Annotated in this window: 101 protein-coding genes, 1 pseudogene and 1 riboswitch (1 of these 103 only partly in view); of the genes and pseudogenes, 55 read left to right on the top strand and 47 right to left on the bottom strand. The window is 42.3% G+C overall.

The features are described 5' to 3' along the window. Window positions 1-372 precede the first annotated feature (372 nt). A complete protein-coding gene (locus ND16A_RS0118720; protein ID WP_152593781.1) occupies window positions 373-672 on the top strand; it encodes a hypothetical protein in 300 nt (99 codons plus the stop codon). Between the two features lie 129 nt (window positions 673-801). Here the strand turns inward: ND16A_RS0118720 and der are convergent, their stop codons facing one another. From der to ND16A_RS16035, 13 genes are all read right to left on the bottom strand, one after another. Beyond that, window positions 802-2,271 carry a ribosome biogenesis GTPase Der gene (gene der / locus ND16A_RS15980; protein ID WP_033076200.1) on the bottom strand — a complete coding sequence of 490 codons (1,470 nt, stop codon included), beginning with the start codon at window positions 2,269-2,271 and terminating at the stop codon, window positions 802-804. Between the two features lie 174 nt (window positions 2,272-2,445). Beyond that, window positions 2,446-3,672, bottom strand: coding sequence for an outer membrane protein assembly factor BamB (bamB, locus tag ND16A_RS15985; RefSeq protein ID WP_052072833.1), 1,227 nt, complete (start codon window positions 3,670-3,672; stop codon window positions 2,446-2,448). A gap of 11 nt (window positions 3,673-3,683) precedes the next feature. Beyond that, window positions 3,684-4,316 carry a YfgM family protein gene (locus ND16A_RS15990; RefSeq protein ID WP_033076199.1) on the bottom strand — a complete coding sequence of 211 codons (633 nt, stop codon included), beginning with the start codon at window positions 4,314-4,316 and terminating at the stop codon, window positions 3,684-3,686. Window positions 4,317-4,320: 4 nt separating this feature from the next. Next, window positions 4,321-5,601 carry a histidine--tRNA ligase gene (gene hisS, locus ND16A_RS15995; RefSeq protein WP_033076198.1) on the bottom strand — a complete coding sequence of 427 codons (1,281 nt, stop codon included), beginning with the start codon at window positions 5,599-5,601 and terminating at the stop codon, window positions 4,321-4,323. 118 nt (window positions 5,602-5,719) lie between these two features. Continuing rightward, window positions 5,720-6,835: a flavodoxin-dependent (E)-4-hydroxy-3-methylbut-2-enyl-diphosphate synthase gene (gene ispG, locus ND16A_RS16000; protein ID WP_033076197.1), complete on the bottom strand. Its 1,116-nt coding sequence runs from the start codon at window positions 6,833-6,835 to the stop codon at window positions 5,720-5,722. A gap of 84 nt (window positions 6,836-6,919) precedes the next feature. Then, a complete protein-coding gene (locus ND16A_RS16005; protein ID WP_052072832.1) occupies window positions 6,920-7,876 on the bottom strand; it encodes a RodZ domain-containing protein in 957 nt (318 codons plus the stop codon). 9 nt (window positions 7,877-7,885) lie between these two features. Then, the gene (pilW, locus tag ND16A_RS20090) at window positions 7,886-9,271 is read right to left on the bottom strand and encodes a type IV pilus biogenesis/stability protein PilW (RefSeq protein ID WP_052072831.1); all 1,386 of its coding nucleotides are present in this window, start codon (window positions 9,269-9,271) and stop codon (window positions 7,886-7,888) included. Window positions 9,272-9,409: 138 nt separating this feature from the next. After that, window positions 9,410-10,537, bottom strand: a complete 1,128-nt coding sequence (locus tag ND16A_RS16010) for a bifunctional tRNA (adenosine(37)-C2)-methyltransferase TrmG/ribosomal RNA large subunit methyltransferase RlmN (protein WP_033076196.1) — start codon at window positions 10,535-10,537, stop codon at window positions 9,410-9,412. 228 nt (window positions 10,538-10,765) lie between these two features. Next, window positions 10,766-11,197 carry a nucleoside-diphosphate kinase gene (gene ndk / locus ND16A_RS16015; RefSeq protein WP_033076195.1) on the bottom strand — a complete coding sequence of 144 codons (432 nt, stop codon included), beginning with the start codon at window positions 11,195-11,197 and terminating at the stop codon, window positions 10,766-10,768. Between the two features lie 201 nt (window positions 11,198-11,398). Beyond that, complete coding sequence (locus tag ND16A_RS16020; protein ID WP_033076194.1) at window positions 11,399-13,093, bottom strand: NAD-dependent malic enzyme; 1,695 nt, start codon at window positions 13,091-13,093, stop codon at window positions 11,399-11,401. Window positions 13,094-13,321: 228 nt separating this feature from the next. After that, window positions 13,322-13,522: a Fe-S cluster assembly protein IscX gene (gene iscX, locus ND16A_RS16025; RefSeq protein ID WP_033076193.1), complete on the bottom strand. Its 201-nt coding sequence runs from the start codon at window positions 13,520-13,522 to the stop codon at window positions 13,322-13,324. A gap of 311 nt (window positions 13,523-13,833) precedes the next feature. Then, window positions 13,834-14,940, bottom strand: coding sequence for a PilT/PilU family type 4a pilus ATPase (locus tag ND16A_RS16030; protein WP_033076191.1), 1,107 nt, complete (start codon window positions 14,938-14,940; stop codon window positions 13,834-13,836). 14 nt (window positions 14,941-14,954) lie between these two features. Beyond that, a complete protein-coding gene (locus ND16A_RS16035) occupies window positions 14,955-15,998 on the bottom strand; it encodes a type IV pilus twitching motility protein PilT (protein ID WP_033076190.1) in 1,044 nt (347 codons plus the stop codon). Between the two features lie 38 nt (window positions 15,999-16,036). On the opposite strand from ND16A_RS16035, the gene ND16A_RS16040 reads away from it, so the two are divergent. The 6 genes from ND16A_RS16040 (at window position 16,037) to hemW (ending at window position 20,872) form a co-directional block, all read left to right on the top strand. Further along, complete coding sequence (locus ND16A_RS16040) at window positions 16,037-16,723, top strand: YggS family pyridoxal phosphate-dependent enzyme (RefSeq protein WP_033076189.1); 687 nt, start codon at window positions 16,037-16,039, stop codon at window positions 16,721-16,723. Window positions 16,724-16,934: 211 nt separating this feature from the next. Beyond that, window positions 16,935-17,750 (top strand): pyrroline-5-carboxylate reductase, encoded by an 816-nt coding sequence (gene proC / locus ND16A_RS16045; RefSeq protein ID WP_033076188.1) that lies wholly within the window; start codon window positions 16,935-16,937, stop codon window positions 17,748-17,750. An 84-nt stretch (window positions 17,751-17,834) separates the two neighbouring features. Then, a complete protein-coding gene (locus ND16A_RS16050) occupies window positions 17,835-18,383 on the top strand; it encodes a YggT family protein (RefSeq protein WP_033076187.1) in 549 nt (182 codons plus the stop codon). 105 nt (window positions 18,384-18,488) lie between these two features. Beyond that, on the top strand, window positions 18,489-18,932 hold the full coding sequence (locus ND16A_RS16055) for a DUF4426 domain-containing protein (RefSeq protein ID WP_033076186.1): 444 nt from the start codon (window positions 18,489-18,491) through the stop codon (window positions 18,930-18,932). A gap of 101 nt (window positions 18,933-19,033) precedes the next feature. Beyond that, window positions 19,034-19,624, top strand: a complete 591-nt coding sequence (locus ND16A_RS16060; RefSeq protein ID WP_200880798.1) for an XTP/dITP diphosphatase — start codon at window positions 19,034-19,036, stop codon at window positions 19,622-19,624. 54 nt (window positions 19,625-19,678) lie between these two features. Continuing rightward, the gene (gene hemW / locus ND16A_RS16065; protein ID WP_235281955.1) at window positions 19,679-20,872 is read left to right on the top strand and encodes a radical SAM family heme chaperone HemW; all 1,194 of its coding nucleotides are present in this window, start codon (window positions 19,679-19,681) and stop codon (window positions 20,870-20,872) included. 37 nt (window positions 20,873-20,909) lie between these two features. Here hemW and ND16A_RS16070 read toward each other — a convergent pair whose 3' ends face one another. After that, a complete protein-coding gene (locus ND16A_RS16070; protein ID WP_033076184.1) occupies window positions 20,910-21,128 on the bottom strand; it encodes a hypothetical protein in 219 nt (72 codons plus the stop codon). Window positions 21,129-21,344: 216 nt separating this feature from the next. Between ND16A_RS16070 and tadA the strand changes: the two genes are divergently transcribed. After that, window positions 21,345-21,854, top strand: a complete 510-nt coding sequence (tadA, locus tag ND16A_RS16075) for a tRNA adenosine(34) deaminase TadA (RefSeq protein WP_033076183.1) — start codon at window positions 21,345-21,347, stop codon at window positions 21,852-21,854. A gap of 252 nt (window positions 21,855-22,106) precedes the next feature. Here tadA and ND16A_RS21205 read toward each other — a convergent pair whose 3' ends face one another. Both ND16A_RS21205 and mltF read right to left on the bottom strand, forming a co-directional pair. Next, window positions 22,107-22,250 (bottom strand): hypothetical protein, encoded by a 144-nt coding sequence (locus tag ND16A_RS21205; protein ID WP_160173475.1) that lies wholly within the window; start codon window positions 22,248-22,250, stop codon window positions 22,107-22,109. A gap of 131 nt (window positions 22,251-22,381) precedes the next feature. Then, window positions 22,382-23,791, bottom strand: coding sequence for a membrane-bound lytic murein transglycosylase MltF (gene mltF, locus ND16A_RS16080; protein ID WP_052072830.1), 1,410 nt, complete (start codon window positions 23,789-23,791; stop codon window positions 22,382-22,384). 512 nt (window positions 23,792-24,303) lie between these two features. Here mltF and purL point away from each other — a divergent pair. Beyond that, the gene (gene purL / locus ND16A_RS16085; RefSeq protein ID WP_033076181.1) at window positions 24,304-28,221 is read left to right on the top strand and encodes a phosphoribosylformylglycinamidine synthase; all 3,918 of its coding nucleotides are present in this window, start codon (window positions 24,304-24,306) and stop codon (window positions 28,219-28,221) included. A 253-nt stretch (window positions 28,222-28,474) separates the two neighbouring features. Here the strand turns inward: purL and ND16A_RS20925 are convergent, their stop codons facing one another. Beyond that, on the bottom strand, window positions 28,475-28,687 hold the full coding sequence (locus ND16A_RS20925) for a hypothetical protein (protein WP_152593779.1): 213 nt from the start codon (window positions 28,685-28,687) through the stop codon (window positions 28,475-28,477). Window positions 28,688-28,981: 294 nt separating this feature from the next. After that, a complete protein-coding gene (locus ND16A_RS16090) occupies window positions 28,982-29,809 on the bottom strand; it encodes a sterol desaturase family protein (RefSeq protein WP_033076180.1) in 828 nt (275 codons plus the stop codon). Between the two features lie 120 nt (window positions 29,810-29,929). On the opposite strand from ND16A_RS16090, the gene ND16A_RS16095 reads away from it, so the two are divergent. Continuing rightward, the gene (locus ND16A_RS16095) at window positions 29,930-30,937 is read left to right on the top strand and encodes an AraC family transcriptional regulator (RefSeq protein ID WP_033076179.1); all 1,008 of its coding nucleotides are present in this window, start codon (window positions 29,930-29,932) and stop codon (window positions 30,935-30,937) included. Here the strand turns inward: ND16A_RS16095 and ND16A_RS16100 are convergent. The 3 genes from ND16A_RS16100 to ND16A_RS16110 form a co-directional block, all read right to left on the bottom strand. Then, on the bottom strand, window positions 30,934-31,404 hold the full coding sequence (locus ND16A_RS16100) for an NlpC/P60 family protein (protein WP_152593778.1): 471 nt from the start codon (window positions 31,402-31,404) through the stop codon (window positions 30,934-30,936). The genes ND16A_RS16095 and ND16A_RS16100 overlap by 4 nt on opposite strands. A gap of 99 nt (window positions 31,405-31,503) precedes the next feature. Then, the gene (locus ND16A_RS16105) at window positions 31,504-31,761 is read right to left on the bottom strand and encodes a hypothetical protein (protein WP_052072829.1); all 258 of its coding nucleotides are present in this window, start codon (window positions 31,759-31,761) and stop codon (window positions 31,504-31,506) included. 108 nt (window positions 31,762-31,869) lie between these two features. Then, entirely contained in the window at window positions 31,870-33,048 is a 1,179-nt protein-coding gene (locus ND16A_RS16110) for an MFS transporter (protein ID WP_033076177.1), read from the bottom strand. Window positions 33,049-33,160: 112 nt separating this feature from the next. On the opposite strand from ND16A_RS16110, the gene ND16A_RS16115 reads away from it, so the two are divergent. Then, a complete protein-coding gene (locus tag ND16A_RS16115) occupies window positions 33,161-33,835 on the top strand; it encodes a nitroreductase family protein (RefSeq protein WP_033076176.1) in 675 nt (224 codons plus the stop codon). 3 nt (window positions 33,836-33,838) lie between these two features. On the opposite strand, the gene ND16A_RS16120 is transcribed toward ND16A_RS16115, so the two are convergent. From ND16A_RS16120 to ND16A_RS16140, 5 genes are all read right to left on the bottom strand, one after another. Next, complete coding sequence (locus ND16A_RS16120) at window positions 33,839-34,513, bottom strand: peptidylprolyl isomerase (protein WP_033076175.1); 675 nt, start codon at window positions 34,511-34,513, stop codon at window positions 33,839-33,841. Window positions 34,514-34,576: 63 nt separating this feature from the next. Beyond that, the gene (locus ND16A_RS16125) at window positions 34,577-35,161 is read right to left on the bottom strand and encodes an acyl carrier protein phosphodiesterase (RefSeq protein ID WP_033076174.1); all 585 of its coding nucleotides are present in this window, start codon (window positions 35,159-35,161) and stop codon (window positions 34,577-34,579) included. Between the two features lie 26 nt (window positions 35,162-35,187). Then, window positions 35,188-35,397, bottom strand: coding sequence for a hypothetical protein (locus tag ND16A_RS16130; protein WP_033076173.1), 210 nt, complete (start codon window positions 35,395-35,397; stop codon window positions 35,188-35,190). Window positions 35,398-35,477: 80 nt separating this feature from the next. Then, a complete protein-coding gene (locus ND16A_RS16135; RefSeq protein WP_033076172.1) occupies window positions 35,478-35,852 on the bottom strand; it encodes a ribonuclease E inhibitor RraB in 375 nt (124 codons plus the stop codon). 93 nt (window positions 35,853-35,945) lie between these two features. Continuing rightward, a complete protein-coding gene (locus ND16A_RS16140; RefSeq protein WP_033076171.1) occupies window positions 35,946-36,320 on the bottom strand; it encodes a hypothetical protein in 375 nt (124 codons plus the stop codon). A gap of 204 nt (window positions 36,321-36,524) precedes the next feature. On the opposite strand from ND16A_RS16140, the gene ND16A_RS16145 reads away from it, so the two are divergent. Next, a complete protein-coding gene (locus tag ND16A_RS16145) occupies window positions 36,525-39,380 on the top strand; it encodes a S9 family peptidase (RefSeq protein ID WP_033076170.1) in 2,856 nt (951 codons plus the stop codon). A 218-nt stretch (window positions 39,381-39,598) separates the two neighbouring features. Next, window positions 39,599-40,138, top strand: coding sequence for a GNAT family N-acetyltransferase (locus ND16A_RS16150; protein WP_052072827.1), 540 nt, complete (start codon window positions 39,599-39,601; stop codon window positions 40,136-40,138). Between the two features lie 223 nt (window positions 40,139-40,361). On the opposite strand, the gene ND16A_RS16155 is transcribed toward ND16A_RS16150, so the two are convergent. From ND16A_RS16155 to ND16A_RS16165, 3 genes are read right to left on the bottom strand one after another with little or no spacing between them, the layout of a single operon-like run. Then, a complete protein-coding gene (locus ND16A_RS16155) occupies window positions 40,362-41,369 on the bottom strand; it encodes an ABC transporter permease (protein WP_033076169.1) in 1,008 nt (335 codons plus the stop codon). Beyond that, window positions 41,362-42,252, bottom strand: a complete 891-nt coding sequence (locus ND16A_RS16160) for an ABC transporter ATP-binding protein (RefSeq protein WP_033076168.1) — start codon at window positions 42,250-42,252, stop codon at window positions 41,362-41,364. The genes ND16A_RS16155 and ND16A_RS16160 overlap by 8 nt, the downstream gene beginning before the upstream one ends. Beyond that, a complete protein-coding gene (locus tag ND16A_RS16165) occupies window positions 42,243-44,369 on the bottom strand; it encodes a tRNA(Met) cytidine acetyltransferase TmcA (RefSeq protein ID WP_052072826.1) in 2,127 nt (708 codons plus the stop codon). The genes ND16A_RS16160 and ND16A_RS16165 overlap by 10 nt, the downstream gene beginning before the upstream one ends. A gap of 195 nt (window positions 44,370-44,564) precedes the next feature. Here ND16A_RS16165 and ND16A_RS16170 point away from each other — a divergent pair, with 195 nt between their 5' ends. Genes ND16A_RS16170 through ND16A_RS16195 form a run of 6 tightly spaced genes read left to right on the top strand, consistent with a single transcriptional unit; the run spans window position 44,565 to window position 49,142 of the window. Continuing rightward, window positions 44,565-44,720 carry a periplasmic nitrate reductase, NapE protein gene (locus ND16A_RS16170; protein WP_033076167.1) on the top strand — a complete coding sequence of 52 codons (156 nt, stop codon included), beginning with the start codon at window positions 44,565-44,567 and terminating at the stop codon, window positions 44,718-44,720. A gap of 6 nt (window positions 44,721-44,726) precedes the next feature. Continuing rightward, a complete protein-coding gene (napF, locus tag ND16A_RS16175) occupies window positions 44,727-45,233 on the top strand; it encodes a ferredoxin-type protein NapF (protein WP_033076166.1) in 507 nt (168 codons plus the stop codon). Further along, a complete protein-coding gene (locus ND16A_RS16180; protein WP_033076165.1) occupies window positions 45,233-45,499 on the top strand; it encodes a chaperone NapD in 267 nt (88 codons plus the stop codon). Before napF ends, ND16A_RS16180 begins: the two co-directional genes overlap by 1 nt. A gap of 9 nt (window positions 45,500-45,508) precedes the next feature. After that, window positions 45,509-48,007, top strand: a complete 2,499-nt coding sequence (napA, locus tag ND16A_RS16185) for a nitrate reductase catalytic subunit NapA (RefSeq protein WP_200880797.1) — start codon at window positions 45,509-45,511, stop codon at window positions 48,005-48,007. Between the two features lie 10 nt (window positions 48,008-48,017). Beyond that, a complete protein-coding gene (locus ND16A_RS16190) occupies window positions 48,018-48,545 on the top strand; it encodes a nitrate reductase cytochrome c-type subunit (protein WP_052072825.1) in 528 nt (175 codons plus the stop codon). 9 nt (window positions 48,546-48,554) lie between these two features. Further along, window positions 48,555-49,142 (top strand): cytochrome c3 family protein, encoded by a 588-nt coding sequence (locus tag ND16A_RS16195; RefSeq protein ID WP_033076164.1) that lies wholly within the window; start codon window positions 48,555-48,557, stop codon window positions 49,140-49,142. A gap of 531 nt (window positions 49,143-49,673) precedes the next feature. On the opposite strand, the gene ND16A_RS16200 is transcribed toward ND16A_RS16195, so the two are convergent. Further along, window positions 49,674-50,204: a hypothetical protein gene (locus tag ND16A_RS16200; protein ID WP_033076163.1), complete on the bottom strand. Its 531-nt coding sequence runs from the start codon at window positions 50,202-50,204 to the stop codon at window positions 49,674-49,676. A gap of 136 nt (window positions 50,205-50,340) precedes the next feature. Continuing rightward, complete coding sequence (gene moeA / locus ND16A_RS16205; protein ID WP_033076162.1) at window positions 50,341-51,588, bottom strand: molybdopterin molybdotransferase MoeA; 1,248 nt, start codon at window positions 51,586-51,588, stop codon at window positions 50,341-50,343. 284 nt (window positions 51,589-51,872) lie between these two features. On the opposite strand from moeA, the gene ND16A_RS16210 reads away from it, so the two are divergent. From ND16A_RS16210 to ND16A_RS16255, 11 genes are all read left to right on the top strand, one after another. Then, window positions 51,873-53,081 carry an alginate export family protein gene (locus ND16A_RS16210; RefSeq protein ID WP_033076161.1) on the top strand — a complete coding sequence of 403 codons (1,209 nt, stop codon included), beginning with the start codon at window positions 51,873-51,875 and terminating at the stop codon, window positions 53,079-53,081. Window positions 53,082-53,501: 420 nt separating this feature from the next. After that, window positions 53,502-53,618, top strand: a riboswitch (molybdenum cofactor riboswitch). Continuing rightward, window positions 53,607-54,578 carry a GTP 3',8-cyclase MoaA gene (moaA, locus tag ND16A_RS16215; protein ID WP_033076160.1) on the top strand — a complete coding sequence of 324 codons (972 nt, stop codon included), beginning with the start codon at window positions 53,607-53,609 and terminating at the stop codon, window positions 54,576-54,578. Its footprint overlaps the riboswitch before it by 12 nt. 10 nt (window positions 54,579-54,588) lie before the next feature. Further along, window positions 54,589-55,185: a molybdenum cofactor guanylyltransferase gene (gene mobA, locus ND16A_RS16220; protein ID WP_033076159.1), complete on the top strand. Its 597-nt coding sequence runs from the start codon at window positions 54,589-54,591 to the stop codon at window positions 55,183-55,185. Between the two features lies 1 nt (window position 55,186). After that, window positions 55,187-55,738 (top strand): molybdenum cofactor biosynthesis protein B, encoded by a 552-nt coding sequence (gene moaB, locus ND16A_RS16225; RefSeq protein WP_033076158.1) that lies wholly within the window; start codon window positions 55,187-55,189, stop codon window positions 55,736-55,738. Between the two features lie 3 nt (window positions 55,739-55,741). Then, window positions 55,742-56,218 carry a cyclic pyranopterin monophosphate synthase MoaC gene (gene moaC, locus ND16A_RS16230; protein ID WP_033076157.1) on the top strand — a complete coding sequence of 159 codons (477 nt, stop codon included), beginning with the start codon at window positions 55,742-55,744 and terminating at the stop codon, window positions 56,216-56,218. A gap of 13 nt (window positions 56,219-56,231) precedes the next feature. Beyond that, window positions 56,232-56,483 (top strand): molybdopterin converting factor subunit 1, encoded by a 252-nt coding sequence (moaD, locus tag ND16A_RS16235; RefSeq protein ID WP_033076156.1) that lies wholly within the window; start codon window positions 56,232-56,234, stop codon window positions 56,481-56,483. Window position 56,484: 1 nt separating this feature from the next. Next, entirely contained in the window at window positions 56,485-56,940 is a 456-nt protein-coding gene (gene moaE / locus ND16A_RS16240; protein WP_033076155.1) for a molybdopterin synthase catalytic subunit MoaE, read from the top strand. After that, the gene (modA, locus tag ND16A_RS0118700; RefSeq protein ID WP_052072824.1) at window positions 56,934-57,839 is read left to right on the top strand and encodes a molybdate ABC transporter substrate-binding protein; all 906 of its coding nucleotides are present in this window, start codon (window positions 56,934-56,936) and stop codon (window positions 57,837-57,839) included. Before moaE ends, modA begins: the two co-directional genes overlap by 7 nt. Continuing rightward, window positions 57,826-58,518 (top strand): molybdate ABC transporter permease subunit, encoded by a 693-nt coding sequence (gene modB, locus ND16A_RS16245; RefSeq protein WP_033076154.1) that lies wholly within the window; start codon window positions 57,826-57,828, stop codon window positions 58,516-58,518. Before modA ends, modB begins: the two co-directional genes overlap by 14 nt. Further along, window positions 58,518-59,630: a molybdenum ABC transporter ATP-binding protein gene (modC, locus tag ND16A_RS16250; RefSeq protein WP_033076153.1), complete on the top strand. Its 1,113-nt coding sequence runs from the start codon at window positions 58,518-58,520 to the stop codon at window positions 59,628-59,630. Before modB ends, modC begins: the two co-directional genes overlap by 1 nt. Window positions 59,631-59,647: 17 nt before the next feature. After that, window positions 59,648-60,394, top strand: coding sequence for a HesA/MoeB/ThiF family protein (locus ND16A_RS16255; protein WP_033076152.1), 747 nt, complete (start codon window positions 59,648-59,650; stop codon window positions 60,392-60,394). 104 nt (window positions 60,395-60,498) lie between these two features. Here ND16A_RS16255 and rmf read toward each other — a convergent pair whose 3' ends face one another. Beyond that, window positions 60,499-60,672 (bottom strand): ribosome modulation factor, encoded by a 174-nt coding sequence (rmf, locus tag ND16A_RS16260; RefSeq protein WP_033076151.1) that lies wholly within the window; start codon window positions 60,670-60,672, stop codon window positions 60,499-60,501. Window positions 60,673-61,057: 385 nt separating this feature from the next. Then, on the bottom strand, window positions 61,058-61,276 hold the full coding sequence (locus ND16A_RS16265) for a DUF3820 family protein (protein ID WP_033076150.1): 219 nt from the start codon (window positions 61,274-61,276) through the stop codon (window positions 61,058-61,060). 151 nt (window positions 61,277-61,427) lie between these two features. Between ND16A_RS16265 and msrA the strand changes: the two genes are divergently transcribed. Next, the gene (gene msrA, locus ND16A_RS16270; protein WP_033076149.1) at window positions 61,428-61,973 is read left to right on the top strand and encodes a peptide-methionine (S)-S-oxide reductase MsrA; all 546 of its coding nucleotides are present in this window, start codon (window positions 61,428-61,430) and stop codon (window positions 61,971-61,973) included. 18 nt (window positions 61,974-61,991) lie between these two features. Here msrA and ND16A_RS16275 read toward each other — a convergent pair whose 3' ends face one another. Both ND16A_RS16275 and ND16A_RS16280 read right to left on the bottom strand, forming a co-directional pair. Further along, window positions 61,992-62,840: a tetratricopeptide repeat protein gene (locus tag ND16A_RS16275; protein ID WP_033076148.1), complete on the bottom strand. Its 849-nt coding sequence runs from the start codon at window positions 62,838-62,840 to the stop codon at window positions 61,992-61,994. 138 nt (window positions 62,841-62,978) lie between these two features. Further along, the gene (locus ND16A_RS16280) at window positions 62,979-63,467 is read right to left on the bottom strand and encodes an LURP-one-related/scramblase family protein (RefSeq protein ID WP_033076147.1); all 489 of its coding nucleotides are present in this window, start codon (window positions 63,465-63,467) and stop codon (window positions 62,979-62,981) included. Window positions 63,468-63,651: 184 nt separating this feature from the next. Between ND16A_RS16280 and ND16A_RS16285 the strand changes: the two genes are divergently transcribed. Beyond that, window positions 63,652-64,002 (top strand): DUF2750 domain-containing protein, encoded by a 351-nt coding sequence (locus ND16A_RS16285; protein ID WP_033076146.1) that lies wholly within the window; start codon window positions 63,652-63,654, stop codon window positions 64,000-64,002. Window positions 64,003-64,031: 29 nt separating this feature from the next. On the opposite strand, the gene ND16A_RS16290 is transcribed toward ND16A_RS16285, so the two are convergent. The 7 genes from ND16A_RS16290 to pdsO form a co-directional block, all read right to left on the bottom strand. Continuing rightward, window positions 64,032-64,637 (bottom strand): class GN sortase, encoded by a 606-nt coding sequence (locus ND16A_RS16290; RefSeq protein ID WP_160173474.1) that lies wholly within the window; start codon window positions 64,635-64,637, stop codon window positions 64,032-64,034. A 126-nt stretch (window positions 64,638-64,763) separates the two neighbouring features. Continuing rightward, complete coding sequence (locus tag ND16A_RS0118695) at window positions 64,764-67,139, bottom strand: marine proteobacterial sortase target protein (protein ID WP_052072822.1); 2,376 nt, start codon at window positions 67,137-67,139, stop codon at window positions 64,764-64,766. Between the two features lie 131 nt (window positions 67,140-67,270). After that, complete coding sequence (locus tag ND16A_RS16295; RefSeq protein WP_152593777.1) at window positions 67,271-67,588, bottom strand: hypothetical protein; 318 nt, start codon at window positions 67,586-67,588, stop codon at window positions 67,271-67,273. After that, window positions 67,585-68,109 carry an RNA polymerase sigma factor gene (locus ND16A_RS16300; RefSeq protein WP_033076144.1) on the bottom strand — a complete coding sequence of 175 codons (525 nt, stop codon included), beginning with the start codon at window positions 68,107-68,109 and terminating at the stop codon, window positions 67,585-67,587. The genes ND16A_RS16295 and ND16A_RS16300 overlap by 4 nt, the downstream gene beginning before the upstream one ends. Window positions 68,110-68,148: 39 nt before the next feature. Continuing rightward, entirely contained in the window at window positions 68,149-68,496 is a 348-nt protein-coding gene (locus tag ND16A_RS16305; protein ID WP_033076143.1) for a DUF6249 domain-containing protein, read from the bottom strand. 414 nt (window positions 68,497-68,910) lie between these two features. Then, on the bottom strand, window positions 68,911-69,366 hold the full coding sequence (locus tag ND16A_RS20085) for a hypothetical protein (RefSeq protein WP_052072821.1): 456 nt from the start codon (window positions 69,364-69,366) through the stop codon (window positions 68,911-68,913). Between the two features lie 678 nt (window positions 69,367-70,044). Beyond that, window positions 70,045-70,851: a sortase-associated OmpA-like protein PdsO gene (gene pdsO / locus ND16A_RS16310; protein ID WP_033076142.1), complete on the bottom strand. Its 807-nt coding sequence runs from the start codon at window positions 70,849-70,851 to the stop codon at window positions 70,045-70,047. A 208-nt stretch (window positions 70,852-71,059) separates the two neighbouring features. On the opposite strand from pdsO, the gene pdsR reads away from it, so the two are divergent. The 7 genes from pdsR to ND16A_RS16345 all read left to right on the top strand — a co-directional run bounded on the left by pdsR (window position 71,060) and on the right by ND16A_RS16345 (window position 79,873). After that, window positions 71,060-71,752: a proteobacterial dedicated sortase system response regulator gene (gene pdsR / locus ND16A_RS16315; RefSeq protein WP_033076141.1), complete on the top strand. Its 693-nt coding sequence runs from the start codon at window positions 71,060-71,062 to the stop codon at window positions 71,750-71,752. Between the two features lie 49 nt (window positions 71,753-71,801). Beyond that, window positions 71,802-74,000 carry a proteobacterial dedicated sortase system histidine kinase gene (gene pdsS, locus ND16A_RS16320; protein ID WP_033076140.1) on the top strand — a complete coding sequence of 733 codons (2,199 nt, stop codon included), beginning with the start codon at window positions 71,802-71,804 and terminating at the stop codon, window positions 73,998-74,000. 245 nt (window positions 74,001-74,245) lie between these two features. Continuing rightward, window positions 74,246-75,289 (top strand): DcaP family trimeric outer membrane transporter, encoded by a 1,044-nt coding sequence (locus ND16A_RS16325; RefSeq protein WP_033076139.1) that lies wholly within the window; start codon window positions 74,246-74,248, stop codon window positions 75,287-75,289. A gap of 58 nt (window positions 75,290-75,347) precedes the next feature. Continuing rightward, complete coding sequence (locus ND16A_RS16330; RefSeq protein ID WP_033076138.1) at window positions 75,348-76,412, top strand: TRAP transporter substrate-binding protein; 1,065 nt, start codon at window positions 75,348-75,350, stop codon at window positions 76,410-76,412. Window positions 76,413-76,481: 69 nt separating this feature from the next. After that, window positions 76,482-77,030, top strand: a complete 549-nt coding sequence (locus ND16A_RS16335) for a TRAP transporter small permease subunit (protein WP_052072820.1) — start codon at window positions 76,482-76,484, stop codon at window positions 77,028-77,030. Between the two features lie 2 nt (window positions 77,031-77,032). Beyond that, entirely contained in the window at window positions 77,033-78,421 is a 1,389-nt protein-coding gene (locus tag ND16A_RS16340; RefSeq protein ID WP_033076137.1) for a TRAP transporter large permease, read from the top strand. Between the two features lie 120 nt (window positions 78,422-78,541). Then, window positions 78,542-79,873: an IS4 family transposase gene (locus ND16A_RS16345; protein ID WP_033076136.1), complete on the top strand. Its 1,332-nt coding sequence runs from the start codon at window positions 78,542-78,544 to the stop codon at window positions 79,871-79,873. A gap of 53 nt (window positions 79,874-79,926) precedes the next feature. On the opposite strand, the gene ND16A_RS16350 is transcribed toward ND16A_RS16345, so the two are convergent. From ND16A_RS16350 to ND16A_RS16360, 3 genes are all read right to left on the bottom strand, one after another. Beyond that, window positions 79,927-80,547: a response regulator gene (locus ND16A_RS16350; RefSeq protein ID WP_033076135.1), complete on the bottom strand. Its 621-nt coding sequence runs from the start codon at window positions 80,545-80,547 to the stop codon at window positions 79,927-79,929. A gap of 9 nt (window positions 80,548-80,556) precedes the next feature. Further along, window positions 80,557-81,969 (bottom strand): cache domain-containing protein, encoded by a 1,413-nt coding sequence (locus tag ND16A_RS16355; RefSeq protein ID WP_033076134.1) that lies wholly within the window; start codon window positions 81,967-81,969, stop codon window positions 80,557-80,559. Window positions 81,970-82,273: 304 nt separating this feature from the next. Then, entirely contained in the window at window positions 82,274-83,176 is a 903-nt protein-coding gene (locus ND16A_RS16360; protein ID WP_033076133.1) for a LysR family transcriptional regulator, read from the bottom strand. A 108-nt stretch (window positions 83,177-83,284) separates the two neighbouring features. Between ND16A_RS16360 and ND16A_RS16365 the strand changes: the two genes are divergently transcribed. The 4 genes from ND16A_RS16365 to ND16A_RS16380 are packed head-to-tail and all read left to right on the top strand — an operon-like array spanning window position 83,285 to window position 86,946. Beyond that, window positions 83,285-84,070 carry a (Fe-S)-binding protein gene (locus tag ND16A_RS16365; RefSeq protein ID WP_081945439.1) on the top strand — a complete coding sequence of 262 codons (786 nt, stop codon included), beginning with the start codon at window positions 83,285-83,287 and terminating at the stop codon, window positions 84,068-84,070. A gap of 1 nt (window position 84,071) precedes the next feature. Next, window positions 84,072-85,559: a LutB/LldF family L-lactate oxidation iron-sulfur protein gene (locus tag ND16A_RS16370; protein ID WP_033076132.1), complete on the top strand. Its 1,488-nt coding sequence runs from the start codon at window positions 84,072-84,074 to the stop codon at window positions 85,557-85,559. Next, window positions 85,559-86,248: a LutC/YkgG family protein gene (locus tag ND16A_RS16375; protein WP_033076131.1), complete on the top strand. Its 690-nt coding sequence runs from the start codon at window positions 85,559-85,561 to the stop codon at window positions 86,246-86,248. The genes ND16A_RS16370 and ND16A_RS16375 overlap by 1 nt, the downstream gene beginning before the upstream one ends. A gap of 56 nt (window positions 86,249-86,304) precedes the next feature. Further along, a complete protein-coding gene (locus ND16A_RS16380; protein WP_052072819.1) occupies window positions 86,305-86,946 on the top strand; it encodes an SOS response-associated peptidase in 642 nt (213 codons plus the stop codon). 4 nt (window positions 86,947-86,950) lie between these two features. Here ND16A_RS16380 and ND16A_RS16385 read toward each other — a convergent pair whose 3' ends face one another. Further along, window positions 86,951-87,625, bottom strand: a complete 675-nt coding sequence (locus tag ND16A_RS16385) for a GAF domain-containing protein (protein ID WP_033076130.1) — start codon at window positions 87,623-87,625, stop codon at window positions 86,951-86,953. Window positions 87,626-87,781: 156 nt separating this feature from the next. Beyond that, the gene (ubiT, locus tag ND16A_RS0118685) at window positions 87,782-88,261 is read right to left on the bottom strand and encodes a ubiquinone anaerobic biosynthesis accessory factor UbiT (protein ID WP_052072818.1); all 480 of its coding nucleotides are present in this window, start codon (window positions 88,259-88,261) and stop codon (window positions 87,782-87,784) included. 140 nt (window positions 88,262-88,401) lie between these two features. Between ubiT and ubiU the strand changes: the two genes are divergently transcribed. The 12 genes and pseudogenes from ubiU to ND16A_RS16440 all read left to right on the top strand — a co-directional run. Continuing rightward, window positions 88,402-89,397: a ubiquinone anaerobic biosynthesis protein UbiU gene (gene ubiU / locus ND16A_RS16390; protein WP_033076129.1), complete on the top strand. Its 996-nt coding sequence runs from the start codon at window positions 88,402-88,404 to the stop codon at window positions 89,395-89,397. 11 nt (window positions 89,398-89,408) lie between these two features. After that, window positions 89,409-90,281, top strand: coding sequence for a U32 family peptidase (locus ND16A_RS16395; RefSeq protein WP_033076128.1), 873 nt, complete (start codon window positions 89,409-89,411; stop codon window positions 90,279-90,281). A gap of 224 nt (window positions 90,282-90,505) precedes the next feature. Then, window positions 90,506-90,865: a dihydroneopterin triphosphate 2'-epimerase gene (folX, locus tag ND16A_RS16400; protein WP_033076211.1), complete on the top strand. Its 360-nt coding sequence runs from the start codon at window positions 90,506-90,508 to the stop codon at window positions 90,863-90,865. Window positions 90,866-90,882: 17 nt separating this feature from the next. Continuing rightward, complete coding sequence (gene folM, locus ND16A_RS16405) at window positions 90,883-91,605, top strand: dihydromonapterin reductase (protein WP_033076127.1); 723 nt, start codon at window positions 90,883-90,885, stop codon at window positions 91,603-91,605. Between the two features lie 106 nt (window positions 91,606-91,711). Continuing rightward, entirely contained in the window at window positions 91,712-92,404 is a 693-nt protein-coding gene (gene folE / locus ND16A_RS16410; RefSeq protein WP_052072817.1) for a GTP cyclohydrolase I FolE, read from the top strand. A gap of 43 nt (window positions 92,405-92,447) precedes the next feature. Then, a complete protein-coding gene (locus ND16A_RS16415) occupies window positions 92,448-92,708 on the top strand; it encodes a DUF5062 family protein (RefSeq protein WP_033076126.1) in 261 nt (86 codons plus the stop codon). A 90-nt stretch (window positions 92,709-92,798) separates the two neighbouring features. Then, on the top strand, window positions 92,799-93,425 hold the full coding sequence (locus ND16A_RS16420; protein WP_033076125.1) for a DUF1326 domain-containing protein: 627 nt from the start codon (window positions 92,799-92,801) through the stop codon (window positions 93,423-93,425). A gap of 32 nt (window positions 93,426-93,457) precedes the next feature. Beyond that, window positions 93,458-94,180 (top strand): DUF2182 domain-containing protein, encoded by a 723-nt coding sequence (locus ND16A_RS16425; RefSeq protein ID WP_235281952.1) that lies wholly within the window; start codon window positions 93,458-93,460, stop codon window positions 94,178-94,180. Between the two features lie 90 nt (window positions 94,181-94,270). Further along, window positions 94,271-94,573, top strand: a pseudogene (locus tag ND16A_RS21975) (TSUP family transporter); the annotation flags it as partial. 85 nt (window positions 94,574-94,658) lie between these two features. Beyond that, window positions 94,659-95,027 carry a hypothetical protein gene (locus tag ND16A_RS16430; RefSeq protein ID WP_235281951.1) on the top strand — a complete coding sequence of 123 codons (369 nt, stop codon included), beginning with the start codon at window positions 94,659-94,661 and terminating at the stop codon, window positions 95,025-95,027. A gap of 26 nt (window positions 95,028-95,053) precedes the next feature. Further along, window positions 95,054-95,395 carry a hypothetical protein gene (locus ND16A_RS16435; RefSeq protein WP_033076123.1) on the top strand — a complete coding sequence of 114 codons (342 nt, stop codon included), beginning with the start codon at window positions 95,054-95,056 and terminating at the stop codon, window positions 95,393-95,395. A gap of 119 nt (window positions 95,396-95,514) precedes the next feature. Next, window positions 95,515-95,855, top strand: partial view of a GFA family protein gene (locus tag ND16A_RS16440; protein ID WP_033076122.1) — the 5' portion only. Its footprint extends 67 nt past the window's final position; only the first 341 of its 408 coding nucleotides appear in the window; the start codon lies at window positions 95,515-95,517; its stop codon lies beyond the right edge, outside the window.

The raw sequence follows: 95,855 nt of genomic DNA, 5'->3' as shown, positions 1-95,855 counted from the left end.
GTAAAGCCGCTGAAATAAACGGTTATCACCGTCAATTTCAAGCCAACACCTTACAAAGAAGAGTTTTATCATATGGCTATTTAGCATTGAGATTATTGCAGCACCAAGGAAGGCAATATCGACTAACGAAGAGCGAACTTAGGCTCGCTCTAACTGAATTAGTTAATGAAACGTGAGATTAAACTTGTGGGGATCCTTCAGGTTGAAACCCTGCCAACTTTCTATCGCCTAAAAAGGCATTAAGCGCATTTGTTATTAATGACAATAAATACACCCTTTTTGATAGCTGTTTTCGGGGAGAGCCCCTGTAGAATACATAGCCATTTGAAGGTAACAACCTTTAACGAATTATTACAGGCATTCGGATATAACATGAACAAATTATTAGTAATTATCAGTACCGCGGCATTAGTAACCCTTGCCGCTCCAACATTAGTTAATGCGTACGACACTTTCAAACATGAGCAGTTTCTTACCAAGTCGGTTAAGAACAATAAGGACGCGCTTGCTGACTCTAAAAAAGCACTCAATGAATGCATAATTCAAGAAGATTTATTTAGTGATGTAATGCTATGCGAGCTTGAATACAAGGATTATAACAGCAATAAAAGCACACTTGAGTATATACAAAACAAATTAGATAACTTGAAGTATTTTAAGAAATGGGTTTAGGCGCGAGGTTAAAAGCCGATAGTTAAGCTTCTTTGTGCAGCAATCAACCCCGCTAACCAAATGCGAGGTTGAAACCCCGCCAACAAAAAAGGTGACCGCTGGTCACCTTTTTTGATTGATTATATTTGATTACTTTTTCTTGGCTTTTGCTTCGTCGCTCCAACCTTGAGTCTCACGCGCTTTTTTCTTACGCTCGGTCCAGGTCAGTTTACGTTTGCCGGCAAACGGGTTTACCGTGCCTCTGAATTCGACTTTAATCGGCGTGCCCATAATTTTTAACGATTTACGGAAATAGTTAATCAGATAACGCTTATACGATTGTGGCAGTTGATCAACCTGGTTACCGTGAATAACGTACAGTGGCGGATTATAACCACCGGCATGGGCGTATTTAAGTTTCACCCGATTACCACGAATTAATGGCGGTTGATGATCGAATGCGGCCATGTCCATAATCTTGGTTAGCATCGCCGTGGAAGTACGTTTGGTGGCCGAGTCGAACGCTTCGTCAACAGATTCGAATAAATGCCCTACCCCGGTGCCGTGCAAGGCAGAGATAAAGTGAATACGAGCAAAGTCGATAAAGCCTAAACGTCGATCGAGCTCAGACTTTACTCTGTCTTTAATGTCGTTATCCAGTCCATCCCATTTATTGATAACCAGTACTAACGAGCGACCTGATTCGAGCACAAAGCCTAACAGGCTTAAATCTTGATCAGTAATACCGTCTCTGGCATCAATCAGTAATAGCACTACGTTGGAGTCTTGGATCGCTTGTAAGGTTTTTATTACCGAAAATTTCTCTATCGCTTCGGTCATATTTTTACGACGACGAACACCGGCGGTATCAATTAAGGTGTATTCTCTATCACCGCGTTCCATCGGAATATAAACGCTATCACGAGTAGTGCCGGGCATGTCATAAACAACAACACGTTCCTCGCCTAAAATACGGTTGGTAAGCGTTGATTTACCAACATTGGGTTTACCAATAATGGCCAGTTTAATTTTATCGTCGGCTTGCGTTTCATCAGAATCATCAAACTCTTCACCTTCGGCTAAATCAACCACTTTGTGGCTTGTTTCCAGCTCGCTGGCCGATAAGGTTTCAATATGTGGCGCTAAGGCCAGGTTCACTAATTGCGTTACGCCCCGGTTATGGGCAGCAGCAATAGGATGCACATCTCCCAGACCAAGATCGTAAAATTCAGCGACGGCAGAGTCGGCGTCAACGCCATCAATTTTATTGGCAACGATGAACACTTTCTTGCTTTGCTTACGAAGATGTTCAGCAATAGCCAGATCGGCAGCAGTTAAGCCAGAGCGGGCATCAACCATAAACAATACTGCATCGGCTTCATCAATGGCCAGCAGAGATTGCTCCGCCATTAACGCGTCGATGCCTTTCTCGTTTCCTTCGATACCACCGGTATCAATAACGATAAATGGCAAGCCTTCAACTTCGGCCTGGCCGTATTGACGGTCACGCGTTAACCCGGGGAAGTCTGCAACCAGAGCATCACGAGTACGGGTTAAACGATTAAATAGTGTTGATTTACCTACATTAGGACGCCCAACAAGAGCAACTACCGGAAGCATGGCTACCTCAAAATAAATAAAACTGACATTTTTAGATTAAAAAAATGTCAGTAAAAAAACAAATAACGGCCCCAACAGATTATGTGGGACCGTTTATAATTTTAGCAAACTAAAACCAGGACAATGGGTTAATTAATATTTAATTTTCCCTTGTGCGATGAATCGTCTAACTGGTTAGTCTTGTTCGCTGTCTGCTGCGATGATTTCAGGGGTTTTAATCACTTCTAAATCACCATCGCGACTTTGCACATACAACAAGCCATTATGGGCAATTGGGGTCACGTAAATGCCACTGGAATCGACTTCATGACGAGCAACAATTTTTCCGTCAGCTTTGCTGATCCAGTGCAAATAACCTTCAAAATCACCGACCACAACATAATCATCAACACTCACTGCACCGGTTGTACCACGGTTAGTCAGTTGTAGGTTAGACCACAGTTCCATACCGGAATTGCGATTAATCGCATGCAAGTGGCCTTGTATATCGGTGGCAAAAATTTGATTGCCAGCAATGCTAAGCTTTCTGAACGAAGAATATTTACGCTTCCACACTTCACGACCACTGCGCAAATCGATGGCCGCCAAGTTACCGTTGGATGAAATGGCGAACACTTTATCACCAAACACTACTGGCGTTACGTCAACATCGACAATGCGTTGCAATTCAGTAGCGCCACTTGGCTCACCAATTTCTTTGGTCCAACCTTGCTGACCATTCTCTAGAATGAAAACGCCAATTTCACCAGAAGCCAAACCAACAAAGGCACCACCGGAGTTGATCGCAACACCACTGACACCACGGAGTGATAACGGCGGCACTGACTGATCAGTTTTCCACTTTTGCTCACCAGTTGCAGCGTCAAGGGCAACCAGTGCACCAGATGCGGTGTTAACCACCACTAAGTTGCTATCTAATGCCGGTTGCGAAATCACTTCGCCCGGCACTTTTGCTTGCCAGACTAGCTCACCCGTTTCAGCGTCAAGGGCAAAAACGTCACCATTTTCACTACCCAAAAACACCTTGTTATAGCCAGCAACAACGCCACCGGCAATACGAGCGGAGACCGCATCGTCAAAAAAGCCAAGTTCGTCATTGATATCGCTTAAGTCGACATGCCAAACTTCATCACCGGTTTCGATGTCAAATGCATAGGCATCACCAAAGCGGCTGGCGGAAAATACTTTATCAAAGGCAACCGTTGGCGATAGACGAGAAAAGTAATGCTCTACCCCGTCTCCTACGCTTTCATGCCACACAACTTCGGGGCTAAATTGCTCTTCAATTTCGGTAAGTTCTGCAAATAACGGAGCCTCTTCTTCATCATCATCAGAAGAGCAGCCAACTAATGCCGCCGAAAGTAATATTGCGCTAAGGATGCGTTTATTGAAAATAGTCAAAAAAACCTCCTTTAACCCGCTACGTTTACGGTTAGATCATCCAGTTTTATTTGTAATGTTGGGTTGGCTTGTAAGCCTCCTGCATCGGCTGCTGCCTGATAGGCACTGCGAGCAAGCTCTTTGTTACCTTGTTGCAAATAAACATCACCTTTCACTTCTTCGATACCGGCTTTAAAAGTTTCCGGCATTGGTTTAGCAAGTGTCGCTAACGCCTCGCTATAAGCTTGCAGCTGAACTTGTACACGCGCTAAACGAATTAAGGCAATGGCTTGCAGGTTTTCATTGGCCGCAAGCGCTACTGCTTTGGTTAAATGGGTTTGTGCCGCTGTATAATCCTGATGATCAACCGCATCTTTCGCTAACGCGAGTGAAGCAAAAGCGGAATAAGCAGTTTCCTTATTGGCATCGATAAAAGCTTGGGTGTTGGCACGGAAGTTATCTTCTTGCTGAGCAAACGCCTGCATGGTTTGCTGATATTGATAAGAAGCAATTTGCTGGGTTTCAAGTTGGCTATCCTGGTAGTAATTCCAACCAACAAAACCACCTAAACCGAGCACTAAACCGGCAATTAATGAGTTGCCATTTTCAGACCAATAATTTTTAATCGCTTCTACTTGTTGTTCTTCTGTTTGATATGTTTCCACAACGTTACCCTTCAATTAACTGTTCTAATAACTGCGCGATATCACTGAATGCGACAGTTTGTTGTTCTTTATTTTCACGCAAATATTTTACGGTTGCTTGCTCACTGGCAATTTCAGACTCACCTAAAATTATCGCAATCGCCGCACCAGACTTATCTGCACGTTTCATTTGTTTATTAAACTTACCGCCACCACAATGGCCCTGAATACGTATATTCGGTACCTGGTCACGCCATTGTTCAGCTAACGCCAAACCGGTAAAGTCGACACCTTCGCCCACCATTACCATGTAAACGTCTGTCGTTGCCCGAATATTTTCTAATTTTTCTAATTCGGTTAACATCAATACCAAACGCTCAATACCTAGGGCAAAGCCTACTGCCGGAGTGCCTTTGCCGCCAAGCTGTGCAACCAAACCATCGTAACGGCCACCAGCACAAACTGTGCCCTGTGCGCCCAGACTATCGGTTACCCACTCAAAAACAGTACGGTTGTAGTAATCGAGACCACGAACCAAACGCTCATTGATTTGATACTTAATGCCGGCGGCATCCAAACGCTGACAAAGATTGGCAAAATGCTGCTTTGATTCTTCATCTAAAGAGTCAGAAAACTTAGGGGCATCAACCAGCAATGCCTGCACATCTTTGTTTTTACTGTCTAATACGCGTAGCGGATTAGAGTGCATGCGACGCTTAGAATCATCGTCCAATAGTTCTTCATGTTTCGTCAAAAACTCAACCAAAGCATCACGATAATCCGCACGTGCCTGATTTGAACCTAATGAGTTCAGCTCTAGTGTGACAAATTCATTGATGCCAAGTTCCCGCCAAAGTCGTGCACTGAGCATAATAACTTCAGCATCGATATCGGCACTGGCAATACCGTAGGTTTCTATCCCAAATTGATGAAACTGACGATACCGGCCTTTTTGCGGACGTTCATGGCGAAACATCGGTCCCATATACCATAATCGTTGCTCTTGATTGTAAAGTAAACCATGTTGGTTACCTGCGCGTACACAGCTTGCCGTACCTTCTGGGCGAAGTGTTAAGCTGTCGCCGTTACGGTCTTCAAAGGTGTACATTTCTTTTTCAACAATATCGGTAACTTCACCAATACCGCGTTTAAACAGGTTGGTAGACTCCAACACTGGCATACGAATTTCTGCATAGCCATAATTGCCGGCAACACGACGCAGCACGTCTTCCACCATTTGCCATTTATTGGTTTCGCCGGGCAAACAGTCATTCATACCACGTATTGCTTGAATCGCTTTACTCACTTAAGCCGTTCTCTTTGGTTTTATCGATAATAGTAATCGATATTTTATTAAAATAAAGGCGGCATTATAGGGTATATGCGGTTATTTATACAACATATAACGTCAGATAGCCGATTAATTAAACTTCTTTGATGTCAATTTTATTATTCGCATCCAACTGTTGTGCACGTGCGCGAATTTTTTGCTCTAAATTATCGACAATATCGTTATTATCAATGCGTTCACGTTGGCGTTCACCATCGAGATAAAAACCACTTTTTCGAGCACTGCCAGTAAGTCCAAGATCAGAGATTAGCGCTTCTCCAGGGCCATTAACCACGCAGCCGATAATAGACACATCCATCGGCGTAATAATATCTTCCAGTCGTTCTTCAAGCGCATTCACCGTGGATATCACATCGAATTCCTGGCGCGAGCAACTTGGACAAGCAATAAAGTTAATGCCACGACTTCTCAGGCGTAATGATTTTAAAATATCAAAACCCACTTTGATTTCTTGTACCGGATCGGCCGCTAATGACACTCGCAGGGTATCGCCAATACCTTCAGCCAATAACATACCTAAGCCAACAGAGGATTTCACCGCACCCGAGCGAAAACCACCGGCTTCAGTAATACCAAGATGCAATGGGTTATTTATTTGTTTTGCCAGTAAACGATAGGCGCCAACGGCTAAAAAAACATCAGAGGCTTTGACGCTGACTTTAAATTGATCGAAGTTGAGTCTATCGAGGATATCGACATGGCGCATGGCCGACTCAAGCAAGGCTTCCGGGCATGGCTCATGATACTTCTCTTGGATGTCTTTTTCTAACGAGCCGCCATTCACCCCGATCCGAATTGGGATGTTGTTATCTCTGGCGGCTTCTACCACCGAGCGAATACGATCTTCCCGGCCAATATTACCCGGGTTAATGCGCAAACAATCAACGCCGTACTCGGCAACTTTTAAGGCGATACGATAGTCAAAATGAATATCAGCTACTAGCGGTATATTTACCTGCTGTTTGATTTGTTTGAATGCTTCGGCGGCATCCATGGTTGGCACACTGACCCGCACGATATCAGCACCAACATCTTCTAACGCTTGAATTTGCTTAACGGTTGCCGCCACGTCTGTAGTCAGGGTATTGGTCATTGACTGTACGGTAATTGGCGCATCGCCACCTACCGGGACATTGCCCACCATTATCTGGGTAGATTTACGACGAATGATTGGAGATTCACTAAACATATTTACTCAACACTTAACACTTGACAAGGCCCGCTACATCAGCCGGCCCCGTTATTATACTTAATTTTGGTATTTTTTTTCAGATTAGTTTTTCGGCCAGGTAAACTTGGCTATCTGACCTTGCTGAAATTGGTCCATATCTATGGCTTGTTGATTATAATCAATGGCCACTAATTCTGGTTTGCCTAAAGTAATCGAAAACGGCGCTTTGCCATTTAACGTCATTACGTAGTCGGCTTTTTTTATGCCCCAGGCTAAGCGCTCACCGCTGGCATCAAAAATATTAACCCAACAATCACCGGCAAAACTGAAGACTAATTGATCGGTTTTTTGCCCGCCTGCAACCGCGCTATCTTCTTCGCCGCGAGTGTTTGCGGTAGCACTCGTGATGACAGCAACATTGTCCGCAGGCTCTGGATTATTTGCCATATGTTGTTCAAACACCGCGTCATTCGTTTCAGTTTGCTCTGCCAATTGCGCATCAGTTGGTGTCGTAATCGCCGTATTATTATCTATGGAGCCATTGGTGACCGCATTTTTGTCATCTGCAGTTGTTGGGTTAACCGCGCTAGTGCTTTGCTCTTGTTGTGCAGCATTGGTCACAACCGACGGCTCCATTTTAGCCGAGTCTTGCCACCACCAAATAACCGTTAACGCGATCAAGATAAAAGCAATGAAATAAATGGTTAGCATTAAACGATTGTCTTCAGCCTGCTTGCGCTTGCTTTGTGAGAAACTTTTCATTTCTGCATCGTTCTGCTGAGCAACATCGAGCATTTCATAGCTAGATAAAATATCTTCGGTGTTAATGCCCACTAATCGCGCATAGTTTTTTAAATAGCCACGAATAAAGGTTTTCGGGGTACTGTTATCAAAACACTCTTGCTCGATACTTTCTATTAATGCCAGACGCAAATTCAGTTGCTCGGCAACCTCGCTTTCGGTCATTCCTTTGGCGATGCGCGCATCACGCAACAACTGACCGGGTCCTATCACTTCGATATCATCACTAATATCAACAGGCTCTTTGTTCTCATTCATATATCGGATCTATTCTGGTTTTGTCAATCTAAGTACTTGGCCAATATGGATGTTTTCTTTATTAAGATTATTCCAACGGCGAATTGAGTTTATCAAAACATTGTATTTCAATGATATTTGATACAGGTTATCCCCTTCGCGAACCACATGCACAAGATCGGCTAAGTCGCTAGTTTGGCCTGTTTGTTGCTTTTTTACTGCCACCTGTTGGTTATTTACATTGACTTTAGGTTGCGTACCTGTACTAGCGATATTAACTGGGGAACTAATTGTTTTTATATTGTTCACGGCAGCTTGGTTAAGTTGCTTAGTGGCATTCGTCGCCGCTTGGCTATTGCCGGTTCGCAACTGCATTTGCTCATCTATTTTACTATTTTTGGCAATACTTTGACTCGTTTGCCGGGCAATAGTTGCGTCATTCACTAATTTATTATTAGCAAAATCAATTTGCGGCTGTTGCTGCTTGAAACCATCATTGGCTTTGTTTTGGCTTTTGTTTAGTACTACAATTGGTTTTTTGTTAATTTTTGCGCCAGATTTAATCAACTTAAATTTCAAATATTTGATCGCCAGTTTATCGGCTTCTATTTGCGCTAGTTCATTGTCCAGATAGGCTTTTGCTTGCGTGGAATCGGGGTACATTTTCAATAGCATAGTGGCGTAATTATTGGCGATGTCTTCGTTACCTAAACTTTTTTGTACCTTAAATGCTAACGCTATTGCTTGCGGGGTAAAACGACGCGTAGCCAATTCAAAACGGCTTAAATAAGTCGCACTTTGTTCAAAATCGGCTTTCGCGTATTGCAATTGTGCCATTTGAATTAAACTGGATGCACCATTGGGGCTATGGGCAATACTGCGTTGCAACGCATGTTCGGCTTTATCAAACTGCTCGACTTTTAAATAGCAAAGTGCAATGTTCTCATAACTTTCCGACACTCGAATATAGCTAGGCACAGCAATGGCTTTTAAAAAATACTCTTCCGCTTCATCAACCCGATTTTGCCGGCATAAAAACACACCAAAATTATTTAGCGTATTGGCATCATCGTCAGCCAAATCAAGCGCAGTTAGATAGGACTTTTCCGTTTGTTGGTATTCACCAACGCTCTCGTAGTAATGGGCAAACGCGGTATAAACCGCAACCAGTTTTGGCGAGTGTTGTTTAGCTTTTTCTAAATTATACTTTGCCTGGGCAGTGTTGCCCATTTTTAAGTAACCTAATGCTAAAGAGATACGAGTTGTGGCAACTTGATCGTCGCTGAAATCCCGGTCAACAACCGGTTTATCTTCGATAAAGTTTTGAGTGACACAAGCACTAATGCCACAAAGGGCAACAACGGCTAGAGTGATCTTCCCTGAATTTTTCAATACATTGAATATTGGTGTTCGCATGAGGCAGTCCAATTGATGTAATTATTGTTTTTATATACCAATACAAACTCTACTCGTTTTGTCTCGGTATTTAAAGCTTTATACCAAGTCTACTAAGTTTTTTCCCACTCAGTGCGAAAAAACTTAATAGAAAAGCCTTTACACCATTTTTACCGATAATTCTTCAGCTTGCAGCTTATTTTTTGCCGTTCTTTTGGTTCGGTCAAATACATCACCGGCAAGCTGCCCACAAGCGGCATCAATATCTTCACCACGGGGGCGACGGGTAATTACCGTTAACCCATAACTTTGCAGTACTTTATCAAACCTGTCGATGCGCGAATTACTCGGGCGTTGGTACGGTGAACCTGGGTATGGATTAAACGGAATTAAGTTAATTTTACTTGGCGTACCCTCAAGTACTTTCGCCAGCTCATGTGCTTGCTCGGTCGAGTCATTAACATGATCTAACATCACATATTCCACGGTTACCTGTTTATTCGCTTTCGAACCATCAATATAGTTGCGACTTGCCGCTAAAAAATCTTCTAGTGGGTATTTTTTATTAATCGGAACCAATACATCACGTAATGCATTATCTGGAGCGTGAACAGAAATAGCTAACGCACAATCAATTTTTTCCTTAAGCATCGCCAGTGCAGGAACCACACCAGATGTACTTACCGTTACCCGACGTTTGGATAAACCATAACCTAAGTCATTTAAAAAGGTATCGAGTGATGGGATCAGGTTTTTCATGTTTAATAATGGCTCACCCATGCCCATCATCACTATGTTGGTGATAGGTCGTGTGCCGGCAATTCGCGTTGCGCCAATATCGTTGGCAACACGCCAAACTTGGCCGATAATTTCTGATACCGCCAGGTTACGGTTAAAGCCCTGCTGCGCAGTTGCGCAAAACGTACACTCTAGCGCACAACCAACTTGCGAAGATACGCACAAGGTTGCTCTTTCTTTCTCTGGGATCCAAACAGTTTCGACTTCCTGACCGCCTTCAAGTAACAACGCGTACTTAATGGTGCCATCTTCAGAAACCTGCTTTTCTTTAATCGTAGGAGCTTTAATTTCACATAAACGAGCAAGCTTTTGCTTCAATGCTTTATTTAGGTTGGTCATTTGCTCAAAATCGTCATAACCAAAATGGTAAATCCATTTCATAATTTGATCGGCACGAAATGGTTTTTCGCCAATATCGGCAAAAAAATCGCGCATCATCTGATGATCAAAGTTTAATAAATTAACCTTTTTAACTGCATTGTCGGTCATGTAAGCACTCTTCCACTTAAATTAAGGATGCAAATTGTACACTTTTTAAGCAAGCGACACAATTTTGCTTTGTTATCGTTTTGTTACCGACAATTACATTTGTGCAATAGCAAACAATAAATACAAAGAAAGGATTTTGTTCATGCAAACAAAATCCTTTCTGATTGTCAGGCAATCGGCCATGGCAGCTTGTACCTTGTACCTCGTACCTTGTATCTCGTTGTTAAATTAACGAGTACGTGGACAAACTTCTTCGTCTGAGAAAAAGTAAGCAATTTCACGTGCAGCAGATTCTAAAGCGTCACTGCCGTGACAAGCATTTTCGTCAATTGACTCAGCGAAATCGTGACGTAAGGTACCAGCTAATGCATCGCTTGGGTTAGTAGCGCCCATGATTTCACGGTTTTTAAGAACAGCGTTTTCGCCTTCTAAAACTTGTACCATTACTGGACCAGAAGTCATGAAATCAACTAAAGCACCAAAGAAAGGACGCTCAGCGTGTTCTGCGTAGAAACCTTCAGCTTTTTCACGGCTTAAGTGGATCATTTTAGCAGCAACGATTTTAAGACCTGCTGATTCAAAACGGTTGTAGATAGAACCAATTACGTTTTTAGCAACTGCGTCTGGTTTTACGATAGAAAAAGTACGTTCGATAGCCATGATAAGCCCTCAATAAAGTTATATAGTCAAAAATTGGCGCGATTATAGAGGATTTAACAACAAATTACATTAATTAATTTCGTTCTGTTGTTCACAACATCGATCAATTAAAAAAACCGACTATTACGTCGGTTTTTTTGATTTAAAGCAGCGTTAGTAGGATTTCGTTTTTCGTCTATCGCTTCTCGTTTCTAAACGACTCTAAATTGTTGACCGTTTATAGGCACGATAGTTAGGTTTCCAGAAATTTCGTTCAATGTTGGTATGCAATTGCTCATCACTGATTTCAAGGGCAAGGTTTTGCTGTTGGGCAAGTTTACCGATGGCGAAAGCAATTTTTTTACTGATATCGGCAATCTCAGTGATTGGTGGCAATAAGTCGCCCTCCCCCGTATTGGCAAGTGGTGACGCTGCCGCTAAAGTTTCACTGGCAACCATCAGCATTTCATCACTGATAAGTTTAATATTTGCCGCTAATACACCAAGACCAATACCTGGGAAAATATAGGAATTATTACATTGTACGATGGAGAAAGTCTTGCCTTGATACTCAATCGGTTTAAACGGGCTGCCGGTAGCAATGACTACTTCCCCGTCAGTCCAGTTAATCACTTGCTCAGGCGTCGCCTCCACTTGTTTTGATGGATTGCTTAATGGAAAGATAATCGGCTTGTCGGTGCCGGCTTTCATCGCTTTGATGATCTCTTCAGTAAATAAACCTGGCTGACCAGATACACCGATTAAAATATCAGGCTGAGCATTTTGCATCACTTCCAGTAATGAAGCATATTCACCATTACAGTTCCATTGATTAATTGCCGACTCACTATGTACCAGCTTTTGCTGGAAATCACGTAAATCACTCATGCCCTGGGTAAGCAGACCGTACCTGTCGACCATATATACCTGGCTTCGAGCTTGCTCATCAGATAAACCTTCACTACACATTTGCGCGATGATCTGTTCGGCAATACCACAACCTGCTGAGCCGGCCCCAACAAAAGCGACTTTTTGCTCTGACAGTTTTTTGCCTTTTACCCGACAAGCCGCAAGCAGAGTCCCTACCGTCACGGACGCGGTGCCTTGAATGTCATCATTAAAGCAACAAATTTCGTTACGATAACGCTCTAGTAACGGCATCGCATTAGGTTGGGCAAAATCTTCGAATTGCAATAATATGTTGGGCCAGCGACGCTTGACAGCGGTGATGAATAAATCGACAAATTCGTTATACTCTTGTTGATTAATGCGTTTATGACGAGCGCCCATATACATAGGATCATTTAATAATTTTTCATTATTAGTGCCCACATCCAACATAATTGGCAAGGTATATGCGGGGCTGATACCACCACAAGAGGTATATAGAGACAACTTTCCAATTGGAATGCCCATGCCACCGATGCCCTGGTCACCTAAGCCTAAAATACGTTCGCCATCGGTCACTACGATCACTTTAACTTTTTGCTTAGTCGCATTGTGCAAAATATCATCGATTTGGTGACGTTCGGCATAAGAAATAAATAAGCCACGGTTACTGCGATAAATATCAGAGAACCTTTCACAAGCATCGCCTACTGTGGGCGTGTATATGATCGGCATCATCTCTTCAAGGTTTGCTTGCACGAGGGCATGAAACAGGGTTTCATTTTTATCTTGAATGTTGCGCAAATAGATGTGCTTATTTAACGCCGTTTGAAAACTTGAGTATTGCATGTAGGCACGATTTACCTGCTCTTCGATGGTTTCAAATCGAGGCGGGAGTAGACCCGTTAAATTAAAACTGACGCGCTCTTGCGCACTAAACGCACTGCCTTTATTTAACAATGGCGTTTCTAATAGTGTTGGCCCTGCATAAGGGATATATAAAGGATGTTTTTGTTTTTTGTTACCCATGGAGTGCCCGCAAGTTGACTAATTGAAATAAGTTATAAAGTTGACATATACGTCAACTGTCGGTCATTCTACCGTTTTTGTTGAAAACTTACTAACCCAATTACAGTTATTCACATAAAAACTTTTGCAGACATAATAACCATTAATAATATTAAATTTTATTTTAATATGCGCTTACAGATAATACCAATTTGACTAAATATCTGCTCATACCTAATCAAATTGGTATCAGTCAGCTTCTTCCATCCAGGCAAGCTGAATGGCCTCAAGAATTCTTTCACCACAATGCCCAGGCTCATCGTCAAACCGTTCTAAATCAAGCACCCACTGCCGCAGTTCGGTAAAATGTAGTTGCTTAGGGTCCACATCTGGGTGCTGCTCAATTAAGTCTAACGCTATTTCTAATGAATCTATCCACTTTAATCCCATGTTATGACCCCATGCTGCAAACCTTAGTTAAGTGTAGTTTGAAAATGAGTAAATAAGCTACAATAACATAGCGGTTTTTAACAACATATACACATTCATTTTTGAAGGTCGTTGATAACCTTGGTTTATTTACAGACAAGACTTTCACCTTTCTGCTTGAGTACAAGCCCGGTGCAAAAAAATCAGCCGAACAAGGCGCTCTGCCTGCTGGCTATAAGTACATTCTTGAATTACGCGAGGTTAAAAACCCTCCAAGCAGTTACAAAAAAAGCGCCTCTGGCGCTTTAGGGAGTAGAATAGACTTTAACAAACTAAGCCAAGGTAACACCTTTTAAGCCGCTACCACCGCCTTGATCGTTACTGCGTAATTTAATCATTAAGCGTAAATCGTTAGGTGAGTCGGCATTATGCAAGGCATCGGTGTAACTAATTTCACCGCCTTCGTATAAATCGAACAACGCCTGATCGAACGTTTGCATGCCCAACTCACGTGATTTTGCCATGACTTCTTTGATATCTCCTACCGCACCTTTTTTGATCAACTCTGACACATAAGGTGAATTGATCAAAATTTCAATTGCAGCTTTGCGACCTGAGCCATCACGCGTTGGCACTAACTGCTGAGCAACGATGCCGCGTAGATTTAATGCTAAATCAAATTGCAGCTTTTCATGCTGGTCGGGCGGTACTAAATGCATAATACGGTCGATGGCCTGGTTGGCATTGTTGGCATGTAAAGTGGCAATACACAAATGCCCGGTTTCAGCGAAACTCAGCGCGTGTTCCATAATATCTTGCGAACGAATCTCACCAATGAGAATGACATCGGGTGCTTGTCGTAAGGAACTTTTTAATGCCGCATCAAACGACTCGGTATCCAAACCCACTTCACGTTGAGTGATCATAGACTTGCCATGGTCATGGACAAATTCCACCGGATCTTCAATGGTCAGAATGTGGCCTCGAGCGTTTTTGTTACGATAACCAATTAAAGATGCCATGGACGTTGATTTACCAGTACCCGTACCACCAACAAATAACAATAAACCACGTTTAGACATCACCAAATCTTTTAATACCGGCGGCAGCCCTAGTCTATCGGTATCAGGAATGTCAGTGACGATGCGCCGCACTACCATGCCGGGCATTTCTCGTTGCCAAAACGCGGAAATACGAAAACGACCAATATCCTCTAGCGAAAGGGCGTAGTTACATTCTTTGCTGTCGGTAAATTCTTTTTTTTGCTTCTCGGTCATCGAACTTTCGACCAGTTCTAAAGCATCATCAAAGGCGAGTACTTTGTCATCAACCGGCTGCAATTCACCATTAATTTTTGCACTCGGTGAAAGATTTACGGTAATAAATAAATCAGACGCATCGGCTTGCACCATGGATTTTAATAATTCATGTAAATACATTATAAAACCTTAGTTTAGTAAACCTTGAACTGATTTTTATCGGCCGCTTTTTGCAGAGCATCTTCACGAGTAATGACGCCCCGGCTTAGCAAGTTCTGTAAACATTGATCCATGGTTTGCATGCCATGTGACATACCGGTTTGAATGGCTGAGTACATTTGCGCAATTTTATCTTCACGGATCAGGTTTCGAATTGCCGGCACGCCGATCATAATTTCGTGAGCAGCCACACGACCGCCACCGACTTTCTTGATCAAGGTTTGTGAAATAACCGCACGCAATGATTCTGACAACATAGAACGTACCATGTCTTTTTCTTCACCCGGAAATACATCAACGATACGGTCAATGGTTTTCGGCGCCGAAGTGGTATGCAATGTACCGAATACCAAGTGACCGGTTTCGGCGGCGGTCATGGCAAGGCGAATGGTTTCTAAATCACGCATTTCACCAACAAGAATCACGTCGGGGTCTTCACGAAGCGCGGAACGTAGTGCCGCATTAAAACTTAACGTATCACGATGAACTTCACGCTGGTTAATTAAGCATTGTTTATTGTCGTGGACAAACTCGATGGGATCTTCAATGGTTAAGATATGATCACGCTTGGAGTCGTTAATGTAATCAACCATGGCGGCCAAGGTAGTTGATTTACCCGAGCCGGTAGGGCCGGTAACTAACACCAAACCGCGCGGTAAATCAGAAATTTGCCGGAAAATATCTGGACAACCTAATTCGTCCAGCGATAAAATTTTACTTGGAATGGTACGAAACACCGCCGCAGGGCCACGGTTTTGGTTAAACGCGTTAACCCTGAACCGTGCCAGGTTTGGCACTTCAAAAGAAAAATCCACTTCCAGATATTCTTCGTAATCTTTACGTTGCCTGTCAGTCATAATATCATAGACTAATGCGTTAACGTCTTTGTCTTCTAATGGCGGGATGTTAACCTTACGTATGTCACCGTCGACTCGAATGGCCGGTGGCATACCGGTTGATAAATGTAAATCGGAAGCATTGTGTTCAACACTAAATGCTAAAAGTTCGGTAATATCCATAAAACCCCTAATTTATTATTATTATAGAAATAAAATATATGATTAATATCGCTGACAATCTGCGGTTAGTTAACAACCAAATTATAGCTGCCAGTAGTAAAACAACAAGTTCAACTTCTAAAGTGAGCTTATTGGCTGTAAGCAAAACAAAACCCATCAGTTTAATTCAGCAGGCTTATGCTGCCGGACAACGCCATTTTGGTGAGAATTACGTGCAGGAAACTGTTGAAAAAGTGCAGCAACTTGCCGAATTAACTGATATCACCTGGCATTTTATCGGCCCGCTGCAAGCCAACAAAACCAAACTGATTGCAAATAATGTCACCTGGGTCCACTCTGTAGACCGGGAAAAAATTGCCAAGCGCCTGAATCAGCAACGTGATATTAACATTACCCCGCTAAACGTTTGTTTACAAGTGAATATTAGCGGCGAGCAAAGCAAATCAGGCGTTGCGGTGACCGAAGTTGCAAAGTTAGCTGAATTTATCAACAACTGTGAAAATTTATGCTTGCGCGGCTTGATGGCGATCCCGGAAAAGACAAAAGACAAAATTGCCGCCCGCGACAGTTTTCGTCAAATGCAAACCTTGTTTAATCAATTATCGCACCAATATCCTAGTGTAGACACCCTATCGATGGGAATGAGTAATGACATGGACATCGCGATTGAATGTGGAAGTACCATGATCCGGGTTGGTACGGCGATATTTGGGGCGAGGAGCTAGGTGTACAAGGTACAAGCAGTAAGGCAACGGGCAACGGGCAGTATGTTGAATTCACTAACAATAGTGTAAATTCAAACCTTACTCTGAGAAAACGCGGACTGCAAGTAGCTAGTTGCCAGAAGCCAGCAACCTTCTTACTAAACTAAAACATACTAACGAGTAACCGCTATCTTTATAATAAGAACAACGGTTGACTGATACAGGATTTTCTATGAAAAAAGTCGCATTTATTGGCGCTGGTAATATGAACGGCGCCATTTTGGCGGGCATGGTAAACCAGGGGTTTAATGCCAACGACATTATGGTGAGTAATCCCAGCGCGGCTAAACGTGAAGCCCTGGCTGAGCAATATGGCGTATTGCATTCTAGCGATAATATTGTTGCCGCCAAATTTGCCGATGTCATTGTCTTAGGAGTAAAACCGCATTTTATCAAGCAGGTTTGTGCTGAAATAGCTCAGCAAATTGATATTGCTGATAAATGTTTCATCTCTGTTGCCGCAGGCATCAGCCTGGCACAAATGCAATCAGAATTAGGCGATAATGCCAGCATTATTCGTTGCATGCCAAATACCCCAGCTCAGCTTGGGCTCGGGATGACAGGTGTTTTTGCCAATAACAGCATTACCAAGGCTGATGAAGAATTTGCCAATTCATTACTCACTGGCATCGGCAAAGTTTTATGGTTGCAAACCGAAGCCGAAATTGACAACTTACTGGCAGTTTCCGCTTCCGGTCCGGCGTATTTTTTTGCCTTTATGGAAGCGATGCAAAATAAAGCGATAGCGTTTGGTTTTAGTGAACAAACGGCGCGCCAATTAGTACAGCAAACTGCCGCTGGTGCCGCGCAAATGGTTATTGAAAATGAACAATCAATTGCCACCCTACGAGAAAACGTAACGTCGAAAGGCGGCACAACTCAAGCCGCATTAAATGTTTTAAGTGATGGCAATATGAGTGAACTGGTGGCGCAGGCAATGGATGCGGCAAAAGCTCGTTCAATTGAAATTACAACCAGTAACAATTAGTTTCCACCTGACAGTCTATCTTGGTATATGATTGTTTTAATAAGATTAACGATTTAAATTTAACTGCTTTTGTATGGAGTATTCATGGAAGCGATTGTCTATTTACTAAACTTTGTTTTTGATGCCTATTTGATGTTGTTGGTATTAAGGGTTTGGTTACAGGCCGTAAGAGCCGATTTTTATAACCCGTTTAGCCAGTTTGTGGTAAAAGCCACAAACCCGGCAGTGATCCCGTTTCGCCGTTTAATCCCCGGCCTGAAGGGCATTGACATGGCGACCTTGCTGGTTGCTTTTTTAGTCGCATGCACCAAGTATTGGGCATTATCCATGATTGGTGGCCAGACTATTGATATTCTGTCGTTATTATTTATTAGCTTGTTATTTGTGATCAAACAAAGTGGCACCTTGCTATTTGTAGTGATGCTGGTAATGGCATTAATGAGCTGGGTGGTACAGTCACGTTCACCAGCACAAATGGTATTTTATCAATTAACCGAACCATTTTTACGCCCGATTCGCCGTATCATGCCGAATTTAGGCGGTCTTGATTTGTCGGTGCTAGTGGCATTTGTGCTGTTAAATGTAATCAATATTTTTATCGGTAGCTTTATCCCGATTTGGTCATATTTATAAATATCGACATATGGATACCGCATTTTGCCGTATTGGAAGATATTCTTGCAAACTTCGGTCTATAATTAACAATAGTTGTGAGCACAACCTAGTTGCGAGGCTTATATGTTTAAATTACTGATTAAAAGCATGTTACTGATAATTTTGCTGCTCGGCGTTAGCAAAATGGTCGCTGCTGAAAATATGAAAAAATTTGCCGATCTGGAAGTTCATTATATCGGACTTTCCACCTCTATTTTACAACCCGACATTGCCAAAAATTATGGCATTGAGCGTAGCCGCTACCGGGGTTTTGTCAACATTTCGGTGTTAGATAGCTCTAAAGATGGTAAACCGGCAGTGTCTGTTGGTATTTCCGGTACGGCGACCAATTTACTTGGCCAGCCTATACCGTTGGATTTTATGGAAGTAAAAGAAGGCAGTGCCATTTATTATATCGCCCAGGTGAAATACCCGAATGATGAGTTCTTTCGATTTAATATTTTAATTAATAACAATGGCAAAGAGCATACTTTAAAATTTGAACAAAAATTTTACGTTGAGCAATAAGTCGAGGTAAATTAATACCAACTTACTCCAACCAACGTTCCTATGATTAAGTGCGCTTTATGGCGCACTTTTGTTTATTACAATCCAAATATGATTAACTGATAATGAATAAAATTGTTTTAGCCACTGGCAACAAAGGCAAAGTGAAAGAGCTTTCCGAATTATTAACCGCCCATAATATTGAAATTGTTCCACAAAGCGACTTTAACGTCAGTGAGGTGGCCGAAACCGGCACGACGTTTGTCGAAAATGCCATCATTAAAGCCCGTCACGCGGCGAAAATTACCGGCTTACCGGCCATTGCCGACGATTCTGGTTTGGAAGTCGACCATCTGCTAGGCGCGCCAGGTATTTACTCCGCAAGGTATGCCGGTGAAAATTCGGATGATGCCGACAATAACGCTAAGCTTTTAGACGCACTCGATGGCATAGCGGCAAAGCAACGCAGCGCTCGTTTCCAATGTGTACTGGTTTACCTGCGTCATGCCGATGATCCAACGCCGATTATTTGCCAGGGTACCTGGGAAGGCGAGATAATTACCGAGCAACAGGGTGAAGAAGGGTTTGGTTATGACCCGTTGTTTTGGATCGAAGAACATCAACAAACATCGGCACAATTACCCCGAGACCTTAAAAATCAGTTAAGTCATCGCGGTAAAGCTTTAGCAAAATTAATGCAAAGTTTTAACTAACGTTAAGTTACCCATCAACAATGAGCAGATATTTAATCCACTTGGTCTAATATTTTGCTCAAAGAGAACAATATTTTGTTAACCCTACCGCCATTATCGCTGTATATTCACATTCCCTGGTGTGTGCAAAAGTGTCCGTATTGCGACTTTAATTCACACGCGTTAAAAGCCGACATTGATGAAGAATTGTATATCCGCCATTTACTCGCCGATCTGGATGCCGATATCAAACGCTTTGCGCTTAATGATAGCAGCCAGCAACGGCCGCTATATTCCATTTTCATTGGTGGCGGAACGCCAAGCTTATTTAGCAGCAATGCAATAGCGCAGCTGTTAACAGCAGTGTTTAAACGATTTCCCCAACACGATGATCCAAACTTTGAAATCGAAGTAACGCTAGAAGCCAACCCGGGCACCGTAGAAGCCGATAAATTCAAAGGCTTTAATGACGCCGGGGTCAATCGATTATCCATTGGCGTGCAAAGCTTTGCCTCTGACAAATTGATAAAACTGGGCCGTATTCATGATAGTGAGCAGGCCATACGTGCTGCCATTATCGCGCAAGAGTGTGGCATTAACAGTTTTAACCTGGATTTAATGCACGGTTTAGAGCAACAATCGGTAGCAGGTGCCCTTGATGATTTAAAGCAGGCCATCGCACTAAAGCCTAAGCACTTATCCTGGTACCAATTAACCATTGAGCCAAACACTTCGTTTTATTCAAAACCACCAACACTGCCTAACGATGATGTATTGTGGGATATTCAGCAACAAGGCTGGCAATTATTAAAGGATGCCGGCTATCAGCAATATGAAATATCGGCATACAGTAAAGGCGCTGACAATCAATGTAAGCATAACCTTAACTATTGGCAAAATGGCGATTACTTAGGCATAGGTTGTGGCGCTCATGGCAAAATCACCTCAACCAAAGACAACACCATCTATCGCACAGTGAAAGTAAAGCACCCGAAAGGTTATATGGATGAGGAGCGTGCGCACCTCTGTCAAGTCCACAATGTGCCGGAGGCTGAGCGTCCGTTTGAATATATGATGAACCGATTACGGCTATTCAAACCTTTTTGCTTGACTGACTATCAAGCAACTACAGGATTATCACCTGATGGTGTTATTGAAGCGCTGCAGTCGGCGAAGAACAAACAGCTGGTCACCGAGAACAATGGTTATTGGCAAGTGACTCAACAAGGCCATCGCTATTTGAATGACCTGCTAAGTTTGTTTTTATAGTGCCAATAACATAGCGCCAAAGACCTCAGCTTTGCTATTAGAGATCGTCAATTTCTTGTTTTAAATCATAGCCTTTATCAGTGACTATTTTTTCTAAGATAGCGACTCTCGCTTTTAACTGGGCCAGCTCGTCATCCATGGCCGATTGTTGTTTGGAAGTATGTTGAGAGTCTGCCTGAATTTTTTGCCGCTGTTTTAAAAACTGAAAAATACCGACGCATACCATGACAATAATGACAAATTCAAAAATGTGCATAAATAATCCTTAACCTCAATGTAATTGGTATAATACTCAGTATAGATAAAGCTATCTGAGCCTAAGGGTAGCTAACCCGAACTAAAGTAAAAAAAGCAATAATTAGACCAATAAGCAAACACTAAATAAAACAAAAACTTAGTAAATCTGGTTTATAAATGTGTCGCTGAAAACAGCATTTTTTGAATGAAACAACTAACTTTTAAGCAATTTTAAATGAATAATGTTCAAGCAACAGAGCAACAACTCATCGACGAAGACTTTATGCGTCAGGCTATTGTGCTGGCCGAAAAAGCAGAACTTGAAGGTGAAATACCTGTGGGGGCTGTGCTGGTTGTCAATGAAAAAGTTATCGCCAAAGGCTGGAACCAGTCAATTCAGTTACACGACCCGTCTGCCCATGCAGAAATGCAGGCCATTCGACAGGCCGGTTCTGAGGTTGAAAACTATCGAATGCTCGATTGCACCTTGTACGTAACGTTAGAGCCTTGCCCGATGTGCGCAGGGTTATTGGTGCACAGCAGAATAAAACGTCTGGTTTATGGCGCCAGCGACTTGAAAACCGGATCATGCGGCAGTGTTTTTAATCTGACCAATAGCGAGAAATTAAATCACCAGGTTGAAGTAACTTCAGGGGTGTTAAAGGACGAATGCAGCACGATGTTATCCGCATTTTTTAAACGTCGCCGCAACGAAAAGAAAGCCGCAAAAAAAGCTAGGGGCTAGAAGTTAGGTACAAGGTACAAGGTACAAGGTACAAGGTACAAGCAGGATAATTGTGCTCTGCTAGATTGTGTGAATATTGTTGAATTGGTTGCGGGCTTTGTGCCACTTGCTGCTATGCGATATTAGAAAATGTACTCCGTCATCCCGTTATGCTTTTGAACGGGATCTCATTTCGGATATAACGTGCCTTTAAACAATAGACCCACACCACGCTCAAGGAGGTCCCATCCAAAAGCTGGTGGGATGACGGTGCTATTTTTCGAAATTGCTATTACTTACTTCTTCAGTGTTTAATAACGTCACTCTAAAATACACCCGATAACGGCTGCTCACTTTGCGGTGACTGGCTTTTAACTGACGACGTCGTTGATTGGTTTTACAAGTACGTGCTCTCATGGTTTAGTTTCCAAGATAATGGTCATAATCACTGTAATGGTAATCACTATAACAGTGAAATATGACATTTTTATTATTGTTATTAAATTTCTTTCTCGCTATCTGATTTCCGATGGCGATGAGCAGCGGATTTATTCTGTCGCCGCCTCCACTGCCGGACTGTCTCCTTTATCTTTTTCCAAGAATAACAAGGTATCGTAATAGGCGCGAATGTTTTCAACATAACGCACTGGTTCATCGCCACGAGCATAACCATACTTAGTATTTTTGTAATACTTACGCTGTTTTAATAATGGCAATGATTCTTTCACATCGACCCAACGATCGGGATCGCCACCTAATCGTTCGGTGATAACTCTGGCATCTTCCATATGGCCCCAGCCAACATTGTACGCCGCCAACGCAAACCATTTACGATCGGGGTCTTTAATTCTATCGGGGATGCGGTTGATCAATTTCTGAAAATATTTTGCACCGCCACGTATACTTTGCTCGGCATCGAGACGACTTACTACTCCCATTTGCTTGGCCGTTGGCAAGGTTAACATCATCATGCCACGCACACCGGTATACGATCTTGCGTGTGGTTCCCAGTGCGACTCCTGATAACTAATCGCTGCCAAAAAGCGCCAGTCCATTGCTTCACCATAGCGCTTAAACAGCGTACGATATTTTGGCAATTTATCCCCAACCGCTTCAATGAAGGTTCGCGTATCTACGTAATTAAACTCTTGTATATGGCCATAATATTTATCATCCAAGGTTAAAATAGTGCCGTCATGATGGGCTTGACCAAAAAATTCAACCACAGATGATAGCAACGAATCATCGCCCTGCTTACTTAACATCCAGGCAATGGGCTGAGGTTGTTGAACGGTAAAGGCGACACTGATTTCAGGGAAATAACGGCGGCTAATGGCTAAGGTATTGCTGTCGGCAATGGTAAAATCAAGGCGCTCTTCCATCACTTCGATCAACAGTTCATCGGAATCAAACTCGTCGGTTTCGGTCCAGCTTAAATTGGGGTGCTTGGCTTTTAATGCTTGCAGGTTTTCGGCATGACTGGAGAACTCGGCCACTTGCAGGCTGCCGGACAAATCTTCTATTTTTCGCGGCCATTCACGACCTTGTTTAAACACCAGCTTTTGGCTGATGTTGGCATAACTTGGGCTAAATCGATATTTCTCTAAGCGCTCTGGCGTTACGGTTAAACCCGCAGCAAGTATATCCACTTCCCCGTTGTCTATTTTCGGGAACAACTCGTTTAAGGTGTAACTTGGCACAATTTCCAGTTTAACCCCGAGATAATCTGCATATTCACGCGCCAGCTCATATTCAAAACCGCGTTGACCCGTGGCACCAATATAATAGTTTTTTGGCCCAAACAAGGTACCCACTTTTAATGTGCCACGCTTAACCACTTGTTGTAAATTACCAGGTTGTTGCTGATCTTTACAGGCGGTCAAAAGAAAAACAGCCATCAACAATAAACTGCTAACTGGCGTTGCTATGTTTTTAAATTTATAGGAGATTTTTATCATATCAATTTCATTGTGAAGTCATTTATACATTTTTTACAGTTTTTTTTCAATTAGTTTGTGATCGAACAGTTTTACCCTTACTAAAAACTCCGTTTTATATATACCCGTGCTACCTCAAGATGCATGTTCAAAATACGTTTTGAGTGACTGAGCAATCTCAATTCAAGGCGCAGCTATGCAGGAATGGCGTTCCCCTTACAAATAGGTGCAACGAAGACGTGGGATTGCTCAGACACTCCGTTCCGGTGGGTTTAAAAGCAATTTATGCCGCGTTATTAATTTTAACAATGGAACAACCATTCTCTAAATTTAATGCCTTGCCTATATTGCTTTTAACTCCCACTGAAATCTTGCACTTTGAGGTAGCACGGGTATATAATGCGCGCGAAAAACCAACATCTTTTATCAAAATAATTAGTCGCAATTCCATTGCATTTCCTGGCTTTGAATTAATGCCCTGAAATTTAATGGAATTGATATTAAATTAACTACTAACTATGGTGACTATATTTATGGAAATCTTACGCGGCGCACCTGCGCTTTCCGATTTCAGAATTAATAAGCTTCTTTCACAATGCGAGCAATTAAACCTGCCTGTGACAGATATTTATGCCGAGTACATGCATTTTTCAAATAACAAGGAAGCGTTATCAAGTGACGAGTTAAGCAAGCTGAAAAAGCTGTTAACTTACGGCCCAACCATTGAAGAGCATGAGCCAGAAGGCACCTTGTTATTGGTGACGCCACGTCCTGGGACTATTTCACCATGGTCTTCAAAGTCGACTGACATTGCCCATAATTGTGGTCTAGACAAAATTATTCGTCTAGAACGTGGGATGGCGTACTACGTACACACATCGAATGAATTAACCGCTGAGCAATCGATTGAGCTTGCCAACTTAATTCATGACCGCATGATGGAAGTGATATTCACCGATTACAACGATGTGAACAGTTTATTTGCCACTGCCGAGCCAGGCGAAATGTCATCGGTAGACATTTTGCACGGCGGCCGTGAAGCTCTAGCCAAAGCCAACATCGAAATGGGTTTTGCCTTAGCCGAAGATGAGATTGACTACCTGGTAGAAAACTTCATTAAGTTAAACCGTAACCCGAACGACATTGAATTGTTCATGTTCGCGCAAGCGAACTCTGAGCATTGTCGTCATAAAATCTTTAATGCCGACTGGACCATCGATGGTCAAAAGCAGCCGAAATCATTATTTAAAATGATCAAAAACACCCATGAGATCAACCCTGATTACGTGTTAAGCGCATACAAAGATAACGCCGCGGTAATGGTTGGCTCTGAAGCCGGTCGTTTTTTCCCGAATCCAGAAACTAAAGAATACGCCTACACTCAGGAAGACATTCAAATTCTAATGAAGGTGGAAACCCACAACCACCCCACGGCTATTTCACCTTACCCGGGTGCAGCAACCGGCTCTGGTGGTGAAATTCGTGATGAAGGCGCAACCGGTATTGGTTCAAAACCCAAAGCGGGCTTGGTTGGTTTCACCGTATCTAACCTGCGCATTCCTGGCTTTGAGCAACCATGGGAAACCAATTTTGGTAAGCCTGGCCGTATCGTTAATGCCTTAGACATCATGATGGAAGGTCCATTAGGTGGCGCGGCGTTTAACAACGAATTTGGTCGTCCAAATATTTTAGGCTATTTCCGGACCTACGAAGAGCAAGTTAACTCATTTAACGGCTTAGAAGTTCGTGGTTACCACAAGCCAATTATGCTTGCCGGCGGTTTAGGTAACATTCGTGACGAGCACGTACAAAAAGGCGAAATCGTTGTTGGCGCCCCCTTGATTGTATTAGGCGGCCCGGCAATGAACATTGGTCTTGGTGGTGGCGCCGCATCTTCTATGGCGTCTGGTCAATCCTCTGAAAATCTGGACTTTGCCTCAGTACAACGCGAAAACCCGGAAATGGAACGTCGTTGTCAGGAAGTTATCGATAGATGTTGGCAGCTTGGTGATGATAACCCGATTTTATTCATCCACGATGTCGGTGCTGGTGGTATCTCAAATGCGTTCCCTGAATTAGTCTCCGATGGCGGCCGTGGTGGTAATTTTGAATTACGTAACGTACCAAACGATGAACGCAGCATGGCACCACACGAGATCTGGTGTAACGAGTCGCAAGAGCGATACGTAATGGCGGTAGCACCGGAGCGTTTAGCCGATTTTGAAGCATTGTGTAATCGTGAACGCGCCCCATTTGCGGTGGTTGGTTATGCCACCGAAGAAGAGCATTTAACCCTTACTGATAGTCATCATGACAATACCCCTATTGATTTACCATTGGACGTATTATTAGGTAAAGCGCCGAAAATGCATCGCGATGTGCAATCGAGAACTGAAACTGGTAAAGCATTAGAATTGGCAAACATTGAATTAGCCGATGCTGCAGACCGTATCCTGCGTTTACCAACCGTTGCTGAAAAAACCTTCTTAATCACCATTGGCGATAGAACGGTAACCGGTATGGTTAACCGTGACCAAATGGTTGGTCCCTGGCAGGTACCGGTAGCTGACTGTGGTGTTACTGCCGCAGCACTAGATACTTACCACGGTGAAGCAATGTCACTCGGTGAAAGAACACCAGTTGCTCTGCTTAACTACGGCGCATCAGCAAGACTTGCGGTAGCCGAATCATTAACCAATATTGCCGGTAGCGACATTGGCGATTTAAACCGTATTAAGCTTTCAGCGAACTGGATGTCCGCAGCAGGTCACCCTGGTGAAGATGCCGGTTTATATGAAGCAGTGAAAGCCGTTGGTGAAGAATTATGTCCAGCGCTTGGTTTAACCATCCCGGTGGGTAAAGACTCAATGAGCATGAAAACTCAATGGGACGAAAATGGCCCTAATGGTAAAGAGCACAAAGCGGTTACCTCGCCACTATCATTAATCATCACGGCCTTTGGCCGTGTTGAAGATATTCGCAAAACGGTAACGCCACAATTGCGCAGTGATAAAGGTGACTCACGCATTGTTGCCATCGATTTATCAAAAGGCAAAAATCGTTTAGGTGGCTCATGTATCGCGCAAGTTTACAAGCAACTGGGTACAACAACGCCAGATGTTGATAGCCCGGAAGTATTGAAAGGCTTTTTCACCGCAATGCAACGCCTGGTACGCGAAGAAAAATTACTTGCCTACCATGACCGCTCAGACGGTGGTTTATTTACCACAGTCACCGAAATGGCATTTGCCGGTCACACTGGTGTCGATATTGATATCTCGAAACTAAGCGGTGACAACCTAAGTGTACTGTTTAACGAAGAGCTAGGCGCGGTAATTCAAATTCGTGAAAGCGATGTTGATGCCGTGCACGCGATCATTAGCGATTTTGGCATTGAAGATTGTTTCACCGACATTGGCCGAATCAATAATGAAGATTTCATTCGCTTTAGCCGCGATGGTGAAGAAGTGCTAGCGAATTCTCGCACATACTACCGTACCGTGTGGGCTGAAACCACATTCAAGATGCAATCACTGCGTGATAATCCAGACTGTGCTGAGCAAGAACACGCGCTGAAATTTGATACCGAAGATCCGGGCTTAAATGTGCATTTAACCTTTGATATCAATGAAGACATCGTGGCTGATCACATCGCCAAAGATGCGGTTGCAGAGACTAACCCGAAAATCGCTATTTTACGTGAGCAAGGGGTTAACTCACACGTAGAAATGGCTGCTTCGTTCGACAGAGCTGGCTTTATCACGGTGGATATCCACATGTCAGATATTCTGGCAAATCGGGTCGACTTAAATGACTTTAAAGGCCTGGTGGCTTGTGGTGGTTTCTCTTACGGTGACGTACTTGGCGCTGGTGAAGGCTGGGCAAAATCAATCTTGTTTAACGACAACGCGCGTGAAATGTTCCGTGAATTCTTCCACCGTGACGACACCTTCTCCTTAGGGGTTTGTAACGGTTGTCAGATGCTTTCTAACTTAAAAGAAATCATCCCGGGCACTGAACAATGGCCACACTTTGTGCAAAACCGCTCAGAGCGTTTTGAAGCACGTTTCTCATTAGTAGAAATCCAGGAATCGCCATCTATCTTCTTTAAAGGAATGGAAGGCTCTCATATGCCAATCGCGGTATCTCATGGTGAAGGTCGCGCAGAGTTTAAATCAGAAGATGCCATTGCCAATGCCAACGATTCCGGCACAGTGTCAATGCGTTATGTCGACAACTATGGTCAAGTGACGGAAACATACCCATCGAACCCGAACGGTTCACCAGATGGTATCACCGCACTTACCACGACAGATGGTCGGGTAACAATCATGATGCCACACCCTGAGCGCGTATTCAGAACGGTTGCCAACTCTTGGCATCCAGATGAGTGGTTAGAAGATTCTCCATGGGTGAGAATGTTCCGCAACGCTCGTAAGTTTGTTGGTTAAACAAGAATCAATAATGATCAGAATTTATACCATCCCGGGTAATTCTAAGTTAATTCGTCCGTGAATTAAAAATAGGCGCCTATATGGCGCCTTTTTTATAACCACTATATAACGGCTATACTTGCTTTATGACAGCGCATTTCGAAGAGAACAGAGCGATGAGCGAGGAAAACTCAGCAACTGAATGGGATATTAAAACTGCCGAATGGCAATGGCTAACCTTACAAATTTCTCGTGAGTATACCCACATAAATCAAAGAATGACCTGATACGTAACCTCGCAAGCGTTTTTATTTACCGGTTTTGCCATCAGCACCGGCGTAAATGGCAATAAAGTAGTCGCCGATATTCTATGGCTGCTGATCCCGATTGGCTCTATCATCCTTTCCGTCATGGTCTGGTTGTCGCTTAAATCCACCAGAGACTCAATAAAGTTACTTAATGCTGAACGATATAAACGTTCCAACCAAAGCTTTCGAGATTTTTGGTACAGTGAGAAGCGTCAAAAACTAGTCGCTCTAGGTGATGCTCCCTCAAAATATACGCCAATACTATTTTTAATCATCTGGACCAGCTTACTGGTGAATTATGCTTCTAGCTATCAATAGAATTGATAGCCATTAATGATAAGACTATTCACTTTGGTATCTTTATCCAGGTATTACTGGCCGACAGCTCTATAGGCCTGCAACTCTTTGGTTAGCCATAGTTGGCTTTTAATCGGGGAACTATTCGCACAATCCAAAGTAATTGATTTTAGCTATGGCTTATCACCGTTAACCGAACTGCTCGGGTAAGAAAGTAACACATTTATTTTTTGCTGAAATCCGTGCTGCTGTTTCACCATTTTAATTAAATGCAGCCATTGATGAAAAGTGATGGTGATAGGATTATTACTCTTTATTTGGCCGATAATGCCGTAGCGGCATGGATTGTCTTTGTCTTCATTGACAAAGGTGCCAAATAATTTATCCCAAATAATCAGTACCCCGGCAAAATTTTTATCCAGATAAGCGGCGTTGGTAGCATGGTGAACACGATGATGCGATGGCGTATTAAATACTTGTTCAAACCAGCCCAATTTATCAACCATTTGGGTATGAACAAAAAATTGATAGGCTAAATTCAACGCCACAACGGTAAATACGGTAGCTGGTTCGAAGCCAATAATGATCATCGGCAGCCAGAACAACCACATACCAGCAACTGGGTACATCAAGCTTTGTCTAAAGGCAGTGGAAAAGTTCATCCTGGTTGAACTGTGGTGTACGACATGTGCCGCCCATAACCAGTGAATATGATGTGATGCCTTATGAAACCAATAATATAAAAAATCTTGCAGTAAAAAGGCAATGAAAAGGCTCCACGGGGTTATGCTTATCTCGAATACACGATATTGATGGAGCCAGTAAAACAATGGCATTAGCAACAACAATGCAATAGCATCTGCGCCTTGATGTAATAACGCTAATACGCCATTAGCTAAACTATCTTTCATATCATAGAAATCACCATGGGCAAAAAACTCATAGCAGACAAAGGCTAAAAACAGTGGGCTTAACGCCAATAACACAATTTCGGAATTCACCTTTAATCTTCCTTCTATTTAACAATAACTCAGTGAGTTTGAACTGCGAGTCACTAGCTTATAAAAATAATTCATGGCAGACTTGTAAATTGATGACCTTTTTTTCTCTTTAAGTGACATATGGATACCATAACGAAGATCTATTTTTCCAGCGTGCTCGAGTACTTAGAGAAAAATGGCATTGACAAGACCACGGCGTTAGCTGCGATTCAATTTGAGCACTATGATGAAATGGATCTCAGTGATAAAAACAGCAGAGTGTCGCTAACGCATTACAATGCGCTACTGCAGTTCGCCAAAGTTTCATTGTCCGAGCCATTATTTGGTTTTTATCTGGGACAAGATATCCGTACCGCAGATTATGGATTACTGGGTTACTTAGTTGAATCTGGTGAAAATTTAACTACAGCAATCGCTGCGTTAATTCACTACGACACCCTGGTTGCGGATATAGGCACCGCAAAATTTCGTCAGAATCACCAATTTGCAGAAATTATCTGGACCCCAATTCCGGGCTGCAATGAGCAAGTGGTATTGCGCAACCTGACCGCATGGGTTGCTGTCATCAGGCAAGTAATGGCTGCGCAACTAGCGCCGACGAACGTCTATTTTAACCACCCGTGGACAGCAAAACAAAAAGAAACGTTAGCCGCTTGGTTTCATTGCCCGGTAGTAGCTAATGCAAAAACCAATAGCATACAATTTCCGTTACATTATTTGACCTTGCCGTTTCGAACTGAAAACCGATTGATTCATCAATTATTAAAACAAGAATCCGAACAACAATTAGAACATCTGCATCAACAAGAAAAATTTTTCGAAAAAGTAAATCAGTTTTTAAGGGCGAAAACGGATTTGCAAGGCTGTGATCTAAACAACACCGCAGCTCACTTTCACCTATCAACACGCACCCTGCAACGCCGGCTAAAAGCTGAGCAGGTATATTTTTCCGAGTTGTTGGACTTGGAGAGACAAAGGCGGTTGAGGCTATATCTGGGGAAAATGTCTTTTGGGCAAATTTCAACGGCGTTAGGTTTTAATGAGCAAAGCTCTTTTAACCGGGCTTTTTATCGCTGGTATCAATGTACGCCGTTAAATTTCTTAAAAAGCGTACATCAACAATACTAATTTGATTTAACTCTTGTTGAAAACCAATAATTGGACGCCCAATAATTATTTTGTAAATTAGAAATAGTCACGCCCTGACTGGTAGAGGCATGAAGAAACCTTGAATCTCCCAAATAAATCCCTACATGACGTTGAAACAAGCCCGTTTTAAAGAAAATCAGGTCCCCTATGCGGAGTTGTTTTTTAGCTATCCTGAGACCAAGTTCAGCTTGGCGCTCTGTCGTTCTGGGTAAACTCACACCTAATTTGGATTTAAAAGTCAGATATACAAAACCGGAACAGTCGATACCACTTTTACTAAGTCCCCCCAACTGGTAAGGGCTTCCTTTCCATTCTGAGTACTGAGACAGCAATTTCTGTTTTAGCAGAGAGCTGTTTGCGAGTTTCACCGCGTGTTTAAGCTTGGCTTCACTGATTTCTTCGGGTTGCGGAGAGTTTAAAGTCGAGCAGCCGATCAAGCTTAACATCGAAATAACTAGTAGGGTAAACCTCATGGGTTCAGCATACCTACAAAACCCAATCTATATATCATAGCAGATACGGCTTAACGGCAACCACGGTTGAAATTACAGTCCGTTGTTAGAGAAGGTAATGGCAGCATCCGCGATAAAACGCACTTTGATATGCTTGCTTTCTTCATCTCCCCAAACACAAGTCAAAGTGCCGATATTTTGAGAACAATTATCGGCAGAACCTAGAATGGCTTTAACTTCACCTTCACTCATGCCGACCTCAAGTTGTTGATAATTATCTTTAGTAAGCTTTGAACATGCGCTCAACAGCATGATTGCGCTAAGCATAAATAATACGTTTTTGAATTTCACTTTTTTACTCCTAATTAGCTGTGTAGTGATGATAGTTGTTGTCGTTATTGCTGTTTATTTTTTCCTGGTTTCGCCTGCTGCTGAGCCGAAGAAATCTCGAGCTATAGATTAAGCAACCGAAGTAGCCTTTTGCTCAGGCTGAGTGTTTATCCATTGACTGGCAATTAATGAACATGCAGCTAATCCTGCACCGGCAAAAAATACTAATGACGGATTGTATAACCAGACTAAGCCAAAGGTCGCGGGAATAATTACTGCGGCGATGTGGTTTATGCTAAAGCTCACCCCTGCGTTTGAGGCGATGTCTTTTGGATCGGCAATCTTTTGAAAATAAGTCTTAACGGCAATGGCCATGGCAAAAAAGATGTGGTCGATGATATACAAGCTGGCGCCAATGTAGGCATTTTCAACTAAAGCGTAACCACTAAATACCAATATCAACCCGATGTACTCAAGGGTTAATGCTTTGCGCTCACCTACCACACCAATCCAGGCACCAATTTTAGGCGCCAGATAAATATTTAATAGATGGTTGAGCATATAGAGCATGGAAATATCGGCGACTGAGTAACCAAATTTTTCGACCATCATAAAGCCGGCAAAGACCACGAAAATTTGTCTTCTGGCACCGCTTAAAAACGTTAACAGGTAATACAGTGAATAGCGTTTGCGCAGAATGATTTTTTTATGTTGAACGACTTTTTCTGGAAACTTGGGCATAAATAACCAAAGCCACAAAGTAATCGCCAATGCCAACCCACCCAAAATCATATAAGCGTTAACGAATTCCATATTAAAATAGCTAAACGCCAGCCAAATAAAGCCATAAACCACAAGGGCAGCCATCGATTTCACCGAGATTAACTTACCGAGTTTTTGCGGCGCTTCTTCTTTGGTAAACCACTGCAGACTTAATGATTGGTTCACCGTCTCAAAATAGTGAAAGCCAATACTCATTAATACGGTAGTGGCATAGAGGCCATATTCAGTAGGAAAGAAGCCGGTGATGGCAACACCGATGGAAAGCAGGCACAAAGAGACTAAGGCAAAATTTTGCTCTTTAATCACCAGTAACAGAAAAATCGCGGTAAATGCTAAAAAGCCAGGGATCTCACGCAGCGATTGCAACATACCAATTTCACTACCGCTAAAGTTTGCCGCTTCAATAGTGAAATTATTCAACATTGCCATCCAACCAGAAAAACTTAAGGTCATCACCACACTGGAGAGCACTAAAAATACAAAGGGGGTTTTCCACTTATTAGCGGCAAATTGCTGGTCAGTCATAGAAAATATATTTGAGATAATGAGGAAGGTAATTTTAGCAAATTTTTTACTTGATTGATAACCAAAAGCCTCGTTATTCTAGAGACATAAATAATATTTAAGAGACGTTACTATGCAAGATCATGATTGCTCACCTTTAACCGACTACATTGAATACCCCAGTGAAGAAATGTTACGGCGATCTGAGCAGTTTGTTGCCGATATTAAACGTCGTCATTCTATTCGTAAATTTAGCAATAAAGCGGTAGATAAGGCAATTATCGAAAACTGCATTAAAGCCGCCGCCAGTGCGCCAAGCGGTGCCAATCATCAACCCTGGCATTTTGTCGCAATAAGCTCGAGTGATATAAAAAAACAAATTAGACAACAAGCCGAGTTACACGAGCAAGGCTTTTATGATGGCAGAGCCGGTGAAGAGTGGCTGGATGCATTAAAACCATTGGGCACAGATGCGAGTAAACCCTATTTAGAAACGGCGCCCTGGCTCATTGCCATTTTCAGCCAAAAACGTGGCGGTCTGGATGTTGACGATAGAAATACCAATTACTATGTGCATGAGTCCGTCGGCATTGCCACCGGGTTTTTAATCAACGCGCTGCACAGCTCAGGCCTGGCGACGTTAACCCACACACCTAAGCCAATGTCATTTTTAAATAAAATTTGTCAACGTGGTGATAACGACAGAGCTTATATGCTGTTAGTGGTAGGCCATCCGGCAGAGGATGCGACCATTCCGCATCATGCGCAAGTTAAGAAAAAATTTGATGACATCGCCAGTTTTATGTAGAAATTACTTAACCACGATAGATGCCGTTAAAATCTTTAATTCTTCCTGGGTTTTACCGCCCCGGCTGCCAAACAATTCCAGTTCACTCAAAGTTTCAAATCCTGCAGTCACTTCACCAAACACCGTATGTTTACCATCTAAGAAAGGAGTTGCTTTAAAGGTGATAAAAAATTGTGAGCCATCGGTATTCGGGCCAGAATTTGCCATCGACAGCATACCTGCTTTGTTATGGCTCGCATCTGGATGAAACTCACCTTGATAACGATAGCCAGGGCTGCCTCTACCAGTGCCTGTTGGATCGCCGCCTTGTGCCATAAAACCAGGGATCACCCGATGAAATAATAAATCATCGTAAAAACCCAATTGGGTTAAATAAATGGTACTGGAGACATGCATTGGCGCATATTGATGCAACAACTCGATAGTAATTGGGCCTTTATTGGTGACTAACTGCCAGTGATAGCTTTTATCTTGAGCAAAAGCCACTTGAGGTGGCTTAGGTAAGCTTTGTTTCCAGTTTTCACTTTGCTTATCGATGGCTTTGGCCGACACTTGTTCGGCAATAAATTGATCCATGGCCGTTATCGCCGGATCGTCTTGCTCGATCATCACGCCGATAAAAAGCGCCGTTAAACAAAAGGCATAAACATAAAGGAGTTTTCGAATGAATGGTTTCATAAAAATTATTGTTTTAATAGATACTGTGGCATCGAGTATATAAAAAAAATGCTCCGATTGTTATCACAATTCGATGTTCTGTTTTTTTACCTGAATAACCAGCTGCGGAAAAAATGTTAAGAATACCTGCTCATACTGCCGATAATGTTGTTCTACTTCCACAATCGCCCCTGCCAAATGATTGTCAAAGCGAATGCGCTTTGAAATGGAATCGATGGCTCGACCGGTATTTGCTATATCTGCATAAGAACTAAGCCAGTCCTGAGCAATCATCCGCTCCACCATATAGCGCATCTTCTCTGGCATTAAATCCACACTAAGCTCTAGCTGACGGTAACTATACTGCGAAAATTGAGTAAAAGATTGTGCACTGAATTGTTGCCAGTGATTTACCAAGAAATGATCAAATACGACATCCGATATTATCGCGTAAAAGCGCCTGCGCTTATCGGATAATAACGGCTTTAACGCCCTTACCTCAGGGTGATTATCGGTAAATTTATCGACAAATCTGTGGTTTTCAATGCCACGCATGATTGGCTTTGGCAAAGAGGCCAGATTTACCCCTTTGGTGAAGTCACCCATTAAATTTCCGCTTAGAGAAAGACTATTGGGTTGCGCTAAAAATAGGTGAGCCAGATAATTCAATAGCAACTCCTTAACGGCTATGAGAACTAATTCATATCCAGTTCAATATCGGTGCAACCTTTCGGGCAATTAACGTAGGCTTTTTTATTTTCTTCGGGCAGAACTAACTTTAAATTTTGCTGACAGGTTGGGCATTTTATCACCCGCCCCTGCATCACTTTTTTAATCAAAGCTTTTTGTTCATTGAAAGACTTGGCGGTAAGTTTATTCAGTTTGGAAAAATCGACTGCTGACATGATTTTTTTGACCTGTTGCGGCTATTAACTCATGTTAATAGCCAATTCAATATGGGCGGGACTAGGCAATAATTAAACGACTATAAATTTTGCGGTGGACAGTACCAGCCATCATAGATGCCATCAAATTTACGGGCTTGGTTTTCCAACAACATTTGATAACCAATGATGTTGTCATAACTGGCTGGCATTTCCGGATAGGCGGTAATTTCCCATGGGTGTTCTGGGTTTTCTAAATAAGGGCAGAATGACAATTTTTGATTATTGGCCAGTAAAATTTCGCCAAATTTCAGCGCCAACTCCTGACTGCTAAAAATCACCGAAAACTGTATTTCTCGTGGCCGATTTAAATCATCGCCTTCTAACGCCATATGCCACAACATATTGCCGTTAGAATCGGTTGGGAATTTAGCCATATCTCTAGCTGTGCTTGCCGTTTTGCTGGTGTTTTGCATCGTTTTTCCTAAGTTATTAGCCGTTAATATTATCAATGAAAATAGCAAGCTGGATAAAAAAAATGCTATTTATAAATAGTTTAGCAGCTTTTTTTAATTTTGGTTAGCGCTCGGCAAAACCTTAGACAGGGTAAAGGATTCACCGCTTAGCAGATGCTGATAACTGAACTCATTGGCGTCTATTTTAATGATTTTATAGGCCTGATAATTATCTTCATCTTCCATATCGGCGGCATATACTTGCTGATTTTCTACGGCTTCTTTGGTGATAGTAAAGTGTATGTCGCCCACTAGCCCCCAGTCTCCCAGCTCACTAATTTCTTCAATTAAACTGCCATCCAGGTTATAGGTGTAAAAGGTGAACATAAAGGTGCCATCAGCAAACAGTTGTGCATATTCACTAAAATTTTCATTTTCTAAGTGTTCACTACGATGCCAGTTACCAATTAATTGCTCACGATGAAACATGCATTCTTGCCTTGATTGATTATCCGGATACAGATAATAGCAAGTCTTTTAAGTTTTAAAATATAAAAAACCTGGTATTACAATTTTACCGCTGTTTATCGATAAAATTAGACCACTGAACAAACTTGCTATTGCGTTAAGTGTAATAACAAAGTCATACTAATGGGCAATATCAAATTATAACTTGGTAACAGCAAAAAGATCATGAGCATTCCATTTTTTAAATCCTTCAGTACGGCCACGCTGGCCATTTCATTAACCTTAAGTTTATCTGTTTCAGCTTTTGCTGAGCAACGCCCACTGGCAGTGACAGATATCATGAAATTCAAGCAAATTGTCAAACCACAATTAAGTGAAAACGGCAAATGGTTAGCCTACAGTGCGCAACCTGACCGAGGTGATAATAGCTTTCATATTACTCACACTAGCAGTGGCAAATCTTATCAGGTAAATCTTGGTAGCAGTGGCGTTATTTCGACCGATGGCCGCTTTGCAGCAGTTACCATTACGCCATCACTATTAACAACAGAGCAGGCCGATAAAAAGGCGAAGAAAAAGCTTAAAAATGATGTGGAAGTGATTGAGTTAGCCAGCGGCAAGCGAGTCACCTATAACAATATTGAAAAGTATGCGCTAAGCGATAATTTCGCCTTTTTGGCCTACCTCACTAAAAATCCTGAAGAGAAAAAGGATAGCAGCGATTCAGCAGAGCAAGTTGACAAAGTCGCAACCGAAGAAAATACAGCTGAAGACAGCGAAGAACAAACCAAGCTATATAATAGCAAGCGTATCGAGCAGCAATTAACTTTAGTTGATTTGCACACTGGCGAAAAGCAAATCATTGAGCACGTAGATAATTTTGCATTTTCACCTGAAACTCCTACCTTGGTATACAGCGTGTCTACGATGGAGGGTAATGGCAATAGCTTGCACGCCATCAACGTGAAAACCAATAAAGCCAACATTATCGTCAATAAAACCGTAGCGAGCTTCGAGCAATTAAGCTGGAACAATGCTGGCGACAAAATTGGCTTTATGCAAGGCGATTTCAGCACTAAAGCTGATGTGCGTCAGCATCAGGTGAAAATTTGGCAAAGTAAAAACAATAAAATTGAAACCGTTAAAGTCTCAAAAAAACACGCGGCTAACTGGTATGTGCCGCAAGTAAACAAACTCAGTTTCTCAAGCGATGATGAGCGCTTATTTTTTGGCTTTAAACCTGTGCTTGCCAATATTGAAGAGATAGATAGCAAACCAGAAAACCCTGAAGACTTGTACAATATTGATAAGCTAAGAGCCGATCGTAACTTGCAAATTTGGCACGGTGACGATGCGCTGATCAAAACCAACGAAAAATACCAATTAGGCAAGGATAAAAAAGCCTTCTTTACTGCGGTTTACCATATCGACGATAACAAGCTGGTACCGCTTGCCGACAAGAACGTGATCAAAGTCAAAGCCACCAATAATGAGCATGCTGTCATTGCTTCAACTGATTTAAAGTACCGAAAACTTAGAACCTGGGAAGGGTTTTTTAGCGATATTTATATTATTGATTTAGACGATGGTGATAAATCATTAGTTACGGAAAAGCTTAGCAGTTACACCCCGGTAAAATTGAGTGAGTCGGGCCGATATGCTGCGTTTTATCAAGATCAGCAGATATGGGTATATGACCGTAACAAAAACAAGAAACGTAGTATCAGTAAAGGACTGCCGGTAAGTTTTGCCGATGAAGATCATGACTACCCATCGAAAGTACCGGGTTACGGCATTGCCGGCTGGTTAAAAGACGATGAAGGCGTGTTGGTATACGATAAATTCGATATTTGGTTGCTGCAAACTGATGGTAAAGACAGTCAGTGTTTAACTTGTACCGTCGGCCGTCCAAACTCATTAAAGCTGCGCATCAATACTTTCGATAAAGAACAAGACTACTTCGATGAAGATGCAAAGCTATTGCTTACCAGTTATAACGATGAGCACAAAAATTTCGGTTTTTATCGACTGGATTTAAGCAAAGGGAAAAACGCTACCGCGGTTAAATTGATCGAAGAGAATAAGAAATATAAATTTATTAGCAAAGCCAAAAAAGCCGATAAATTATTATTTAGCCGCGAAGATTTTAATGAGTTTCCAGATTTATGGGTATCGGATTTAAACCCAGTTAACGGTAAAAAATTAACCCATGTGAATCCACAAAAAGATGAATTGTTATGGGGCGAGCCCGAGCTGGTTGAATGGAATTCAAACATGGGTGCAAAACATCACGGGGTATTAATTAAGCCAGCAAATTATGTTGAGGGCATGAAGTACCCGGTTGTCGTGTATTACTATCGCCGGTTCTCACAACGCATGTATGAATTTAATGCGATGAAGGTAAATCATCGCCCTAACTTCCCATTTTATACCTCTAACGGTTATGCCATTTTCTTGCCCGATGTGCACTTTGAAGTGGGTACACCAGGGCATTCTACCAACAAGTCTATTTTGCCGGGCTTGCAAAAAATTATTGATATGGGTGTTGCCGATCCAAACGCTATTGGCTTACACGGCCATAGCTGGAGTGGTTACCAAACCTTGCATGCTATTACCGAAACCGACATGTTTGCCGCTGCGGTATCCGGTGCCCCCGTATCGAATATGACCAGTGCTTATTCAGGCATTCGTTTAGGTACCGGTTTAGCCAGACAATTTCAATACGAACAAGGGCAAAGTCGTATTGGTGCTTCCCTTTTTGAGCGTCGTGACTTGTATATTGAAAACTCGCCGGTGTTCTTTGCCGACCGCATCACTACGCCATTGTTGATGCAATTTGGTGATATTGATGACGCCGTGCCTTGGCAACAAGGTGTAGAAATGTATATGGCCATGCGCCGCCTGGAAAAAAATGTCATATTATTGCAATACGAAGGCGAACCACACCACCTGAAAAAATACCCGAACAAGGTAGATTACACCATTAAGATGAAGCAGTATTTTGATCATTACTTAAAGGGTACGCCAGCGCCACAATGGATGGTTGAAGGCGAAGCGTATCGAGAGAAAAGTAAGGACTAGGGACTAGAGGGTACAAGGTACGGGGTACAAGGTACAGGCAGAAAGGTTGGGGCGACGAGATATGAGCTACTAGCGGTATGTTGAACTCACCGACAATAGGGTGAATTTAAACTTCGCTTCGAGTTTGTGCTGACTGCCCGTAGCCCGTAGCCCGATGTTAACTGGTTGCTGGTTCGAGCAATCCTCTCTTTAAAATGCAGATTAACCGGATAAATCAGATGATCACAGTGACTAACTCAGCCCGTTTAAGTTTTGCTTTGATGGACGAAAGTGACGCGCAACTATTGTTTGATCTTGACCAAGATCCAGCAGTGATGCGCTTTATCAATGGTGGCAAACCCAGCACCTGGCAAGATATTGAGCAGCGGTTTTTGCCACGTTTTCGCGCTTATCGTAATGCCGATAAAGGTTGGGGTTTATGGAAAGTGACTATCACCGAGACAAAGCAATTCATTGGTTGGATATTGGTGAGACCGATGCAGTTTTTCAGCGACACTCCACGTTGGGATGATATTGAATTAGGCTGGAGATTCAAGCAAGAAGCTTGGGGGAAAGGTTTTGCCAGCGAAGCGGCACGGCAAATTCAACAGGCTTTAGCCAAACAGACTGATGCCAAATTTTATAGTGCAGTTGCCGAAGTTGATAATTTAGGCTCAATAAACATCATGAAGAAAATCGGCATGAAGTATATCAAAACCGAGCAGGAACAAACCCTTGCTGGCGTAGTCGATGCGGTTTTTTATCAGATGCCGGCTTAATTACCATCTCAAATGAGCGATTAAGAAACCTCCACAATATAAGAAAAAACACGCCGTCATCCCTGAGGAGCACTAGCGACATCAGGGACCTCATTGAGCGTGCAGTGATTTAAATAACTCCGCGTTAGAGGCTCGTTATGAATTAAGGAGGTCCCACATCTCGCTATTGCTCGTGATGGGATGACGCGGTTAATTGTTTCTGATTAATACTGAAAATTAAAAATTAACGATCACCATCCCAACTAAATAATTTAGCACTCAGAGCTAAGCACCCGGTAGTCATAACCGATAACACGATTAATTGGTAACTCACATCACTTAGTGTTGCGCCCTCGGTGATGATGCTGCGCGCCGCACTGACTAAATGCGTTAACGGGAATATTTCAGCAACCGCTTGCACCATTTGCGGTGCGCCTTCTAATGAAAACCATACCCCCGAGAGTAGCATCATTGGCCAGGTTGCCATATTCAACAAGCCACCCACCAATTCCTGACTTTTACTGCGGGTAGAGATCAATAGGCCCAAACTGATTAAACTCATCGCGCCCACCACGGCAATAATAAATAAGTCCAGATAACTGCCAAGCATGATGAAGTCAAAGAACAGATCACAGCCGATATAGACCACCGAAACCATAAACAACACGATAAATAAACGCGATAACAATTGTGCCGAAATAAATTCCAGTGCCGATAATGGCGTTGCTTTTAAACGTTTTAATACTGAATTTTTTCGATAACGAACAATGACATAGCCAACACCAAACAAGCAGCTGAACATCATATTCATCCCGAAAATTCCCGGTAGTACCCAGTCTAGATAGCGTATTGGCTTTCCGGCAGTCACCATACGTTGAAAACCATTGGCCTCATAGATAAAAATTTTCTCTACCATATAGCTTTTCGGTGACTCTTCATTAACCCAATATTGCTGCTCTGGTTGATCGATGATCAAATCGATTTCATGTTGATCCAATTTCACCATCGCTTTGTCTAAGTCAGCATAATTGACAAAATCGATGAATTTGGTTTGCAAAAATGGGTGCTGAGTTTCAGCCTGATTAAGTACCCCAACTTTGTAAACTGCCCGGCCTTCCCCGGAAAATACAAAAGAAAATATGACCAACAACAACACCGGAAAAAATATATTCCAGCCCAGTGATGATTTATCACGGAAGAATTCCAGGTTACGGGCTTTTACCACGGCAATAAAACGGGAGAATTTAAACATGAACTGTCTCCCCTTCTAATGAATGACCGGTGAGCTTTAAAAATAAATCGTCTAAATTAGCCGATTTAATGTGTAAGCCGGTGAGTGGAATGGCCAACTCGATTAACGATTTCATCGTTTGCTCGACGTTGGTGGTTTTTATTTCCACATGCGTGTCTTGTACATGCCAGTTGTTTTCTTTGGCCAACTCTAAGCTGATATTTTCAATCGGCAAATAGATGAATACTTGCTTAAAGTGACGATTTAGCAATTGCTTGGGCGAGCCTTGCGCTATCACTTTGCCTTTATTCATGATCACAATATCATCACAAAGTTGCTCAGCTTCGTCCATGTAATGAGTGGTTAAAATGATGGTTTTGTTTTTCGCTTTAATGTTTTCAATTAATTGCCAGAAATGACGTCGAGATTGCGGATCTAACCCCGTAGTTGGCTCATCTAAAAACAATATTTCCGGGTCATTAATTAACGCCAGGGCCAGTAATAATCGTTGCTTTTGGCCCCCCGAAAGTAAACCATTATCTCGGTCGACAAAGTCGGTTAAATCGCAAATTTTCACCAAATTTTCAATTTCAACGGAGTTTTCATAAAACGCCGCAAACAGCGCTAAGGTTTCTTTTACTGTGAGAAAGTCTTGCAAGGCCGTACTTTGAAATTGAATGCCAATTAATTGGCTAACGTCGTTTTTTGATTCGGTAATGTAATTGACTTTACCGGATGTGGCACCGATGATGCCTTCCATGATTTCTATGGTTGTGGTTTTACCGGCACCATTTGGCCCGAGCAGGCCAAAGCATTGTCCCTTATTCACAGTGAAGCTAATGTCGTCTACGGCTTTCACATCTTTATAATGCTTGACCAGGTGTTGTACTGAAATTACTTGCATGCACTCACCACTGTTACTGCTGATAAATAGATATTACTAAAATGCCTTAATTGTGCCACACCTTCTTTGTGCCCGGTGATAGCAAATTCATCGCATATTTGTAACCAATTATGTTTCTGTAATATCTTGCGGATGAATATAGCTATCGCCTTTTGCTCAGTTAGCTCCTTTATCTTTATGTCGCCACAGGCAGAGAAAAACACCCGAGCTAAAGCGGGCGCGCAACTTGAAAGTACCCGATTACCAGCGGCAAAGTCTTTCACCGCTCGCTGATCTGCAGCACTGTTATCGATATTTGACTGTGGATAATAAGGCTTAACCGTTAAAATTTGCAGTACCAGATCGGTGGCTAAATATTGATATTCATCAGTTAAGTAAAACGGAAAGTCTTGATAAAAACTGCTGGTGATAGTTTTTAACAGCTCAGCTGCCGATGAAGAAAGTGGCTGTAGAACCATGGCCGAATGTTCACCGCTGGCCGCATCTTTGTTAAAGCCAAGACGGGCAATGGCATAATCGTTGTTTTGCCAAAATTTAACTAACTGGGCATTGGCGCCAAAGCTGGAAGCGATAAAATCACCACCTTGTTGTTTGGCGTATGCTCGGCAATGGCTCAATAATTGTGTCCCTAATCCCTGCTGTTGGATTTCTGGATGAATCGCAATACGCACTACCCGGTAATACTGGTAACTAAACGCTTGTTCTATACCACAATGAACTAGCAAGGATTGCGGTATCAAGTGGCCACGAATGCGTCGCAATGATTGTTTTACCTGTGCCGATAACTGCTGTTCCACTTTGCCCTCTTTCAATAACCAGGCAATGCCCAACAGCTGCTGTTGCTGTTTCATGATGACCAGAGACACTTGTTCGTTATCCAGTAACATCTTTAAATCACTTGGCTTTGTCTGATAGTGAGCTGTTACTAACAATGAAAACACAGAGTTAAGTAAGTGTTCATCAATAAGCAAATCGTGGCCGCTTAGCACTTGAAAAGACAACGATTGCTGCGGGCTGTATTGTACCTTGGCTAAGCTGGCATTAAGCAGTAAACCGTTAAAGGTAAATTGTTCTAGAGGATCGTATTGATGCCAACGAATGGGTTGCTGAATGTGAAACTCACTACCTTCTGGGCGAAGTTGTTTTAACTCTTTAATAAATTTGCCACTAAAGCCTCTTCCAGCGCCTTCATAACCGTGTATGGTCGATACAAAAACCTGTCGATGATACTGCTTTAATAGCACTCTCAACATAGGCAATGGGATACCCGCAGCTTCATCAACCATTAACACATGACATTTTGGTTGCTGGGCAATTAATACGTCCAGAGCCATGAAGCTCAAACTGGCGTGCCCAAAGGTAAAGCTATTATTTTGCTGTATTCCCTCTGGCAGGGCTTGTTTGAGATGTTTAAAGAAAATAATCAAGGCATCAGGGTGCGGCGCGGTAATTACGATATGTTTATGCCCTTGCCGTAATATTTCTGCCGCCGCTAACGCCAGCGCCGTTGATTTACCCCGCCCCCGATCAGCAGTCAGTACTAACGGGCGGTTACGATGACCGCTGACAACACGCAAAATTTTATCCACTGCCGTTTGTTGTTCGCCAGTGGCGCAGCCATACGCTAATGGAGCTTCAGTTTCACTTACTTTATCGGAAACGTCTTTGTCAAAGAAGGCTAATTCTGGCAATTGTGGTGCCGATTGTTTAAGCAAATGAATTTGTGGATAATCGCGAATTAAGGCGAGAAAGCGCTGGCAAAAAGCACTGTTTTTAACATGCTCTTCAGCAATGGTTAGGAGCAATACCCCACCTGCAACTAAAGTCCCACTGAGCGCGGCAAATGCATCTACTTTAAAGTCATCATCGACACTAAAAAAAATGGTTTGATGTTCGGTTCCGAGTTGTTGCCGATAATTTTTGTTATTGACATGTTTTAACCCAACAATAGGCTGTTGACTAAAGGCCAAAACCGAAGAAAAATACGCCACATTCGACAGGCTGTTCAGCTGCTCAATTAACCAGTCTTGGTGACCGACAAAAACCAGCATACCACGGGCGCCGACTGGCGCCAATGAGGCGCAAAAATCCTCAACAAACGTTTGCAAATTACTCACGCTAACCTATTAAAAAATATATTTATTTCATTAGTGTAACAGAGTTGAAGAGAAATTTTAGTGATGTCGTTCATTAACTATACAATCAGCAACAAATATCCCTAATTAATTTAAGGACTTTGATCAGGATCAAGCCGCTTTTTTTCATATTGAACTATACTCTCTGCAAAGCATAATTATTTACAGAGTAAAGCCATGAATGACTCGCCTGAAATTAGTAAAAAAGACGAACAAACTTCCTTTATTTTTTTAACCGTATTTCTTGCCCCAATCCTGGCGGTACTGATAGTCGGCGGTTTAGGATTCAGCATCTGGATTTCACAGATATTAATGGGTCCTCCAGGAAGTTAATTACCAATGACCAACAGCGTTAACCGATCGAAACGAAATTTTCTGCGTGGCAGAAAGGTAACACAACTGGCGACCTTTCGCTTACCGTGGATCACCTCGGAAGCGCAATTTATAAAAGACTGTAGCCAATGTGGCGATTGTCTTAGTGTTTGCGAAGAAAACATTATCGTCAAAGGTAATGACGGTTATCCGCAAATTGATTTTACCAAAGGCGAGTGTACCTTTTGTGAAAAATGCGTTGATAGCTGCTCAGAACCGCTATTTAAAACTGACCGAACTGACAAAGCCTGGCCGAGCCGATTCAATATTAAAGATAACTGTCTGGCCAAAACCAATGTCTATTGCCAAAGTTGCCGGGATGTTTGTGAAGCCAGAGCAATCACTTTCAGTTACAGCAACGGCGCTATAGCACAACCACAAATTGATCAGCAAGCATGCACCAGCTGTGGCGCATGCATTCAAACTTGTCCAACTGATTCCACCGAATTACTGCTTATTCAGGAGCTAAATTAATGACCAGCGAAACCACCAAGCAAGCAGAGTTTCATGTTGCCAGCTTTGTCGCGCAAATCACCCCAACGTGCGAAGACGAATTTAAAGACTTAATTACCGCCATCCCAGGCGCTGAAGTACATGCGATTTCAGAAACCGGAAAAATTGTTTTTACCATTGAAGCCACACAGCAATACATCATAGGTAACTACATAGACACAATAAAATCGAATACAGGGCTATTAACCTTAGCCCCTGTATATCATCAATATATAACTGAAGAATAAGGAACAACCATGAAAATGAATCGCAGAGAATTCATCAAGGCAAATGCTGTAGCAGCTGCTGCTACGGTTGCCGGGGTTGCAGTACCAGCTGCGGCGTCTAATTTAATTACCAGTAGTGATTTAACCAAGTTAAAGTGGGACAAGGCACCATGTCGTTTTTGTGGTACTGGCTGTAGTGTAAATGTCGGTACTATGGATGGTAAAGTTGTTGCCACCCACGGTGACATTAACTCACCAGTAAACAAGGGCCTTAACTGTATTAAAGGTTACTTTTTATCAAAAATCATGTACGGCAAAGACCGCTTACAAACGCCATTATTAAGAATGACCGATGGCAAGTTTGATAAAAATGGCGACTTCACTCCAATCAGCTGGGATCAAGCTTTTGATATCATGGAAGAAAAAGCCAAGGCGACGCTAAAAGAGAAGGGTCCTGAAGGCGTTGGTATGTTTGGCTCAGGTCAGTGGACAGTACAAGAAGGTTATGCCGCAGTTAAACTGATGAAAGCCGGTTTCCGTACCAACAATATTGACCCGAACGCGCGTCATTGTATGGCATCAGCCGTTGGTGGCTTTATGCGTACGTTTGGTATCGACGAGCCAATGGGTTGTTACGATGATTTAGAAGCGGCCGATGCTTTTGTATTGTGGGGCTCAAACATGGCAGAAATGCATCCAATTCTATGGACGCGTTTAACCGATCGCCGTTTAAGTGCACCACACGTGAAAGTGGCGGTGTTATCAACGTTTGAGCATCGCAGTTTTGATCTTGCCGATAACGGCATGATCTTTACCCCACAAACCGACTTGGCAATTTTAAACTTTATTGCCAATTACATCATTAAAACAGACAGAGTTAACAAGGATTTTGTTAACAAGCATACCAATTTCCGTTTAGGTAATACCGACATTGGCTATGGCTTACGTCCTGAGCATCCGCTTGAGAAGAAAGCGAAAAACAGTGGTAAAACCGCGGGTGGCTCTTCACCAATTGATTTTGAAGAATATGCCAAGTTTGTTTCTACGTATACGGCTGAATACGTTTCTGAATTATCAAGCGTACCAGTAGATAAATTAAACGCCTTAGCCGAGCTTTATGCCGACCCTAAAATCAAAGTGACGTCATTTTGGACCATGGGTTTCAACCAGCATACTCGTGGTGTATGGGCCAACAACCTGGTTTATAACATTCACTTGTTAACCGGTAAAATTTCGACACCAGGCAATAGCCCGTTCTCATTAACGGGTCAACCATCAGCTTGTGGTACCGCCCGTGAAGTGGGTACGTTCTCGCATCGTTTACCAGCAGATATGGTTGTTGCTAATCCTAAGCACAGAGCCACAGCTGAAAAAATATGGAAACTGCCAGAAGGTACGATTCCACCAAAACCTGGTTACCATGCCGTTCTGCAAAACCGTAAGTTAAAAGATGGTGAATTGAACTTCTACTGGGTGCAATGTAACAACAACATGCAAGCTGCGGCCAACATGAACGAAGAAGGCTTACCAGGTTATCGCAACCCGAAAAACTTCATCGTTGTTTCAGACCCATACCCAACGGTTACTGCACAAGCTGCCGATCTTATTTTGCCAACAGCAATGTGGGTAGAGAAAGAAGGTGTTTATGGTAATGCAGAGCGTCGTACTCAATCTTGGTATCAACAAGTCAATGCTCCAGAAGGCGCAATGTCCGATTTATGGCAATTGGTTGAGTTTTCAAAACGCTTTAAAATGGAAGAGGTTTGGACCGAAGAGTTACTGGCGAAAAAGCCGGAGTACCGCGGTAAGACAATGTTCAATGTGTTATATGAAAACGGTCAAGTAAATGAATTCCCGTTATCTGAAGTTCCGGATGACCGATTAAATCAGGAGTCTCGTGATTTCGGTTTCTACATTCAAAAGGGCTTATTCGAAGAGTACGCTACTTTTGGTCGTGGCCATGCCCATGATTTGGCCCCATATGACAGATACCATCAAGAGCGTGGTTTACGCTGGCCGGTAGTTGATGGCAAAGAAACCAAATGGCGCTTTAAAGAAGGCTCTGATCCATACGTGAAACCTGGCAGTGACTTTGACTTTTATGGCAAACCAGATGGCCGCGCGGTAATTTTCGCCTTGCCATACGAGCCAGCGGCAGAATTCCCGGATGCTGAATACGACTTATGGTTATCAACCGGTCGTGTACTAGAGCACTGGCATTCAGGTTCAATGACTCAGCGGGTACCAGAGCTTTATAAAGCAATGCCTGATGCTGTGGTTTACATGAATCCGGATGATGCGCGCAAACGTAATTTACGTCGTGGTGATTTGGTGAAACTTATCTCTCGTCGTGGTGAAGTGCAAACAAGAGTGGAAACCCGAGGCCGTAACAAGCCACCAAGAGGCTTAGTATTTATGCCTTGGTTTGATGCCAGCCGTTTAGTGAATAAAGTGACTTTAGATGCAACCGATCCACTGTCTAAAGAAACCGATTTCAAAAAATGTGCCATCAAAATTGAAAAAGTTTAGGAGCAGGATCATGACTAAATCACTGAGCACAAGAACAATAGCTAAAAAATCACTAAGCATGAAATCCGTTTTTGCCTTACTTTCTGCCGGCATTTTAATGTCTACGCTCGCAACGTTCACTAACGCGGAAGAAGTTGCTACTTTACGCAATAATACGCCGCTTGAAGTACAGAAAGAGCCAAAGGTAATGCCTTTGGTTTCGAATGACGACATCAAGCAAAAGCGTAATTACCCGATGCAGCCCCCCGTAATTCCACATAAAGTGCGCAATTACCAGGTAGATTTGAAGGTAAATAAGTGTATGTCTTGTCATGCTCGTAACCGTACCGATGAATCACAAGCACCTATGGTTAGTGTGACTCATTATATGAACCGAGATGGTAACTTTTTAGCTGAAATTTCACCTCGTCGTTATTTCTGTAACCAATGTCATGTACCACAACTAGACACCGAAGAATTAGTTGAAAATACATTTAAAGACATGGACACTATAATGAAAGAAAAGCAGAAAGCACAAAAAGCTCAAGCTGAACACTAAGGTGCAATAATGAAAAATTTTATTATCAAAATGTGGCAAACCATACGTCGCCCCAGTGTGCACTTCAGCTTAGGTTTCTTGGTCATTGGCGGCTTTATTGCCGGGATCATTTTCTGGGGTGGTTTTAACACCGCCTTAGAAGTTACCAATACCGAAGAGTTTTGTATCTCTTGTCATGAGATGGAAGACAACCCTTACGAGGAGCTAAAAACCACCATACATTTCAGTAACCGTTCAGGGGTTCGTGCTACCTGTCCTGATTGTCATGTACCACATAAATGGACCGACAAAATCGCTCGTAAAATGCAGGCATCAAAAGAAGTGTGGGGGAAATTATTTGGTACCATCAATACCCGTGAAAAGTTTGAAGGCAAGCGTCGTCACTTAGCAGAAAATGAATGGACCCGATTAAAAGCCAACGATTCATTGGAGTGTCGTAACTGTCATAACTTTGATTACATGGATTTCACTTCACAAAGTACGCGAGCATCTGAACAACACTCTACCTCGTTGGCCAGTGGTGAGAAGACCTGTATCGATTGTCATAAAGGTATCGCGCATGAGCTGCCTGATATGGAAGGTGTAGAGGGCTGGTAAAGACTAGGAACTAGGAACTAGGAACTAGGAACTAGGAACTAGGAACTAGGAACTAGGAACTAGGAACTAGGAACTAGGAACTAGGAACTAGGAACTACAAGGTACAAGGTACAAGGTACAAGGTACAAGCAGTATTATTGGAGCCTCAAGTGTATTTACAATATGCACTTGGGGCTTTTTTGCACGTGGATGTGCTTCTAGCTACGGGCTACGGGCTACGAGCTACGAGCTACGAGCAGCATGTATGAGTGCACCGGCATTGTGTAATGTTTCATAGTTACTGTGAGTCCACGCGGACTGCCAGTAGCTAGCTGCCAGAAGCTCGTTGCCTAAAGGTACAAGCAGTATTGTTGGAGCCCCAAGTGTATTTACAAGATGCACTTGGGGCTTTTTTGCCCATGGATGTGCTTCTAGCTACGGGCTACGGGCAGCATGATTGAGTGCACCGGCATTGTGTAATGTTTGATAGTAACTTTGAGCCCACGCGGACTGCCAGTAGCTAGTTGCCCGTAGCCCGGTGGTTTTATTATCTTATTTAAATTTTACCTGTTTAGTTGATGGTTTATAGGTTCTTACTTCCGGTTCAGTCCATTTGCTATTTTTTAAATAGGCAGTACTGACCACAATATTCTTTCCCTGTAGTGTACTGGTAGATTTTACCTGAGTGATGCCATCGTCAGAGCCACTGACATCCTCATAGGCAACAAATTTATAGTCATCGATGATCTCAATATGGCCACGGGTGAAAAAATCGGCAGTGGTGAAGTAATAAAAGACGATTTTTTGTTGTGCTTTATCCCAAAATATTAGCGACTCGCCGCCATACATACCGTCGTTAATGGAGTGTAAGGTGCGAATGGCTTTGCCATTTAGTGCCCGCTCCCAAGTTGTCACATCGACGACAGAAGGGTTGCCATCCATCATTTTGAAATTAGCTTCCCAGGTGCCTAAAAAGTTGGCAAAAACTTGCAGCTTTGGGTTTAAGTTACTTGGATTTGCTTGCACCAAGCTGGCCAGGGCCAACTGACTTAACAGCAATAAGGATATGAATTTTTTGGACATGGGACTCGCCTGATTTGCTTATAAAAGTTATTAGCAATCGACATAGATCTATGTCGATTGCTATAAGTATAGTCTTTTATATTGCAATAAAAAGCAACGAGCCCTTTGGGATTAGTTGAAGGAAATCAAATTGATATTATTGAAATAAAGCACTGTAAGGTTCAACGAAAACCATTTCACCAGCTTCGACACTGCCCTGCTCAGAATCGAGTACAATAAAGCTATTGGCCGCGCCCAAACTCGATAAAATGCCTGAGCCTTGTGAACCGGTACTGGTCACTTGTGCTTCACCGCTTTCACTAAAGTATAAAATGGCGCGTTGGAAGTCCATTCTGCCTGGTGATTTTTTTAATTTACTGGTGCTTTTCGCTAAAAATTTAGGCTTGGCTTTAAACGTTAAGCCCTGCATTTTTTCAATGCCTGGAGTAGCAAGCTGATAAAAGGTAACCAGTGCCGATACCGGATTGCCTGGCAGACCAAAGAAAATGCTGTTGGCAAGTTTACCAAAAGCAAATGGCTTGCCCGGTTTCATCGCAATTTTCCAAAAATTTATTTCACCAAGTTCCGCTAACACTTCTTTGGTGTAATCCGCCTCGCCCACCGAAACGCCACCACTGGATATCACCACATCGGCCTCAATGTCAGCTTGAATAAAGGCATTGGTAATTGCCGTTTTATCATCACGAATGATGCCCAAATCAAGAATGTTTACGTTCAATTTTTCTAATAAAGCAATTATTGCAAAGCGGTTGCTTTCATAAATATCACCATCATTTAATGGCTCGCCGGGGCTACGAAGTTCATCGCCGGTAGAAAGTACGGCGACGGTTAAAGGTGCGAACACTTCAATTTTGGCAATGCCCAATGATGCCAATACACCGATGTCGATTGCGGTTAGCTTGTGACCTTTAGTAAGCACTTTATCATTGAGCTGGATGTCTTCACCTTGTTTGCGCACATTGCTGTTAGCAACTGGTGCTTTAGTAAAATGCAGTTGGCCATCTTTAACTTCAGTGTTTTCTTGCATCACCACAGTATCGCAACATCTTGGCATTTTTGCGCCAGTCATGATCCTGATGCTTTGCCCCGCTTGAGTTTGACCGGTAAACGGTTCTCCAGCAAAGGAGCGACCGACAATCTCTAAGCCACTATTGGTGTTAATCGCCTGCACACTAAGCTGAGAGTTAAAGGCATAACCATCCATCGCCGAGTTATTGTGCGGTGGCACAAATACTGGCGATATCACATCACCGGCCAAGACTTTGCCAAGAGCATTTTCAATCGCCACATGCTGACTATTTTCTGGGGCCGGCACATTATCTAGCAATTGTTTTAAAGCAAGATCAAAGGCCATTAATCCTGGCGCTGAACAACAGTCTGACATAAATACATTCTTTATAAATTGGTAATAGTTCTTCTATACTAATTCATTGGCTGTAAAAGCCAAAATCCTTTTCGCCAAATATCCCCGACAAAAGCAGTAAAAAGTGATTTACATCAAACTTTTTTTACATAGCAAACAGTTTATTTTAAAGTAAATACTCAATGATAAAAAAGCTGATTTATATCAATGTTTAGCGAGTTAATTTAACCGAAAATAGCGCCATTAAATGAATTAAATACAAACATTAAAAATATAAAAGCGCTAGCGCTTACCAGGAGAAAGTCATGAGAAAATCAAATGCTTTAAAATTAAGTTTAGTGAGTTTAGGTTTAGCAACCGCATTTACTGCTTCAGCAAATATTGGTGGTGATGTTTCAAAAGCGGTTAAAGAGTCTAAAGTTGATGTGTCTTTACGTTATCGTGTAGAAAGCGTTGACCAGGATGGCGTGCAAGAAGAAGCACTGGCGTCAACATTGAAAAGTCGTATCACCGTGACCACTGGTAAAGTGTCTAATTTTAGTGCCAAAGTTGAAGCGGATAACGTTACCGCCATTGGCAACGATAGCTATAACTCTACAGTTAACGGTGTAACCGATCATGCCGTAGTGGCCGATCCCGAAGGCAGCGAAATTAACCAGGCTTATTTACAATACTCAGGCGATATGTTCACGGCTACTGCTGGCCGTCAACGCATCGTTCTTGATGACCAACGTTTTGTTGGTGGTGTGGCATGGCGTCAAAACGAACAAACTTACGATGGTTACCGTTTACAAGCTAAGCCTGTTACAGGCCTTACTCTCGATGCCAGCTATGTATACAACGTAAACCGCATTTTTGGTGAAGACAGTAGCAAATCGGATTTACACGGTGACGTAATATTAGTGAATGCCAAGTATGCATTCAATAAGAAGCACTCGGTGACGGTATACAACTACAGCTTAGAATTTGATAATGCCGCGTCTGCATCAAGCAATACTCTGGGTGCTACCTACAATGGTAAGTTTGATCTAGGCGGTACAGGGTTAGCGGTTAAAGCGGGTTTTGCTAATCAGGAAGATGCCGGCGATAACACAACATCTTTTGAAGCAAGCTATATGGTTGCAGAAGTGATGGCCAAGTTCAAAAGCTTTAGTATCGGTGGCGGTTATGAAGTATTAGGCAGCGACGATGGTAATGTAGCCTTTTCTACACCGCTAGCAACTCTGCATAAATTTCAGGGTTTTGCCGATAAATTCTTATCGACTCCAGCTGACGGTATTGTTGATACCTACGTAAAAGGTGCCACTAAACTAGGTCCTGTTGGATTATCTGCTACATACCATATTTATGAAAGTGACGAAGGTAGCTACGATTTAGGTACTGAGTTTAACATTGCGGCGGGATACAAGTTTAACAAGCAAGTATCTGGTTTATTGAAAGCGGCAAGCTACTCTGCCGATGACCATGCAACCGATACCACTAAAATCTGGTTGATGTTATCTGCTAACTTCTAAGCAATAACCACCGCTCCCCCTTACGTAACACTTTATTGGCCTAAACGCCAATAAAGTGTTACTGTATATGGCAAGCGCACTAATAAAATAGTGCCTTTGCCATATACTTACAAAATATTTTTAATCGCCGAGCTTCGTGTTTCTAAGCCCCAGTTTAAGGTTTAAATTAAACCTGACCGAGAGATGAAACCTTAGCCGTAGTTATACCCGTTCCTCTTCAGGATGTGGGATTTCAGTGGGAGTTAAAAGCAATTTAGGCAAGGCATTAGATTTAGAGAATGGTTGTTCCATTGTTAAATTTAATAACGCGGCATAAATTACTTTTAACCCCATCGAAGAAGTGCTTGAGCAATACCACTATGTCGTTGCAGTTATTTGAAACGGAATAACCATTCCTACATAACTGCGCCTTGTATTGGAATCGCTCAAGAACTCTGAAACCTACATCTTGAAGTGGAGCGGGTATACATGCTACCAGGGCTAATAGGGAAACCTGTTAACCTCCCCCATTTGGAAAGGTGAACAATGCTACAAGACAACTTTGGCCGAAGGTTTTATTACCTGCGCCTATCAATTACTGACGTTTGTAACTTTCGTTGCAATTACTGTTTACCTGATGGCTATCAGTGCGACAACGATCGCGACTTTCTTAAGCTCGCTGAAATTAAACGCATCGCCACAGGATTTGCCAGTTTAGGCACAGAAAAAATTCGCATAACCGGTGGCGAGCCTTCACTGCGCAAAGACCTGGCGGAAATTATTCAAGCCTGTAAACAAACCGATGGCATAAAAACCGTGGCGTTAACCTCTAACGGTTACAAACTCGAGCAACAATTACCTATATGGACCGATGCGGGGTTGGATGCACTAAACATCAGTATTGACTCGCTTGACCCGAGGCAATTTAACGCCATCACCGGGAAAGACAAACTTGATACTATTTTATCGGGCATTGATAATGGTCTGGCTGCCGGATTTAATAATATTAAAATTAATACCGTATTAATGCGTGAGCACAATGCTCATGATCTCAATACGTTTTTTAATTATGTGAAAGATAAACCGGTAAGTTTACGATTTATCGAGTTGATGCAAACCGGTGATAATAAAGAATTTTATCAACAGCAGCATGTTAGTGGTCAGCACATAAAAAATCAATTATTGGCCAATGGCTGGCTACCAACCATACGCAATAAAACGGCAGGACCGGCGATAGTGTACGCCCATCCTAACTACCAGGGTACTATTGGTTTGATCATGCCGTATGCGAAAGATTTTTGTAATACCTGTAACCGTTTACGAATAAGCTCTTTAGGTAAACTGCATTTATGTTTATTTGCCGATGCAGGCTTATCGCTACGCGAACAATTACAAACGGATGATGTTGCTGCACTACAACGTCGAATTACCAGTCTGCTGGACGATAAACAAGCGACCCACTTTTTAAAAGACGGCTTCACTGGAGCCACCAAACATTTATCGATGCTCGGCGGTTAAGGATAGTTCAATGGATAGTTCAATGGATTGTTTAGGCATTATTTTAGCTGGCGGTCAATCGTCACGAATGGGCGAAAACAAAGCATTTCTGAAAATTCAACAACACACTATGCTGGAACATTGTCAGCAACTATTAGGCCAATGTCAGCTCAGTAATATTGTCGTATCTGGCAGTAACAGTGGTGGCGTAGCTGACGTGGTAGAGCAAGGTGGGCCGTTAGCTGGAATCTTCACCTTAATTCAAAAATATCAACCGCGCTCAGTATTAGTACTGCCCGTTGATATGCCATTTATCAATGCTCAGCATTTGCAACAATTGCAACTAAAAGGGTCACTTGCCAATAAGGCAACACATTTTGATAATTGCTCATTACCAGCGTTTATTCCGGTAACTGCGCTGCTCAGTGAATTTTTGCAGCAACAATTTAACAGCCCCGAGTTTTTAAGTTCAGGCAGAGGCCCATCGTTTAAAAAGGTATTTGCCTTAACGAATGCGCAATCATTATTAATTAACAATAAACAAGCATTGCTCAACACCAATACCCCACAAGAGTGGCAGCAAGCAATGCAGATAAAACAACAACACATTTCCAAAGGCAGGATATAAGATGTCGAACCACTCTTCGCACAAAAGCGCAGCAGAATTTGTGCCACTAAATATTGCAGTATTAACCGTTTCAGATACTCGCACCGAAGAAAACGATACCTCAGGTAAAGCATTGGCTGAACGCTTAGTCGACTCAGGTCATAAACTGGTTGATAAGGCCATTGTTATCGATGATGTTTATCAACTGCGTGCAATCATGTCGAAATGGATAGCCGACGATAATATTGATGCGGTCGTTGCCACAGGTGGTACGGGCTTTACCGAAAGAGATAATACTCCGGAAGCGATAATGCCGTTATTTGATAAGCAAGTGGAAGGCTTTGGTGAGATTTTCCGCCTGGTGTCTTATGAAGAAATTGGTACCTCAACCGTGCAGTCTCGCGCGTTTGCCGGCATGGCCAATAAAACCGTTATTTTCTGTGTGCCGGGTTCTACCAATGCTTGTAAAACCGCCTGGGATAAAGTGATTAAAGAGCAGTTAGATGCCAGTCATCGACCATGTAATTTTGTACCACATCTAGGGTTGGCAGAAAAATGTCAAAGCCGAGGGTAAACCATGAGTGATCTAACTCACCTCAATGCCAAAGGCGAAGCCAATATGGTGGATGTTAGTGAGAAAGCTGTCACTACCAGAACCGCATGGGCGGAAGGTTATATTCAAATGAGTGCTGAAACTCTGGCATTAATCGCCAGTGGCGAACACGCCAAAGGCGATGTTTTTGCTGTCGCTCGCATCGCCGGTATTCAGGCGGCAAAAAAATGCAGTGACTTGATTCCACTATGTCACCCATTAATGTTAACCAAAGTGCAGGTCGACTTTGAACTGCAAGTGGAACAAAACCAGGTACGCATTGAAACCATGTGTCGCCTTGCCGGTAAAACCGGGGTTGAAATGGAAGCGCTAACCGCAGCATCGGTTACTGCTCTTACCCTGTTTGATATGTGTAAAGCCGTGGATCCGGCAATGGTGATTTCGGGTATTAAAGTGCTGGAAAAACAAGGTGGCAAAAGTGGCCACTGGACCAGAGATTAAGAGAGTAGAACAGATGATTAAAGTATTATTTTTTGCCGCAATTCGTGAGCAACTTGACTGTGAAGAACTGGAACTAAAGCTGAATGCCGAGGCGAATACGATTTGTGATATTAAAGCTTCACTGTCGGAAAAAGGCGCTGATTGGCAAAAAGTATTCACCGACCCGACACTATTGGTTGCGGTAAACCAGACCATGGTTGATGATGCCCAATCATTAAAGAGTAATGATACCGTAGCCTTTTTTCCACCAGTTACCGGCGGCTAAAATGAGCTTAAACAGTATAAAAGTTCAACAACAAGACTTTGATTTTGCCAAAGAAGTTGATACTTTAGAAGAGAATAACCTGGTTGATGGTGCCACCGTGACGTTTGTCGGCCGGGTGAGAAATAACAATGATGGCTGCCAGGTAAAGCATTTGTTTCTGGAGCATTATGCCGGAATGACGGAAAAATGTTTGTTCGATATTAGCCAACAAGCAAGAGAGCGTTGGCAGCTTGGCAACATTAGCGTGATTCATCGCTATGGCAAACTGGCACTGGGTGAAAAGATTGTCTTTGTTGGGGTCACCAGTAAACACCGACAAGACGCATTTATGGCCGCTGAATTTATCATGGATTACTTAAAAGTAAGTGCCCCATTTTGGAAAAAAGAGCTGACCGAACAAGGAGAACGTTGGGTAGCAGCGAAAGCGAAAGATAGCAAAGAGGCCAATAAGTGGTAGCTCGAAGAGTTCTGCTGACATGCGTAGTCTTATCATGTTTCAGTGTTTTTGCCTCGGCAGAAAAACTGAGGGTTGCTGTCGCTGCGAATTTTGCGAAACCGGTAGAAAAACTGCTTCATGAGTTTGCCAAGACTCATCCTCACAGCGCGCAAATTTCTCAGGCATCAACGGGTGTGCTATATCAACAAATTCGCCATGGTGCTCCTTTTGATATTTTATTAGCCGCCGATATTCGTCGTCCACAATTGCTCGAAGAGCAAGGCTTGATCTATGAAAATTACCGGAAAACCTATGCCATCGGGCAATTGGCATTATGGTCAGCCATCAGTGACGATGAAATCAGTTTGCAGGATCTTAATGACTACACTGGGCGTGTAGCTCTGGCCGGCCCGCACATAGCGCCATACGGATTAGCAGCAAAACAAACGCTGATATCCCTCGAGTTATGGAGTAAATATGACGACAACTTAATTGTTGGCAATAATATCAATCAAACCTATCAGCAGATTGTGACCGGTGCGGTAAACTACGGTTTTATTTCCTATTCACAATTATTAGAGTCGAAGACCGGCCATGGGGTGTTAATTGATAGCGATTTACATAAGCCGTTAGAACAACAAATGGTAGTATTAAAACACTCCGAGAATACTGAACTTGCGATCCAGTTTTTTGAGTTTTTGTTAACCGATAAGGCACAACAGCTGATAGTGGAAACCGGCTATCAACAAGCACACAAAACGCTTGAAAAAGTAGCACCTGCAGAAACCCCGGTAGCACCCAAAAAACAAAAGGCAATTCAGCCTGAAGCTAAACAAGTTGCGACAGCTGGGCTTAATAGCAGCACCGATTACCTGGCAGACGAGACAAAGGTAACAGGAAGCCAAATTGGAAAACTATAATGAATGGTTAGCGTTAGCCACGACACTGAAACTGGCAGCCATTACCACCATTATTCTGTTGATCATAGGTACGCCACTGGCCTGGTACCTCAGTAAAATCAACAATCGCTTTAAAGTGCTTATCGAAGCCATTGTTGCCCTGCCGTTAGTGTTACCACCTACCGTTCTCGGCTTTTATCTACTAATATTGTTTTCACCAGCCAATCCTACCGGTAAATTCTTTAAAGACCTAACAGGCTCTTCATTAGCCTTTAGTTTCACCGGCATTTTAATTGGTTCAGTAATTTACTCTTTACCTTTTGTCGTGCAACCTCTGCAAAAAGCCTTTGAACAACTGGGCGATAATTTAGCTGAAGCCGGAGCCATGCTGGGTGCTGGACCAATAGACCGTTTTTTTAATATTGTTGTGCCAATGACCAAAGCAAGTTTCATAACAGCCGCAAGTTTAGGGTTTGCGCACACGGTAGGTGAATTTGGTGTGGTATTAATGATTGGCGGTAATATTCCGGGTGAAACCAGAGTATTGTCTATAGCCTTATTTGACCATGTTGAAGCACTTAATTATAGCACCGCACACTGGTTAGCTGGCAGTCTGTTAATTGGCTCGGTGGTACTGTTGGCATTGATTTATTTGCTCAATTACCGCTCAGAAAAAGCAGTAACCATTAGAGCAAACTGATGAATTTAACCTTCGACATCAAATTAACGTATCCCGGGTTTGAGCTCTCTTGTCAGCAAGAAATTAATTTAGCAGGGATCACGGGAATTTTAGGCCATTCAGGCTCAGGTAAAACCAGTTTGTTGCGAGTGATAGCCGGCTTAAATAAAGATGCAATTGGCACTTTGACATTTAAAAGCCAAACTTTGCAAAACAGCTCTGCTAAACAATTTGTCAAAGCCGAGCAACGTAGTATTGGCTTTGTTTTTCAAGACGCTCGTTTATTTCCCCATTTAAACGTGTTAGATAATTTGCATTTTGCCAGCAAGCGCTGTCAGACTAGCTGCTTAGCGGTTGATGAGATCATCGAACTGACTAAAATTGAGCGGTTGTTAAATCGCCATGTTGGGCAGCTTTCAGCCGGAGAGAAACAGCGCGTAGCCCTGGCAAGGGCCATTTTGTCAGAGCCAAAACTGTTGCTACTCGATGAGCCGTTAAGCGCCTTAGACAATAACGCCCGAGCTGAAATGGTAACGATACTTAGAGACATCCATCAACGTTTACGGCTGCCAATGATATACGTGAGTCATTCGGTGATCGAAATTCAACAGCTTGCCGAGCAAGTGATAGTGATGGAAAAAGGCGACATTATTCAGCAGGGACACGTACATCAAGTGATTAACCAATTGCACAGTAGCATTGCCAATAACCTGAACAGCCAAACCTCGTTAACGTTAACGGTTAAGCAGCATTTAGTAAATTATGGCTTAACTCAGCTTGAACTGGCAGCAGCTCAAAGTAGTAAAGACCTTGACCCTAGCAGCACCGTGAAAAGTAAGTTATTTTGTAATTTGGTTAATCACAAGATTAATAGTCAGTTACGTTGCTATATATTATCCAGTGATATCAGTATCACCACCGCACTGCCAAAGGATACCTCGGTTATCAATCATCTTAGCGGTGAAATTAAAGAAATAAATCGCTTCAGCGGTGATTCTGCACAACTGATCATTTGCGCCAGTCAGCAAGACTTCATCGTCTCTATTTCACGCTACTCCGTTGAAAAACTCAGCCTGGTACTCGGCCAAAATGTGTTCATTCAATTTAAAGCCAACGCCATTCGCAGTTATTAGCAGGAGCCAAAACATTTATGTTATCCGCACAAGAGCAAATAAGATATTCACGCCAACTATTGGTAAAAGATTTTTGTGAACAACAGCAGCTTGCTCTTAGAAATGCCAGCATACTCATTGTCGGTGCCGGCGGATTAGGCACTCCTGCGGCATTATATTTGGCCGGGGCCGGCGTTGGTAAGATCATAATCAGCGATGGCGATCGCATTGATCTGTCAAACTTACAACGACAAGTGATGTATAAACAAAGCGACATCGGTGAGAACAAAGCGGAAACTACCTGCCAGCATTTGCGAAGTGTTAATGACGATATAGATGTTGAAGCCATTGATGAAATGATCGATGCTGACAGCCTGGATTATTACCTGGCTGAAATCGATTTAGTGTTAGATTGTACTGACAATTTAACCACCCGATATCTGCTAAATAGCAAATGCATTGAACATAAAACGCCGTTATTAAGTGCGGCAGCCATTCGTTATGAAGGGCAATTAATGTTCATCGACCCAAATCAGCAAAACTTTAGTTGTTACCAATGTTTTTATCCCAAGGCAAAAGGTGAGCCTGGCTTAAATTGCTCTACGGCAGGAGTTATTGGGCCAATACTTGGCATTATCGGCAGCATGCAAGCGTTACAAGCGGTTAAGTATTTAAGCGGTCAAACAATTATCGGCAATCAGGTGATGTGGTTTGATGGCAAATCATTACAGTGGCAAACATTTACCGTTGCTAAAAAGGACAATTGTGCTTGCGGGCATAATTAACACCAAGTTGAATAAATATGCAAATTTATTGAGTATAGAAACCACAAACGCCCTCAACTGAGGGCGTTTGTTTTTTCAGAATTTGATTGAAAGATTATTAGCTTTTATTTAAACAATCCGACATTTCTGTCGGTCATGGCTTCTCGCCAACCGCCAAGCCATTCAGACTTTGCGTCAAGATTTTGATAGGGACAATTGTCTTTTTGTTTACCGCTGAGACCAGCTTGGTAACCATTTGAATGCGCTCTGCCTAAACGATCACGTTTTTGTCTTTTCATAGATGACTCCTCTATATTATTAGAAATGTGAGGTGCACTCACAGTTGAGGTGGCCGAAAAAATTCATGTCGACGTAGTAATATAGAACGAATTTTAACCAGTGCGCAACCATTTTTTTGAATTCTGAAAGAGTTTATTTATGCAAAAAAACCATAAAAAAATTCGTGCAAATTTTCAAAAATAGTCTACTAATTAATGATTAAATTCCAGCAAATGTTTTTATTTGTAATAAAAACATCATGTTAATTGTTGCCGTTAAAATGGATTACATTGAGTGCAATTATATCCAGAAAATTGATTGATTATATTTTCATATCGATTGATTGATTTTTAATCGAAAAATTAATTGGAGTAGAAAAACAGCCAACATGTTCTGCGTAATTGATTAGGCTTCGTCTTTTAACAAAGGCATTAACATCGATTCCAGGCCATTAAGTTTTACCTCATAAATTAACGCCAGCTGTTCACCTAATTTACCTTGCGGAAAGCCCTTGCTATGAAACCAAACCAGATAAGGTTCGGGTAACATTAACAATTTTCTCCCGGCATATTTACCAAACGGCATGATTTGATTGATTGCCTGCAGTAATTTTTGTTGTTCCATCAAAAATCCAGTATAAAGATTGAAAAATGATCTGCTCTAGGGTTAGTAGCAGTCGGCATAAGCACGGAGTTGACTATATACTTATGCACAGTGGTATCAGATTATCATATACTGAAATGATTATACCAACTCCTATTAATTCGAGGAAATGATGACCACAGAAAATCGACTTCAAAAAGCGGTGCTGGCCGGCGGCTGTTTTTGGTGTATAGAAGCGCCATTAAGACGATTGCGTGGTGTATCACAAGCGATATCGGGTTATATGGGGGGAACCATTGAGAATCCGAGTTACCGGCAAATATGTAGCGGCAGTACAGGTCATGCGGAAGTGGTGGAAATACAGTTTGATAGCGACATCATTAGTTTTCAACAACTATTGGAGGTGTTTTTTGTCTTGCACGACCCAACCATGCTAAACCAACAAGGTAATGACAAAGGCACTCAGTATCGCTCGGCAATTTTTTATCAAGATCAGCAGCAGTTAACCCTAGCCAAAGAATTTATCGCAGCGCTGACTGCCAAAGGCGAATATCAAGCAGCAATTGTGACGACACTAGAGCCAGCTCAACACTTTTATATCGCCGATGAGGGCCATCAGCAATTTTTTGACAACAACCCGTATCAACCCTATTGCCAAATCATGATTGCACCGAAACTGGCTAAGCTGGAACAGTTATTTGCCGATAAATTACAATAGCGCTTAGTGCATTAACGCTTAATACATTAACGAGAACAGTTTTCGGCGATAAAGTGTTGTCAGTTTATCGCCATCTGGTAATGCCGTTAACATATCCAATAACAGTTTTTTACTCTCATTATCGCCGCCATCTTTGAGCAGTAACTTATACAACAATGCCAGAGCTTCTTCGTGACGATGCACCTGATTGTATTGTACTGCCAATTGTCGGCTCAAATCGACATTGTCCTGGTCGTTAACCAATTGTTGCTCTAAGGCCTGAATTTCTGGCGAGTTACTGGCTTCCTGGGCTAATTCAAGCTTGGCAATCAAAGCCTGATAATAAGAGTCTTGATCCACCATCTTAATCGACTGTAATAACGCTTGCGCACCCTCAACCTTTCCTAACTGCAGGTAAACATCGGCTAAAGCCAGTTTAATATCGGCTCTTTCGCTGTCAAGGCCATAAGCTTGCTGTATTGGTGATAGCGCATCATTAGCTTGATTGGCCTCGAGTAACTCAAGGCCTTTGGCTAATAATGTGTCTTCTGCTTTCGGTAAATATTTAGCCAAAAACTGATCAATAGCTTGCTCGGTTTGTGGTCCCGATATGCCATCGATGGGCTGGCCATCTTTGACAATCACTGCCGTAGGTAATGACTGTATGCCAAATTGCTGGGCAATCGCTTGCTGCTGCAGGCAATCAACGGTGGCCAACACCATAAAATTTTCTGCACCGGCCACACGCGCCGCCAATTTATCACGTAACTCGACACTTTCCGGCATTTGCTCTGCCCAAAAGTCCACTAAAATGAGTTTGTTTTTTGATTGCTCCAGTATCACTTGTTGGAAATTTTCTGGAGTGATGGCGATGGTACTTTCTGACATCCGGCGTTTGTCCTGAGATTGAATTATAGGGTTAAAGGTATATGGGCAAAAGTCTGGATCACAAGGTGTTGATCACAGAAATCAGCTCTAATCGTCGAGGTTATAGTTGTGGCAATTGCTGTTGAGAGGCAATAGCGACTATTCATTATCGCGACCATGATGAATCGCATCGATTGCGATCAAAATACACAATGAAATTTGTGTCAAGGTTTCATCTTCGACATCAAGACCGTAGGTATCGCTGAAGGAAAACCATTTTTTACTCACTTGCGCTACTATGCTGCTGGCTTCACGAAACTGGTATTCGTGCGATAAAAAGTTGCCGCTCGCTTCCAGTTTGCGTCCGGCGTAGGAAATTAAAAACCGGCTTTTAAATAATGGCAGAAAAGTCTTTACCAGTTGTGCACTGCGACCATCAGTAAAAGTAATATTAAACGTGGGTCGAAATGAAAACAGTTTTTGCTTTATTTCCGCCAGTTCGACGCCATCGGGGTTGGTCAAATGAAACGTTTTACCAATACTAAAAAATTTACCATCGACCAGATAAACGACTTGCTCATGTTCATTTTTAATTTCAAATTTTTCACTGATAGAGAGAAATTTTTGTTTTAACTGAAATCTTGGCATCTGTTCTTTAACCTTTACCCATAGCTGTTATTTTTATCCATTGCCATTATCTTAATAATTTCTATAGATTAACTCTAGTAAGTTAATAGATAAATATCATTAGTTTTGCTTAAACTTTAGCAAAACAGCCGAGTTTTCAGGTAAAATACCCGCACAGATAGTACTTTTAGCACAGGAATAAGTCATGACCACCACCCCAGCAGAATTTTCAGCATTTGTTGAAACCGTTAATGAAGATGAACAATTATTTGCCTTACAAAATGAAAATGGCGATTGGGTTGTGTGTGACTCGGTTGAATTTGAAAACTCGGACGTAATGCCGGTATGGGCAAGTGCTGCTGATGCACAATTATTTTGTATCGATGAATGGCAAAGCTACTCGGTTGCCAGCATTAATCTTGAGCAATTTCTCGAAGAATGGATCGGCGACTTGAATGAAGATGGGGTATTAATTGGCGTTAACTGGCAAACCGACAGCGAAGGTAAAGAGCTTGATGCCATCGAGTTTGCCAAGTTATTGGTCAAAGCATTGTAATCAACATAAACCATAGGTGATTGCGGAAATTAGAAATTAATTGCCGCATTTTGCAAGTATGAGTGACGGTTTTGCTTGGCCAACAATAGCTTGTTCGGTTGCTTGGCTATCGGCGTCGCTTGCACCACATACCTGAGCGGGGTAGCGGCGGTGTCACCATCAAAGGGGTAGCAAGTGATTAACACTAAGCGTTCATGTGATGTTTGCAATATTTCATCTTCATTGACATCCAGTACGCCAATACGGTCAATTTGATAATGATGTTGAATGCCTGCGGCGTTTTCCAAAACTATCTGCTCGCTCGGGTTTAAATATTGTAAGGTGTTGAAATGGGTATCTCGATGACCGGCGATAACTATGCTGCCGGGCTCTCCCGGCTTTACACTCAATTGATTTAATCCCGGACCAAATGCCAGCGCTTGCCCAGAGTCGCCGGCGAGTACAATATGCTCATCGCCAAGGCTGGGAAAGTGCAATTTTGCCACCGGATAAGTGTCTAACCATGGCCATGGCTTTTGTTGATGCGTAGCCGAGCTGTGTTGCCAGGCTCTTGCTAACAAATACTGCGCCAGATAGGCTTTTAAATGGATATAGGCGCTATTAATAATTAGCGCAAATGCTGACAATACAAACAACAGTTTAATCACCTTGTTAATCGTGAAGTGTTTTGTCTTGCCGTTCTCTTTATCGTTTTTTTACTAAAACGCCCTTGTTGATCACAGCCTATCGTTGCTAAGTCAGTTATCGGAATATATTTCACCTTAGTCATGGTTCACTTCCTTCTGATTAACCGCTTTTTGTTCAATTTTGCGAGTTTTTGGCTTCATCAGTGCGTGATATTGTCGCTGAGTTCTCTTAGCTAACATGCATAATGCGGTAATGAGCAGCATCAGCAAACCCACCTTGAGTTGCAGGTTTGCAGAGGTTGCGGTATTGGCCATCGGGATCGCTTGTGTTGACCCGTGCGGCATCGCATTAGCGACAGATTTGCTTTTTAAAATTTCAGCCAGTTTTCGGCTCGGGGTTTTATCGACGGCGACAAAGCTGGTGTATTTAGACAATAACCGATTATCAATGGCAACAGCGGTTATCTGCTCAATAAGGGACTGTTTTTTGTCATCGTCATAAGTGTCATAGAGCTTATAATTTAATTGCTTAATTTTCTGCCGGGCCCACCAGGTTACTACGCCAGATTGCTGGGCGGCATGGTTAATTGATAATTTTTGCTGCCATTGCTGTTGATTGATTTTACCGCTGACATTTATGGTTAACGCTTTGCCTGAACTCATCGGTTCTGGTTCAGCACTCGGCCATCTGGCACTGATGATTAATGGTTCGGTGGCGTATAAATCGGCGATTTTTGCCGGCAATAACTCGACATTTTGATTCGGCCAGTTCACCTTGATATCCGTTAGCACCGGCTGACTGATGCGATTAAACAGCTCGGCCATTTTCTGCTGCACCTCCGCAATTTTGCCGATGTAATTGTATGAGCCCCGGCCCAGTTCCGCCGCCCTTTCCATAAAATGGCTGTTCGGTGCGCTGCCAATGCCAACGGTATGCAGGCGAGAATCGTAGAGTTCGCCTTTAATCACTCTAAATAACTGCGCTTCATTGCCTACACTGCCATCGGTGATAAACACTACCTGGCGAATATAACCGTCTGATGCTTTTACCCCCGTAGCAGCTTTCAATGCAGGCAGCATTTCGGTACCACCATTGGCTTCTAAGCGGTCAATCCAGTTTAATGCGGTGTTTACCTGGCTCGCACTGGCGGATTTTGGCTGGCTAAATAACTGGGTAAAGGCAGAGTTAAATTCGATGATATTAAACTTATCCAGCGGCGATAACTGCTTAACCGCATATGCCAATGCCTGTTTTGCCTGCTTAATTGCCACCCCGCCCATGGAGCCAGAGGTATCGATAATGTAGATCATTTCTTTGGCAATATTCACCAATGTTTGCGGCGCCGTTGGTGGTGTTAACATCAGCAAACCATAATCATAGCCCTGTTTGCTTTCTTTAAAAAAAGCCGCTTGTGGCAGTGAATCGGCTTTGATTTGCCAATTAAGCACAAAGTCACGGTTCATCGGCACCGTTGTCTTTACCAAGCGGATCGTTTGGTTATGATGTTGCCGTTGTGGGTTCATCTGGTTTATTTGGTGATATGGGCTAGTTATGCCAGCTATCGGCAAACCAACATTTAAGTTAACCTTGATGCTTGCCTGTTGTCCCATGTTGGCAGGACTTTGAAATGGCGTGATTTTCGCCGCATCTGGCACTGTGTGAGTGTTTACTGACCAGTCCATTCCCTGGCTAACGTCAATGTCTTGTGACTGCTGTTCTAACAGTTCAGCGGTTTGTTGTTGCTGATGATTAATTTTAGCTTCGGTGAATTCTCTTGGGATATAACGCGGCGTGATCGTTAACGGCAAACGTAGGCTAAATATATGATCCGACAATGGTACTTGCTGCAGGTAACTGATTTTAATTTTTATCGATTCGCCCGGTGGGATATTGGCCACCGAGGTGGTGAATAAGTTGGGTCGTTGTTGTTCCACCAAACTGGCTTTCTTGCCGGTTCTTTTTGCCTGTTGGTAGGTTTTCTGAGCTTGCTCTCGCTGCTGGATTTCCGCTTTAATAAAGCGTTCGCCAATAACCATTTCCATATCGTCGACAGCGACATCACTAGCAAGTGGAAACACATAAACGCCTTCAACCCAGTCACTGGAAGTGTTAGTGAAGTTTTGGGTCAGCGTTACTCTGGCCATCATCGCATTAACATCAACTACATAATCGCTGCTTAGCACTAAACTGTGCTGATAGCCTTTATCACTTTTTAAATACAAGTTACCGGCACTGACTTCGTGATAATCTATGTTTGTCTGGTATTCATTTACTGAGGTTGCTGCCTGAATGACAAAACTGTGCACCATGAATGAGCCGACCACAAAATAGCATATCCATAAAGCGAAGCTTTGTAGCTGATACTTAGGGCTGGAGCAATATCTCACCGGAGCTTGTTGTCTATGGCCTTGTTGTATTTGGCTATGTGGTATATAGGTTTGCTGTGTACGACCTGATGCAACATCAGCCTGTGGTAAAGTGCTTGCGGGTAAATAAGGTTTTAATGTCATAACGATTCTCCGTGAGTTATGACACTATTTAACAAAAAATTTATGACCTTATCGGCATCAAAAAATGAATAATAGCCGATAGAAAGTGATCAATTATGACCACAGCAGAACTAATACTAATCTCACTGAATTTAAAGCAATTCATCCTTGATAAAATAACACACCAGCGCCAACATCAATAACGGCACAGAGGTCATTAACGCGGTTTGCATGCTACTCATTTCAATCACATTAAATTGGCTAACTGCCTGGATGATAGCCGCACTTGGCAAGAACCAGAGTAAGGTTGCCAATGCCACCAGAGCACATATTTGTAAAATCCAGAATCGCTGCAAATTACGCTGATTCGCTTTGTTTAGCGTCTGCTGTACAAATTCTTCAGCATCCAGTTTAGGCAGTGGCTTTGCCATTAATTGCTCGAGTTGTTGCTCACTTAACGGGCACATCATGCTGCTCCTCGTTGTATTTGCTCACCAATAGTTAATAATTTATCTTTGCCACGTTTGCAATGCGATTTCACTGTACCCAGAGGCATATCTAATATCGATGAAATTTCTTGTTGTCCGTAGCCTAAGGTTAAATTCAAGGTTATCACGGCCCTTTGCTCTTCACTTAAGTATTGCATTAACTGCATCACCAGTTTTTCATTTTCACTGTTATCCTGACTTGCAATTTCTACTTGTTGCTCATTAGCCGAAGGTCGCTCTTTAATTTTTGCGATTTGATTTAAAAAATTACGGTAAGCAATACGGTATAACCAGGTTTTAAAGGCGTTAATATTCTTAAGATTACCTAGCTGCTGATAAGCAATGATCAGGCTTTCCTGGGCAATATCATCGGCAAGGGCAAAATCTCCGGCGGTGAGGCGACGACAATAGCCGCGCAAGTCTGACTGACAAGCTTTTACAATGTCGGTAAAAGCTTGTTGATCATTTTGCTGAGTAAACTTACTGATTAACTTGGCTAACATAGCATTAAGCTTATCACATCATCACTTATAACACTTTGGTTAGGCATCTTTCGGGCTGAATTTCCAAACGATCAGGTAGCCAATACCAATCGCTAACGGAAATAAAGAAACGCCGACAATGTCGTGGCCAAACGGGTCGAGTAAGCCAAATGCGCCAGTAGCCACAGCCAGTGAAATTAATAAAATACCACGTTTAAAATCCGCTGACGGGGTACGTTGCGATTGCAGTATTTTTTCGATGCTTTCTGGTGATAACTGCTGGCCTTTTTCTAATGCCACCTGAATGGTTTTTTGCAATTCATGTTTACCTTTATAAGCATAATAGAAAAATGCCCAACCAATAATGCCTAGCATGATAAATAGTACGATAGGGATTAATTCACCCATAATAAACTCCTCAGTTTTTTAAAATTATTTTTGATTGTTTGCACATTAATTTATTCAATAAAATTAGCTAAATTTAACGGCGTTATATATTAGAGGGAGTGAAACGAGGTTTTGGATGCAGCAGGTAAGAATATTTTTATTATTACCTGCTTAACGGGGGAGTAATTGCGAAATAATGGGCAGTCATATCAATTTGATTAAATATATGGTCTACTTTTTCATGAGGAAAAACGGATAAATACAATGCATAAAATAGATAAGTAGTTATTCTACTTATCTATTTTATAAAGCCGTAGTTATTCGTTTTATCTCAGGCATCCATGCCTTCGGTTCTTAGAACTGCTTCGCAAAGAAGAATTGTTCCATACAATTCTTTAACCATTAAAAATGAGCAGATATTTAGTCAACTTGGTATTATATTTCACAGTCGCGGTCTGAAGTTTTCCAGATAATAGGTTCCCAGTATTCGCCTGTTGTTAATTTAGAACGATGTTTACGAAGATATTTTGCCCCTAAGTAGTATTTTTTATTCGGCTCTACATTGATTTCAAAGACCTTGTAATTCAGCATTTTGCCACGACGACGGGTAAAGTACGAATCGGTAATTTGCTCAACCACTTTAATTTTGTGTAATCCTGGCGATAATTGAAAAGTATGGCTACCACTACCCACAGGAACACCATCAACGGTATTGATGTTTACCCAGTAGATATTTTTATTTTCTGGTGGTCGTTTATAAATGGAGACAACGCCACATTGGTTAGAAAGCTCTGCTGCTTGAGCTGTCGCTTGTTCAGAGTTATCGTCGGCGAACGAGACAAATGGCATAAAGCCGAATAGTGCTATTGCTAGCGGTTTAGTAAGTTTCATAATTTCATCCTTTAATGTTTCATTATTTATTTTTTAATTTGTTAATCACACTGTATTAATAGCGATTAAACAAATTGCAAACAAGACAATGAATATGTCCATATGTAATAAAGTATGTAGTTCCAACACATACTAAAGTTAACTATAAGCCGAGATCACAAAAAAAACCAAGCTAAAGCCTGATTTTACCGGGTTTTCACTGGACTTTACGGGGGGGGGTATGCGAATTTAATGAATATTTAATCATGACACATCCAGACACAAGGTTAACAACTTGTTACAAACGGCAAGTTAAGTTTATGAAAGAAATCCAGCTGTTTCGCTGAAATATTGGCAAACAGAGAGGCATACCGGTAAATATACCCGTGCTACCTCAAGATGCATGTTTCAGAGTGACTGAGCAATTTCAACGCAAGGCGCAGCTATACAGTAATGGTGATCCCTTTCAAATAGGTGAAACGAAGAGGTGGGATTGCTCAGACACTCCGTTCCGGTGGGTTTAAAAGCAATTTATGCAGCGTTATTAATTTTAACAATGGAATAACCATTCTCTAAATTTAATGCCTTGCCTAAATTGCTTTTAACTCCCACTGAAATCTTGCACTTTGAGGTAGTACGGGTATATACCTCTCTCACTTGGTGGGAGCTTTAATAACAAAAGATTGAATGGAAAATGAATTATAATTTCGCTTGTTTGGCCACCTCCTCAGAATTAACAATCAACTTCATTTCTACCCGACGATCAAAATAATTCACCTCGGAAGCAACATTTTGATCTATCGGCGCCAGTTCACCAAAGGCACTGGTGATGATCCTTTGCTCGTTAATGCCTTGTGCCGCCAGTAATTCTTTTACCTTGCTGACTCGCTGCTCGGCAAGAGCCAGGTTTAATTGTTCTTCACCTTGTTTATCGGTATATCCGGACAAATCGATGTTTAAATGCGGCGATCTTTGTAACACTTTGGCTAGCGCAATTACTTGTTGCTGATAATGCGGTTCAATGTCACTGGAACCGGTTCTGAACATTAAACTCACCAGAATATTTTCCACCTGCGCTTTTTCACTGTGTTCATAAGCACTGGCAATGTTCATCATTTCTTGTTGATATTGTATTTCCAGATTTTTGATCTCACCTTGATGACGATTTTCATTATTGCTGGCAGTTAGCTGTTGTTTATCGACTGTATTTTCCAGTGCAATAATTTCTTTTTCCGCCACCATGTGCTTACCAATAAAATCACCCGCAAGTGCGGTAATAAACGCCCCTGGCGGGCCACCAAAAATACCACCGATAATGGCACCGAGACTCAGACCGACTTTTTCTTCGGTAGGAATTTCTTCAATCTGCTCAAGCACATTTTTTTTCTGGCTGGTTTGCTCAGCATGTGCCAGTGGTGCCATCGTTGTCACTAGTGCCGTTGTTAATACTATTGCGCTTAGCTTGCTTTTCATCATAGTGCGGTTTTTCATATCAGAGTTGTTCATTATCATTTCCTCAGTTACTGTTGTTTTAAATAGGTTGTGTTGTTTCAGTGATTTCATTACAACGCACAAAACTGACAAACCAGCAGATAAAAAATGAACTATTAACGAGCAATTATGACCAATTATGATGATTAGCCTGTTATCATTAAATTCAGAATATCTTTCGTTATATTAACGATATAGCCAAGCCAAAAAAGTAAGAACAACAATGAGCAAACGCATTGCAATTGTAGAAGACGATGAAGCGATCAGAGAAAACTATGCCGATGCCCTGCGCAAGCAGGGGTTTGTGGTGCAAACCTATAAAAATAAGCAAACGGCATTGGCCGCATTCGCCTTAAGTTTACCGCATTTGGCCATTTTGGATATCGGCCTGGAAGATGAGTTTGATGGCGGCTTTGATATCTGTCGCTATTTGCGCGAAAAGTCAGAAACCCTACCGATCATCTTTTTAACCGCCAGAGATTCTGATGCCGATATCATCAGCGGCTTGCGCCTTGGTGCCAATGATTATGTCAGCAAAACCATGAGTTTTGCCAATTTAAGTGCGCGCATTCATGCGATATTAAATTACTTAAAATTTTTAGAAAAACCTCAACAAGATGACGAACTGACCCGCGGGGCATTAACCATTAACAAAGACCGATTAAGCATTCATTGGCAGCAACAGATTGTCAACACCACCATTACCGAATTTTGGATGATCCATTCCCTGGCGTTAAACCCGGGCCATGTGAAAAGCAAAGAACAATTAATGACTGATGCCAATATTGTCGTCGATGACAACACAGTAACCGCACACATTAAGCGTATTCGCAAAAAGTTTATTAGCCAGGACGCGGCGTTTAGTTGTATCGATACCGTTTATGGTATGGGTTATCGCTGGCATCAAGGCCAATAATGAATGGCCCTCTTAGTCGGAAAGATAATGGTTATCACAGGACAATAGTTTGCGTTTAAATATCACCGTTAAATTAATGTTTTTTGCCTCACTGTTATTGGCCATTCCGTTTATTGGTTATAACTACATTTGGGACATGGAAAAATACCTGCGCCTGGGACAAGAGCAAACCTTAAAAAACAACGCCAAAGCTCTGGCGACCGCCTTACACGAGCGGCCAAAATTATTTAATAATCAGGCAAGTTATAAAGAAACCCTGGAAAAAGGTAAAGATTTTTTCCCCACGGTGATTTCTGCCGCCATTAAACTGGACGGCTTAGACAAGGACTGGAGTGAGATAAAAAATGCGAGAAACAGTAATTTTTATGACTTTAACAACCAGATAAAATCCGCTTTTAGTGAGCAACAAGTCAGTTTAAGTTTTACCACCAACATTGGTCGTTTCAACGACTATGTTTATGCTTTATTTGATGTAAATGATGATGCGGTTATTTTTCGCGGCAAAAATAAATTATCGATATTCGATAACGATCATCTCGAAATTTCCACCATCGACAACAACCAACAACTTAACCGTTATGTGATCAGCAACCATCAGGCCGGCTGGATCAGTGCGTTTAAATTACCCGGCAAGAATGCCCAACAGGTGTATCCAGAAAATGAACAAGGCATACAAGGTCACTTACGTTTAACCGCAACAGGCTACGTAATAGAGTTGCGCATTCGTAAAGAGCTGCTTGGCGAAAAGGTGGGGTTTAACATTACCGATGTCGATTTGCCCAACAATGACTCCGACCACAAGGATGACGCTATTTCTGCCATTGACACACCCGTGGTTATTGGTACGGCAGACACCAAAGATTCGCAAGACTTAGGCACCTTTACCGTGCCATCACCGGAGATTGAACGCATTATCAAAGCCATGGGCCGCAGTCATTCGAGCATTACCGTCGTCGATAGACATCACCGGGTATTAACCACCCATGGCGATATTCATAATGCCAGTGGTGACTGGTCGAGTAATGAATTTTATGCGGCAAAAAACTCATGGTTTAGCCGAGCTCGGCAATGGCTGTTAGCACCATTTTATCAGTACTTTTTAACCAAACCACCAAAAGATTTTAACACCGAACAATTTGAAAACCGTCAACATAAAAAGCGCCACCTAAAGCAAGCACTTGCGGATGGTAAGTTGTCCTCGATTTGGTGGACTACCCCCGATAACAAAGCGGTGATCTTATCGGCAGCACATCCCATTTACGTCGATAACCAAATTAAGGGCGCGGTAATAGTTGAAGAAACCACGCACGGCATTCGCAACATCCGCAACCAGGCCGTTGAGGGCGTGTTACTTACCAGTATTTTTATTTTTGGCTCGGTAACTGCGCTGTTTTTATACACCTTACGCTTATCTTACCGAATTCGAAAACTGCGCAATCAAACCGAAGCCGTCGTGGACGAGCACGGTAGAATAACCGCAAAGTTTACCCCGACCAGCATTAATGATGAAATAGGTGATTTAGCAAAAAGCTTTACCAGCATTCTTGGTCAACTTGGCCAGTACAATGACTATTTGCAAAACATGTCAGCACGCTTATCGCACGAACTGAAAACGCCTATCTCGGTGGTGCGTTCATCGCTGGAAATGTTGGAAAACCAGGAAATAGAAGATAGCAGTAAAATTTACATGAAGCGGGCCAAGGATGGGATCCAACGGTTGAATTCGATGTTACTGGCGATGAGTGAAGCGAGTCATTTAGAGCAGGCATTACAGTCGTCTGAGGTAGAAAAATTCGATTTAGCCGAACTGGTGGAAGGTTGTAGCCAAAGCTATAGACAAGTCTATAGCGTTCAGCAATTTTCATTAAACATCATCACCAGGCCGCTGTTTATTAAGGGCAGCGACGAACACATAGCGCAACTATTCGACAAGCTCATTTCCAATGCGGTAGAGTTTAGTGCCAATGACGATGCCATTAACATAGTCCTTGAACAGGTAAAAGATAGTGCGATTTTAACCGTAACAAATCGCGGACCTTTATTACCCGATCAAATGAGCAGTAATATTTTTGATGCCATGGTGTCAATGCGCAGCGAAGAGCAGAAAAGCCAGCCGCACTTAGGCATTGGCCTCTACATTTGCCGACTGATCGCCGATTATCATCAAGGCAGCATTAGTGCCGAAAACTTGGCGGACAATAGTGGCGTTAAATTCACTATTGTCTTACCTATCCTTTTAACCACCTAAGCAGATATAGTCGCTTACCCTACACCTCAACCTCAACGCAACCGCTCATTAACAATAGTTATCTAAGTGTAAACCCTTAGTTAAAATACGCATTTACACGGATATCTTCCTTTTCTCAGTTTATTTATTGTTTATCCACACCCAGTAAAAAGGTTTTGCAACATATACAGATGAGTTATTCAATTATCTTGTTTAATCGAATACCTCATTAACGCAAAGCCTTCAATTGATAAGAAGGTAAGACAATGAATAAATTAATCTGTTCGACTGCCGTATGTGCGGCTTTAGCCAGTACAACAGCATTGGCTAGCTATGAAATCAATATCAACGAAAAGCAAAAGCTCAGTTTCGGCGGATATTTCAAAGCAGACTTAAGAAATGTTAATGGTGATATTGCTTACCGTGATTTCTGGATTGGTAACAATGCTTATAAGCCAGATACCAATGAAACTCGTTTTAGCGTCAGGGAATCACGCTTTAATATTAAATACCAGCATTCAGATGTTACCGCCGTACTCGAGTGGGATTTTTATGATGATCAACAACCAACCGGTGCGAGTGAAACGGTAACCGGTGGTCATTCCCTGCGTTTAAGGCATGCTTACGCCCAATACGGCAACTGGAAAGTGGGTCAAACATGGTCAACATTCATGCCGTTAGTCTCCATTGCCGATGCGCTAGATTTTGGTGGCGCCCACGTAGGGCAAACCTTCATTCGCCAAACGCAAGTTCGCTACACTAATAACGGTCTTGAACTTGCCCTTGAAAACCCTTCGACCCAATCAGGCAAAAGCCAATCCGTTCCCGATGTTGTCGCCCGTTATACCTTTAAAGGCGACTGGGGACAAGTAGCATTGGCCGGTTTAATGCGCACTTTAGATGATGGAGGCGACCCATTAGCAGCAGATGGCAGCCAGTTTGCTTATAACATCCATGGTCGCATCAAGGCGTTTGGTGAGGATGATATTCGATTTTCATACAACGGAGGCCGCTCTGGTCGTTATGTGAGCCCTGGTGCCAACATCCACGATTTAGCCGATGATGGCGATATTCATGAAACTCAAGCCTATACCTTAGCCTATCGGCATTTATGGAATGATACATGGCGTTCTAGTCTTTACTACGGTGCGGTGAAAATTGATGAGCTCGATGCCGATAGAAAGCATTGGGGGTTAAACCTGATCAAAAGCCTGAGCAAACAACTCAGTATCGGCGCTGAAATTGGTAACTACAAAACCGAAGATGGCGATTCTGATTATATCCAGTTATCCGCTAAGTACGTTCTTTAACTCCTATTCAATCAATTGTAGAGGCGTAACTATAGCGTCTCGTTTTGAGGAAAACATTATGAAAACAGTAAAAACATTTGTCATCAGCGCACTAGCATTAAGTCTATTTTCAGGGGCGGCACTAGCAGAAAAACGCGTACTGTTAAAAACGCCAATTTATTACAATTCAGTACTACCCGGTTTAGGCTCACCTATTAAGTATGTGTCGGATAATATTGGCAAATTAAGTGGCAACAGCATAAAAATGAAAATTTATGAGCCCAACAAACTGATAAATCCAAAGGAAATCTTGGACGCCGTCGCTACTGGTAAAGTACAAGCCGGATTTGCGACTGCCGGCAACTGGGGAGGAAAAATCCCAGCCGCTCGCTTGTTCTCAGCCATTCCTTTTGGTCCTGAAGCCCCAGAGTATTTAGCCTGGTTCTATCAAGGCAATGGCAACAAATTACATCAAGAGCTTTACGACAGTAAAAATTTAAACATTAAAGTGCAAATTTGCGGCATGTTACCGCCAGAAACCTCGGGCTGGTTTAATAAAGAAATTAATTCGGCTGACGATTTAAAAGGCTTAAAAATGCGTTTCTTTGGCTTGGGTGCTTTGGTCATGGAAAAGATGGGAGTGAGTACCGTTGGCTTACCCGGTGGTGAAATCTTTCCGGCATTAGAAAAAGGCGCTATTGATGCCACCGAATTTTCTATGCCGGTGGTTGATAAACGAATAGGTTTAAAAAAGCTATTAAAATACAACTACTTCCCTGGCTGGCACCAGCAAGCGACGATGATGGAACTGATCATCAATAAGGATGTGTGGCACAAAATGAGTGAACAGCAACAATCGGTAGTTGAGCATATTTGTAAATCAGCAACCCTTGATGCGCTCGCTTATGGTGAAGCGATTCAAGCACCAGTAATGAAAGAGAATGTCGCTAGCGGCGTAATTAATAAATATTGGTCTGCTGAAATGTTGGCAACGTTTAAAAGCCAATGGCAACAAGTCGTTGCTGAAGAGTCAGCGAAAGATCCTGAATTCAATAAAATTTATCAAGATTTAGAAGCATTCCGTAAAGATTACGATTTATGGGAAGCAAACGCGTTTTTACCTCGCCCTAAACCAAGTTTGTAACACCGGGGTCCCCAACCCTTTTGCCTGAAGCAATTGCTTCAGGCCTTTTTTTCACACGAGGAACAACTTATGTCTAAGCAACCTCCCAGCCAAGCGAGCAGTTTAACAGTATGTTTGTTAAAAACATCTGACACTCTGGAACGTATCATTAAAGCCGTTTCCGCTATTTGTTGTTGGTCTTCGGCGTTATTAATGGCGGTGATCGTCATTAACGTGATCATGCGCTATGGCTTTAATAATGGCCTGATTTTATTTGAAGAGATCCAATGGCACCTCTATGCGATAGGCATAATGTTTGGTCTGTCTCATGCCGAAATAACCAACTCACAAGTTCGAGTGGATGTGGTAGCGGCAATGTTGAAACCTAAAACCGTGATCAAATGGGAAATTTTCGGTGCTATCGCCTTTGTTTTTCCGATGATTTTTGTGGTTATTTTCAACAGTTGGGATTATGTCGCCACCGCTTATCAACTTAACGAATCTTCTGTATCACCACTGGGCTTGCCTTATCGCTGGATCATTAAAGCGGTAATTCCCGTAAGTTTCTTAATGCTGGCGCTCGCTGTTTTGGCACGTTTATTCAGAAACATCATTTCTCTTTATCAACCGGAGGCGTAGTCATGGAATTCAATGAAATTTTAGTGATTGCCATGTTTATCTCTTTTATTGGCTTTCTTTTTACCGGCATCCCTATCGCCTATGTACTTGGCGGTATCGGGGTATTGTTTGGCGTTATCGGTTATTTCTCTGATATTTACATGGAGACTTTTACCGGTCTCGATTTAAATGTGATGGGCTTAGTGGTATCGCGAATTTTTTCATTGATGGAAAACTGGGTGCTGGTGGCCCTGCCGATGTTCATTTATATGGGCTTGATGCTGGATAAATCCGGTGTTGCTGAAAAAATGATGATGGCAATGCAAGAGTTGTTCGGTCGAGTTCGTGGCGGTTTAGGCATTACCGTCACATTAATTGGCATTATTTTGGCGGCATCAACCGGTATTATTGGTGCATCGGTAGTGTTATTAGGATTAATGTCACTACCGGCAATGATGCGACAAAATTATTCGAAAACATTTGCTACCGGTATTATCTGTAGTGCCGGCTGTTTGGGGATATTAATTCCGCCAAGCATTATGCTAGTGATCATGGCCGACCAACTGGCGTTATCGGTAGGTGATTTATTTACCGCAGCAGTATTTCCGGGGTTAATGCTTGGTGCTGTGTATCTTATTTATATTCTGGCTAACGCGTATTTCAAACCTGGTGTTGCGCCATTGCCAGAAGATCGCAGACCACTGACCTGGCCGGTCATTAGAGAGGTATTACGGGCAATTATACCGCCAATGTTGCTAATTTTTGCCGTATTAGGCTCGATATTTGCCGGCGTGGCGACTCCCACCGAAGCCAGTGGTATTGGCGCGCTAGGCGCAACCATGCTTGCTGCCTGGAATAAAAAACTGAATTTTAAAGTTTTCCACGGTGTGTTAATGTCATCTTATAAAACTACTGCCTATATTTTTGCCATTTTCATTGGCGCCACTGTGTTTTCATTTGTACTACGTGAGCTTGGCGGTGATGAGCTTATATCACAAACCTTAACCAGTTTGCCTTTTGGCGACTATGGTGTGTTAATCGCTATTTTAGTCATCGTTTTTCTACTAGGTTTTTTACTGGACTGGATAGAGATCACTCTTATTGTATTGCCATTGCTGGCGCCAGTTATCGCTGGGCTTGATTTTAATGTTGACGGCTATGGGGTACTGGACCAGCCTGTTCTGGTGTGGTTTGTAATGTTAATTGCGCTCACATTGCAAACGTCATTTTTAACCCCTCCGGTAGGTTTTGCCTTGTTTTATTTAAAAGGGGTTTGCCCGCCAGACATTAAGCTAACCGATATCTATAAAGGCGTAATACCATTCATACTTTTACAATTGCTGGGGTTAACGATATTGATAATCTATCCGGAAATTGCCTTATGGTTACCGTCAAAAATTTACGGAGATTAAACTCCATTAACTAACTCATAAAAAGGGGAGCAATTATGCTTAATGCTGATCGTTTTAGCTAGTTGAACGATCTTTCAGAGGCCTCATAATAGGCCACAACGTTAGTTGTGGCCTATTTTTATGTCTGAATTTTTAAAAGAATTACACATTACCTCTGAGTTCTGCCAAGAACACGATATTGATGCATTTACAAAACATATACCTTTAGAGTGGGTAGAAGAAGCTGTTCAACAAACAGGGCGAGCATCTGTTCGTAAACGCAGATTCCCAGCAGAGCAAGCGGTTTGGCTCGTATTAGGGATTGGTTTACTGCGAAATCGTTCCATACCAGAAGTGTGTGATAAATTAGAGTTGGCTTTTCCTGATGCTAATGGTGACCTACCACCATTAGCAACAAGTAGCATTATAAAAGGAAAAGAAAAACTAGGCTCTGAGCCTATGAAATATCTATTTAAACTCACTGCTTCGCAGTGGGATAAGTCACAGGATTTCGATGACGTATGTGGTTTAAAGTTATTAAGTGTTGATGGTACTCAGTTTAAAACTCAAGATACACCAAGTAATCAACACTTTGGTTATGCTCAAAGTACAGCGAATTTCCCCTCTGTTCTCGCCGTAACATTAATGTCTACGCGAACACATTTAATCTCTGATGCGGCATTTGGCCCTGTAACGAATAGTGAAATTCATTATGCCCAACAGTTAGTCAGCTCTGCACCAGAAAATTCATTAACCTTGTTTGACCGTGGTTTCTTTTCTGCAGAGCTTTTTACTGCTTGGCAAGGAGCAAGTGAAAATACTCATTGGCTAACACCAATAAAAAGCAAAATGCGCTATGAAATTATCGACTCATATAGTGAATATGACCATATCATTGACATGCCAGTGTCACCTCAGGCAAAGAAACAAGCCCCTTACTTAGGAGATACATGGCGCGCTCGATTAATTCTTATTCCATCGCCTAAAGGTGAGATAAAAGGGTTTATCACATCATGCTTGTGTCAAGAAAAATACCCTATTGAAGATTTATTAAACGTGTATTGGCAGCGCTGGGAAATAGAGAGGAGCTATGGTGAATTAAAACAATTTCAATTATCAAACAAACCGATATTGAGAAGTTTAAAAAGTGACGGTATATATCAGGAGTTATGGGGAATACTAACGTCTTACAATATCGTTAGGTTAGAAATAGCAGCAATGGCTAAAGAGCATGATGTAGAGCCATTGAGGATAAGTTTCATTAATGCCTTGTATCTTATTCAGGATGAATTTCTCTGGTGTTCAGGGCGAAGCCCTGGGACTATCCCTAAAAAACTTAAAGACCTAAGAGAAAATGGCAAGCGGCTCATATTGCCAAAGAAAAGAAAACGAAAACCATACCCCAGAGCCGTATTAGCAAAGACTCAGAAATATCCTAATCGCTATAAAAGAAAAAACGCCACTCGCTCTTAAACGAGTGGCGCTAAGCAATTATGCTCCCCTTTGCTGTTATTGATTCAACCGTTTTATCTGTCCAGGCCGTAATCGATGGCGTAACGAATTAACCCGGCAGTCGATTCAATATTAAGTTTCTGCTTTATGTTACGCTTATGCGTCTCTACGGTACGGACACTAACATTAAGTTCCTGGGCAATACGTTTATTATTCATCCCATGTGAAACCAAACGCAAAACCAATTGTTCACGTCGAGTCACGATGCCTCGTTGTTCACCGGCTAACTCCTGAGATAATATTTCGGTCACTTCTGCACTAAAGTAGGATTTGCCGCTGGCAACCTTTTTGATGGCAGCAATGAGCTCATTGCCTGGTACGTCTTTTAACACATAACCGTTAGCACCATGGCGCATGGCGGTTAAAATATACTCCTTGTTATCGTGCATACTCAGCATCAGTACTTTACAGCTAAGCTCTTGCTCTTTGATCAGTTCGAGCACATACATACCATCCATTTCTGGCATATTAATGTCCATTAACACCAAATCAAATTCCGTATTTTGCAATAACTCCAAGGCTTGTTTGCCATTTTCGGCTTCGTTCACCACTTCAATATCGGCATCTAAATTTAACCGATATTTCAGTCCCTCACGAAATAAAGGATGATCGTCAACTAATAACACTCTTATCATCTTGTTGCCTTATTTATTCATCGGTTTGTCGATATCGGTATTTTCAATATCGGCATTATAACGTAATCGACTCTGCGGTATGCGAGCAATAATGCTGGTTTTCCCCTGGCGGGAAGTAACTTCTAACCTACCGTCATAGAATTGCAATCGCTCTTTAATATTCCTTAAGCCAATCCCTTCATAACATTTGTTCGATTTTTTAACGCTTGCAAAATCAAAGCCCTGACCATCATCGGTGATCTCAAGTACCAGCCAGTCTTTGATTAATTTTAATGAAATAGATACCAGGCTGGCATTCGAATGGCGTTCAATATTGGTCATTGCTTCCTGAGCGATTCGATATAAAGCGGTTTTGATCTCAGTCGTTAAAATATTACGCACCTTCAAGCGCTGCACTTCAACCCTAATACCGGTTCGTTTGGTAAACTCTTGACCTAAATCATCTAGGGCGGCACCTAAACCATAATCTTCGAGAATACTTGGGTGTAATTGGTGAGAAATACTGCGAATGTCGACCATGATCTTGCGGATCAAGTCCATGGCGTGATCTATGTCCTCATCGGCACGATCATCATTTTGTTGTTTTAACTGCGCGGTTTCTAGTGAAAACCTTGCCGCGGCAACCGTTTGACTCACGCCATCATGCAGCTCTCTGGAAAAACGCTTACATTCTTCTTCTTGCGTTTGAAAAATACGCTCATTCAATGCTCTTAATTTTTTATTGGCCAGTCGTCTTTCACTGAATTGTAAAAACAAGCCGGTAACAAACACTGAAATAATGGCCAATAAACCAATTAATAAGGTGATCACCGAGCTATCATTGATGTGTGCGGTTATGGCATCATTTAATAGCGACGTTTGCTCATCAATATCATCGATATATACACCGGTGCCGATTATCCATTGCCATTTATCAAGATCTTCTGAGTAAGCCAGTTTTTTAGAAACGGCACCTTGTTTCGACGGCTGATTAAACACGTAATTAAGATAACCACCTCCCTGTTGGCCATTATTTATCAAGCCCTGAATTATTTTTACGCCATTGATGTCTTCCAAGTCATACATATTGGTGCCAATACGCCACTCCTGGCCGGGCAATACTAAATTAGTGCCCTGATAATCATAGGCATAAAAATAGCCATCTTCACCAAAACGCATATTAGACAACACCTGCTTCACTCGCGCTTGATACTCAGCGGTCGATAAGGTTTTGCCTTGATAAAGGTGATCGACTGCCCCTTTGGCTATTTTTACGTAATTTTTGAGTTCGTCCCGGCGGTGCTCAATCACATCTGTACGGTAAGTTAGTGCCACTTGATCGGATAGTGACTTAAACTGTACTTGGGTAACAATTAACACCGCAACGGTGGCAATCACTAAAGGTAGAATGGTAAAAAGATAGAATCTGTGATTGATATTCATGGTCTCTAATCTAGTAAGGAGCGAAGCTCACTGTGCTCATAAAATTTGAGGAGGCTTTTCACTTAATATTCATATAGTCCACCAATCAGTATTGTTCAAACCATGACAGCTTGCCATAAAATTAAAATACTGATTAATATTAATTAATCAAAGTGATGTGAGTCAATATAGCGTCAATTACCTCATTTATATAGGCAGGAAAAATTAATTTACTATTTCCAGTTACGTCATAATCTTCACTAGGACACGAATATCAAAATTTAAATATTCACTATTTTACGTCAGGTAACACAGAGCACAAGCATCAAAAATAGTGCTGACGTTGTTGATAACCTTGTTTGATATGCTCAATCAGCAAACGAATTTTATTAGGCAGATAGCGGGTATAGGGATACACCGCATATACGCCAAGCGATCGTGCTTGATAAGCCGTTAAGATTTCCCGCAAATCACCTTTTTCAAGATCCTCATACACGCTGCACCTTGGCACATAAACAATGCCATAGCCAGCCAACGCGGCTTTACGCAGTGCTTGAGAATTATTGGTGGCAAAAGACCCTGATATTTTTACACTTTCAGGGTTACCGTTATGAGTAAAACGCCAGTCAGTAGCGCCTTTAGCTTGATAGGTATAGGCTAAACAATTGTGCTTAACTAAATCTTCGATACTGTCAGGCTGGCCATGCTGTTCAATGTATTTAGGTGCGCAGCAAACGATCCAATGCGACTCAATTAACGGTTTTGCGATTAAACTCGAATCTTCCAAAATTCCCGTGCGCACGACCAGATCCAGGCCTTCTTTAACTAAATCAACAAATTCATTTTCCAGCCGAACTTCGACATTAATGTCAGGGTATTGCTGACAAAACTGGGCAATACATTCCGCCAAGAACAATTCTCCTGAAATGGTTGGCACGCTAATTTTAATCGTCCCGGATAACTGTTCGCTAAAACTACTCACCGAACCTATGGCCTCATTGACTTGCTTATTAATGGTTGCCGCATGTTGGTAAAGAATTTCTCCTGCTTCGGTCAAACTTAATCGCCGGGTAGTACGATGCAGAAGTTGCACCCCAAGCTCACTTTCTAATTTGGTGATTTTTTTGCTTAATGCCGGCGTAGATATGCCGGCCACTTTCGCCGCTTTGTTAAATGAATTTGCTTCAACCACTAACGCAAAAAAAGATAAATCACTGGCACTCGACATACATTGCACCGCTTTTGGAAACAATAAATTAATTAACGTGGTATATATTAACAATGTTTTTAAGTGTATGTTAATTAAAATATGTAAAACCTGAAAGTTGAACGAACTATGAGCACATTAAATACCCAGCATCTGCGCAATTACCCGCAAAAGCCACAACAAGTTTATCTTTATGGTACTTGCCTGGCCGATAGCCTGTTTCCAGACTCCGGGATAGATGCAATTGAGTTTCTCGAACAACAAGGGGTTGAGGTTATTTACCCGCAAGGACAAACTTGTTGTGGCCAACCCGCCTACAATTCAGGCTATCAAGATGAAGCGAAAGCGGTGGCGCTTGCGCAAGTCGCTCAGTTCCCGCTCGACATTCCTATCGTCATCATTTCCGGCTCATGTGGCGGCATGATGCGTCATCACTATCCGGATTTACTAAAAGGTGAGCCGGGCATAACACAGTTTTGTGATCGTATTTTCGAGTTTACCGAGTTTTTAGTGCATGTGCTGAAGATCAAATTAGATGACAAAGGCGAGCCAGAGAAAATCGCCTTGCACACCTCCTGTGCTGCTCGCCGGGAAATGGGCGTGCACATTACCGGCCGATCGTTAATTTCGCAACTCGAGAATGTCGAACTGATCACCCATGACTACGAAAGCGAATGTTGTGGTTTTGGTGGTACCTTCTCTGTCAAACATGGTGATATCTCCGGTGCTATGGTGAAAGATAAATCTGAAAACCTGGTCAATGCCGATGTGGTGAGATACATCAGTGCCGACTGGGGTTGCATGATGAATATCAACGGTGCGCTTGAATATCAGAAAAACTCATTACGCGGTGAACATATTGCCAGTTACCTGTTAAAACGCACCCAACATAATAAAAAACAGCGAGGAGAGTAAAATGGCTGCTCAACAATTGGATCCCAATGAAAGCAAATATGCCGCTTCTGCTCGTAACTTTCGCGACAATGTGAAAAGAGATCTTGGCAATCAGGAGTTACGAGAAAACTTTCGTGGTGCTATGGATTATCTCGTTGATAAACGCAAGAATGCATTTCCAGATGGTGATGAATTAGAAACGCTGCGAGAGCAATGCAAATTAATCAAGCAACGCTGTTTATTGAAACTGCCACACTTGCTTGAACAACTTGAAGAAAACCTGCAAGCCAACGGTATCCATGTGCACTGGGCAGAAACCATCACCGATGCCAATGACATTATCGCCCAGTTAATCGCGGCAAAAAATGGCAAGTCGGTAGTCAAAGGCAAGTCGATGGTTTCCGAAGAAACCGCGCTTAATGACTATCTTGAAGCACGTGACATCGAGTGTTTAGAGTCAGATATGGGCGAGTATATTGTGCAACTAGCGCATCAACACCCGTCGCATATCATCATGCCGGCGATCCATCAAAACAAAAAGCAAGTGGCCGATTTATTTGCCGATAACATCGACGGTTTTGCGCACACTACCGATGTGGATGCGTTAATCGGTGAAGGCCGCCGAGTGCTAAGGGAAAAATTCTGTCAAGCCGACGTTGGTATTACCGGCGTTAACTTTGCAGTAGCCGAAACCGGCACCCTGTGTTTGGTTGAAAACGAAGGTAATGGACGAATGTGTACCACAGTGCCAGATTTGCACATTGCCATTACCGGCATCGAAAAAGTGGTTGAGTTTCTCGATGATGTACCGCCGTTATTAAGTTTGCTGACCCGCAGCGCAACCGGACAAATCATTTCCACCTACTTCAATATGATCTCTCACCCTCGGCAATCAGGCGAAAAAGATGGCCCCGAAGAAGTGCATTTAGTCTTGCTTGATAATGGCCGTAGCCAGGCATTTGCCGATGAAGAGCTGCGCCAAACTCTGCAATGTATCCGTTGTGGCGCCTGTATGAATCACTGTCCGGTCTACACCCGCATTGGCGGTCACGCCTACGGTACGGTATACCCGGGACCTATTGGGAAAATAGTATCACCGCATATGCTTGGTCTTGAAGCGACGAATAATTTACCAACCGCTTCATCAATGTGTGGTGCCTGTGGAGAAGTGTGTCCAGTAAAAATTCCAATCCCTAAATTATTACAACGCCTGCGCGTAGAAAGTGTCAAAGCCAAACACAATGGCGAGCCAGTGATGAAAGGCGAAGGCAGTGGCCGCAAAAGTATAGAAGCGGCCATTTGGCAGGTTTGGAGCATAATGCATAAGTACGCTTTCATCTATAAAACATCGATGTGGTTTGCCACCCGATTGAGAAAACTGATGCCGAACAAAATTGGGGTATGGACCAGTGTCAGAACCGCACCAAAACTGGCACCACAAACCTTGCATGAAAAAGTGCAAGCAAGACAAAATCAGCAACAGTATAAGCAACTGCAAGGAGGTAAATAATGTCGACCAATATTAAGCTGCAAAGCAATGTCGCCAAAAGTAGCATTCTGGATAAATTAAAAAGCCAGGTTAAAGGCGCAGATTATTCGAAATTGCCTGCCGAGCCGAGCTATCAATATCCACAGTTGTCAAAAGAACAGCAACTGGCGCAATTTATTGGCCATTTGCAAGCAAATCACGCCCAGGTGATCCAGCTTGAACAAGCGCAGATCGCGGAAACCGTGAGTAACGAGCTAAAAGATAGAGGCATCAAAAAATTGCTTTATGGCACACAGGCAGCGCATTCTGCGCACATGGCCGAATTAGATGCCGATATTAATACCGATATTAGCGCCGAAGTGTTTGATTTTAATTTAGCCGGTAATAAAGAAAAACTATTTAATGACACTCCGGCGAGCATTACCAGTTCACGCGCCGCTATTGCCGCCACAGGCTCTATTGTCTTATGGCCAACGGTTACGGAGCCAAGAAGTTTATCCTTAGTGCCGCCAGTGCATTTTGTCATTGTTGATGCTGAGCGGTTATATGCCACCTTTGCCACATTGATCAAAGAGCAACAATGGCAAGACAAGCTACCGACTAACGCCATCTTAGTTTCTGGCCCGTCAAAAACCGCCGATATCCAACAAACTTTGGCTTATGGTGCCCATGGTCCAAAAGAGTTAATTGTATTACTGATAAATAGCTAAGCTGGATCGTTTAGGTTTATACTGATGCCAATCTACATAAGTATAAATTCAACTCAATGCATATGCAGATTAGTGGTATTAAAACCTTAGCTAAAGGCATTGGTAAAGAAGTTATGTGTGGTCGTTTTGCAGTAAATAAAAAACAAGTGGAGACCTGGCTGATCAGCAATCTGCAGGCAGAGTTTCACTGTCAGCAAAACCTCGATTTGTGTCCCAGCCAAACGGTGAGTACCATCATCAAAGGTGAAGAGCAAAACAGCTACCGTCAACAGGACTCTTTGTGGGGCATAAAACCGGCCTGGGCAAATAAATTAATCATCAATGCCCAAGCCGAAACCGTTCGTGAGAAAGGCACATTTAAGCAGGCTTTTGCCAAACAGCGTTGTATTATCCCGTGTTCTTCCTGGTTTGAATGGCAACAACAAGATGACAACAAACAAAAGTTTCAATTTAGCGCGATTGATGATCGGCCATTATTCATGGCCGGAATTTACTACCTGGCAAAACAGCAAAATCAGTCATTAGTGGTGACGTTAACAACGACACCAACCGCACAATGTGAAGCCTATCACCGGAGAATGCCGTTATTGTTGCAAGAAAATAATATTGAGCACTGGTTGTTAGGAGGTGCGGAGCAAGTGGTGCCATTGCTAGACAGCAGAATGGCAGATGAATTTAAAATTGTCGCTAACGAGTGATTTACTAGCTGGCTAAAATTTTTTTACTGTAATCATCTTCTTTAATATCAAACTCTTTTGAATGGGTCATATAAGGATGATCTTCAAGAAAGATCTCAATCGCCCGTTTTACCTTGTTAGAGATAAAATCAATTCTATCATCGAAGAAATTTTTGCGATGATCTTCCGAGTCAAAAATGCCAATAACGTCACCATCAGGGCCGAAAATCGGACAACAAAGCTCCGATTTCACTTTCGCATCACAACGGTAATATGGACCGGTATGGTTATCAACATCGGGAATGTAATACGGTTGCTTTTCCAGGATAACGCGGGTATTTATCGATTTTTCCAGATACTCTTCTGAGATCTCAAATTCGGCTTTGCTCATCTCGCCGTTATAGACATATTTTACTAATTTATCACCATGGCGAAGATAAATACCAAACCAAAGTACGTCGGTTTTAATGTGGATCCAGCGTACCAAGCGATTTAGCCGGGCCAATAAATCCAGCAGGTTTTGTTTTTGCTCATTGCTGTCAACGTATTGCATTAAGTCGTAGGTGTTGCCCGGCTCTTTGTAGATAGGACAAGTGCCATCGGCATTTAACTTAGGTTCGACATAAGTTAATAGATGGTCGTGGTTATCTAAAGTATTAATTGGCTCGTAAAGAACCCCTAAAATGTCAAATAAGCGCATATGTGTTTACCAATAAATCGTTGACGAAAGCTACCGAGAACTTGTTAATACAAGACGATAGATGTTTAGACGTCTAAACATCTTGAATCATTATACATAACTCTTCGCCAATGCCAACTTATTTTGTCAGTAAATGGTGCAGGCTGAGATTAAGCGCTACAAATACTGGGCATAGGCGACAATGGGCTTAGTCAGTAAATCAGGCAGTTGTGATAATTCAATCCGGTCAAGCATGTTCTTTATTGCCAGGCCTAATTCGACATCGCCTTCAATCAGTAATTTTCGTTTAAAAAATAAGGTGTCGGGATCTATGGTTTGCGACGCCATTAACACAAATGAATTAAACTCACCCGAAATCACCACATCGCTAGCACTTTCACTATGGCGCTGGTCATTACTCACTTTGATTTCTTCGTCGATGACGGTAAAAAACCACGAACGCTTTATATCGGTGACCTTGATCTCTAAAAAGGCGTGTTCGAGAAAATCGAGCTCGCCATCGGTTAATTGCTCTTTTAATACCTTATTTATCGCCAGTTCAATGGTTTTCTGTTGGATAACATCCGGAATTAATTGGCTGGAAATGGCGGCGATTTTAGGCAGTAACGGCACAAATTTTTGCGGTAAATTGATCATAATAATTATATAGCCATCAAATTAAATTCATTAGTAGTTAAAAGATAACAAATTAAAACTTGCCATTGTTTAATCCAAATCAAATATATCCATGGCTAAATGCTTAAACTAAATGGCGAAAATAATAACCGAGACTCATTATGGAATTACTTTGTCCTGCTGGCAGTTTACCCGCAGTAAAAGCGGCGTTAGAGCATGGCGCCGATGCCATTTTTATTGGTATGAACAATGAAACCAATGCCCGCCATTTTGCCGGCTTAAACTTTAATGATAAACGCATTTTACAAGCGGCGGATCTGATCAATCAGCAAAATAAAGATTTGCATATTGCCATTAATACCTTTGCCCGTCCGGGTGATTTTAAAGCCTGGAAGTACAGCGTCGACAAAGCCGTAGATATTGGTGCCAAAGCATTGATCATCGCCGATATGGCAGTGCTTGACTATGCCGCCGATAAATATCCAGAGGCTGAGGTCCACTTGTCAGTGCAGGCGTCGGCAACCAACAAAGCGGCAATAGATTTCTACCGTAACAATTTCAATATTCAGCGCGTGGTATTGCCGCGAGTGTTGTCATTGCAACAAGTAAAACAACTGTCGCGGCAAACCGATATTGAATTGGAAGTCTTTGCCTTTGGCAGCTTGTGTATTATGGCGGAAGGCCGTTGTTATTTATCGTCGTATTTAACTGGCGAAAGCCCAAATACTGTTGGCGCATGCTCGCCAGCCAAATTTGTCAACTGGCAACAAACCGATGATGGTTTGGAGTCTCGTTTAAATGATGTATTGATCGACCGTTACCAGGATGATGAGAATGCGGGTTACCCGACCCTGTGTAAAGGCCGTTTCAAGGTTGATGACAGCTTATACCATGCATTGGAAGAGCCCACCAGTTTGAATACTATTGATTTAATCCCTGAATTAGCGAAAGCGAATATCGCTTCAGTCAAAATTGAAGGCAGACAACGCAGCCCGGCTTATGTTGCGACCGTCACCCGATTATGGCGTCAGGCAATCGATAAATACCAGGCCGATCCCGAGAACTATCAAGCTGATGAAAGTTGGATGGCAGAGCTTGGTAACATTTCTGAAGGCTCACAAACCACTCTCGGTGCTTATCACCGCAGCTGGCAATAAGGGGGATAGTTATGAAGTTTTCATTAGGTGCTAATCAATATTATTGGCCAAAAGCAACAATTGCAGAGTTTTATCAACAAGCGGCAACATCGAATGCCGATATCATTTACTTAGGCGAGACGGTGTGTTCAAAGCGCCGTGAATTGCGGCAAAAAGACTGGCTGAATCTGGCCCAAGAATTAGCCAAAACCAACAAGCAAATTGTGCTGTCGACCATGGCCTTGCTGGAAGCGCCATCTGAGGTGATGTTACTGCAAAAATATTGTGCTAACGGTGAGTTTATCATTGAAGCCAATGATGTTGGCGCGATAGAGTTTTGCCGGCAAAATAAGGTTGAGTTTGTTTGTGGACAAGCGATTAATGCCTACAATGCACCGGCGTTAAAACGACTTGTTGGCATGGGTATGCAACGTTGGGTTACCCCGGTTGAACTCGGTCGTGACTGGATCAAACAAACCTTGGATGAGTTAGACCGCCAAAATTTACGCGATAAATTTGAAGTCGAAATTCAAGCCTACGGCCATTTGCCGCTGGCCTATTCGGCCCGCTGTTTTACTGCACGAAGTGAAAACAGAAGCAAGGATGAATGCCAGTTATGTTGCATCAATTACCCCAGTGGCCGCTTAGTGGATAGCCAGGAAGATAAGCAATTGTTTGTGTTAAACGGCATTCAAACCATGTCGGGCGATTGCTATAACTTAAGCAACGATATTGCCAGTATGAAAAATCTGATTGATGTTATTCGTATCAGCCCACAAGCCGAAAACACCTTCACCATACTCGATGACTTCATTGATAGAGAGCAACACAGTGAATATCGAAAATTACCGGCAAATCATTCTAACGGTTACTGGCATGAAATTGCCGGCATGCAAACTATTTAATACCAATCTGTATAAGTTAGCCTGAATCCAGGTTAGCTCAACCAAACACCAAGAGTAAAATCCTCAGTTATTTTTACTCTTGGTATTTTCACCTTAATCCCACGTTCTGCCATTTCATTGTGCGACCAAATTGTTATACTGAAGAAAGTATAATAATAGAATTGGTGTAAGGGATAGCAATGAGTTCAGTGCAAAATATACAAAGTAAAAGCAAAACGTTAGTGATGGAAGATGCCACCATAGATATCATTAACTTAAGGTTACGCACTTATATTGGTTTTAACCCGGAAGAGATAAGCAAGCAGCAAGACATAGTGATTAATGCTCAAATCAGCTATCCGGCAGGAAACGCTTGCTCAAGCGATGAAGCTACCCAAGCCCTCAATTATAAAACCATTACCAAAGCGATGATCACTCATGTCGAACAGGGTAATTTTAAATTGTTGGAAAAACTCACTGCAGATTTACTCGAAATCACCATGGCCTCAAAGCTGGTCACCAGAGCCAAAGTTACCGTTGAAAAGCCGCATGCGTTGCGCTTTGCCGATTCAGTCTCGCTTACGTTAAGTGCTAAACGAAATTAATTAATGATGCTTATCTAATGCTAAATAATGCCATTTTAATTACCGGTGCCGGTAAACGCTTAGGCTTTGCGCTGGCACAAGCGCTGCACAGTTGTGACACTCCGGTGGTAATAAGTTACCGCACTGATCATCCACAAATTCAACAGCTGCGAGAGTTAGGGGTACATTGCATTCAGGCCGATTTTGCTGACGATGACGGTATACAAGCCTTTAGCCAGAAGGTGAGTGAACAATATCAAAGTTTAAAAGCCATTATTCATAATGCTTCAGACTGGGTGGCAGAAACTGCTGAAATTGCGGCGAGCGAAGTGATGGCAAAAATGCTACAAGTGCATGTACAAGCCCCGTATCAATTAAACCTTGCGTTACAGCCATTGCTGTTAAACTATCAACAGCGAACAAACAGCGCAGCAGATATCGTCCACTTAACCGATTATATTGTTGAAAAAGGCAGTAAAAAACATATTGCCTATGCCGCCAGTAAAGCCGCGCTAGCCAATTTAACGCTATCGTTTTCAACATTGCTGGCACCGAAAGTGAAAGTAAACTCTATTGCACCATCACTATTAATGTTTAATGACGATGATGACGACAACTACCAACAAAAAGCCTTAAAGAAATCACTGATGCAAATAGCACCGGGGGCATTCGAGGGTGTGCAAGCGGTGCAATATCTGTTAAATAGTAGGTATATCACCGGAACTACTATACACTTAGACGGCGGCAGACACTTAGCTTAAGCTATAGTACCAATCCGTATAATGATTTACCCACGTTGAACTGCTTATACGGAATGGTATAACTAAGAAAACCAAGTCTGTCACCATTAATGATGAGAAAAAAATTATGAGTCCAGCACAAGCGAAAAAAATTGCGCTAATAAGAAATCATGGCGAGCTGTCAGAGCAAGCCGAAATTGTTCAAACGGCGTTAATTTCCGCCGGCTTGGAAACGCCAATGCATAATGATGGGGCTTTAACTAATGATGAAAAATATCAAAAAATAAAAGCCGCCTTCACTGAAATCACTGAAGCCCTGGGGCTGGATTTAACGGACGACAGTTTACAAGAAACGCCGCATCGTATTGCCAAAATGTATGTGCAGGAGATCTTCTCCGGATTAGATTATGCAAACTTTCCGAAGATCACCGTCATCGAAAATAAAATGGCCGCAGATGAAATGATCATGGTGAAAGACATCAATTTAACCAGTACCTGCGAGCATCACTTTGTCACCATTGACGGCCTTGCCAAAGTGGCTTACATTCCAAAAGATAAAATAATTGGTTTATCGAAAATTAACCGCATCGTGAAGTTTTTTGCGCAGCGACCACAAGTACAAGAGCGCTTAACGCAACAATTGTTAATTGCGTTAAAAGCCTTATTAGAAACCGAACATGTTGCCATAACCATGAACGCCGTACATTATTGTGTAAAAGCCCGTGGGGTAATGGATGCAAATTCGAGCACTACCACCACCGCACTTAGCGGTTGCTTTAAAACCAATGCGGCAACGCGAAGTGAATTTTTACAAAGCTAATCTATACAACATTAAACACAGGATCATTGTTTATCTAACGCTTATGAAAAAACTAAAAAACGAAAGTGCACTCTTGAAAGCCGCCCTAAAGGTTGGCGAAACCTACGCGGTAAACAGAGGATACAAAAACTTTGGCGCCACCGATGCATCGAAACAAAAAATAGAAGCGCTGTACCGCTTACTGGTTAATGACAAAATGATCCACCCTTTGGCCGCCGATCAAGAAGATTTATTGAGCATGAAACACAAACTTGCGTTGTGGATCCAAAAGCAATTACCTGAAGGTCACGCGCTGCTTAAATAACCCTCACTAGACTCATTCGGCGTAAGGCTTTACTGCACTCTATTTTTATTCGACTATACTTTAACCACTATTTTCAATGGAGGATAAATTATGTCGGGTGATCATTCGTGGGCGTTATCAATGCATCAAGTTGAAAGTTGTAATTGTAGCCATGGCTGCGGTTGTCAGTTTGGTGGCTTTCCAACGAGTGCCAATGGTGGTTGTGATGCTATTCTAGGTTTTCAAGTGATTAAAGGTCATTTTAACGAGTTGGACCTAAGCGGATTAAAAATGGTGTTTGTCGCATCTTGGCCGGCAGCCATGCATGATGGTAACGGCAGTGGCGCATTATTTATTGACCGAGCGGCAAGTGAAGAGCAGGTAACGGCGTTAGCAACCATAATGTCTGGGCAAGCGGGTGGTATGCCGGTTGAAGCCATTGCCACATTATTTACTGCGTTTGAAGGGCCAATCATTAGTGATATCGACATCGACCCACAAGACCACACGTCAACGGTTTCGATAAAAGGAGTATTAGAAGCTGGCCATACACCGCATATTAATCCGGTGACTGGCGAAGAGAATAGAGTTCATATCACTTTCCCTAGCGGTGGCTTTATGTGGAATGACGGTTCAATAGGCAAAACCACCAGGTTAAAGGTTGAACAAGGCGATATAGCGTTTAATTATTCGGATACCTTTGCCGCTAAAGCCATCGTAAATTGGCCAACACCATAGAAAATAATACAGTTAATGAAAGGAGGACATAGTTGCAAGGCATTGCTAATCGAATAATGGTCTTGGCAACCATTCTCTTATGTATCTATTTCAGTTGGTACTACATGCTGTATGGCATGACGATGAATATGGAGCCCGTTGCCACCTGGACCACTTATGACATTGCATTACTGTTTTTAATGTGGGCAATTATGATGGCGGGTATGATGCTGCCATCGGCCATTCCAGTCATTTTGCTGGTTGAAAAAATTTCGCAAAAGCGCAAGCAACACAACAGCAATTACACACCGCCAATGTTCTTTTCTTTAGGCTACATTCTCGCCTGGGCAAGCTACAGCTTATTGATCACCTTACTGCAATGGTGGTTTCATCATTTAGCACTGCTTACACCAATGATGGACAGTGCTGATGCAACCTTCAGCTATGCAATCCTGATCATTGCCGGAATTTATCAATTCACCCCGTTTAAACAACGATGTTTGCAATTGTGCCGCTCACCGTTAGCAGTACTCAATAGCCATTTTAAAGAAGGTAAGTTAAATGCCATCTATTTAGGCTTACACCACGGCTCTTACTGTGTGGGTTGCTGCTGGTTTTTAATGGCAATACTGTTTGTCAGTGGAGTAATGAATTTAACCTGGATATTACTTTTGACGATAATGGTGATGATTGAAAAAGCCTTCCCTAAGGGAGAAATTATGAGTAAAGTATTTGGGGTAATGCTTATCTTATTAGGGCTAAGTTACGCGTTATAACAAACGAATAGATGCCGGTATTGAGTGACGAACATGCTGCGATGGAGATCATAATAACAAATGGATTGGGTGATCGTTGCAATAGCCGGGTTTCTCGGCGGATTAGGGATCATTTTGCTCGCCGCCCTTGGATTAATGGGTCAGACCAATCTGCATGGCATGAATGGACTGAAGAATGTTATATCAGCATAATTAACGGCTGTCGCTGTCGGCGTTTACGCCATTGGCGGCACTATTTCAGCTCAATATCTTCTGCTGCTTGCTATTATGGCTGTTTTCGGTGGATACTTTGGCGCAGCAGTCGCTTACCGTATTTCTCAACGGATGTTGCGGGGATTTGTCGTTGTTATTGGTTGCTTGATGTCTATAACGTTCTTTTACGGTGAAATATAGAGCTTATATCAACTAAATTAATCAGTTTTAAACAATTTCAGGAGAAATCGTTATTTTTAAGTATATTTTTACCGCATTATTGTGTGTGTCATTTTCAGGCCTTGCTGATGAAAGTGAAGTGTTAAATGTTGATCGCTCAGTATCTACCAACATTCAACTTTCGTTCCCCAATGAAAATAATAGAGAGCCGAAGGAAAGTGATTTCGAAGTGGTTAATTATGTCCTTATGAGTAATGAAATCGGCGAGCGTTTCGCCGTAATTACTTTGCTCAACACCTCATCGGGTAACCGGGTATTAGAGCATAAACATTTAATGGCATTGTTTGCTGATGGTTTTCGAAGCAGCCCAGCTGAGATAAAATTGAATTTTGAAGGTCATGAAACTCAATCGACGACGATTGCATTTGGTGAAAGTAAATTTCCGATTTTGGCCGTGTATGCAAACAATGAATAAGCCGGGCAAGTGGTACCGCAATTAACATGCGTAAAACCGATAAGAAAATTGATAATCAACTGAGAACAGCGTTAACCGATGTATGTGAAACCGCGTTGCAGGAAATTGACGGCTTTCAATGGCTAACCCACCTGGTGGATTATGCCAATTTCCCCAAAAGTTTAACCGTTGTTTGTATTTTCGCCAGCAATGAAAAGCTTGAAGTATTCCTTTCAAAAAATGACAAAAATGAGCTAACCTCACTGATCCAATCAAAACTTGATGGTATCGGAATAAAGGTAAAGAATGTGGCTAAACACATCTCGTATGACAGCGAAGAAAATTGTGAAAAGCAGCATAACGGCAATTGGGCAAACAGGTTGAGGTAGTTTGTGGACAAGCATCAAAAAATTTATTTAACTTTCCATTAGCAACACCAGTCTCAATATATTACTTATGGTTTCATCATAGGTTCGTTAAAAACGGCGTTAAACAACAGGAATAATCAATGTATCTCGGAAAATGTTTGTGTGGCGAAGTGCAGGTAAAAATTAATGGCGAAATAAGTGACATTATCCATTGCCATTGTTCTTTGTGCAGAAAAAATAGCGGCACGGCTTATGCCACCAATGGCTTTATCAATTCGGCTGAATTTGAAATTACTTCCGGCGAAAAAAGCCTAACTACCTTTTCATTTAAACCTGGCCGTAATCGACATTTTTGCACTCATTGCGGTTCACCAGTGTATAGCTCAAATGCGCAAGATCCAACACGTTTTAGAATAAGGTTAGGTATACTGGACTCTGATATCCTCGAGCGGCCCATTTCCCATAACTTTGTTTCGTCAAA

It is taken from the genome of Thalassotalea sp. ND16A, from assembly GCF_000764205.1.
GTDB lineage: Bacteria > Pseudomonadota > Gammaproteobacteria > Enterobacterales > Alteromonadaceae > Thalassotalea_A.
This window is presented reverse-complemented; position numbering and strand designations above follow the sequence as displayed.

What these genes read in the sequence shown, in the direction of transcription:
- ND16A_RS16200 (WP_033076163.1), bottom strand. Translation starts at nt 50,204, where the DNA reads ATGTCCAAAAAATTCATATCCTTATTGCTGTTAAGTCAGTTGGCCCTG.
- ND16A_RS16280 (WP_033076147.1), bottom strand. Translation starts at nt 63,467, where the DNA reads ATGCCAAGATTTCAGTTAAAACAAAAATTTCTCTCTATCAGTGAAAAA.
- mltF (WP_052072830.1), bottom strand. Translation starts at nt 23,791, where the DNA reads ATGATAAAAATCTCCTATAAATTTAAAAACATAGCAACGCCAGTTAGC.
- iscX (WP_033076193.1), bottom strand. Translation starts at nt 13,522, where the DNA reads ATGGGATTAAAGTGGATAGATTCATTAGAAATAGCGTTAGACTTAATT.
- napF (WP_033076166.1), top strand. Translation starts at nt 44,727, where the DNA reads ATGACCAACAGCGTTAACCGATCGAAACGAAATTTTCTGCGTGGCAGA.
- ND16A_RS16345 (WP_033076136.1), top strand. Translation starts at nt 78,542, where the DNA reads ATGTCTGAATTTTTAAAAGAATTACACATTACCTCTGAGTTCTGCCAA.
- ND16A_RS16120 (WP_033076175.1), bottom strand. Translation starts at nt 34,513, where the DNA reads ATGAAACCATTCATTCGAAAACTCCTTTATGTTTATGCCTTTTGTTTA.
- ND16A_RS16140 (WP_033076171.1), bottom strand. Translation starts at nt 36,320, where the DNA reads ATGTTTCATCGTGAGCAATTAATTGGTAACTGGCATCGTAGTGAACAC.
- ND16A_RS16155 (WP_033076169.1), bottom strand. Translation starts at nt 41,369, where the DNA reads ATGTTTAAATTCTCCCGTTTTATTGCCGTGGTAAAAGCCCGTAACCTG.
- ND16A_RS16030 (WP_033076191.1), bottom strand. Translation starts at nt 14,940, where the DNA reads ATGTATTTACATGAATTATTAAAATCCATGGTGCAAGCCGATGCGTCT.
- ND16A_RS16255 (WP_033076152.1), top strand. Translation starts at nt 59,648, where the DNA reads ATGTTATCCGCACAAGAGCAAATAAGATATTCACGCCAACTATTGGTA.
- ND16A_RS16365 (WP_081945439.1), top strand. Translation starts at nt 83,285, where the DNA reads ATGAGCACATTAAATACCCAGCATCTGCGCAATTACCCGCAAAAGCCA.
- ispG (WP_033076197.1), bottom strand. Translation starts at nt 6,835, where the DNA reads ATGTTTAGTGAATCTCCAATCATTCGTCGTAAATCTACCCAGATAATG.
- ND16A_RS16415 (WP_033076126.1), top strand. Translation starts at nt 92,448, where the DNA reads ATGAAAAAACTAAAAAACGAAAGTGCACTCTTGAAAGCCGCCCTAAAG.
- ND16A_RS16275 (WP_033076148.1), bottom strand. Translation starts at nt 62,840, where the DNA reads ATGTCAGAAAGTACCATCGCCATCACTCCAGAAAATTTCCAACAAGTG.
- ND16A_RS0118695 (WP_052072822.1), bottom strand. Translation starts at nt 67,139, where the DNA reads ATGACATTAAAACCTTATTTACCCGCAAGCACTTTACCACAGGCTGAT.
- ND16A_RS16180 (WP_033076165.1), top strand. Translation starts at nt 45,233, where the DNA reads ATGACCAGCGAAACCACCAAGCAAGCAGAGTTTCATGTTGCCAGCTTT.
- ND16A_RS16370 (WP_033076132.1), top strand. Translation starts at nt 84,072, where the DNA reads ATGGCTGCTCAACAATTGGATCCCAATGAAAGCAAATATGCCGCTTCT.
- ND16A_RS21205 (WP_160173475.1), bottom strand. Translation starts at nt 22,250, where the DNA reads ATGAGAGCACGTACTTGTAAAACCAATCAACGACGTCGTCAGTTAAAA.
- rmf (WP_033076151.1), bottom strand. Translation starts at nt 60,672, where the DNA reads ATGAAAAGACAAAAACGTGATCGTTTAGGCAGAGCGCATTCAAATGGT.
- pdsR (WP_033076141.1), top strand. Translation starts at nt 71,060, where the DNA reads ATGAGCAAACGCATTGCAATTGTAGAAGACGATGAAGCGATCAGAGAA.
- ND16A_RS16035 (WP_033076190.1), bottom strand. Translation starts at nt 15,998, where the DNA reads ATGGATATTACCGAACTTTTAGCATTTAGTGTTGAACACAATGCTTCC.
- napA (WP_200880797.1), top strand. Translation starts at nt 45,509, where the DNA reads ATGAAAATGAATCGCAGAGAATTCATCAAGGCAAATGCTGTAGCAGCT.
- ND16A_RS16150 (WP_052072827.1), top strand. Translation starts at nt 39,599, where the DNA reads ATGATCACAGTGACTAACTCAGCCCGTTTAAGTTTTGCTTTGATGGAC.
- ND16A_RS16435 (WP_033076123.1), top strand. Translation starts at nt 95,054, where the DNA reads ATGCGTAAAACCGATAAGAAAATTGATAATCAACTGAGAACAGCGTTA.
- ND16A_RS16005 (WP_052072832.1), bottom strand. Translation starts at nt 7,876, where the DNA reads ATGAATGAGAACAAAGAGCCTGTTGATATTAGTGATGATATCGAAGTG.
- ND16A_RS16095 (WP_033076179.1), top strand. Translation starts at nt 29,930, where the DNA reads ATGGATACCATAACGAAGATCTATTTTTCCAGCGTGCTCGAGTACTTA.
- ND16A_RS16330 (WP_033076138.1), top strand. Translation starts at nt 75,348, where the DNA reads ATGAAAACAGTAAAAACATTTGTCATCAGCGCACTAGCATTAAGTCTA.
- moaB (WP_033076158.1), top strand. Translation starts at nt 55,187, where the DNA reads ATGTCGAACCACTCTTCGCACAAAAGCGCAGCAGAATTTGTGCCACTA.
- ubiU (WP_033076129.1), top strand. Translation starts at nt 88,402, where the DNA reads ATGGAATTACTTTGTCCTGCTGGCAGTTTACCCGCAGTAAAAGCGGCG.
- ND16A_RS16380 (WP_052072819.1), top strand. Translation starts at nt 86,305, where the DNA reads ATGCATATGCAGATTAGTGGTATTAAAACCTTAGCTAAAGGCATTGGT.
- ND16A_RS16285 (WP_033076146.1), top strand. Translation starts at nt 63,652, where the DNA reads ATGACCACCACCCCAGCAGAATTTTCAGCATTTGTTGAAACCGTTAAT.
- ND16A_RS16335 (WP_052072820.1), top strand. Translation starts at nt 76,482, where the DNA reads ATGTCTAAGCAACCTCCCAGCCAAGCGAGCAGTTTAACAGTATGTTTG.
- purL (WP_033076181.1), top strand. Translation starts at nt 24,304, where the DNA reads ATGGAAATCTTACGCGGCGCACCTGCGCTTTCCGATTTCAGAATTAAT.
- pilW (WP_052072831.1), bottom strand. Translation starts at nt 9,271, where the DNA reads ATGCGAACACCAATATTCAATGTATTGAAAAATTCAGGGAAGATCACT.
- moaC (WP_033076157.1), top strand. Translation starts at nt 55,742, where the DNA reads ATGAGTGATCTAACTCACCTCAATGCCAAAGGCGAAGCCAATATGGTG.
- pdsO (WP_033076142.1), bottom strand. Translation starts at nt 70,851, where the DNA reads ATGAACAACTCTGATATGAAAAACCGCACTATGATGAAAAGCAAGCTA.
- ND16A_RS16355 (WP_033076134.1), bottom strand. Translation starts at nt 81,969, where the DNA reads ATGAATATCAATCACAGATTCTATCTTTTTACCATTCTACCTTTAGTG.
- ND16A_RS20085 (WP_052072821.1), bottom strand. Translation starts at nt 69,366, where the DNA reads ATGAAACTTACTAAACCGCTAGCAATAGCACTATTCGGCTTTATGCCA.
- ND16A_RS16100 (WP_152593778.1), bottom strand. Translation starts at nt 31,404, where the DNA reads ATGTTAAGCTTGATCGGCTGCTCGACTTTAAACTCTCCGCAACCCGAA.
- folM (WP_033076127.1), top strand. Translation starts at nt 90,883, where the DNA reads ATGCTAAATAATGCCATTTTAATTACCGGTGCCGGTAAACGCTTAGGC.
- ND16A_RS16360 (WP_033076133.1), bottom strand. Translation starts at nt 83,176, where the DNA reads ATGTCGAGTGCCAGTGATTTATCTTTTTTTGCGTTAGTGGTTGAAGCA.
- ND16A_RS16115 (WP_033076176.1), top strand. Translation starts at nt 33,161, where the DNA reads ATGCAAGATCATGATTGCTCACCTTTAACCGACTACATTGAATACCCC.
- ND16A_RS0118720 (WP_152593781.1), top strand. Translation starts at nt 373, where the DNA reads ATGAACAAATTATTAGTAATTATCAGTACCGCGGCATTAGTAACCCTT.
- ND16A_RS16305 (WP_033076143.1), bottom strand. Translation starts at nt 68,496, where the DNA reads ATGGGTGAATTAATCCCTATCGTACTATTTATCATGCTAGGCATTATT.
- moaE (WP_033076155.1), top strand. Translation starts at nt 56,485, where the DNA reads ATGAGCTTAAACAGTATAAAAGTTCAACAACAAGACTTTGATTTTGCC.
- ND16A_RS16010 (WP_033076196.1), bottom strand. Translation starts at nt 10,537, where the DNA reads ATGACCGACAATGCAGTTAAAAAGGTTAATTTATTAAACTTTGATCAT.
- folX (WP_033076211.1), top strand. Translation starts at nt 90,506, where the DNA reads ATGGAAGATGCCACCATAGATATCATTAACTTAAGGTTACGCACTTAT.
- ND16A_RS16170 (WP_033076167.1), top strand. Translation starts at nt 44,565, where the DNA reads ATGAATGACTCGCCTGAAATTAGTAAAAAAGACGAACAAACTTCCTTT.
- ubiT (WP_052072818.1), bottom strand. Translation starts at nt 88,261, where the DNA reads ATGATCAATTTACCGCAAAAATTTGTGCCGTTACTGCCTAAAATCGCC.
- ND16A_RS16130 (WP_033076173.1), bottom strand. Translation starts at nt 35,397, where the DNA reads ATGTCAGCAGTCGATTTTTCCAAACTGAATAAACTTACCGCCAAGTCT.
- ND16A_RS16190 (WP_052072825.1), top strand. Translation starts at nt 48,018, where the DNA reads ATGACTAAATCACTGAGCACAAGAACAATAGCTAAAAAATCACTAAGC.
- ND16A_RS16160 (WP_033076168.1), bottom strand. Translation starts at nt 42,252, where the DNA reads ATGCAAGTAATTTCAGTACAACACCTGGTCAAGCATTATAAAGATGTG.
- proC (WP_033076188.1), top strand. Translation starts at nt 16,935, where the DNA reads ATGAAAAAAGTCGCATTTATTGGCGCTGGTAATATGAACGGCGCCATT.
- ND16A_RS16040 (WP_033076189.1), top strand. Translation starts at nt 16,037, where the DNA reads ATGATTAATATCGCTGACAATCTGCGGTTAGTTAACAACCAAATTATA.
- ND16A_RS16420 (WP_033076125.1), top strand. Translation starts at nt 92,799, where the DNA reads ATGTCGGGTGATCATTCGTGGGCGTTATCAATGCATCAAGTTGAAAGT.
- moaA (WP_033076160.1), top strand. Translation starts at nt 53,607, where the DNA reads ATGCTACAAGACAACTTTGGCCGAAGGTTTTATTACCTGCGCCTATCA.
- folE (WP_052072817.1), top strand. Translation starts at nt 91,712, where the DNA reads ATGAGTCCAGCACAAGCGAAAAAAATTGCGCTAATAAGAAATCATGGC.
- moeA (WP_033076162.1), bottom strand. Translation starts at nt 51,588, where the DNA reads ATGTCAGACTGTTGTTCAGCGCCAGGATTAATGGCCTTTGATCTTGCT.
- ND16A_RS16295 (WP_152593777.1), bottom strand. Translation starts at nt 67,588, where the DNA reads ATGATGTGCCCGTTAAGTGAGCAACAACTCGAGCAATTAATGGCAAAG.
- ND16A_RS16195 (WP_033076164.1), top strand. Translation starts at nt 48,555, where the DNA reads ATGAAAAATTTTATTATCAAAATGTGGCAAACCATACGTCGCCCCAGT.
- ND16A_RS16050 (WP_033076187.1), top strand. Translation starts at nt 17,835, where the DNA reads ATGGAAGCGATTGTCTATTTACTAAACTTTGTTTTTGATGCCTATTTG.
- ndk (WP_033076195.1), bottom strand. Translation starts at nt 11,197, where the DNA reads ATGGCTATCGAACGTACTTTTTCTATCGTAAAACCAGACGCAGTTGCT.
- ND16A_RS16110 (WP_033076177.1), bottom strand. Translation starts at nt 33,048, where the DNA reads ATGACTGACCAGCAATTTGCCGCTAATAAGTGGAAAACCCCCTTTGTA.
- ND16A_RS16210 (WP_033076161.1), top strand. Translation starts at nt 51,873, where the DNA reads ATGAGAAAATCAAATGCTTTAAAATTAAGTTTAGTGAGTTTAGGTTTA.
- ND16A_RS16385 (WP_033076130.1), bottom strand. Translation starts at nt 87,625, where the DNA reads ATGCGCTTATTTGACATTTTAGGGGTTCTTTACGAGCCAATTAATACT.
- moaD (WP_033076156.1), top strand. Translation starts at nt 56,232, where the DNA reads ATGATTAAAGTATTATTTTTTGCCGCAATTCGTGAGCAACTTGACTGT.
- mobA (WP_033076159.1), top strand. Translation starts at nt 54,589, where the DNA reads ATGGATAGTTCAATGGATTGTTTAGGCATTATTTTAGCTGGCGGTCAA.
- ND16A_RS16020 (WP_033076194.1), bottom strand. Translation starts at nt 13,093, where the DNA reads ATGGGTAACAAAAAACAAAAACATCCTTTATATATCCCTTATGCAGGG.
- ND16A_RS16265 (WP_033076150.1), bottom strand. Translation starts at nt 61,276, where the DNA reads ATGGAACAACAAAAATTACTGCAGGCAATCAATCAAATCATGCCGTTT.
- ND16A_RS16395 (WP_033076128.1), top strand. Translation starts at nt 89,409, where the DNA reads ATGAAGTTTTCATTAGGTGCTAATCAATATTATTGGCCAAAAGCAACA.
- msrA (WP_033076149.1), top strand. Translation starts at nt 61,428, where the DNA reads ATGACCACAGAAAATCGACTTCAAAAAGCGGTGCTGGCCGGCGGCTGT.
- ND16A_RS16070 (WP_033076184.1), bottom strand. Translation starts at nt 21,128, where the DNA reads ATGCACATTTTTGAATTTGTCATTATTGTCATGGTATGCGTCGGTATT.
- ND16A_RS16375 (WP_033076131.1), top strand. Translation starts at nt 85,559, where the DNA reads ATGTCGACCAATATTAAGCTGCAAAGCAATGTCGCCAAAAGTAGCATT.
- der (WP_033076200.1), bottom strand. Translation starts at nt 2,271, where the DNA reads ATGCTTCCGGTAGTTGCTCTTGTTGGGCGTCCTAATGTAGGTAAATCA.
- ND16A_RS16325 (WP_033076139.1), top strand. Translation starts at nt 74,246, where the DNA reads ATGAATAAATTAATCTGTTCGACTGCCGTATGTGCGGCTTTAGCCAGT.
- ND16A_RS16145 (WP_033076170.1), top strand. Translation starts at nt 36,525, where the DNA reads ATGAGCATTCCATTTTTTAAATCCTTCAGTACGGCCACGCTGGCCATT.
- ND16A_RS16350 (WP_033076135.1), bottom strand. Translation starts at nt 80,547, where the DNA reads ATGATAAGAGTGTTATTAGTTGACGATCATCCTTTATTTCGTGAGGGA.
- ND16A_RS16340 (WP_033076137.1), top strand. Translation starts at nt 77,033, where the DNA reads ATGGAATTCAATGAAATTTTAGTGATTGCCATGTTTATCTCTTTTATT.
- tadA (WP_033076183.1), top strand. Translation starts at nt 21,345, where the DNA reads ATGAATAATGTTCAAGCAACAGAGCAACAACTCATCGACGAAGACTTT.
- modC (WP_033076153.1), top strand. Translation starts at nt 58,518, where the DNA reads ATGAATTTAACCTTCGACATCAAATTAACGTATCCCGGGTTTGAGCTC.
- ND16A_RS16135 (WP_033076172.1), bottom strand. Translation starts at nt 35,852, where the DNA reads ATGCAAAACACCAGCAAAACGGCAAGCACAGCTAGAGATATGGCTAAA.
- ND16A_RS16055 (WP_033076186.1), top strand. Translation starts at nt 18,489, where the DNA reads ATGTTTAAATTACTGATTAAAAGCATGTTACTGATAATTTTGCTGCTC.
- ND16A_RS16300 (WP_033076144.1), bottom strand. Translation starts at nt 68,109, where the DNA reads ATGTTAGCCAAGTTAATCAGTAAGTTTACTCAGCAAAATGATCAACAA.